Origin of the sequence: Paenibacillus sp. FSL W7-1332 (assembly GCF_037969785.1) — a bacterium.
Taxonomy (GTDB): Bacteria; Bacillota; Bacilli; order Paenibacillales; family Paenibacillaceae; genus Paenibacillus_AQ.
In genome coordinates, this window is the sequence record NZ_CP150209.1 from 2,566,887 (window position 1) to 2,680,473 (window position 113,587).

General features: G+C 49.5%; 129 protein-coding genes, 1 riboswitch and 1 other annotated feature (2 of these 131 only partly in view). Of the genes, 119 read left to right on the forward strand and 10 right to left on the reverse strand.

Annotation, left to right across the window (positions count from 1 at the left end):
• The 10 genes from xseA to spo0A form a co-directional block, all read left to right on the forward strand.
• Positions 1 to 425 carry the 3' portion of an exodeoxyribonuclease VII large subunit gene (gene xseA, locus MKX98_RS11255; RefSeq protein WP_220685911.1) on the forward strand. It extends 946 nt beyond the left edge of the window, so the window shows 425 of its 1,371 coding nt (coding positions 947-1,371); its start codon lies beyond the left edge, outside the window; the stop codon is at positions 423 to 425.
• The gene (gene xseB / locus MKX98_RS11260) at positions 415 to 675 is read left to right on the forward strand and encodes an exodeoxyribonuclease VII small subunit (protein ID WP_009591232.1); all 261 of its coding nucleotides are present in this window, start codon (positions 415 to 417) and stop codon (positions 673 to 675) included. Before xseA ends, xseB begins: the two co-directional genes overlap by 11 nt.
• Positions 650 to 1,573, forward strand: a complete 924-nt coding sequence (locus MKX98_RS11265) for a polyprenyl synthetase family protein (protein WP_339223014.1) — start codon at positions 650 to 652, stop codon at positions 1,571 to 1,573. Before xseB ends, MKX98_RS11265 begins: the two co-directional genes overlap by 26 nt.
• 108 nt (positions 1,574 to 1,681) lie before the next feature.
• The gene (dxs, locus tag MKX98_RS11270; protein ID WP_339223016.1) at positions 1,682 to 3,589 is read left to right on the forward strand and encodes a 1-deoxy-D-xylulose-5-phosphate synthase; all 1,908 of its coding nucleotides are present in this window, start codon (positions 1,682 to 1,684) and stop codon (positions 3,587 to 3,589) included.
• A 20-nt stretch (positions 3,590 to 3,609) separates the two neighbouring features.
• Positions 3,610 to 4,482, forward strand: a complete 873-nt coding sequence (locus tag MKX98_RS11275) for a TlyA family RNA methyltransferase (RefSeq protein WP_216530922.1) — start codon at positions 3,610 to 3,612, stop codon at positions 4,480 to 4,482.
• Positions 4,483 to 4,550: 68 nt separating this feature from the next.
• Complete coding sequence (locus MKX98_RS11280; protein ID WP_339223020.1) at positions 4,551 to 5,042, forward strand: hypothetical protein; 492 nt, start codon at positions 4,551 to 4,553, stop codon at positions 5,040 to 5,042.
• Positions 5,043 to 5,059: 17 nt separating this feature from the next.
• Entirely contained in the window at positions 5,060 to 5,509 is a 450-nt protein-coding gene (argR, locus tag MKX98_RS11285; protein WP_071223861.1) for a transcriptional regulator ArgR, read from the forward strand.
• Positions 5,510 to 5,560: 51 nt separating this feature from the next.
• Entirely contained in the window at positions 5,561 to 7,300 is a 1,740-nt protein-coding gene (recN, locus tag MKX98_RS11290; RefSeq protein ID WP_194541874.1) for a DNA repair protein RecN, read from the forward strand.
• 100 nt (positions 7,301 to 7,400) lie between these two features.
• The gene (gene spoIVB / locus MKX98_RS11295) at positions 7,401 to 8,735 is read left to right on the forward strand and encodes a SpoIVB peptidase (protein ID WP_194541875.1); all 1,335 of its coding nucleotides are present in this window, start codon (positions 7,401 to 7,403) and stop codon (positions 8,733 to 8,735) included.
• Between the two features lie 195 nt (positions 8,736 to 8,930).
• A complete protein-coding gene (gene spo0A, locus MKX98_RS11300) occupies positions 8,931 to 9,734 on the forward strand; it encodes a sporulation transcription factor Spo0A (RefSeq protein WP_194541876.1) in 804 nt (267 codons plus the stop codon).
• A gap of 239 nt (positions 9,735 to 9,973) precedes the next feature.
• Here spo0A and MKX98_RS11305 read toward each other — a convergent pair whose 3' ends face one another.
• A complete protein-coding gene (locus MKX98_RS11305; RefSeq protein WP_194541877.1) occupies positions 9,974 to 10,876 on the reverse strand; it encodes an ArsR family transcriptional regulator in 903 nt (300 codons plus the stop codon).
• A 284-nt stretch (positions 10,877 to 11,160) separates the two neighbouring features.
• Between MKX98_RS11305 and MKX98_RS11310 the strand changes: the two genes are divergently transcribed.
• The 6 genes from MKX98_RS11310 to MKX98_RS11335 all read left to right on the forward strand — a co-directional run bounded on the left by MKX98_RS11310 (position 11,161) and on the right by MKX98_RS11335 (position 16,790).
• The gene (locus MKX98_RS11310; protein ID WP_194541878.1) at positions 11,161 to 12,402 is read left to right on the forward strand and encodes an extracellular solute-binding protein; all 1,242 of its coding nucleotides are present in this window, start codon (positions 11,161 to 11,163) and stop codon (positions 12,400 to 12,402) included.
• An 82-nt stretch (positions 12,403 to 12,484) separates the two neighbouring features.
• Entirely contained in the window at positions 12,485 to 13,360 is an 876-nt protein-coding gene (locus tag MKX98_RS11315; protein ID WP_194541879.1) for a sugar ABC transporter permease, read from the forward strand.
• Positions 13,361 to 13,414: 54 nt separating this feature from the next.
• Entirely contained in the window at positions 13,415 to 14,326 is a 912-nt protein-coding gene (locus tag MKX98_RS11320) for a carbohydrate ABC transporter permease (protein ID WP_216530927.1), read from the forward strand.
• Positions 14,327 to 14,405: 79 nt separating this feature from the next.
• Positions 14,406 to 15,380 (forward strand): family 43 glycosylhydrolase, encoded by a 975-nt coding sequence (locus MKX98_RS11325; RefSeq protein WP_194541881.1) that lies wholly within the window; start codon positions 14,406 to 14,408, stop codon positions 15,378 to 15,380.
• 242 nt (positions 15,381 to 15,622) lie between these two features.
• The gene (locus tag MKX98_RS11330) at positions 15,623 to 16,510 is read left to right on the forward strand and encodes an NAD-dependent epimerase/dehydratase family protein (RefSeq protein ID WP_216530929.1); all 888 of its coding nucleotides are present in this window, start codon (positions 15,623 to 15,625) and stop codon (positions 16,508 to 16,510) included.
• 67 nt (positions 16,511 to 16,577) lie between these two features.
• A complete protein-coding gene (locus MKX98_RS11335; protein WP_194541883.1) occupies positions 16,578 to 16,790 on the forward strand; it encodes a hypothetical protein in 213 nt (70 codons plus the stop codon).
• A gap of 63 nt (positions 16,791 to 16,853) precedes the next feature.
• Here MKX98_RS11335 and MKX98_RS11340 read toward each other — a convergent pair whose 3' ends face one another.
• Positions 16,854 to 17,159 (reverse strand): DUF2627 domain-containing protein, encoded by a 306-nt coding sequence (locus MKX98_RS11340; protein WP_071223872.1) that lies wholly within the window; start codon positions 17,157 to 17,159, stop codon positions 16,854 to 16,856.
• Positions 17,160 to 17,316: 157 nt separating this feature from the next.
• Between MKX98_RS11340 and lpdA the strand changes: the two genes are divergently transcribed.
• The 5 genes from lpdA to lipB all read left to right on the forward strand — a co-directional run bounded on the left by lpdA (position 17,317) and on the right by lipB (position 23,165).
• Entirely contained in the window at positions 17,317 to 18,738 is a 1,422-nt protein-coding gene (gene lpdA, locus MKX98_RS11345; RefSeq protein ID WP_220685907.1) for a dihydrolipoyl dehydrogenase, read from the forward strand.
• A gap of 180 nt (positions 18,739 to 18,918) precedes the next feature.
• Positions 18,919 to 19,947: a thiamine pyrophosphate-dependent dehydrogenase E1 component subunit alpha gene (locus tag MKX98_RS11350; RefSeq protein WP_194541885.1), complete on the forward strand. Its 1,029-nt coding sequence runs from the start codon at positions 18,919 to 18,921 to the stop codon at positions 19,945 to 19,947.
• A gap of 3 nt (positions 19,948 to 19,950) precedes the next feature.
• On the forward strand, positions 19,951 to 20,937 hold the full coding sequence (locus MKX98_RS11355; protein WP_194541886.1) for an alpha-ketoacid dehydrogenase subunit beta: 987 nt from the start codon (positions 19,951 to 19,953) through the stop codon (positions 20,935 to 20,937).
• Positions 20,938 to 20,954: 17 nt separating this feature from the next.
• Positions 20,955 to 22,361 carry a dihydrolipoamide acetyltransferase family protein gene (locus MKX98_RS11360; protein ID WP_339223030.1) on the forward strand — a complete coding sequence of 469 codons (1,407 nt, stop codon included), beginning with the start codon at positions 20,955 to 20,957 and terminating at the stop codon, positions 22,359 to 22,361.
• A gap of 123 nt (positions 22,362 to 22,484) precedes the next feature.
• Entirely contained in the window at positions 22,485 to 23,165 is a 681-nt protein-coding gene (lipB, locus tag MKX98_RS11365; RefSeq protein WP_071223877.1) for a lipoyl(octanoyl) transferase LipB, read from the forward strand.
• Positions 23,166 to 23,191: 26 nt separating this feature from the next.
• On the opposite strand, the gene prli42 is transcribed toward lipB, so the two are convergent.
• The gene (prli42, locus tag MKX98_RS11370) at positions 23,192 to 23,293 is read right to left on the reverse strand and encodes a stressosome-associated protein Prli42 (RefSeq protein ID WP_162487679.1); all 102 of its coding nucleotides are present in this window, start codon (positions 23,291 to 23,293) and stop codon (positions 23,192 to 23,194) included.
• A gap of 112 nt (positions 23,294 to 23,405) precedes the next feature.
• On the opposite strand from prli42, the gene MKX98_RS11375 reads away from it, so the two are divergent.
• The gene (locus MKX98_RS11375) at positions 23,406 to 24,536 is read left to right on the forward strand and encodes a tripeptidase T (protein WP_220687471.1); all 1,131 of its coding nucleotides are present in this window, start codon (positions 23,406 to 23,408) and stop codon (positions 24,534 to 24,536) included.
• Positions 24,537 to 24,612: 76 nt separating this feature from the next.
• On the opposite strand, the gene MKX98_RS11380 is transcribed toward MKX98_RS11375, so the two are convergent.
• A complete protein-coding gene (locus MKX98_RS11380; protein WP_339223033.1) occupies positions 24,613 to 25,824 on the reverse strand; it encodes a tetratricopeptide repeat protein in 1,212 nt (403 codons plus the stop codon).
• 103 nt (positions 25,825 to 25,927) lie between these two features.
• Complete coding sequence (gene mciZ / locus MKX98_RS11385; protein ID WP_194541891.1) at positions 25,928 to 26,086, reverse strand: Z-ring formation inhibitor MciZ; 159 nt, start codon at positions 26,084 to 26,086, stop codon at positions 25,928 to 25,930.
• 94 nt (positions 26,087 to 26,180) lie between these two features.
• On the opposite strand from mciZ, the gene MKX98_RS11390 reads away from it, so the two are divergent.
• The 16 genes from MKX98_RS11390 to MKX98_RS11465 all read left to right on the forward strand — a co-directional run bounded on the left by MKX98_RS11390 (position 26,181) and on the right by MKX98_RS11465 (position 39,814).
• Positions 26,181 to 26,762: an NUDIX hydrolase gene (locus tag MKX98_RS11390; RefSeq protein WP_339223035.1), complete on the forward strand. Its 582-nt coding sequence runs from the start codon at positions 26,181 to 26,183 to the stop codon at positions 26,760 to 26,762.
• Between the two features lies 1 nt (position 26,763).
• A complete protein-coding gene (locus MKX98_RS11395; protein WP_194541893.1) occupies positions 26,764 to 27,981 on the forward strand; it encodes an endonuclease Q family protein in 1,218 nt (405 codons plus the stop codon).
• Between the two features lie 87 nt (positions 27,982 to 28,068).
• The gene (gene spoIIM, locus MKX98_RS11400; protein ID WP_194541894.1) at positions 28,069 to 28,692 is read left to right on the forward strand and encodes a stage II sporulation protein M; all 624 of its coding nucleotides are present in this window, start codon (positions 28,069 to 28,071) and stop codon (positions 28,690 to 28,692) included.
• A gap of 109 nt (positions 28,693 to 28,801) precedes the next feature.
• Positions 28,802 to 29,266 carry a Fur family transcriptional regulator gene (locus MKX98_RS11405; RefSeq protein ID WP_006209405.1) on the forward strand — a complete coding sequence of 155 codons (465 nt, stop codon included), beginning with the start codon at positions 28,802 to 28,804 and terminating at the stop codon, positions 29,264 to 29,266.
• Positions 29,267 to 29,632: 366 nt separating this feature from the next.
• Positions 29,633 to 29,836, forward strand: a complete 204-nt coding sequence (locus MKX98_RS11410; protein ID WP_339223038.1) for a YqzK family protein — start codon at positions 29,633 to 29,635, stop codon at positions 29,834 to 29,836.
• A 42-nt stretch (positions 29,837 to 29,878) separates the two neighbouring features.
• Positions 29,879 to 30,763, forward strand: coding sequence for a site-specific tyrosine recombinase (locus tag MKX98_RS11415; protein ID WP_194541896.1), 885 nt, complete (start codon positions 29,879 to 29,881; stop codon positions 30,761 to 30,763).
• Between the two features lie 55 nt (positions 30,764 to 30,818).
• Complete coding sequence (locus tag MKX98_RS11420) at positions 30,819 to 31,643, forward strand: purine-nucleoside phosphorylase (protein WP_071223885.1); 825 nt, start codon at positions 30,819 to 30,821, stop codon at positions 31,641 to 31,643.
• Between the two features lie 310 nt (positions 31,644 to 31,953).
• Positions 31,954 to 33,144, forward strand: a complete 1,191-nt coding sequence (locus MKX98_RS11425; protein ID WP_269468909.1) for a D-alanyl-D-alanine carboxypeptidase family protein — start codon at positions 31,954 to 31,956, stop codon at positions 33,142 to 33,144.
• A 91-nt stretch (positions 33,145 to 33,235) separates the two neighbouring features.
• Positions 33,236 to 33,589, forward strand: a complete 354-nt coding sequence (gene spoIIAA, locus MKX98_RS11430) for an anti-sigma F factor antagonist (protein WP_071223887.1) — start codon at positions 33,236 to 33,238, stop codon at positions 33,587 to 33,589.
• Positions 33,586 to 34,044, forward strand: coding sequence for an anti-sigma F factor (gene spoIIAB, locus MKX98_RS11435; protein WP_071223888.1), 459 nt, complete (start codon positions 33,586 to 33,588; stop codon positions 34,042 to 34,044). Before spoIIAA ends, spoIIAB begins: the two co-directional genes overlap by 4 nt.
• 11 nt (positions 34,045 to 34,055) lie before the next feature.
• A complete protein-coding gene (gene sigF, locus MKX98_RS11440) occupies positions 34,056 to 34,811 on the forward strand; it encodes an RNA polymerase sporulation sigma factor SigF (protein WP_006209412.1) in 756 nt (251 codons plus the stop codon).
• A gap of 182 nt (positions 34,812 to 34,993) precedes the next feature.
• On the forward strand, positions 34,994 to 35,638 hold the full coding sequence (locus MKX98_RS11445) for a stage V sporulation protein AA (protein ID WP_194541898.1): 645 nt from the start codon (positions 34,994 to 34,996) through the stop codon (positions 35,636 to 35,638).
• A complete protein-coding gene (locus MKX98_RS11450; RefSeq protein ID WP_194541899.1) occupies positions 35,635 to 36,063 on the forward strand; it encodes a stage V sporulation protein AB in 429 nt (142 codons plus the stop codon). The genes MKX98_RS11445 and MKX98_RS11450 overlap by 4 nt, the downstream gene beginning before the upstream one ends.
• Before the next feature lie 23 nt (positions 36,064 to 36,086).
• Positions 36,087 to 37,721, forward strand: coding sequence for a spore germination protein (locus MKX98_RS11455; RefSeq protein WP_194541900.1), 1,635 nt, complete (start codon positions 36,087 to 36,089; stop codon positions 37,719 to 37,721).
• 117 nt (positions 37,722 to 37,838) lie between these two features.
• The gene (gene lysA, locus MKX98_RS11460) at positions 37,839 to 39,170 is read left to right on the forward strand and encodes a diaminopimelate decarboxylase (protein ID WP_339223043.1); all 1,332 of its coding nucleotides are present in this window, start codon (positions 37,839 to 37,841) and stop codon (positions 39,168 to 39,170) included.
• Positions 39,171 to 39,382: 212 nt separating this feature from the next.
• Positions 39,383 to 39,814: a peptidylprolyl isomerase gene (locus MKX98_RS11465; protein WP_009595227.1), complete on the forward strand. Its 432-nt coding sequence runs from the start codon at positions 39,383 to 39,385 to the stop codon at positions 39,812 to 39,814.
• Between the two features lie 68 nt (positions 39,815 to 39,882).
• Here the strand turns inward: MKX98_RS11465 and MKX98_RS11470 are convergent, their stop codons facing one another.
• Positions 39,883 to 40,284 (reverse strand): thioesterase family protein, encoded by a 402-nt coding sequence (locus MKX98_RS11470; RefSeq protein WP_194541902.1) that lies wholly within the window; start codon positions 40,282 to 40,284, stop codon positions 39,883 to 39,885.
• A 199-nt stretch (positions 40,285 to 40,483) separates the two neighbouring features.
• Positions 40,484 to 40,667: riboswitch (FMN riboswitch) on the forward strand.
• 267 nt (positions 40,668 to 40,934) lie between these two features.
• Between MKX98_RS11470 and ribD the strand changes: the two genes are divergently transcribed.
• The 18 genes from ribD to MKX98_RS11560 all read left to right on the forward strand — a co-directional run bounded on the left by ribD (position 40,935) and on the right by MKX98_RS11560 (position 57,152).
• Complete coding sequence (gene ribD, locus MKX98_RS11475) at positions 40,935 to 42,035, forward strand: bifunctional diaminohydroxyphosphoribosylaminopyrimidine deaminase/5-amino-6-(5-phosphoribosylamino)uracil reductase RibD (protein ID WP_339223045.1); 1,101 nt, start codon at positions 40,935 to 40,937, stop codon at positions 42,033 to 42,035.
• Between the two features lie 23 nt (positions 42,036 to 42,058).
• The gene (gene ribE / locus MKX98_RS11480; protein WP_194541904.1) at positions 42,059 to 42,727 is read left to right on the forward strand and encodes a riboflavin synthase; all 669 of its coding nucleotides are present in this window, start codon (positions 42,059 to 42,061) and stop codon (positions 42,725 to 42,727) included.
• Positions 42,728 to 42,775: 48 nt separating this feature from the next.
• Complete coding sequence (locus MKX98_RS11485; RefSeq protein ID WP_194541905.1) at positions 42,776 to 44,014, forward strand: bifunctional 3,4-dihydroxy-2-butanone-4-phosphate synthase/GTP cyclohydrolase II; 1,239 nt, start codon at positions 42,776 to 42,778, stop codon at positions 44,012 to 44,014.
• A 256-nt stretch (positions 44,015 to 44,270) separates the two neighbouring features.
• Entirely contained in the window at positions 44,271 to 44,738 is a 468-nt protein-coding gene (gene ribE / locus MKX98_RS11490; protein ID WP_220685900.1) for a 6,7-dimethyl-8-ribityllumazine synthase, read from the forward strand.
• A gap of 67 nt (positions 44,739 to 44,805) precedes the next feature.
• Positions 44,806 to 45,597: a segregation/condensation protein A gene (locus MKX98_RS11495; protein WP_213645147.1), complete on the forward strand. Its 792-nt coding sequence runs from the start codon at positions 44,806 to 44,808 to the stop codon at positions 45,595 to 45,597.
• On the forward strand, positions 45,566 to 46,171 hold the full coding sequence (gene scpB / locus MKX98_RS11500) for an SMC-Scp complex subunit ScpB (protein WP_071223899.1): 606 nt from the start codon (positions 45,566 to 45,568) through the stop codon (positions 46,169 to 46,171). The genes MKX98_RS11495 and scpB overlap by 32 nt, the downstream gene beginning before the upstream one ends.
• A 196-nt stretch (positions 46,172 to 46,367) precedes the next feature.
• Positions 46,368 to 47,051 (forward strand): DUF2953 domain-containing protein, encoded by a 684-nt coding sequence (locus MKX98_RS11505; protein ID WP_339223051.1) that lies wholly within the window; start codon positions 46,368 to 46,370, stop codon positions 47,049 to 47,051.
• Positions 47,024 to 47,476: a GerW family sporulation protein gene (gene ytfJ, locus MKX98_RS11510; RefSeq protein ID WP_220685898.1), complete on the forward strand. Its 453-nt coding sequence runs from the start codon at positions 47,024 to 47,026 to the stop codon at positions 47,474 to 47,476. The genes MKX98_RS11505 and ytfJ overlap by 28 nt, the downstream gene beginning before the upstream one ends.
• Positions 47,477 to 47,646: 170 nt before the next feature.
• Positions 47,647 to 48,828: a D-alanyl-D-alanine carboxypeptidase family protein gene (locus MKX98_RS11515; RefSeq protein ID WP_220685897.1), complete on the forward strand. Its 1,182-nt coding sequence runs from the start codon at positions 47,647 to 47,649 to the stop codon at positions 48,826 to 48,828.
• A 63-nt stretch (positions 48,829 to 48,891) separates the two neighbouring features.
• On the forward strand, positions 48,892 to 49,524 hold the full coding sequence (locus tag MKX98_RS11520) for a nucleoside recognition domain-containing protein (protein ID WP_339223053.1): 633 nt from the start codon (positions 48,892 to 48,894) through the stop codon (positions 49,522 to 49,524).
• Positions 49,525 to 49,530: 6 nt separating this feature from the next.
• Positions 49,531 to 50,064: a spore maturation protein gene (locus MKX98_RS11525; RefSeq protein WP_071223904.1), complete on the forward strand. Its 534-nt coding sequence runs from the start codon at positions 49,531 to 49,533 to the stop codon at positions 50,062 to 50,064.
• A 126-nt stretch (positions 50,065 to 50,190) separates the two neighbouring features.
• Positions 50,191 to 50,529, forward strand: a complete 339-nt coding sequence (locus MKX98_RS11530; protein WP_216530951.1) for an N-acetylmuramoyl-L-alanine amidase — start codon at positions 50,191 to 50,193, stop codon at positions 50,527 to 50,529.
• Between the two features lie 21 nt (positions 50,530 to 50,550).
• Positions 50,551 to 51,306 (forward strand): pseudouridine synthase, encoded by a 756-nt coding sequence (locus MKX98_RS11535; RefSeq protein WP_071223906.1) that lies wholly within the window; start codon positions 50,551 to 50,553, stop codon positions 51,304 to 51,306.
• Positions 51,307 to 51,431: 125 nt separating this feature from the next.
• Entirely contained in the window at positions 51,432 to 51,959 is a 528-nt protein-coding gene (locus MKX98_RS11540) for a redoxin domain-containing protein (RefSeq protein ID WP_071223907.1), read from the forward strand.
• Entirely contained in the window at positions 51,956 to 53,659 is a 1,704-nt protein-coding gene (locus MKX98_RS11545) for a cytochrome c biogenesis protein ResB (protein WP_339223057.1), read from the forward strand. The genes MKX98_RS11540 and MKX98_RS11545 overlap by 4 nt, the downstream gene beginning before the upstream one ends.
• The gene (gene ccsB, locus MKX98_RS11550) at positions 53,646 to 54,899 is read left to right on the forward strand and encodes a c-type cytochrome biogenesis protein CcsB (RefSeq protein ID WP_339223058.1); all 1,254 of its coding nucleotides are present in this window, start codon (positions 53,646 to 53,648) and stop codon (positions 54,897 to 54,899) included. The genes MKX98_RS11545 and ccsB overlap by 14 nt, the downstream gene beginning before the upstream one ends.
• A gap of 101 nt (positions 54,900 to 55,000) precedes the next feature.
• Entirely contained in the window at positions 55,001 to 55,717 is a 717-nt protein-coding gene (locus MKX98_RS11555) for a response regulator transcription factor (RefSeq protein WP_009595176.1), read from the forward strand.
• 1 nt (position 55,718) lies between these two features.
• Positions 55,719 to 57,152 carry an ATP-binding protein gene (locus MKX98_RS11560; RefSeq protein ID WP_339223061.1) on the forward strand — a complete coding sequence of 478 codons (1,434 nt, stop codon included), beginning with the start codon at positions 55,719 to 55,721 and terminating at the stop codon, positions 57,150 to 57,152.
• Between the two features lie 125 nt (positions 57,153 to 57,277).
• Here MKX98_RS11560 and serA read toward each other — a convergent pair whose 3' ends face one another.
• Positions 57,278 to 58,870 carry a phosphoglycerate dehydrogenase gene (serA, locus tag MKX98_RS11565; protein ID WP_071223911.1) on the reverse strand — a complete coding sequence of 531 codons (1,593 nt, stop codon included), beginning with the start codon at positions 58,868 to 58,870 and terminating at the stop codon, positions 57,278 to 57,280.
• A gap of 191 nt (positions 58,871 to 59,061) precedes the next feature.
• Positions 59,062 to 59,292, reverse strand: a binding site (T-box leader).
• 226 nt (positions 59,293 to 59,518) lie between these two features.
• Here serA and MKX98_RS11570 point away from each other — a divergent pair.
• Genes MKX98_RS11570 through MKX98_RS11580 form a run of 3 tightly spaced genes read left to right on the forward strand, consistent with a single transcriptional unit; the run spans position 59,519 to position 61,330 of the window.
• Complete coding sequence (locus MKX98_RS11570) at positions 59,519 to 60,118, forward strand: CPBP family intramembrane glutamic endopeptidase (RefSeq protein ID WP_071223912.1); 600 nt, start codon at positions 59,519 to 59,521, stop codon at positions 60,116 to 60,118.
• Positions 60,105 to 60,515, forward strand: a complete 411-nt coding sequence (locus MKX98_RS11575) for a hypothetical protein (protein WP_220685891.1) — start codon at positions 60,105 to 60,107, stop codon at positions 60,513 to 60,515. Before MKX98_RS11570 ends, MKX98_RS11575 begins: the two co-directional genes overlap by 14 nt.
• Complete coding sequence (locus tag MKX98_RS11580; protein ID WP_220685890.1) at positions 60,512 to 61,330, forward strand: metallophosphoesterase; 819 nt, start codon at positions 60,512 to 60,514, stop codon at positions 61,328 to 61,330. The genes MKX98_RS11575 and MKX98_RS11580 overlap by 4 nt, the downstream gene beginning before the upstream one ends.
• A 51-nt stretch (positions 61,331 to 61,381) precedes the next feature.
• Here MKX98_RS11580 and MKX98_RS11585 read toward each other — a convergent pair whose 3' ends face one another.
• Positions 61,382 to 62,293, reverse strand: coding sequence for a polysaccharide deacetylase family protein (locus MKX98_RS11585; RefSeq protein WP_339223065.1), 912 nt, complete (start codon positions 62,291 to 62,293; stop codon positions 61,382 to 61,384).
• Positions 62,294 to 62,386: 93 nt separating this feature from the next.
• Here MKX98_RS11585 and MKX98_RS11590 point away from each other — a divergent pair, with 93 nt between their 5' ends.
• From MKX98_RS11590 to MKX98_RS11810, 45 genes are all read left to right on the forward strand, one after another.
• A complete protein-coding gene (locus MKX98_RS11590) occupies positions 62,387 to 62,761 on the forward strand; it encodes a hypothetical protein (RefSeq protein ID WP_194541920.1) in 375 nt (124 codons plus the stop codon).
• A gap of 201 nt (positions 62,762 to 62,962) precedes the next feature.
• A complete protein-coding gene (locus tag MKX98_RS11595; protein WP_194541921.1) occupies positions 62,963 to 63,574 on the forward strand; it encodes a genetic competence negative regulator in 612 nt (203 codons plus the stop codon).
• A gap of 57 nt (positions 63,575 to 63,631) precedes the next feature.
• Positions 63,632 to 64,327 carry a glutamic-type intramembrane protease PrsW gene (gene prsW / locus MKX98_RS11600; RefSeq protein WP_194545126.1) on the forward strand — a complete coding sequence of 232 codons (696 nt, stop codon included), beginning with the start codon at positions 63,632 to 63,634 and terminating at the stop codon, positions 64,325 to 64,327.
• Positions 64,328 to 64,400: 73 nt separating this feature from the next.
• On the forward strand, positions 64,401 to 64,547 hold the full coding sequence (locus tag MKX98_RS11605; protein WP_181469710.1) for a hypothetical protein: 147 nt from the start codon (positions 64,401 to 64,403) through the stop codon (positions 64,545 to 64,547).
• An 89-nt stretch (positions 64,548 to 64,636) separates the two neighbouring features.
• Positions 64,637 to 65,986: a germination protein YpeB gene (ypeB, locus tag MKX98_RS11610; protein WP_194541922.1), complete on the forward strand. Its 1,350-nt coding sequence runs from the start codon at positions 64,637 to 64,639 to the stop codon at positions 65,984 to 65,986.
• A 201-nt stretch (positions 65,987 to 66,187) separates the two neighbouring features.
• Positions 66,188 to 66,850, forward strand: a complete 663-nt coding sequence (locus MKX98_RS11615; protein ID WP_339223068.1) for a flagellar brake domain-containing protein — start codon at positions 66,188 to 66,190, stop codon at positions 66,848 to 66,850.
• A gap of 64 nt (positions 66,851 to 66,914) precedes the next feature.
• Entirely contained in the window at positions 66,915 to 67,202 is a 288-nt protein-coding gene (locus MKX98_RS11620) for a DUF5359 family protein (RefSeq protein WP_194541923.1), read from the forward strand.
• A 176-nt stretch (positions 67,203 to 67,378) separates the two neighbouring features.
• Complete coding sequence (cmk, locus tag MKX98_RS11625) at positions 67,379 to 68,059, forward strand: (d)CMP kinase (RefSeq protein WP_071223922.1); 681 nt, start codon at positions 67,379 to 67,381, stop codon at positions 68,057 to 68,059.
• 21 nt (positions 68,060 to 68,080) lie between these two features.
• On the forward strand, positions 68,081 to 68,671 hold the full coding sequence (locus MKX98_RS11630) for a lysophospholipid acyltransferase family protein (protein ID WP_127594155.1): 591 nt from the start codon (positions 68,081 to 68,083) through the stop codon (positions 68,669 to 68,671).
• Positions 68,672 to 68,792: 121 nt separating this feature from the next.
• Positions 68,793 to 70,010 (forward strand): 30S ribosomal protein S1, encoded by a 1,218-nt coding sequence (rpsA, locus tag MKX98_RS11635; RefSeq protein ID WP_071223924.1) that lies wholly within the window; start codon positions 68,793 to 68,795, stop codon positions 70,008 to 70,010.
• A gap of 211 nt (positions 70,011 to 70,221) precedes the next feature.
• Complete coding sequence (der, locus tag MKX98_RS11640; protein ID WP_071223925.1) at positions 70,222 to 71,544, forward strand: ribosome biogenesis GTPase Der; 1,323 nt, start codon at positions 70,222 to 70,224, stop codon at positions 71,542 to 71,544.
• 11 nt (positions 71,545 to 71,555) lie between these two features.
• Positions 71,556 to 72,182 (forward strand): glycerol-3-phosphate 1-O-acyltransferase PlsY, encoded by a 627-nt coding sequence (gene plsY, locus MKX98_RS11645; protein ID WP_339223072.1) that lies wholly within the window; start codon positions 71,556 to 71,558, stop codon positions 72,180 to 72,182.
• Positions 72,175 to 73,215 (forward strand): NAD(P)H-dependent glycerol-3-phosphate dehydrogenase, encoded by a 1,041-nt coding sequence (locus MKX98_RS11650; protein ID WP_339223073.1) that lies wholly within the window; start codon positions 72,175 to 72,177, stop codon positions 73,213 to 73,215. The genes plsY and MKX98_RS11650 overlap by 8 nt, the downstream gene beginning before the upstream one ends.
• 63 nt (positions 73,216 to 73,278) lie before the next feature.
• Complete coding sequence (locus tag MKX98_RS11655; RefSeq protein ID WP_006209456.1) at positions 73,279 to 73,554, forward strand: stage VI sporulation protein F; 276 nt, start codon at positions 73,279 to 73,281, stop codon at positions 73,552 to 73,554.
• Between the two features lie 142 nt (positions 73,555 to 73,696).
• Positions 73,697 to 73,876 (forward strand): DUF2768 family protein, encoded by a 180-nt coding sequence (locus MKX98_RS11660; RefSeq protein WP_071223929.1) that lies wholly within the window; start codon positions 73,697 to 73,699, stop codon positions 73,874 to 73,876.
• A gap of 42 nt (positions 73,877 to 73,918) precedes the next feature.
• Positions 73,919 to 74,503: a hypothetical protein gene (locus MKX98_RS11665; RefSeq protein WP_194541925.1), complete on the forward strand. Its 585-nt coding sequence runs from the start codon at positions 73,919 to 73,921 to the stop codon at positions 74,501 to 74,503.
• A gap of 71 nt (positions 74,504 to 74,574) precedes the next feature.
• Entirely contained in the window at positions 74,575 to 74,934 is a 360-nt protein-coding gene (locus tag MKX98_RS11670) for a 2Fe-2S iron-sulfur cluster-binding protein (protein WP_194541926.1), read from the forward strand.
• 396 nt (positions 74,935 to 75,330) lie between these two features.
• Positions 75,331 to 76,083 (forward strand): hypothetical protein, encoded by a 753-nt coding sequence (locus MKX98_RS11675; protein WP_339224407.1) that lies wholly within the window; start codon positions 75,331 to 75,333, stop codon positions 76,081 to 76,083.
• Between the two features lie 606 nt (positions 76,084 to 76,689).
• Positions 76,690 to 78,168: a stage IV sporulation protein A gene (spoIVA, locus tag MKX98_RS11680; RefSeq protein WP_071223935.1), complete on the forward strand. Its 1,479-nt coding sequence runs from the start codon at positions 76,690 to 76,692 to the stop codon at positions 78,166 to 78,168.
• Positions 78,169 to 78,427: 259 nt separating this feature from the next.
• Positions 78,428 to 78,700, forward strand: coding sequence for an HU family DNA-binding protein (locus MKX98_RS11685; RefSeq protein WP_006209463.1), 273 nt, complete (start codon positions 78,428 to 78,430; stop codon positions 78,698 to 78,700).
• A gap of 84 nt (positions 78,701 to 78,784) precedes the next feature.
• Complete coding sequence (mtrB, locus tag MKX98_RS11690; RefSeq protein ID WP_071223937.1) at positions 78,785 to 79,009, forward strand: trp RNA-binding attenuation protein MtrB; 225 nt, start codon at positions 78,785 to 78,787, stop codon at positions 79,007 to 79,009.
• 175 nt (positions 79,010 to 79,184) lie between these two features.
• Positions 79,185 to 79,757, forward strand: coding sequence for a DoxX family membrane protein (locus MKX98_RS11695; protein ID WP_194541927.1), 573 nt, complete (start codon positions 79,185 to 79,187; stop codon positions 79,755 to 79,757).
• A 128-nt stretch (positions 79,758 to 79,885) separates the two neighbouring features.
• Positions 79,886 to 80,848, forward strand: coding sequence for a 1,4-dihydroxy-2-naphthoate polyprenyltransferase (locus MKX98_RS11700; RefSeq protein WP_194541928.1), 963 nt, complete (start codon positions 79,886 to 79,888; stop codon positions 80,846 to 80,848).
• A gap of 112 nt (positions 80,849 to 80,960) precedes the next feature.
• Positions 80,961 to 81,503, forward strand: a complete 543-nt coding sequence (locus MKX98_RS11705; RefSeq protein WP_220685883.1) for a hypothetical protein — start codon at positions 80,961 to 80,963, stop codon at positions 81,501 to 81,503.
• Positions 81,504 to 81,615: 112 nt separating this feature from the next.
• Positions 81,616 to 82,476 (forward strand): heptaprenyl diphosphate synthase component 1, encoded by an 861-nt coding sequence (locus MKX98_RS11710; protein WP_216530968.1) that lies wholly within the window; start codon positions 81,616 to 81,618, stop codon positions 82,474 to 82,476.
• Between the two features lie 36 nt (positions 82,477 to 82,512).
• Complete coding sequence (locus tag MKX98_RS11715) at positions 82,513 to 83,244, forward strand: demethylmenaquinone methyltransferase (RefSeq protein WP_339223078.1); 732 nt, start codon at positions 82,513 to 82,515, stop codon at positions 83,242 to 83,244.
• Positions 83,237 to 84,109, forward strand: a complete 873-nt coding sequence (locus tag MKX98_RS11720) for a UbiA-like polyprenyltransferase (RefSeq protein ID WP_194541932.1) — start codon at positions 83,237 to 83,239, stop codon at positions 84,107 to 84,109. Before MKX98_RS11715 ends, MKX98_RS11720 begins: the two co-directional genes overlap by 8 nt.
• Entirely contained in the window at positions 84,109 to 84,711 is a 603-nt protein-coding gene (locus MKX98_RS11725) for a flavin prenyltransferase UbiX (protein WP_194541933.1), read from the forward strand. Before MKX98_RS11720 ends, MKX98_RS11725 begins: the two co-directional genes overlap by 1 nt.
• Before the next feature lie 190 nt (positions 84,712 to 84,901).
• The gene (locus tag MKX98_RS11730; protein ID WP_339223081.1) at positions 84,902 to 85,876 is read left to right on the forward strand and encodes a polyprenyl synthetase family protein; all 975 of its coding nucleotides are present in this window, start codon (positions 84,902 to 84,904) and stop codon (positions 85,874 to 85,876) included.
• A 111-nt stretch (positions 85,877 to 85,987) separates the two neighbouring features.
• Positions 85,988 to 86,431, forward strand: a complete 444-nt coding sequence (gene ndk / locus MKX98_RS11735; protein ID WP_098743022.1) for a nucleoside-diphosphate kinase — start codon at positions 85,988 to 85,990, stop codon at positions 86,429 to 86,431.
• Positions 86,432 to 86,471: 40 nt separating this feature from the next.
• Positions 86,472 to 87,275, forward strand: a complete 804-nt coding sequence (locus MKX98_RS11740) for a protein-glutamate O-methyltransferase CheR (RefSeq protein ID WP_071218407.1) — start codon at positions 86,472 to 86,474, stop codon at positions 87,273 to 87,275.
• A 168-nt stretch (positions 87,276 to 87,443) separates the two neighbouring features.
• The gene (gene aroC, locus MKX98_RS11745) at positions 87,444 to 88,613 is read left to right on the forward strand and encodes a chorismate synthase (protein ID WP_194541936.1); all 1,170 of its coding nucleotides are present in this window, start codon (positions 87,444 to 87,446) and stop codon (positions 88,611 to 88,613) included.
• Between the two features lies 1 nt (position 88,614).
• Positions 88,615 to 89,709 (forward strand): 3-dehydroquinate synthase, encoded by a 1,095-nt coding sequence (gene aroB / locus MKX98_RS11750; protein WP_194541937.1) that lies wholly within the window; start codon positions 88,615 to 88,617, stop codon positions 89,707 to 89,709.
• A 3-nt stretch (positions 89,710 to 89,712) separates the two neighbouring features.
• On the forward strand, positions 89,713 to 90,087 hold the full coding sequence (aroH, locus tag MKX98_RS11755) for a chorismate mutase (protein ID WP_194541938.1): 375 nt from the start codon (positions 89,713 to 89,715) through the stop codon (positions 90,085 to 90,087).
• Positions 90,088 to 90,443: 356 nt separating this feature from the next.
• A complete protein-coding gene (trpE, locus tag MKX98_RS11760; RefSeq protein ID WP_339223083.1) occupies positions 90,444 to 91,997 on the forward strand; it encodes an anthranilate synthase component I in 1,554 nt (517 codons plus the stop codon).
• Between the two features lie 19 nt (positions 91,998 to 92,016).
• Positions 92,017 to 93,057, forward strand: a complete 1,041-nt coding sequence (trpD, locus tag MKX98_RS11765; RefSeq protein ID WP_339223085.1) for an anthranilate phosphoribosyltransferase — start codon at positions 92,017 to 92,019, stop codon at positions 93,055 to 93,057.
• On the forward strand, positions 93,047 to 93,856 hold the full coding sequence (gene trpC, locus MKX98_RS11770; protein WP_194541941.1) for an indole-3-glycerol phosphate synthase TrpC: 810 nt from the start codon (positions 93,047 to 93,049) through the stop codon (positions 93,854 to 93,856). The genes trpD and trpC overlap by 11 nt, the downstream gene beginning before the upstream one ends.
• 12 nt (positions 93,857 to 93,868) lie before the next feature.
• Entirely contained in the window at positions 93,869 to 94,543 is a 675-nt protein-coding gene (locus tag MKX98_RS11775) for a phosphoribosylanthranilate isomerase (protein WP_194541942.1), read from the forward strand.
• Positions 94,540 to 95,736 (forward strand): tryptophan synthase subunit beta, encoded by a 1,197-nt coding sequence (gene trpB / locus MKX98_RS11780; RefSeq protein WP_071218400.1) that lies wholly within the window; start codon positions 94,540 to 94,542, stop codon positions 95,734 to 95,736. Before MKX98_RS11775 ends, trpB begins: the two co-directional genes overlap by 4 nt.
• Complete coding sequence (trpA, locus tag MKX98_RS11785; RefSeq protein WP_194541943.1) at positions 95,733 to 96,539, forward strand: tryptophan synthase subunit alpha; 807 nt, start codon at positions 95,733 to 95,735, stop codon at positions 96,537 to 96,539. Before trpB ends, trpA begins: the two co-directional genes overlap by 4 nt.
• 41 nt (positions 96,540 to 96,580) lie before the next feature.
• Positions 96,581 to 97,678, forward strand: a complete 1,098-nt coding sequence (hisC, locus tag MKX98_RS11790; protein ID WP_339223089.1) for a histidinol-phosphate transaminase — start codon at positions 96,581 to 96,583, stop codon at positions 97,676 to 97,678.
• A gap of 47 nt (positions 97,679 to 97,725) precedes the next feature.
• Positions 97,726 to 98,820 (forward strand): prephenate dehydrogenase, encoded by a 1,095-nt coding sequence (locus tag MKX98_RS11795; protein ID WP_194541945.1) that lies wholly within the window; start codon positions 97,726 to 97,728, stop codon positions 98,818 to 98,820.
• Between the two features lie 412 nt (positions 98,821 to 99,232).
• Entirely contained in the window at positions 99,233 to 99,826 is a 594-nt protein-coding gene (locus MKX98_RS11800) for a sigma-70 family RNA polymerase sigma factor (RefSeq protein ID WP_194545129.1), read from the forward strand.
• Positions 99,823 to 100,425, forward strand: coding sequence for a zf-HC2 domain-containing protein (locus MKX98_RS11805; RefSeq protein ID WP_194541946.1), 603 nt, complete (start codon positions 99,823 to 99,825; stop codon positions 100,423 to 100,425). Before MKX98_RS11800 ends, MKX98_RS11805 begins: the two co-directional genes overlap by 4 nt.
• 29 nt (positions 100,426 to 100,454) lie before the next feature.
• A complete protein-coding gene (locus tag MKX98_RS11810) occupies positions 100,455 to 101,042 on the forward strand; it encodes a histidine phosphatase family protein (protein WP_194541947.1) in 588 nt (195 codons plus the stop codon).
• 70 nt (positions 101,043 to 101,112) lie between these two features.
• Here the strand turns inward: MKX98_RS11810 and MKX98_RS11815 are convergent, their stop codons facing one another.
• Complete coding sequence (locus MKX98_RS11815; protein WP_194541948.1) at positions 101,113 to 101,871, reverse strand: class I SAM-dependent methyltransferase; 759 nt, start codon at positions 101,869 to 101,871, stop codon at positions 101,113 to 101,115.
• 362 nt (positions 101,872 to 102,233) lie between these two features.
• Between MKX98_RS11815 and MKX98_RS11820 the strand changes: the two genes are divergently transcribed.
• The 8 genes from MKX98_RS11820 (at position 102,234) to MKX98_RS11855 (ending at position 108,217) form a co-directional block, all read left to right on the forward strand.
• Positions 102,234 to 103,385: a hypothetical protein gene (locus MKX98_RS11820; RefSeq protein WP_194541949.1), complete on the forward strand. Its 1,152-nt coding sequence runs from the start codon at positions 102,234 to 102,236 to the stop codon at positions 103,383 to 103,385.
• Between the two features lie 105 nt (positions 103,386 to 103,490).
• The gene (locus MKX98_RS11825; protein ID WP_006209497.1) at positions 103,491 to 103,670 is read left to right on the forward strand and encodes an IDEAL domain-containing protein; all 180 of its coding nucleotides are present in this window, start codon (positions 103,491 to 103,493) and stop codon (positions 103,668 to 103,670) included.
• 103 nt (positions 103,671 to 103,773) lie between these two features.
• Complete coding sequence (locus tag MKX98_RS11830) at positions 103,774 to 104,199, forward strand: DUF2487 family protein (protein WP_220685833.1); 426 nt, start codon at positions 103,774 to 103,776, stop codon at positions 104,197 to 104,199.
• Positions 104,200 to 104,380: 181 nt separating this feature from the next.
• Positions 104,381 to 104,926, forward strand: a complete 546-nt coding sequence (locus MKX98_RS11835; RefSeq protein ID WP_015734548.1) for a ubiquinol-cytochrome c reductase iron-sulfur subunit — start codon at positions 104,381 to 104,383, stop codon at positions 104,924 to 104,926.
• A 15-nt stretch (positions 104,927 to 104,941) separates the two neighbouring features.
• Positions 104,942 to 105,613: a cytochrome b6 gene (locus MKX98_RS11840; protein WP_006209500.1), complete on the forward strand. Its 672-nt coding sequence runs from the start codon at positions 104,942 to 104,944 to the stop codon at positions 105,611 to 105,613.
• Between the two features lie 21 nt (positions 105,614 to 105,634).
• Positions 105,635 to 106,522, forward strand: coding sequence for a menaquinol-cytochrome c reductase cytochrome b/c subunit (locus MKX98_RS11845; RefSeq protein WP_194541951.1), 888 nt, complete (start codon positions 105,635 to 105,637; stop codon positions 106,520 to 106,522).
• 138 nt (positions 106,523 to 106,660) lie between these two features.
• Entirely contained in the window at positions 106,661 to 107,293 is a 633-nt protein-coding gene (locus MKX98_RS11850) for a DUF1405 domain-containing protein (RefSeq protein WP_194541952.1), read from the forward strand.
• Positions 107,294 to 107,359: 66 nt separating this feature from the next.
• Complete coding sequence (locus MKX98_RS11855; protein ID WP_339223094.1) at positions 107,360 to 108,217, forward strand: sporulation protein YpjB; 858 nt, start codon at positions 107,360 to 107,362, stop codon at positions 108,215 to 108,217.
• Positions 108,218 to 108,262: 45 nt separating this feature from the next.
• On the opposite strand, the gene MKX98_RS11860 is transcribed toward MKX98_RS11855, so the two are convergent.
• Entirely contained in the window at positions 108,263 to 109,132 is an 870-nt protein-coding gene (locus MKX98_RS11860) for a YitT family protein (protein ID WP_071218388.1), read from the reverse strand.
• A gap of 225 nt (positions 109,133 to 109,357) precedes the next feature.
• Between MKX98_RS11860 and MKX98_RS11865 the strand changes: the two genes are divergently transcribed.
• The 7 genes in view from MKX98_RS11865 to MKX98_RS11895 are tightly spaced (at most 49 nt apart) and all read left to right on the forward strand, a layout consistent with a single transcriptional unit that may run on beyond the window.
• Entirely contained in the window at positions 109,358 to 109,687 is a 330-nt protein-coding gene (locus tag MKX98_RS11865) for a nucleotide pyrophosphohydrolase (protein ID WP_071218387.1), read from the forward strand.
• A 49-nt stretch (positions 109,688 to 109,736) separates the two neighbouring features.
• On the forward strand, positions 109,737 to 110,276 hold the full coding sequence (locus tag MKX98_RS11870; RefSeq protein ID WP_071218386.1) for a tetratricopeptide repeat protein: 540 nt from the start codon (positions 109,737 to 109,739) through the stop codon (positions 110,274 to 110,276).
• Between the two features lie 17 nt (positions 110,277 to 110,293).
• Complete coding sequence (dapB, locus tag MKX98_RS11875) at positions 110,294 to 111,097, forward strand: 4-hydroxy-tetrahydrodipicolinate reductase (protein ID WP_194541954.1); 804 nt, start codon at positions 110,294 to 110,296, stop codon at positions 111,095 to 111,097.
• Between the two features lie 18 nt (positions 111,098 to 111,115).
• Positions 111,116 to 111,535 carry a methylglyoxal synthase gene (gene mgsA / locus MKX98_RS11880; RefSeq protein WP_339223096.1) on the forward strand — a complete coding sequence of 140 codons (420 nt, stop codon included), beginning with the start codon at positions 111,116 to 111,118 and terminating at the stop codon, positions 111,533 to 111,535.
• On the forward strand, positions 111,535 to 112,242 hold the full coding sequence (gene bshB1, locus MKX98_RS11885; RefSeq protein WP_194541955.1) for a bacillithiol biosynthesis deacetylase BshB1: 708 nt from the start codon (positions 111,535 to 111,537) through the stop codon (positions 112,240 to 112,242). The genes mgsA and bshB1 overlap by 1 nt, the downstream gene beginning before the upstream one ends.
• A 31-nt stretch (positions 112,243 to 112,273) precedes the next feature.
• Positions 112,274 to 113,437 carry an N-acetyl-alpha-D-glucosaminyl L-malate synthase BshA gene (gene bshA, locus MKX98_RS11890; RefSeq protein ID WP_194541956.1) on the forward strand — a complete coding sequence of 388 codons (1,164 nt, stop codon included), beginning with the start codon at positions 112,274 to 112,276 and terminating at the stop codon, positions 113,435 to 113,437.
• 43 nt (positions 113,438 to 113,480) lie between these two features.
• Positions 113,481 to 113,587: the start of a CCA tRNA nucleotidyltransferase gene (locus MKX98_RS11895; RefSeq protein ID WP_339223098.1), read on the forward strand. The gene runs 1,192 nt beyond the window's last position; the window shows 107 of its 1,299 coding nt (coding positions 1-107); it begins with the start codon at positions 113,481 to 113,483; its stop codon lies off the right edge, out of view.

The following is a 113,587-nucleotide window of genomic DNA, read 5'->3' on the forward strand; positions in this document are numbered from 1 at the left end:
AACATGCCGAACGTTTGGACATGCTGTCCCAGCGGCTGCAGGGGAACCTCAAATCCCGGCTATCCCTGGTCCGCCAGCGACAAAAATCACTGCATCAGGGATTAATCCGGTATAATCCGCGAACCCAAGCGGAGTTTGCCGCGAGAAGAAAAGATCAGGCCAACCGGCAGTTAATGAATGCGATGCAGTCGATCATGAAATCCAAGGTATCTCAGCTGCAAACCGAAATGAGGCATCTCGATGCGCTCAGTCCGCTGAAAATTATGTCCAGAGGATATAGCCTCGTGTACGACGAGGCAGAACAAAAGCTTGTCAAATCCATCGAAGATGTTCAGTTAGGCGATTTGGTTAACGTGAGGGTCAGCGACGGACAGCTGCAGTGTCAAGTGTGGGGAATGAAGGAGGATGAAGAGAATGGCGAATGAAACATTGGAGATCAGCTTTGAAGAAGCGATGGCGCAGCTCGAGACGATTGTAGAGCAATTGGAAGATGGAGATGTGCCGCTGGAAAAAGCGATCGATTTATTTCAACAGGGCATGAAGCTGTCGCAGATGTGCAGCAAAAAGCTGGAGCAGGTTGAGCAAAAAATCGAAATGATCGTGGAAGAAGGCGGAGAACTGAAGCGTAAGCCTTTTGGCGGGACGCTGGATGAGACAGGTGAACTGGGTGAATAACAGACTTCCGATTCATCAATATATGAATGAGATTTGGGACAGACTGGATAGCGAGTTAACAAATCTTTTTCCGCCAGGTTGGAAAGTTCCTGAAACCCTTCGCCAGTCCATGTCGTATTCTTTAATGGCAGGCGGCAAGCGAATGCGTCCGCTGCTTGTCATTGCGGCATGCGAGGCCGGAGGCGGCAACCGTTATGCTGCTCTTCCAGTTGCTTGCGCCGTTGAGATGGTCCATACATATTCCCTTATCCACGACGATCTTCCAGCGATGGATGATGACGATTATCGCCGCGGCAAGCCAACGAATCATAAGGTTTTTGGCGAAGCGAGCGCTATTTTGGCCGGCGATGCCTTGCTGACGCATGCCTTTTACAGCGTAATCCAGGCTGCCAGAAAGCATGGTGTTCCAGCTGAGCGCGTGCTGTCGATTGTGGAGGATCTTGCGGAGTATGCAGGTCCGCGGGGGATGGTAGGCGGTCAGGTTGCCGATATGGAGGGTGAACAAGGGATAACGACGCTAGAGCAGCTTGAGTATATTCACCTGCATAAGACGAGTGATCTGATTATGTTCTCGCTTATGGCCGGCGGGCATATTGCCGGGTGCTCGGAATCCCAGATTGAATCCTTGCGAACCTTCGGGCATCATATCGGCCTTGCTTTTCAGATTCAAGATGATATCCTGGATCTGGTCGGGGATGAGTCCAAGCTTGGGAAGCCGGTACAAAGCGATGTGAAACAGGAAAAAGTAACGTATCCGTACTTCATCGGTTTGGACGCATCAAGGCGTGAAGTTGAGCGCCTGACAGCAGAAGCCAAGCGGGTCATTTCCGAAGGGAAATTCAATGATCCCTCCAGATTGCTGGAGATCGCCGATTTCCTGATGGCGCGGGATCACTAAGCACGCTTTACATGCAAACGGTTTTTTTGTGATATAATGTCTGTTAATGGCTGATTTCATATCAGCTGAAGAACGTAAACTTAATCAAGGAAAGCGGGGAGATTCTTCGTGCTTCTTCCAAATATCAAGCATCCCGAACAACTTAAACATCTATCGGTGGACGAACTCGAGGATTTAGCAGGACAAATCCGTCATTTTCTAATCGAAAAGCTGTCCGTTACCGGTGGCCATCTTGCACCGAATCTGGGAGTGGTTGAACTCACGCTGGCCTTGCACTATTGCTTTGACAGCCCTCGTGACAAGATCATATATGACGTGGGCCATCAAGCCTATGTACACAAGATATTGACCGGACGAATGGATAAATTTGATACGCTCCGTAAATACAAAGGCTTGTGCGGCTTCGTAAAGCGTTCCGAAAGCGAGCATGATGTCTGGGAAGCCGGGCACAGCAGCACCTCGCTGTCTGCCGCAATGGGTATGGCGATGGCGCGTGATTTGAAAGGTGAGAACAACCGGGTGATCGCCTTGATCGGTGACGGTGCCCTTACCGGCGGCATGGCGTTTGAAGCGCTCAACCATATTGGCCATGAGCAGAAAAAGCTGATGGTCATCCTGAATGACAATGAAATGTCGATTGCACCGAATGTGGGTGCCATGCATAACTACTTAAGCAAGATCCGATCTGATCGTTATTATCTTCGTGCCAAGGACGAAGTGGAAATGCTCCTGAAGAAAATTCCTGCCATCGGCGGCAAACTGGCCAAGACGGCAGAGAAGATGAAGGACAGCCTTAAATATATGATGGTTCCCGGCGTTTTATTCGAGGAACTCGGATTTACCTATCTGGGCCCTGTAGACGGACATGATCTGAACAAACTGATCGATACGTTAAAGCAGGCCGACAATGTGGATGGACCCGTTCTGATTCATGCCGTAACAACCAAAGGCAAGGGATACCGACCGGCTGAATCCGATTCTCATAAATGGCATGGGATCACGCCTTATAAGATTGAATCCGGCCAAGTCCTTAAAGCGGTAGGAAATCCGATGTACACGGAAGTATTCGGACAGACGCTGGTTGAGCTGGGGGAACAGGACGAGCGAATCGTGGCCGTTACGCCGGCGATGCCGGGCGGCTCCGGCTTGATCCCGTTCAGCAAGAAATTCCCTGATCGTATGATCGATGTGGGGATTGCCGAGCAGCACGCCGCGACCTTGTGCGCAGCATTGGCAATGGAAGGCATGAAGCCTGTATTTGCGGTGTATTCCACGTTTATGCAGCGTGCGTACGACCAAATCGTGCATGATATTTGCCGCCATAACGCCAACGTGATGTTTGCGATTGACCGTGCCGGCTTTGTTGGTGCAGATGGCGAAACCCATCAAGGGGTATACGATGTAGCCTTCATGCGTCATATCCCGAATATCGTCATTATGATGCCAAAAGACGAGAACGAGCTTCGTCATATGATGAAAACAGCGCTCGATTATAATGAGGGACCTATCGCTTACCGATACCCCCGGAACAATGTGCGCGGCGTTCCAATGGACACCGAACTGGTGCCGATTCCTATCGGGACTTGGGAAGTCGTTCGTCCTGGCGAAGGATACGCGATTCTGGCATCCGGTCCTATGGTTCAGTTGGCCGAGGAAGCTGCGGAGCAGCTCAAGCGGGAAGGCATTACGGTGGAAGTCGTAAATGCCCGATTCCTTAAACCGCTTGATGGAGGCATGCTGCGGAATCTGGCAGAGACGGGGACATCCATGCTGGTTCTGGAGGAAGTTTCGCAAGCAGGTAGTATGGGCAGCGCGGTTCTGGAGTTCTTTGCGGAGCAGGGAATCCATGATGCGGTCGTATCTTTAATGGGGATCGAAGACCGGTTTATCGAGCATGGCAGCATACCGCAGCAGCGCGAAGAAGTAGGGCTGACATTGGAATCGGTTTGTCAGGAGATCCGGAGCTTGAAGAATGCCCGGACAGCCGGGCTCGGCAAGAGAAGTTTTATGTCTTAGTAAACCATCGGGAGTATAATATGGATTCATCTCAGAAAGAACGAATTGATGTCCTGCTCGTGGAGCAGGGATATTATGAGAGTCGCGAAAAAGCCAAGGCCGCGATTATGGCGGGTCTGGTCTATGCCGGAACCGAGCGGATCGAGAAAGCCGGCATGAAAATTCCGAGGACGTCCGAATTGAAAGTCAAAGGCTCGGTTCATCCCTATGTCAGCCGTGGAGGATTAAAGCTTGAGAAAGCGATTCGTTCATTCGACATCGATATGAAGGGGCGCACGATGCTGGATATCGGCTCTTCGACTGGAGGCTTCACGGATTGCGCGCTCCAGCACGGGGCAAGTTATGTGTATGCGATCGACGTCGGTTATAACCAGTTGGATTGGTCGCTGCGTAACGATGAACGCGTGTGTGTCATGGAGCGAACCAATTTCCGCTATATGACACCGGATGACCTGAATGGCCCTCAGCCTGATTTTGCCAGCATTGACGTCTCGTTTATATCCCTTCGCATCATTTTACCGCCTTTGAAGATGCTCCTGGGTAAACCAGGAGATGTAGCTGCTCTGATCAAGCCTCAATTTGAGGCAGGGCGGGAGAAGGTGGGTAAGTCCGGCGTGGTTCGTGATCCGAAGGTTCACAGGGAAGTCTTGACGCAAGTGCTGACTTTTGCGGATGAAATTGGGTTCAAATTAAAAAACCTGACATTCTCTCCGATTACGGGTGGAGAAGGCAATATAGAATTCCTGGCCCACTGGCGATTAGAGCCGGAGGTTTCTGAAAGCTCGGAAGAACCGACTCAAGCAGATGGACAAGAACCTGTCCATTTGAGTCAATGGATTGATACCGTCGTAACGCAAGCGGCTCATACATTCACAGGAAACTCATCGAAATGATGGGTTTCTTTTGCTGAAAAAGAGGAATTTATGTTCTCATACGCGAATACAAAATTCGAGGTGAGAGGATGAATGAGCGTTATGATTGGTTATTAATGATATTGCTTGGTGTCGTCATAGCCTTGCTTATCGGTTATAGGCTGAATCGTTGGCTAATGTCGCCATCACCGGATCGACTGCCGGGCATCCCGATAAATGAACACATTCCAGAACACCCAGCGATTGGGATGCTCGAACAAGAAGGATATAACGTCGTTGGGGGTAAAGTAAAAATAAACTTGTCATTTGAAACGGGGCATAGACCCATCTTGAGTCGGTTGTTTATCGATTACATTGCATCCGATGACAGTGGTGAGCTGTACATGGTCAAGCTGGCACGGGAACGGATGCCGGTCGACTGGACGGGCTCGGGCATTCGCGATCGGTTGATGCCGTTTTTGCTGCTGTATCCCGAATGTGCCGGGCTGCTCTACATTAATGTGAACGAGAAGTCGATTCACCGTTTAAGCATGGATTGGTCGGACGAAGAATGGATTGGTCAGGATGATTACAACAGTTAATACTCAGGAGGCTCTTTATGAAGGGACAACGCCATATTAAAATCAGGGATATTATTACCCACCAGGATATTGAGACACAGGATGAGCTTGTGGACGCATTGCGTGCGGAAGGTTTTCAGGTCACTCAAGCTACGATTTCACGTGATATCAAAGAACTGCTGCTCATTAAGGTGCCTACAGATGATGGGCGATATAAATACTCCATGCCGACAGATCAGCGTTATAACCCTGTACAGAAGCTCAAAAGAGCGCTTGTCGATAATTTTGTTTACATTGACCGTACCGGTAATCTTGTCGTCATGAAATGCTTGCCTGGAACAGCCAATTCCGTTGCCGTGCTGCTCGATAATATGGAGTGGACCCAGATCATGGGGACCATTTGCGGCGATGACACGATATTGCTGATTTGCCGAACGGAAGATGACGGAGAACATGTGGTTACCCAAATCAAAAATTTCATTTCGTAATAAATATTTGTGACTCATTGGCAGTTTTAAGCAGTAGCGGAGGTGGGAAACATGTTAAACACGCTATCCATTCGGAATCTTGCGGTTGTAGAAAGCGTGGATGTGCATTTTTATCCGGGATTTCACGTACTGACGGGGGAAACCGGAGCAGGTAAGTCCATCATTATCGATGCACTGGGATTAATTGCCGGCGGCCGCGGCTCGGCTGAGCTGATTCGCTACGGGTGCGACAAAGCGGAGATTGAGGCTCTGTTTGAGCTGCCTGCGCAGCATCCCGTATGGGAAACACTGAAGAAGCTGGGTGTTGAAGCGGATCCGGAAGAGCATTTATTGATTCGGAGAGAACTGACATCTCAAGGGAAAAGCACGTCGCGTATTAACGGACAGCTGCTGAATTTAAGCATGCTGCGTGAAGTTGGAGAAAAGCTCATTAATATTCATGGCCAGCATGAGCATCAAAGCTTGCTGCGTTCAGAGCAGCATATGAGTCTTCTGGACACATACGGAGATAAAGTCATCGGGCCTGCCAAACGGAAATATCAAGAATTGTACGGCGAATTCAGCAAAGTGGAGCGGGAGCTCAGGGACCTGCAGGAGACCAGCCAGAAGGCCTATCAAATGCTGGATATGTATCGGTTTCAGCTCGAGGAGATCGCGGCTGCGGAGCTAAAATCCGGTGAGGATGAGGAATTGTCCGAAGAAAGAACCAAGCTGTCCCACAGCGAGAAGATGATGGATTCCGTTGCCGGAGCATACGACCTATTGTACGGATCTTCGGGTCTGGAATCCGTCAGCCGTGCCCTATCCAGATTGGAGGATGTGTCCGGCTACGATGAGAAGGGGTTAAAGCCGCTTGTTGAGCAGCTGCAATCCGCGTATTATCAGCTGGAGGATGCGGTTTTCCAGCTGAGGGATTATCGCGACAGCATTGAATTCAATCCGGAACGGCTGAATGAAATTGAACTTCGTTTAGATATGATCTCCGGATTGCGACGAAAATATGGGGATAATGTTGAGCAAATTCTGGAATACTACGTGAGAATTCAGCAGGAAACCGATATGCTGGAGAATAAGGACGAGTTTATACAAGCGATGGAACAGCGCCGTGACGAGTTGTTAAGCGTGCTGCTGGTTAGCGCGAAAGAGCTTAGTATTGCCCGCAAGCAATGTGCGCAAGATTTAGCACGGCAGGTGGAGGGAGAACTAAAGGATCTTCAAATGGAACGCACCTCGCTTGAGGTTCGCATGGAACTGCAGCTGGATCCTAACGGTTACGAATATGAAGGACATAAAGTAAGGTTGACCAGACAAGGTATGGATACGGCCGAATTCCTCATATCCGCCAATCCGGGTGAACCTCTGCGTCCGCTTGCCAAAATTGCTTCGGGTGGAGAAATGTCCAGAATTATGCTGGCGATGAAGAGTATATTTGCCCGTCATGATCAAATACCGGTCTTAATCTTTGATGAAGTCGACACAGGTGTCAGTGGAAGGGCTGCCCAATCGATTGCGGAGAAGCTGTTTTTGCTGGCTAAAACCTGTCAGGTGTTCTCCATAACGCATTTACCGCAGGTCGCTTGCATGGCGGATCATCAGTATTTAATCGAGAAGAAGCTGGAAGCCTCCAGAACGATGACGCAAGTAGAAAACCTGACTGAAGAGGGGCGTGTAAAAGAGCTTGCACGAATGCTTGGCGGAGTCGAGATCACTCAAAAGACACTTCATCATGCCCAAGAAATGCTCAATCTGGCGGCAGCGCAAAAGGCTTCCAGAACGGCTCTGGGTCAATGATTGACAGTTATAAATCCTTAAGGGCAGGGTAACTTAAAGGTACGCAATTGGCGACCACCTTTTCGTCAAGCGAAAGAAGAAAAAGGGAGCGTGACAGCCATTGAAGCCCAACCTCAGGAGAAAACTGCTCGGTTTCGTTCTTGCTTTCCTTCTTTGTTTCATTGGAACTGCTGATCCAGTCCAGTCTTTTGCTTCATTGCCTAATGAGCTGAGATTGATTTCCGGTCAGCAGTCCCGCCTTGATGTAGCCATGCCTGTTCAAGCCCTCGCTTCAGTTGATCGCCCGGATGTCCTGCAGCTCAACGGCTCCCGCGAGTCAAAACTTCAAGTATCGCTAAAGCATCCACTGCAGCTGAACCCCCAGCAAAGCGGAAATGCGGAAGTAACCCTGAAATTATTTGGTAAAATTCCTCTGAAGACAGTTCATGTGAAGGTGATCCCGGAGCTCAAGGTCATTCCTGGAGGCCAAACCATCGGTGTCAAAGTGAAATCCTCCGGTATACTGGTCGTTGGACATCATCTGGTACGCGTTCAAAACGGTGCTAAAGTGTCTCCTGGAGAAGCAGCTGGCTTGAAGGTTGGCGATCTGCTGACCACGATGGATGGAATGCCGCTTAATGATGTGACTAAGGTTGCTGATATCGTCGAGAAGGCTGGTAAAGCTAATAAGCCACTGGATATCTCCTTTAAGCGGGGCGGCAAAGTAATGGCAACAAAACTGAGTCCGGCATATGATCAAGAAGATCAAAGCTGGCGTCTTGGTCTGTATATCCGTGATTCTGCAGCAGGGGTAGGAACCTTAACTTTCTATGCGCCTCATCAGAAAGTTTATGGAGCTTTAGGCCATGTTATCACCGATATGAATACTCAAACACCCATTGATGTCGGAAGCGGACAGATTGTTCAGTCCAACGTTACATCCATTAGTCGAAGTGAAGAAGGCGAGCCGGGGGAAAAACGGGCCACCTTCACAAAAGACGGCAAGATTTTGGGCAATGTCGAGCGCAATACCCATTTTGGCATCTTCGGTAAAATGAATAATCTTCCTGAACACGGTCTGTATCAGGAGCCCATTCCCGTAGCCTTATCCCATGAGGTCAAGGAAGGACCGGCAGAGATTTTAACTGTCGTTGAAGGGCAGGATGTTGAACGCTTTACAGTGGAGATTGTTCATGTGTCCAAGCAGGATGCTCCTGCAACGAAAGGGCTTGTGCTTCGTATCACCGACCCGAGACTGCTTAAGAAGACAGGCGGGATCGTACAAGGCATGAGCGGCAGTCCGATCGTTCAGGATGGCAAGCTGATTGGAGCGGTAACGCACGTTTTTGTTAATGATCCTAAATCGGGGTATGGATGCTTTATTGAATGGATGCTTCAGGACTCTGGCATACTACAATCTACAGAATCAACTCCTCAAAATCTTAAGGCAGGTTAATGCCTTGAGATTTTTTGTCGTAAAATAACGAATTAGAGATTAATTTGAAACAAAATATTTAATTATAAATCAACTTCAAAAAAAAATAAAGAAAAATAATTTTCGACAGAAGGAATTTAAATAAGCATGTCGAAAACTTTATACACAAGAAAATGTTCTAAAATAACAACTGATCTGATAAAGGAGGAGCACGAATTGCAAAAGATCGAGGTATTATTGGCAGACGACAACCGTGAGTTTACAAACCTGCTTGGTGAATACATTTCGGATCAACAAGATATGGTGGTTTCCGGAATCGCTTATAACGGCGAAGAAGTACTGAGCATGATTGAGGAATCGGGAAAAGTACCGGATGTGCTGATCCTTGACATTATTATGCCTCATTTGGACGGCCTTGGCGTACTTGAGCGATTACGCGATATGAATTTGTCTCCGCAGCCGAAAGTCATTATGCTTACGGCATTTGGTCAGGAAAATATTACGCAGCGAGCCGTACAATTGGGGGCTTCCTATTATATTTTGAAGCCGTTTGATATGGAGGTGCTCGCCAGCCGTATTCGTCAACTCGTTGGCTCGTCCAGCAGCATTTCGTCAGGCGCTTCATTTACAAGTATGAAATCCAATGTGGTTCCCATGGGCAAAGGCAAAAATCTGGACGCGAATATCACTTCGATTATCCATGAGATTGGTGTCCCTGCTCATATCAAGGGTTACCAATATTTGCGTGAAGCCATTACGATGGTATACAACAATATCGAAATTCTTGGTGCGATCACCAAAACGTTGTATCCGGCAATCGCAGAGAAATTCAAAACAACGCCTTCCCGCGTGGAACGTGCGATCCGTCATGCAATCGAAGTGGCCTGGACACGCGGTAACATTGACAGCATCTCGCATCTGTTCGGCTACACCATCAACATCAGCAAATCCAAGCCAACCAACAGCGAGTTTATCGCGATGGTCGCTGACAAGCTGAGAATTGAGCATAAGGTATCTTGAAAGGGTAAGGACTGAGGAAGGGATTTAGGGTAATGAAAGAGGTTATCCTGAATGTCTACTTGCGCGGAACATTGAAATCACTCCTTTATTGGTTGCGATGTCGTAATCTGTGAAGGAGTGATTTTATGTTTGCCATGGACTTTGAGCAAAACAAACCAGCCGCTAATCCGGCTGGTTTGTTTTTATTTAGGTAACTTAACAGGTGAACAATCTTCGGTGTTATCTACCTTCGATTGGCCTCACAGATAATACATTTTGAACTGGATATCCTGCTCGTGGTTTCCGAACTTCTTGCCGAATAATGTGGCACCTCCCACGTGCTTTGCATCTTCCTTCACTTCAATTCGAAAGGTCCAGCGATCACAGGTTGCATCCAAATCATCTATGGAGACGGCAGAGAGCGGGTCGCCATCGATATAAGTACCATGGCTTGTAATTCGTATCGTTTTTAGCAGACCGTATTGGTTGATGTTGTGCGGCCACCATGCAGGCGTATACTTCCCCCTCGTATCCGCGAAATCCCCCGGGCTTGTCCATGTACCCAGTTCGATCCCGTTTAAGGAGAACGTGATGTCGGAAGGCCAGACATCATTGGAAAAAGGAAATTCTGAGGAAATCTCCAAGCTGATTTCGAACTGCTGCAGTTTTTCATCCTTTTGAAGGAAGTTCGCGATGTTGTATTGGATAAAGCCCTCCGTAAACCACAGGATTTCTGCATCCACACGTTTAGGATCCATGAAGTATTTGGGTTCGTCAACCCGCCCGATAAATTCCTTCTCGGTAGCAAGGCCGCAGGTAGGTTTCAGGTCATAGTCCGTATAATGCCCGATCGGCACGGAAGCCTCATATGAAGCAAAGGAATGAAAAATCTTTTTCGGGAAGTTGATTTCGATATGATCCACCTTCAGGATCGAGATTTTTTGCTGTCCCGATTTTCCCGGTACTTTTTCTGTCCGGATAATGCCTGCATCTTCGAGCTTTTTAATATGTTTTGTCACAATCGGACTGCTGATTTGAAGTTCTTGGGCCAAATCTTTGATATTCATTTTGTTTTTGGAGAGCAGCTGAATAATCTTGATTCGAACTTCGCTGGCCAAAGCCTCGTAAACCACAAGCGATGACTTGTCTATTTCCAATTGCATATGACCACTTCTTTCAACAAGTTTTTCATAAACCAGGTTCATTAACTTATATGCATCATAACACATGCTTTATTAACCTGTATATAAATCTCACCATTTAATACAATAAATTTTCAATTGAATGATTAACATGAATGTTAATTAAATGAAAAATAAGTAACAAAGATTTATATATATGTTATTGACACCGTTTTCAATACGAGTGTATACTGAACCAAAGTTAATCGTTTTCATGATTCATGTCGGTAAATGATTAACCAAATGATTAGTAATAGGAGGAGAGTTTGTTGAAGAAAAAAATGGGGGTTTCACTAATACTTGTATTGTTAGCGGTAGCGGTACTAGGGGGATGTGGCAACGGGGACAAGAACACCATTACCTTCTGGACGCCTTTGACAGGTGATGACGGGGCTTACATGGATCAGCTAGTGAAAGATTACAACGCCACCAATCCTGAATATAAAGTGAAGCACGTGATTACTTCGGATATGTATACAAAAATTTCTACCGTCCTGAATTCAGGCAAAGGCGTTCCTGATCTGTCCATTATTCACGCAGACCGCGTTCCTAGCTTCGTTAAGCAAGGTGTGTTGGAGCCGATGACGGCAGTCATGCAAGCTCAGCCAGAATTGAAAGCGGATAATTACTTGCCGCAGGCCTGGGCAACAGGAAACGTCGAGGGCACCCAATATACAGTACCCCTTGATATTCACAGCAATGCGATGTATTACAATAAAAATTTGCTCAAAAAATACAATGTTGAAAGCTTCCTGGATGATGATGTCGTGACCATTGATGAAATTTTGTCGCTGCAAGGCAAGCTGGATGAAGGCGATTACGTGATCAATGACGCTCTGTTGGGCTGGGTTGTGCTGGCGCAAATCCAGAACCTGGGCGGCGACATTCAACAAGACGGCAAGCCGGCCGTAAATACAGAAGCCATGAAGCAAGCATTTACGGAGATTAAGAAAATATCGGATGCAGGCTTGATGACCCCTTTTGGTGAGGACGGCTATCTGATGTTCCAATCTGGAAACGTTTTATTTTCCACAGACGGCACATGGAGCTCGACGGCACACGCAACCGTCGATGGATTGGACTTTGGCGTTACGAACATTTATTCGACGAGTGCTGATAAGTATACGAACCGGGCCTCTTCGCACTTATTCTCCATGCTGAAGAACGATAAGAGAACGGACGAGAAAGAGCAGGCCATCGGCCAGTTCCTGGAATTCATTCGCCAAAACTCGATTGAGTGGGCAAAAGCGGGACAGATTGTAGCGAGTAAACAGGTCATTGAGAGCCCGGAGTACGGTAATTATATTCAGTCATTCTTTACCGCCAACGAAAAAGAAATCGAATCCTTGTACATTTACACCTACGAATACTATCCATACGTAGCGGAGGCTGTGGATACATATGCAGCGGATATCGTACGAGGCAATGTCGATATCGACGAGACCCTGGCGACGATGCAGAAATTTGTAGAGGATAAAATCGCGGAAGGCAACAGTGCTGCAAAGTAAATAACAGCAGAGCAGTTTGAAAAAAAGAAAAGTGTCCTTCCTTAGAAGACACTTTTCTTTTCCAAAGGAGAAATGAAAGGGTATGAATAAGAAGTCGTTGACGCCTTATTTCTTTGTAGGTCCCCATCTGATACTTTTTATCGTATTTATTCTATTGCCGACCCTATACGGGATCTATGCTTCCTTTACGCAATGGAATCTGATTAATGACCCTGTATGGGTTGGCTTGGCCAACTATAAAACGATTCTGTTTGATACGGAGTCTACCTTCTATACCCAATTTATGAATGGATTAAAAAATACGCTCATCTTTGTTGTGCTAAGCGTCCCTATATTAATCATCATTCCGTTAATGATTGCCGTATCGCTGGAACACAAAAAAGTGAAAATGAAAAATGTGATTCAGTCCATCCTCTATATTCCCGGACTCATCTCGATTTCCGCAGCGGCACTGATCTGGTCTTTAATCTTCAATAAGCAGCTCGGGATTACGAATAATATTTTCGGCTCAGAAACGGTCTGGGCGGCCAACCAGCCCTATGCCTGGCTGATTATCATTGTCATTACGGTGTGGGGCGGAGTCGGTGGCAACATGATTATCTACCGGGCTTCCATAAGCGGAGTGTCGAAGGATTTGTATGAATCGGCCGAGATAGATGGAGCGGGGCCTGTCCGCAGATTTTCAAGCATTACACTGCCTTCCATTCGTTTTCCGCTGATCTATACCTTTGTTATGACGACAGCCGGAGCCTTTAACGTATTCGGTCAGCCATTAATGATGACGGACGGAGGACCCAGACAGAGCACGACGGTATTGATGATGTATATCCGGCAGCTGGCCTTCGGTCACGGGGAATCGATTGCGGGTATGGCATCCGCGATGGCGGTTTTGCTCGGACTGGTCATTCTCGTCATTTCAGCCCTTCAGTATTATGTGATGAACCGAAACGCGTCCTAGCGGCATGATCAGCTTGCAAACGACGGAAACGATAAAAGGTAGGTGTACTGTGCAATGTCGAACCCGGTAGTACATGAAGTAAACGCGGATTCCAAGCTTGGTCGCTCTGGTCCGAAGAAGGCTTCATCCAACATAAGCGTGTCAAAATATATAGCTTACGCATTTCTGATCATCCTGTGTGTGATATGGGCAATTCCGGTCATATTTGGCATTACCACATCTTTTCGGTCCCAGGCTGAGGTGGTTTCCAGCGGTTTCAGACTGCTGCCCGATAGCTGGATTTTTGATAATTATGTCACGATTCTGCAAAACACGTCGACCGCGCCCATTCTGCGCTGGTTGATGAACTCCGTGTTTATTGCAACGATGCATACGCTGCTCGTGATCGTTGTCATTTCCATTACAGGTTATGGATACTCGCGCATGAACTTTAAGGGAAGAGATACCTTGTTCTTTACCTTGCTTGGAATTTCCTTCTTTCCTGGGGTAGTGAATCTGATCCCGTCTTATAAAATCATTGATGCGCTGGGATGGGTAAATACATCTTGGGCAATGATCATTCCCGGTTTGGCCGGGATGGGGAACATTTTTTTGGTCAGACAATTCATGATGGGCGTTCCCAAGGATTTGGATGAATCGGCACGCGTGGATGGAGCGGGAGACTTTAGAATCTATTATTCTATTATTTTGCCGCTCATGAAACCTGTACTGATTGTATGCGGCCTGTTTTCATTTACGGGTTCCTGGAATGATTTCCTCTGGCCCGTCATCGTGTATACCGATGTGGAGAAGATGCCGGTCACAGCAGGTTTGCTGTTGTTACAGGACATTTACGGCAATTACCGCATGATCGGACAATTGATGGGTTCTGCGATCCTGGCCATCATTCCGACGCTGCTGTTGTTCCTGTTTGCCCAGAAATACTTTGTGCAGTCGATTAACTTAAACGCAGGCATCAAAGGATAGCAAGAAGATTGGATTCAAAGAAACATTTAAAAATAGAAAGCTAGCGGAAGTCAAACTATAAGGTATAGGAGTCGTCACCATGTCTGAATTATATATAAAAAATCCCCTGATTGAACAAAGGGCTGATCCCTGGATCTATAAACATACCGATGGTTATTATTACTTTACCGGTTCCGTGCCGGAGTATGACCGTATTGAGCTTAGACGCTCCCAAACGATACATGGGCTTGCGGATGCTGAAGGAATTACGATCTGGCGCAAGCATGAGTCAGGCCTGATGAGTGCCAACATATGGGCACCCGAGATCCATTATATGGATGGCAAATGGTATGTGTACTTCGCCGCTGCCCATACTTCAGAAACGAGGGACGGATTGTTTGATCATCGCATGTTCGTACTGGAGAACGCTTCGGCGAACCCGCTCGAAGGGGAATGGGTGGAGAAGGGGCAAGTGATCACGAAGTGGGAATCTTTTGCCTTGGACGCAACAACCTTTGAGCATAGAGGCAAACGATATTATGTATGGGCTCAGAAAGATCCGGGCATTCCAGGCAATTCCAATCTGTACATTTCATTGATGGAAAATCCATGGACCCTTACAGGGGAACAGGTATGCATCTCGGTTCCTGAGTACGACTGGGAGAAGATCGGGTATCTTGTGAACGAAGGGGCCGCCGTTCTGAAGCGAAACGGGCGAATATTCATGACCTATTCCGCGAGCGCCACGGACCACAATTATGCGATGGGGCTGCTGACAGCCGATGAGGACAGTGATCTGCTGAATCCGAGCTCCTGGGTCAAGTCGCCGGTACCCGTGTTTACGACATCGGAAGCCAATGGCCAATATGGACCAGGGCATAACAGCTTCACGATTTCCGAGGATGGCTCGCAGGACATTCTGGTGTACCATGCAAGAAGTTACAAGGAGATTGTGGGCGATCCTCTATATGATCCGAATCGGCATACGCGCGTACAGGTCATCCGGTGGAACGAGGACGGGACGCCGAATTTCGGGGTGCCGAGAGCGGATGATGAACCGGTCTCCAAGCTATGATGCAATTTGTAATTGGGGTTATAGAACGAATCGATTTACAAACATCAGACCGACTGAGCTTAACAGCTTGGTCGGTTTTTTACATTACAGGAGATAAGCAGCATAATATAAAATAGGAAAAAAGAAGGAGTCTTCGATATGGATGGAGAAAAGAGGACTGATCGTTTTATGAAATGGTTAAGGATGTATAAAGTACGGTACTATTAACGATATTCTTATTTCCCGGTAAGGAGGAATTATAAATGGCAAAGATATTAGTATTGGGCGGTACCCGCTTTTTCGGTAAAAGGCTGGTTAACCGGCTGCTGGCTAAAGGCGATGCCGTTACGATTTTAACGCGCGGACATCACCAGGATTCATTCGGGGGTGCCGTTGCGCGGCTTACCGTGGATCGAAAGGATCCGGAAGGTTTAAAACAGGCAGTGGGAAGCCAGGACTTTGATATCGTGTATGATAATATATGTTATACTCCGGAAGAAGCGGGACAAGCTGCAGACATCTTTGCCGGACGGATTGGACAATACGTGCTGACCTCTACGTTATCGGTCTATGATTTTGCGGATCATCCGGTGAGGGAAGAGGACTTTGATCCTTACAGATACCCTGTCATGATGAACGAAAGCAGGGACTACAGCTATAAGGAAGGCAAGCGCCAGGCGGAGGCGGTATTATTCGGCTGCCACAACCTGAACGTTACCGCTGTCCGGCTGCCGATTGTGCTGGGACCGGATGATTATACGCGAAGACTGCATTTTCATATTGAGCATGCAGCCAGCGGAGAAGCTATTGGTTTGCCTGATCCTGACGCGCAAATCTCGTTTGTGCATGCCGAGGAAGCGGCAGCGTTCCTGGAATGGGCAGGTCAAGTTCAATTGGAGGGCCCAGTCAATGCTTGCTCCAGCGGAACGATTTCGGTCCGGGAATTGATGAGCCTGATCCAGCAGGAAGTTGGAAGGTCGGCACCGCTGCAGTCTTCCGCAGCACCTGACCACATGTCCCCGTTCGGAATTCCCGGAGATTGGACGATGGATCATGCCAGAGCGGCAGCTGCCGGCTTTAAATTTTGGGATTTGCACGATTGGATGCCGAAATTGATTGCTGAATTGTCCGCCGATTTGAAGGTTCGCTAGCGAAAGCGGCAGGATCATTATCATTTAGAAGAAAGATAGAGGGAAGTGCCCTGAAAGGAAGATCAGCATGAGCGACAAGATGGCAGCATGGAAAGAGCGTATTCGAGAGGTAGAAGCCATGGAAGGCTTATCTCCGGAAGCCCTGACGTTAATCCATGCGATGTATGACGAATTGGAAGTTTTAACGAAGCAAAATTTCAATCTGCGGAAAACCGCGCTGAAAGCGACGTCCAGAGAAACGAGAATGTCGAGTAAACTGAAGGATGCATTGATGGAATAAACGGCGGAGTTCAGAACATATGATAAACACCGGGGAGGGCTCCCCGGTGTTTTTTTGATAGGATTAGCTTTTGGATGGCGTTCCTGATTTCGGCGCTTGGCGCTTCTTTTTGAATCTTGGTCCAACGTAATTTCGCTTGCGGTCCCGGAACAGAATCCAGCCGCCCAAGAATCCGATACCAATGACAAACAGAGCCAGCCCGCCTAGAAAAGATAGCCAACCGAAAGCGGGGTTTGCCACACTGTCATCCCCATGAACGGAAATATATAGAAAAACCGCATCTTTCATCATTAAGAAACCCTTCATTGCCATAAAACCCGGGATAACCAAAATCAAGATGGCAATAAAGCGGGAAATTAACATTTTCATAGAAGATTCCTTCCTGCGACTGATGTAATGAACTACCGTTTATCATACCTTTTTCATAGGGCGATGTCTATTTCCATTATGGATGCTGATTTTGTAATCCGAAAAAAAGAGAGTACAATGAAAGTGTAAAACTGGACTTATTATGGAGGTGCCGTTTGTGGCTATAACATGTGATGTAGCAATTCTTGGCGGGGGAACCGGTGGATATGTTGCGGCCATCCGCGCAGCCCAGCTTGGTAAAAATGTGGTCATCATCGAGCAGGACAAACTGGGGGGGACCTGCTTGCATCGCGGCTGTATTCCGAGCAAATCTTTGCTTCGGAGTGCCGAGCTGTATGCAGAAATGAAGGATAGCGAGAGCTATGGAATCGAGACGGACGGGGTCCGGCTAGCGTTTGACAAAGTACAGAAGCGCAAAGACGGTATCGTCGCTCAGCTGCACCAGGGCGTTCAATATTTGATGCGCAAAAATAAAATTACCGTCGTGCAGGGCAAAGGGAGAGTTATCGGCCCGTCCATTTTCTCTCCGCGCAGCGGGGCAGTGGCGGTTGAGCTTCCGGACGGCGAGATGGAAACCGTGGTTCCCACTCATCTGATCATCGCAACCGGTTCGCGTCCGCGTCACTTACCGGGGCTAGAGCCTGACGGCATACATATACTGACAAGCGACCATGCGCTTCAACTGGATGAGCTCCCTGCATCCATCATCATCGTAGGAGGCGGCGTAATCGGAGTGGAATGGGCCTCGATGCTGAATGATTTTGGCGTTCAGGTCACGATTGTTGAAGCTTCGTCCCATCTGCTGCCAGCCGAAGACGAGGAAGTTGGACGGGAGCTGACAAAGATGCTCACCGCCAGAGGCGTAGAGGTTATCACCAACGTTTCCATTCAAACCGATAGCTGTGAGATCCGGAATCAAAGCGTGTCCATCACGATTGAGCAAAAGGACGATACCAGAACATTGTCAGCGGACAAGCTGCTCCTCTCTGTCGGGAGAATCGGTAACACTGAAAATATCGGGCTTGAAAATACCGACGTTCGGGTTGCGAACGGCGTCATCGTGGTGAATGCCAATATGCAAACAACAGAACCCCATATTTACGCAATCGGCGATTGCATCGGGGGTCTTCAGCTTGCCCATGCAGCAAGCCACGAAGGGATAGCCGCGGTGAACCATCTGGCAGGCGAGAAGACGGAAGCCTACAGAAGCGAATGGATCCCTCGCTGCATCTATACCCGTCATGAGGTAGCCAGCGTCGGACTAACGGAGAAGCAGGCCAAAGAACGCGGACATGAGATCAGGATCGGAAAATTCCCGTTCTCGGCGATAGGCAAATCTTTGATCCACGGAACGAAGGAGGGTTTCGTGAAGGTTATTGCCGATCAGAAGACGCAGGATATTCTGGGCGTGCATATGATGGGTCCGCATGTTACGGAGCTGATCGGCGAAGCGGCACTGGCGCAAGTACTGGATGCGACTCCATGGGAAGTGGGAGCGGCGGTGCATGCCCATCCATCCTTATCCGAAATCATCGGCGAAGCGATGCTTGCGGTGGATGGACGAGCCATTGGATTATAAGGATAAGTACATCCTTTTGTGGAATCCCTCATTTCTTTTTGCCGAGAAAGGGATTATAATAACATTAAGCCAAGTCTTAGTACCAGGTTTTAATACTTGATCAAATACGCCTTTAAACTTAGGTTACAAGGCGCGAAGGATCAAGCCTGAAGTCATGGCTCACATAAAGGAGGGATCTCCATGAAAGAACATGAAACGGTTATGGCAAACAACAATAGGCATGAGCAGCTTGGACTGAGCGACGGACAAGTGCTAGACATGTACAAATATATGGTGCTGGCGCGAAAATTCGATGAGCGCAACCTGCTGCTGCAGCGTGCGGGCAAAATTAATTTTCACGTATCCGGGATCGGGCAGGAGACGTGTCAGGTTGCTGCTGCGTTTGCCCTCGACCGGGAGAAAGATTACTTTTTACCCTATTACCGCGACTATGGATTTGTATTGGCAGTGGGCATGACGCCTCGCGAACTGATGCTGTCGGCTTTTGCCAAGGCAGAGGATCCGAACAGCGGCGGACGGCAGATGCCTGGACACTTTGGCAGTAAACGCCTGCGAATTGTGACGGGCTCCAGCCCTGTAACCACACAGCTTCCGCATGCAGTGGGTATCGCACTGGCGGCGAAGATGCAGAAGAAGGATTTTGTATCGTTTGTTACGTTTGGCGAGGGCTCAAGCAATCAGGGGGATTTTCACGAGGGCTGCAACTTTGCGGGCGTTCACAAACTTCCTGTCATTATCATGTGCGAGAATAACCAATACGCCATTTCGGTGCCGCTTCATAAACAGATTAGCGGGAAGGTAAGCGACCGCGCGCTCGGTTATGGATTCCCTGGCATTCGAGTGGACGGCAACGATGCGCTCGAGGTCTATGCAGCCGTAAAGGAAGCGCGTGAGCGTGCGATTCGCGGAGAAGGTCCAACACTGATCGAATCCATGATGTACCGTTTGTCTCCGCACTCCACATCGGATAACGATTTGGCGTACCGGACAAAAGAAGAGGTCGAAGAGAACTGGAAGAAAGACGGCGTCGCCCGCTTTAAGAACTATTTGGTCGACTGCGGGCTCTGGGATGAAGCACGCGATCAGGATCTGATTGCGCAATTAAACCTGGAGATCAAAGAAGCGACGGAATCTGCAGACTTGGCTCCATTTCCGAAGCCTGAAGATACGCTTCTTCACGTATATGCCGATGATGAAGGGGGCGTGTAAAAGATGGCGGTAATGGAATATATCGATGCAATTCGCCTGGCCATGAAGGAAGAGATGGAGCGTGACGAGTCCGTATTCGTGTTAGGCGAGGACGTAGGCGTCAAAGGCGGCGTGTTTACAACAACCAAGGGTTTGTTGGATCAGTTCGGCGAAATGAGGGTGCTTGATACCCCGCTCGCGGAGTCCGCGATTGCCGGTGTCGCTATCGGAGCGGCCATGTATGGCATGAAGCCGATTGCCGAGATGCAATATTCGGACTTCATGTTCCCGGCAACCAATCAGATTATTAGTGAAGCAGCGAAAATCCGCTATCGTTCCAATAACGATTGGAGCTGTCCCGTCGTGATTCGTGCGCCGATCGGCGGCGGAATATTCGGGGGATTGTATCATTCCCAGTGCCCGGAATCGGTTTTCTTCGGAACGCCGGGATTGAAAATCGTTGCGCCGTACTCGGCCTATGATGCGAAGGGGCTGCTGAAAGCTGCGATACGCGACCCGGATCCGGTACTGTTCTTTGAGAACAAAAAATGCTACAAGCTGATTACTGGCGATGTACCGGAAGATGATTACGTTGTACCGATCGGCAAAGCGAAATTGCTGCGCGAAGGGTCGGATATTACGGTGATCAGCTACAGTCTGCCGCTGCACTTTGCCATGCAGGCTGCCGAAGAGCTTGAGCAGGAAGAAGGCATCAGCGCGCATGTTCTGGATTTGCGTACGATACAGCCGCTTGACCGGGAAGCGATTATTGAAGCGGCCCGTGCAACGGGTAAAGTGCTGATCGTTCATGAAGATAATAAGACCGGCGGCGTCGGCGGGGAAGTAGCCGCGATTATTGCGGAGCACTGCCTCTATGATCTGGATGCCCCGATCATGCGCTTGTGCGGTCCGGATGTACCAGCTATGCCAATCAGTCCGCCGATGGAGAAATTCTTCATGCTTAACAAGGACAAAGTCAAAGAATCCATGCGTCAATTGGCGCTTTATTAAGAACAGGGAGTGTGAGCATGTCACAAAATCAGAAATTGACCGATGTTACAATGCCTCAGCTGGCGGAATCCCTTGTTTCGGCGACCATTGCCAAGTGGCTGAAGAAGCCGGGGGATGCCATCGAGCAGTACGAACCGATCTGTGAAGTCATTACCGACAAAGTCAATGCCGAGATTCCATCCACCTTGGACGGCGTCATGGGAGAGATTCTTGCCCAGGAGGGCCAGACCGTCAATGTTGGCGAGATCATTTGCCGGATCTCTGTCGCTTCCGGTCAAGGGGCAGATCCTTCTCCCCAGCCGGCTGCAAGTGCTCCCGTGAGTCAGCATCAGGGAAGCGGCAGCGAAGAAGGTTCGATGCGTTTCCGGTATTCCCCAGCTGTGCAAACACTGGCAGCCGAGCATCAGATTGATCTTTCGCGAGTACAGGGATCAGGCATGGGCGGCAGAATCACTCGTAAAGACGTACTGGCTTATATTGAAAAGGGAGGAGCAGCCCAAGGCCAAGGCGCTCCTGCCGGAGCAGCACCAGCCCAGAGCGCCCAGGCACCGAAAGAAACGATACAGCCTAGCGGGACTTCGCCGTTTCAAGGGCTGCAGCATCAGACGCCTGCGGAACCGTCGCCTCCACTTGGCACAGCTATTCCGGATGTGCGTCATTCCGGGCTGCATTTGACGGAATTGCCGAAAATTCCAACCATCGAAGTGGAAGGAATGGAAGGCGGCAGATCGGAATACTTTATCGATGTTACGCCGATGCGTAATGCGATCGCCAGAAATATGCGTCAAAGCGTGACGGAGATTCCGCACGCGTGGACGATGATTGAGGTCGACGTGACCAATATCGTATTGCTGCGTAATCAGCTGAAGGACGAGTTCAAGCGTAAGGAAGGGGTTAATCTGACCTACCTGGCCTTTTTGCTGAAAGCCGTTGTGAACGCAATTAAAGATTATCCGATCATGAATTCGTTCTGGGCCGTGGATAAAATCGTGGTGAAGCGCGATATCAATCTGTCCCTGGCCGTCGGAACAGAGGATTCCGTGCTGACGCCGGTCATCCACCGTGCCGACCAGAAGAATATTGCCGGCTTGGCTAGAGAGATCGAAGAGCTTGCACGTAAGACCCGTGAAGGCAAGCTGAAGCTAGACGACATGCAGGGCGGTACCTTTACGGTGAACAATACGGGATCCTTCGGTTCGATTCTGTCTTATCCGATCATCAACTATCCGCAGGCTGCGATTCTAACGTTTGAATCCATTGTTAAAAAGCCTGTGGTCATCAATGATATGATCGCTGTTCGTTCAATGGCGAACCTGTGTCTATCCCTCGATCATCGGATTTTGGATGGGGTTATCTGCGGAAGGTTCCTGCAGCGGGTTAAGGATAACCTGGAAGGTTATACCCTGGATACGAAGCTGTATTAATGTTCTTCTATGCATCTGCGGACTGATTCTTCGGAAGAAGGTTCGCAGACGCCACTCATACCAAAGTCAATTACAGGAACATTCATTGGTTAGTGGGAACCCTATGAAAGAAGGCGTTAGCACATGAATAAACCGTTAGATGTATCGTATACGCCGGTTGTAGATTATGGCATGGCTTGGGAGCTTCAAAAACAACATGTTTCCGCCATCGATCAGGGGGAGCAGCATGAATGCTTGATGCTCCTTCAACATCCTCCGACCTATACCATGGGGTCGCAGCGTCATCCGGAGCACTTGCTCTTAAGCAAAGAGGAATTGGAGAAGCAGGGCATCGGCTTGTTTGAAATAGATCGTGGCGGTGACATTACATATCATGGTCCTGGACAGCTTGTCGGGTATCCGCTGTTACTGCTGGACGGCGGCAAGAATTTGAATCTGCACGGTTTTCTGCGCGATGTGGAACAGGTCATCATCGATTACTTGGCATCATACAACATCGAAGCCGGCCGCAAACCCGAGTACACCGGGGTATGGGTAGGGGATCTGAAAATTTGCGCCATCGGCGTTAAATTCAATAAAGCCCGCCAGCATCGCGGATTTGTGACAAGCCATGGTTTTGCGTTTAATATTAAATCCGGGATCGCAGACGCGGGATTCGCTGGAATCATTCCATGCGGCATACAGGAATATGGTGTAACTTCATTGGAAGACTGTACGGGGCGGGTTTTTGAAGTAGAGGAAGTAGCCCGGGAGATCGTGCCATTCTTCACCCGGGTATTTCCATATGAGGCACGTTGGTTGTAACAGCAGGCGCTCGTAAATGCAGGGTGTCAGCGAAGGAACAATGGCTCAAGGATAACCAGCAGTGTTGATCCGATCATCGCAATCAGCATGAGGTAGATAACAATTCGAAACCACTTTTTACGTTGCATTGTGTAACTCCTTTGAAATAGGTTTAATGATGAACATACATGCAGCAGCATCATTCATTGTGATATAGATATAAAGACATTGTATCGTATCTGCGAAAGAGAGGGAAGTCCAGTGATCTCAGAAGAGCGTATCATCCAAGAGTTTATGGAATTGGTTCGTGTCGATAGTGAAACCAAGCATGAAGAAGAGATCTCCAAGGTTCTCAAACATAAATTTTCCGTTCTTGGCTTTGACGTCATCGAAGATGATGCCAAAGAGAAGACAGGGCACGGAGCAGGAAATCTGATTATTACCTGGAAAGCGGACGAGGCGGCCTCGCAAGCACCTAAACTGCTATTCACCTGCCATATGGACACCGTAACGCCCGGTAAAGGCATTAAGCCGACCTTAGGTGATGATGGCTGGATTCGAAGTGATGGAACGACTATCCTCGGTGCTGATGACAAAGCGGGCATCGCCGCACTGCTGGAAGGTATTCGGGTTATCCGGGAAAATAACATTCCCCACGGACAAGTCCAGTTTGTCATTACGGTAGGTGAGGAATCGGGTTTGGTGGGAGCTCGTGCGCTTGACCCTGATGTTTTGGATGCCGATCTCGGCTTTGCCCTGGATTCCAACGGTGAATTAGGCTCCATTGCAGTTGCCGCACCGACCCAAGCAAAAATCAAAATGATTATCAAGGGCAAGTCGGCTCACGCCGGAGTGAACCCGGAGGATGGCATCAGTGCCATTCAAGTCGCTTCAAAAGCGATAGCCAAAATGAAGCTGGGACGCATCGACAAAGAAACCACGGCAAATATTGGCAAGTTCCAGGGTGGAGGCGCAACCAACATCGTCTGTGACCATGTTCAGATTGATGCTGAAGCACGCAGTATCGTTCAAGAGAAAGTGGATAAGCAAGTAAATGATATGCGTGAGGCGCTCGAAACTACCGTGCGGGAGTACAATGCCAATTGTGAGTTCATTAGCGAGATAGTCTACCCGGCTTTCAGTTTTAATGAACATGATGAGGTCGTTCAGCTTGCGCAGCGTGCCATCGGCGGTTTGGGCTTGCCCACCCGCACGTTCCGCTCCGGAGGCGGTAGTGACGCCAACATTTTTAACGGTCTTGGAATTCCAACCGTCAATTTGGCGATTGGATATCAAGATATTCATACGACGCAGGAGCGCATTCAAGCTGCAGATTTGGTCAAGGCGGCGCAGATCGTTGTGGGGATCATCCAGGAAACAGCTAAGGCTTAGTCGACAAACAGGCAGAAGAATAAGAATAAAGCCCGCGACGGACATTTGACGTCCCTGCGGGCTTTTAGATTTTCTATTAATTCAAGGTTGCCATGGGCGATTGGTTCTCCCGTCTTTTTTGGGCAGGCGACCAACTGGTATGCCAGTTCGTGTTCTCGACCACATGCAATGCGGCATTGATGTTGTCTATGTATGGTTCAATCTCTTTTCTCGCCACTTCCGAGGAATACTGTTCCTCAAGACGGGCAGAGAGGGAGATCAAGGCTGACTGCAAATAACAAGCAGCTTCGCCGAATCGTATCTCTGTACGCCCGGGATAAGCCACTCTAAGCTGCTCGAACAGGGATGCAGCCTCATCATATTTTCCTTGATCATATAAATGCTCTGCCGCTATAAAACATACTTTCATACAGTTGCTGTCCTGCTCTTGTAGCGGCAGCGCTTCCAATTGGTTTAATTTTGAAATTGCGAGTCCTCTGTAGCCTTCATCATAAAGAAAACAGATCAGAGCATAATAAGCATGCTCGCCGCTATGGGTAAGCAGATGTTCGGCTAGGGATATCATATTAAGCGTAACGGCAGCACGTGCTAGTTCTAAAGTATCCGACATGGCGATAAATCGGTCAGGGATCGAATGGTTTATGTTCCACTCGCAGAGCTGCCTGATTCTGGCCAGCTGAGCTCCTTCAGACGGCTTTGGACGTGGCAGTTCGCGCAGGTGGCGAGTCGAGTCGCGAAGGTAACTGTCGATGAGCTGCATGGCTTCAGATACTTGACCCGTCATGATCAGGCAAGCTACATACTGGATACAGGTATCTGGATATAAACTCCCCTGTTTAGCAAAACAATGGGCAGCTTCCGGATAAGCTCCGATGTAGAATAGTGATCTGCCAACCATGATGTTGGAAGCCGGAAAGCTCCTTGTTTCGTCCAGGAGTCGTTCACAAATCGTGTGGTCTGAAATCCCCTGCATGTGCAGGAGTGCAGCCCACTGGTTCAGAGCCTCTTGGACGTAGGTACCGGAATGCTGTACGACGGTTCTGAAAGCTTCCTCCGATTTGCCGAAGGAACGCATCCGCATGCTCAATAACCCGTATTCGAGCCAGCTTAGATCAACTTCCTTCCAGCCCGAACTCGTCTTGTCGGTCGGGGCGGATTGCGCAGCTTCCTTGAAGCTCTTTAAAGCCTTCTCAAGATACCCGCGTCTTTTGTACCACTTACCGCGCTCATATTCAGTTGAAGGTGGATTAGTGATTGGTTCGGTTTCAATAATAGGTATATGTCGCATGTCGAAGCCTCCCAATGTTATAACACCCATATAGGTGTAAAGGTCATGGTCCGTATTCGAAAAAAATAGAAAAAAGTCGAAAATCAGGTCGTAAGACCTAATTTCACCCCTTGTTTTCGTAAATATTTTTAGAAGACTTAGAAATTATATCCATAATCTTTGTTTCCGAGCCCCATTGCTGTTGCCACTGTTTCAGCATGATCCGTATCTGCCAAGCCTGTCCTACCATATGTACGGAATGATCCCCTTTGTAGCTTTTCATGGGCAGGTTCCTTCTTTCTTGTAAATTTTGATATAATACACCTTATGCAATAGCATGGTCAGTCATGCCGTTTTTAAACAAAGGAGGTCATTTTGTGAGCGATATCGGCAGTAAGAACCGAGAAGCCTCGGATAAATTGCTGGAAGAAACCACCCTATCTACCCAATCGATTTTTGAAGGGAAGATTATTTCACTGCAGGTCGATACGGTGAAACTGCCAAATGGTGAGACTGCGAAACGTGAAGTTGTCAGACACCCCGGAGCAGTAGCAGTGCTTGCTATAAAAGGCGACAAAATGTTGGCCGTCAATCAATTTCGTCAGCCGCTTGGGCGCTGTGAGGTTGAAATCCCTGCAGGCAAGCTGGAGCGGGGGGAAGATCCGCTGGAAGCGGCGAAGCGCGAACTACAGGAAGAAACGGGTTATTCATGCGGTTCCATTCGTAAACTGCATTCCTTTTATACCTCCCCGGGATTTGCAGATGAGATCATTCACTTATATCTGGCAGAGGATCTGGTCAGCGGCGACATGAACCCGGATGAGGATGAGCTTATAGAGATGATGGAAATCTCGCTGGAAGAGGCGTATTCACTCATACAAGAAGAAAGAATCAGCGATGCGAAGACCATTCTCGCCGTTTATGCTTGGAATATGTATAGCCTGACAGGAAAAATCTGATATGCTGCAGCCTGAAAAGAACATGTCAACCGGGGAGGAGCTTCAGTCCTATTACTGCGACATGCACATTCACATAGGGCGCACAAGCAGCGGACAAGCTGTGAAAATTAGCGCAAGTAACAATTTGACCTTTGAGAATATAGCCGTGGAGGCCTCGGAGCGCAAAGGCATCCAAATGATCGGTATCATCGATTGCCATTCTCCTTCGGTACAGCAGGATATTCTCCAATGTTTGGACAGCGGCGTCATGCAGGAGATAGATGGAGGCGGCATCGCGTATCAGGATACGGTGATCCTGCTTGGAAGCGAGATTGAAATTCGCGAAAGCGGCCGTGGGGCAGCCCATGTGCTGGCCTATTTCCCTGACCTAAACACCATTCAGGAGTTTTCTGTCTGGATGGCAAAATACATGAAGAATGTGCAGCTTAGTTCGCAGCGCATCTATGTCAGCCCTCGTGAGCTGCAGCAGGAGATTTTGGATCGCGGCGGGCTGCTAATACCTGCACACGTCTTTACGCCTCATAAAGGGCTGTACGGCAGCATGGCGGATCGTATGAGCGAGGTGCTGGACCTGAACGGGATTGCGGGAATAGAGCTTGGACTCAGTGCTGATTCCTCGATGGCGGGGCGGATAAGCGAACTGGATGCCTACTCCTTTCTGACAAATTCGGATGCGCATTCGCTTGGGAAAATCGGCAGGGAATACAACCGGATTGATATGGCGAAGCCTTCATTTACCGAATTTCGCCAGGCGCTTGGAACAAGTAACGGTCGAAGAATCAGCGCGAACTACGGGCTTAATCCCAGACTCGGAAAATACCATCGTACTTACTGCGGCGGCTGTGACAGCATTCTGGAGGAGGGCAGCGATATTCATGAATTGGTGCGCTGTCCTTACTGCGGGAGTACCAAGCTGGTGCAGGGCGTGTTTGATCGGATTCTGAACATCGCTGACCGCAAAGAGCCCATGGTACCGCAAAGCCGGCCGGCATATCACTATCAGGTTCCGCTAGAGTTCATCCCGGGCCTTGGCAAATCGTCGATGTCGAAGCTGCTGGGGGCTTTCGGCACCGAAATGCACATCCTTCACCAGGCTACGGAAGCAGAGCTTGCCGCTGTTGCTGGAGAAGGGCTCGCTGCCAGCATTGTGATGGCTAGAAACGGGACATTGTCCTTATCGGATGGCGGGGGAGGCTCTTACGGGAAGGTTCTCCGCTAAATCGATCAACTCTTTCAATCGCTAGGTCATACAAGAAGGGTGATGGTCATAGAGTAGAGTAGAGACACAGAAAGGAGACTCTATTCTATGCAATCATTCCGCCAAGCCTTTAAGGATCAGACCATGCTCTATGTGTTCGTGGGCGTCTTGTTTTTAGTTGGCGTCCTGTTTGGAGCGTTGATGGTCAATGCACTTTCATTGGAGCAGCAGCAGGAGATGGCCCGATATTTAAACCACTTTTTTGTAAACGTGCAGGACGGTGGAGAAACCATGAGTCAGTCTTCTTACTGGAGCATCGCAGCCCTTCATCTGAAATGGATCGGTTTGATATGGATTCTGGGATTGTCCGTTATCGGGCTTCCGGGAATATTGATATTGGACTTCTTAAAAGGAGTGCTTATTGGGTTTACGGTCGGTTACTTGGTCGGACAGTATTCTTGGAAAGGACTGCTGTTCGCCTTGGTATCGATTGCACCGCAAAATTTGTTCATCATCCCCGTGCTCATGATGTGCAGCGTAGCGGCGATAACCTTCTCCCTATACATCATCAGGGACCGGTTTATTATGAATCGCGGCGGGAGCATGGTAAAGCCCTTTGCTTCGTATGCGATGCTGACCTTTTTCATGGTCCTGTTAACGCTCGGAGTCGCTTCTTTTGAAACCTGGGTAACCCCGGTCATGATGCGCTGGGTCACGCCAATGTTGCTATAATCCGCGAATTTTTCCATAAAGCAAAACCGTTTGACTTTGTTTGTCAAATCCCCCTATAATGAAGGAAGTGAACAATAACGTGCAGTGATTTCCAAGGGGGAGGGAAACGATGGAAGCGCGGATCGACAAAATTAAGCAGCAGCTACAATCCCAAGGATACAAATTAACGCCCCAACGGGAAGCCACGGTAAGCGTATTGTTGGAAAATGAAGACGACCACCTTAGCGCAGAGGATGTATTTATGCTCGTGAAAGAGAAGGCTCCGGAGATCGGTCTGGCAACCGTGTACCGTACCCTAGAGCTGCTCAGTGAGCTTCATGTTGTCGAGAAGATAAATTTTGGCGATGGTGTCGCCCGTTATGACTTGCGGACGGATACTTCGAAGCATCACCATCATCATTTGATATGTACTCAATGTGGAAGCATGGATGAGATACGCGAGGATTGGCTCGGTCCATTGGAAGAGCGGTTAGAGCGAGAGTTTAACTTTACCGTTCATGACCATCGGCTTGATTTCCATGGCATATGCTACCGTTGCAAAGAGAAGGGCAAGAATGACCAGGACAAATCATAATTTTATATCATTCAACAAACCGCAGTGATGACCATCACGGCAAGCCCTCTACGGCGGTAAGCCGGGAGGGTTTTTTAGATGGTAACCAAAATATATATGGAACATGCACGAGTTCGTATCGTTCACGCAAGAACAATCTATCATTCTACATCATCCATGTACGTCGATAAGACGTTTTTTTTATTCTATCCCAATAACCGCCAAGTCCAATGACTAAAGAACATCAGAGGAAAGCGTCATAATCCAGCAGCTTGTATCATAGGATATACGTGAAGTATACCTGTAATACCCACTTTCACTTGGTGATCAAGCAAAGATGAAAGAGAGGCGCTGCCAGTGATTATATCGATCCGAAAAATAGGCTCAATGATCCGATTTATTACGATGTTTGCCGTTCTGACGATGTTTTTTTACTTTGTGCTGGGTTGGGTGGGAGATTGGCTGACCCCAGTGGATCCTTACCGTGCGCCTTCCGGTCAAGCGGTTAAGGCTTTTCAGCCTGAAAGCACCATGGACTCCCGATTTTCGCCGGCGGAACGTCTGCGATTGTACTACTGGTATGGGGAGTGATCGTGCTTGTAACGGGCACACGGGAATAGGAGCAAAAAGATCATGAAACAATATCTGGACGAATATGTAACCTATCTGGAAGACGTGAAGGGATTGTCCCGAAGTACGATTGAATCGTACCGGGCCGACTTACTAGGATTCATTGCTTTTGCAGAGGAAAGAGACGTTATCCATCCGCAGGAAGTTACACGTACCATGCTTGGATTATACATGGGAAGACTGAGGCAGCAGGGCAAGGCGGCATCAAGCCAGCTTCGCTGCACGGCTTCCTTGCGTTCCTTTTTTCAATATTTGGTGCGTCAAGCCGTTATAGGACAAGATCCGACCCAGCTGCTGGATAATCCGAAGCCGGAACGGAAGCCGCCCAAGTCGCTAACCATTGAGCAGGTGGACAAGCTGCTGTCGGCCCCGGATTCCGGCACCCCTCAGGGGGCCCGGGACAAAGCAATGCTGGAGCTGCTATATGCTTCAGGTATTAAGGTGTCGGAATTGGTGAATTTGAATACGCATGACATAAATATGGAGATGCGATTTCTTCGCTGTGCCGTTTCCGGAGGGAAGGAGCGAATTCTTCCAATTACCCAGATCGCAGCCGAGAGCGTGGCTATTTATATGCAAGACATGCGGGACAAGCTGATTCGTGATGCGGATGAGGATGCATTATTCCTGAATTCACTCGGTACGCGCTTGACACGGCAGGGATTTTGGAAAATCATTAAAAAGTATGGCAAATTGGCCGATATCGATGAGGAGATCACGCCGCATACCCTTCGCCATTCGTTTGCCATTCATTTGCTGCAGAACGGCGCCGACTTGCGTTCGGTTCAGGAGATGCTGGGTCACTCGGCATTATCCACCACCGGCATGTATCAATCCACCAAGAAAAGCATGAAGGAAGTATATGATCATTTTCACCCGAGATCTTAGCGAGACCTGCTCGACTAAGATCTACAACTTATTCTCAGTTAGGAGAGGTATGAACATGAGTTCAATTCATCAGGAAAGCATTAAGGAAGCAGCGGCATACATACGCGGGCAGAAGGGTGTCGAGCCCCAGGTCGGCCTGATTTTGGGTTCAGGACTCGGCGTGCTGGCAGAATTAATTGAGAACCCGGTCTCCATCCCGTACACGGACATTCCTCATTTTCCCGTGTCCACAGTAGAAGGCCATGAAGGAGAACTGCTGCTGGGTACGATTCACGATCGACCTGTCGTTCTGATGAAGGGCCGTTTCCATATGTATGAAGGCTATGGTCCGGAAGTGACGGCTTTCCCAGTGCGCGTCATGAAAGAGCTGGGTGTGAAAAGTCTGCTGGTTACCAATGCGGCGGGCGGCATCAACACGTCCTTCGAGCCGGGTGACCTCATGCTGATCTCCGATCATCTGAACATGACAGGCACCAACCCGCTGATCGGGCCGAATGATCCGGAGCTTGGCGTTCGGTTCCCGGACATGTCCCAGGCTTACAGCCGTCAGCTTCGCCAATTGGCAAAAGAAGTCGCGGTGGGTCAGGGCATTGCGCTGAGAGAAGGGGTCTATGCAGGTTTGCTCGGACCAACCTATGAAACGCCTGCCGAGATCGTCATGCTGCGTACGCTCGGTGCGGATGCGGTAGGCATGTCCACGGTGTCTGAGGTCATTGTGGCCAGACATGCCGGTCTTGAAGTGCTGGGCATCTCCTGCATCAGCAACATGGCAGCCGGAATATTGGATCAGCCGCTATCCCATGACGAGGTTATGGAGACCGCCGAGAAGGTCCGGGAGAAATTCCTTGCGCTTGTCATGGCCATTATTCCAAAAATGTAATAACCCATTTTAGCAAGGGGCTGGGCTCCGGCGGATTTATATCTGCCGAGCCCAGCTTTTTTGCTATAAGTTTTCAGCGAAGCTGAACCATTCTGTATTCGCATTTATACGTGTTTGGGGTCCCCGCAAAGGATTTGGAATAAGCATCGAAGCATAGGCTCCACTTTGTGGGGTTATTCTGTGTTCCTTTAAGATCAAGGTGATAATATTTCCGTAAAATACTGGAATAATTTGTTTTCATCCTGACGACAATGAATAGCAGACCCGTTATTTTTCGGGATGCCATTACGAATGTCAGGAGGGGATGGAAGTGAAAAAAGCGTTAATCGCTGGATTGCTGGTTCTATTTGTAGGGTTGTCCAGTGCGGCTGTACCAAGTTATGCAGAAGAAAAAAGCAAACCCGGCGAAGGATCATCTCAAGAGGAACTGGCACCAGGTGCTCGTTCTGCTATATTGCTGGATGCGGATACCGGAACCATTATTTACGAGAAAAACAGCCATGATAAGCTGCCTCCGGCGAGCATCACCAAGATCATGACGATGCTGCTTACGATGGAGGCCATCGATGAAGGACAATTGCAGTGGACGGATAAAGTGCGTACCAGCGAATATGCGGCCTCCATGGGCGGGTCGCAGATCTTTCTTGAGCCCGGCGAAGAGATGACGGTGGATGAGATGCTCAAAGGCATAGCCATGGCATCAGGCAATGATGCCTCCGTCGCGGTGGCGGAGAAAATTGCCGGCTCAGAGGAAGCGTTTGTGAAGCTGATGAACGAGAAAGCGGCCGAGCTGGGAATGAAGGATACACATTTTGTGAACTGCAACGGACTTCCTGCAGAGAATCACTATACTTCGGCCCACGACATTGCGGTCATGAGCCGGGAGCTGCTGAAATATGACCAGATCACCAAATATACGGGAGCATATCAGGATTATTTACGTAAAGATTCAGAAAAACCGTTCTGGCTGGTCAACACAAACAAGCTGGTTCGATTCTACACGGGTGCTGACGGATTGAAAACCGGATACACGTCAGAGGCCAAATTCTGTTTATCGGCAACGGCCAAACGGGACGGACTGCGCGCTGTAGCCGTTGTCATGGGAGCTCCGGATACAAAGACTCGGAATAATGAAGTATCTCGCATGTTTGACTATGCCTTCTCCCAGTATTCGATGCATTCCATCTATAAGCCGGGTGAAGTGTTAGGTATCGTGAAGGTCCAGAAGGGGACCGTGCCAGAGATCTCGATTCAAGCGGATAAAGATTACAGCGTGCTGGTTAAGAAGGGCGTAAAAAGTCCGGATATCCGTCATGAAATTCAGATGGACCCGAATTTAAAGGCGCCGGTAGCCGCCGGACAAGTCGTCGGCAAGCTAACGGTGTATCAAGGCGATCGGGTAGTGAAGGAGTTCGAGCTGACATCTCCTGTCGAGGTGAAGAAGGCCGGATTCTGGAAGCTGTTCAAACGGACAACCGGCAAGTTGTTTCATGTAGATTAATAGGAGTTTTCTTCTAGTTTTGTCGGGATGCAGGAATGTCTTTTTCAAATGTAGAAATCTTTGTTCATGTCAGGGAGGAGAGTGAGCAAACATGAATCTGCATGTTGATATGGAGCATCACAGGCATGTACTGATTGTCCGTCTGTCCGGGGAACTGGATCATCATACGGCCGATCATGTCCGGATGCAGCTGGATGAAGCTATTCAGAGACGTCAAACAGAGCACTTGGTGCTGAGCTTAAAGGACTTGGACTTTATGGACAGCTCGGGACTTGGGGTCATCCTGGGACGCTATAAATTCATCAAGCAAAAAGGCGGAAAGATGGCGGTATGCGATGTCAAGCCGCAGGTTTACCGCTTGCTTGAAATGTCGGGGCTGTTCAAGATCATGCCGATATATGAGAACGAGAGCACGGCACTCTCGGGTTTGGAGGTAGTGTCATGAGTGAAGGAAAGGCACAGCATAATTTTATGACTCTGCAGTTTGCCGCAAAGTCGGAAAACGAATCCTTTGCCCGTGTCGCCGTGGCTGCGTTCATCTCCCAGATGGATCCCAACATGGATGAGCTCAGTGACCTGAAAACGGTAGTCTCCGAAGCGGTCACAAACAGCATTATCCACGGTTACGATAGTGATCCGGATGGGGTTGTCAAGATTGAAGCCTCCATAGACGGGGATATGATCACGCTGTGCATTGAAGATTCCGGCCATGGGATCGAAGACTTGGAGATGGCCAAGCAGCCGCTTTATACATCAAAGCCAGAGCTGGAGCGATCCGGCATGGGATTCACCATCATGGAAAATTTCATGGACGAATTTGAAGTGGTCAGCGAACCAGGCAGCGGTACGTCGATCAAAATGAAAAAGAGGATCGAATCTAAGAAAGCTTTATATAATTAGGGGTTGGACAAATGGATGCCGATGTGAAGAAAACTTCGCAGACTTATTTGGACGACGCGGAGGTCAAACGACTCATTGCACTTAGCCAAAGCGGGGATAATGTCGCCCGGGACACGCTCGTCAACTGTAATATTCGTCTTGTCTGGTCTGTCGTTCAGCGGTTTATGAACCGGGGGTATGAGCCTGATGATCTGTTTCAGATCGGCTGTATCGGTCTCCTCAAATCCGTGGACAAGTTCGATCTCAGTTATGACGTAAAGTTCTCGACCTATGCCGTACCGATGATCATCGGAGAAATTCAGCGCTTCTTAAGGGACGACGGGACCCTGAAGGTCAGCCGTTCGCTTAAGGAAATGGCCAACAAAGTCAGGAAGAAGCGGGACGAGCTGTCCAAGCAGCTCGATCGGCTTCCAACGGTGAAAGAGGTTGCCGAAGAGCTTGGGGTAACCCCCGAGGAAGTGGTGTTTGCCCAAGAGGCGAACAAACCGCCAACCTCGATTCATGAGACCGTATTTGAAAATGACGGGGATCCCATAACGCTAATGGATCAGATAGCTGATGAATCGCAGGAACGATGGTTCGACAAGCTGGCCTTGAATGAAGCGATAGGCGGCTTGACCGAACGGGAGCGGCTCATTGTATATCTGCGGTATTACCGGGATCAGACGCAGTCGGAAGTTGCCAGCCGGCTAGGCATATCCCAAGTACAGGTATCGCGACTTGAGAAAAAAATATTGCAGAGCATACGGAACGAGATCGCGCAGTAGCGGCTCGCAGCCGTTATTCTAAAGAAATGCTCAAACTGACGCCGCCCTTAGGGGACGGCGTCTTTTCATTTTTCAACAACCTCCTTGTTGATGTGCCGGATAAAGAAAGTATGGTAAATCCGAGTAGAAAGGAGAGACATTTCCCATACTAACGGTAATTTAGCAGTAAAGGAGTGTTTCGGATGAAGGTTAATCCCACTCCGACGGTGTTTCTGCAGCTAAGGAGCCGCATACGGTTACCAAGAAACCAGACCGTCAAACTAGGTGATGTCGCCTTCATTGTCTGCGAGCCCGAATGGGAGAAGCGGCTTAGAGCCCTGCCGCTTACGCAGCCGAAGGATATCGATGGCAACCGCCTTGTCATGGATCTGATACAAATCATCCCGAAGATTCAAGCCTTGATTCCTGGCGCCCATATTGAACCGATGGGAAACCATCATACCCTGGTGGAGCTTATTGGTCCGGAGAGCAAGCGGTCCAAATTGTGGTTCCCGCTCATTTGGCTGCTCTTGTTTTTCGGTTCGGCGCTGACCATTATGAATTTCCATGCCGACGTCAACATGCTCGAGGTACAGATCCGAATCGTCGAGATGGTGACGGGGAAAAGAGACGAGCATCCCTATTTGTTCCAGATTGCATACTCGCTCGGGCTCGGATTCGGAATGACGGTGTTCTTCAATCATTTATTCAAGAAAAAATGGAATGAAGAACCGACCCCGCTCGAGGTGGAAATGTATCTCTATCAGGAAAATCTGGATCAGTTCGTGGTCGCCGAAGAATATCGGAAAATGAACGCCGGAGCGGATACGACAGGTAAGGAACCATGATGATGTCCATTCTGCAAGGGATATTCACCTGTGTTCTTGGCGTAGCAGGGGGCATCGCCGTCGGCGGCGGAGTCATTGCGCTCATCATCGTGTTGGACATCATTCCGAGATTGTCCCAGCTGACGGCAACGTACAACCGGGTCCATTGGTATGAAGGGGCTTTAATTGCCGGATCTTTTATCGGCACGGTGGCCGATTTCTGGCGATGGTCCGTTCCTTTGGGACCGGTTGTGAGTACCGTGATCGGATTGATGTGCGGGATATTCATCGGCATGCTGGCAGCCGCATTGACCGAAGTATTGAATGTATTGCCGATTCTGGCCAAGCGGCTCCGGTTGACGGGGTATTTGTTCGGTCTTCTTATGGCCATGGTCGCAGGCAAGGTAGCGGGCTCTCTGTTCGACTGGTTTGTTTACAGCAAGTGATAGTTAAGGCTAGGAGGTAGGTTATGGACGAGAAAACAACATATAACGGCGAACGGGAGACCGATATTCCAATCATTCCACCATCGGAGATCAAAGCATTGGAGGAACAGGAGCTGGCTGAGAAGAGGGAGGCCGAGACCTCCAACAGCACCGAGGAATCCGTCATCTACTGGCAGCATACAGACCATGTCCCCGCAAAGCTGAGTGATCTGAAAAAAGTGCTTAAGGAAGTTATCGGTCTTGGGGTTTCTTTTGATGTGGTATTCCGTGAAATGAACTTTGCCGGGAGAAACGCGGGACTTCTCTTCTTAAACGGCTTCACGAATGATGCCGTGGTGACGGATATACTGACAAGGCTGACGTATCTGACACCGGAGGATGTGAGCAATCAGGCACTTACCGAGATGATGACCCGCTATATTCCCCATGTCCAAGTGGAGCGGGATACAAGGCTCAGCAAAGTGATTAACGAAGTGCTCTCGGGTATATGTGCGCTGTTCATTGAGGATGCGCATTCCGCTATCTTGTTGGATACCCGGAAATATCCTGTGCGCGGGCTCGAGGAGCCTGCGGTGGAACGTGTCGTTCGCGGCGCAAGGGATGGTTTTACGGAGACACTCGTTACCAACGTGAACCTGGTGCGAAGACGGGTTCGTGATCCGGGACTTCACGTTGAGGTCATGAAGGTCGGAAGGCGGACGAGAACGGATGTGTGCCTGGTTTTCATAGATGACATCGTGGACCGTACGCAGGTTGAGGCGATTCGCGATAAAATCAAGGAAGTGGATTTAGAGGGGCTTCCACTTGGAGATAAACAGCTCGAAGAAGCAATCGTGAACAAAGGCTGGCACCCATTTCCGCTGGTCCGATATTCGGAACGGCCGGATGTTGTATCCTCCCATCTGCTCGAAGGCCGAGTAGTTGTCATGGTAGATACTTCACCGAGCGTGATGATTATGCCAACCACGTTTTTGGATCTGTGTCAGCATGCCGAGGAGAATCGCCAAACCCCATTTATGGGGACATATCTCCGCTGGATACGTTTTATAGGCATTTTTGCATCCATGTTCCTGCTCCCGCTGTGGATGCTGCTTGTTGTCCATCCTGAACTGAAGCCGCCGGGACTCGATATCATCGGTCCGCAGGAGAATGCTAAAATTCCGATTATCCTGCAGTTTCTGATCGTTGAATTCGGCGTGGATTTGCTCCGCTTGGCTGCCGTTCATACGCCGACACCGCTTGCGTCGGCGATGGGGCTGATCGCCGCGATCTTGATCGGCGACATCGCCGTTAAGACCGGATTGTTTGTCAACGAGGTCGTCTTGTATATGGCGGTTGCATCCATCGGGATGTATGCAACTCCGAGTTATGAGCTGGGACTTGCCAACCGGATGGTCAGGCTGCTCCTTCTGCTTGCAACAGCCCTGTTTGGGGTGAAGGGTTTTGTCATCGGGACGACGCTTCTGATTCTGCTCCTGACGACACACCGTTCCTACAATTCCTCTTATTTGTGGCCATTTATACCATTTAGTGCAAAAGCGATGGGCGAAATTTTGTTCCGCAAACCGCTGCTTCTATCTAGAAGACGCCCGGCCCACAATAAAACACGCGACAACACCAAAATGGGCCCTGAAATGAATCCGAGAGGCGAGCAATAACAATAACACAAATGTTGTGTTGAAAAATCCATTTTGATTACCTTCCGTTGTCTGCTATACTGTGAACAATTATTCGATTACCCTATTTTGAATCAATGGATCGGAGGAATTGTAAGCATGTTTTTACACGGTACAAGCAAGATTAACGATCAGGGGCATTTGGAAATCGGCGGGTGTGACACATCCGATTTGAAAGCTCAATATGGAACACCATTATATATTGTAGACGAGCAGTCGGTTCGCAATCGTTGTCGGGAATACATCGAGGCCTTCAAGGCGTCCGGCTTGAAGTTCCAAGTCGCGTATGCAAGTAAGGCGTTTTGCGTGATGGCCATGTGCCAATTGGCCGACCAAGAAGGTATGTCGCTTGACGTCGTATCAGACGGAGAGCTGTACACCGCACTTGAGGCCGGATTCCCGGCAGACCGGATTCATTTCCACGGAAATAATAAAACCCCGGAAGAAATTGAGATGGCGCTGGATGCGGAAATTGGCTGTTTCGTTGTCGATAACGTAGTTGAACTGCATATGCTGCAAGCGATTGCTGCCGAGAAGAATCGGAAGGTCAACATTCTGCTACGCGTGACACCGGGTGTTGAGGCTCATACGCATGAGTATATCTCAACAGGCCAAACGGATTCGAAATTTGGCTTTGATATCGGCAACGGCTCTGCTTATGAAGCGGTGAAGCTTGCCGAGGTTCAAGCGAACATTCATCTGATGGGTATTCATTCCCATATCGGCTCCCAGATTTTTGAGGTGGAAGGCTTTCAGATGGCTGTTCAGCGCGTAGCTGAATTCGCGGTTTCCGTTAAAGAAGGTTTGGGGGTTGTATTCAAGGTTGTAAACCTTGGGGGGGGGTTCGGTATCCGTTACGTGGATGGCGATACGCCGCTTCAAGTATCCCAGTATGTAAAAGCGATCACGGATGCCGTGAAGACCCATTTTGCGGGCCTTGGCTCCGAACTTCCTGAAATTTGGGTGGAACCGGGCCGGAGCATTGTTGGTGATGCAGGCACCACCCTGTATACGGTGGGCACAAGCAAGGATATTCCCGGAGTGCGTAAATACGTTGCCGTAGACGGTGGAATGACGGACAACCCGCGCCCGGCGCTGTACGAGTCGAAATATGAAGCGCTGCTCGCGAACCGGGCGAATGAGAAGCCGGAAGAAACGGTATCCATTGCCGGCAAATGCTGTGAGAGCGGAGACATGCTCATCTGGGATTTGGAGCTTCCGAAGGTAGCAACAGGCGATTTGCTGGCCGTATCCTGCACAGGCGCATACAACTATTCCATGGCTAGCAATTACAACCGAATCCGCAAACCTGCGGTCGTGTTCGTGAAGGACGGACAGAGCAAGCTGGTCGTACGCCGTGAGTCGCTTGCGGACATCATCAGCCATGATGTGGTGCCGGCAAGTGTAACCAAAGAAACCGTAACCTATTAATCTGAAGTTTGTTTTACGGCTCTATAACCCAAAAGGGCCCGCCACTGCCTCCGGCTGCGGTCAGGGCTCTTTGGTTTGCCTTGGACTTGATATAGGATGTGTAAACGGGGGACAAGATCGTTTTTGCTTCGAAGCTCAATTCATAGTAAACTATAGAATGCATTGTAAAAAAATCGATTAAAGCGTTCTAATAACGGAAGGAGATAACACATATGGCTAAAAAAGCGAAGATCACATTAGAGAACGGCAAAGAGGTAGTGCTTGATCTGTTCGAGAATGATGCACCGAATACGGTAGCTAATTTTGAGAAATTGGCGAACTCCGGTTTTTATAACGGTCTTGTATTTCACCGCGTAATTCCTGGGTTCGTTGCTCAAGGCGGCTGCCCACAGGGAACGGGAACCGGCGGTCCTGGCTATACCATCAACTGCGAGATCAACCCTAACAAGCATGAGCGTGGAAGCTTGGCCATGGCGCATGCCGGCCGCAACACGGGCGGAAGCCAGTTCTATGTATGCTACGAGCCGCAGCCGCATTTGGACGGACAACATACGGTGTTCGGTAAAGTTGTAGAGGGCATGGAGTATGTGGATGCATTCAAAGGCCGCGACAAAATGGAAAAAGTAGAAGTATACGAAGCGTAACCATTAGCTTCTGGTCAGGACAGGCTCACTCATAAGGGTGAGCCTGTTTTTAATATTCCGGGGAGGGGTTAGGCAGGGTCAGGGAATAATTGGCGGAGCTCCTCCGGAACAGGCCGGCTTTTTCGAGTATGTACATCCATCGCCACACTGGTAACGGCGGCATCCGCGCACAGCTCTCCCTGTTCGTTGTATATCGTCTGAATCAGCACATAACTCGTACGACCCATAATCTGCGGTTCGGTCACGATCGTCAGCCGTTCGCCCTGGCCGCACTCCTTGCGATAATTAATATTGATATTGACGGTAACGGTCTGGACACCGAGCCGTTTCAATAGGTCATATTGAAGATTTCCTGCTTCGTACCATTCCTCACGGCCCCACTCCAGATATTCCAGGTATTTGGCGTTGTTTACATGTCCGTTGACGTCGATCTCCGTAGGACGGACGACAATGTCCAGCGATGTTTTCATCGTTGCGTGCTCCTTTTCAACTGTATCTAGTTCCTGTGTTTATCCTATTTAACTGTTCTCCCTTGGGGGAGGATTCTCCTTCTACATTCAATACACATATTGTCATTAAGTTATAAACTTTAAAAAAGTTAGTTGTTTTTCTTGCAATTTTCAAAAGGTGGTGATAAGATTCTTGATAAGATCAAACAATTTCATATGTTTAATCCTTCGGGGCAGGGTGAAATTCCCTACCGGCGGTGATGAACGCAGTGATTGAGCTTTAGAAAGCAGATGGCTGCGTCTTAGTCCGTGACCCGGATATGCGTGTGTTGTAACACACCGTATGCGGTGGACCTGGTGAAAATCCGGGACCGACAGTATAGTCTGGATGGGAGAAGGAGTGAAAGACACATAAGCAACATGTGCTATTTGTGTCTGTGCACACAACGCGATATGCGTTATGTGCAGGTTTTCACATGCAATTCTAACCTGTGCTTGCGATGATTTGATGTCGTCGGTAACGGATTTGAATCGTTTGTTATAGGCAAAACCTGCGATCATAACGGTTATTTAGTGTGTCGATTATTAACTTCCATCAAGCCCTGTTAAGGATTCCCCGAATCTTTGGCAGGGCTTTTTTGTGTGAACGTTGAGAAAGGGGCATGTTTAGCATGGATATCGTCAACGATGAATTCTATATGTCACTTGCGCTGGACCTGGCTGAACGTGCTCAGGGCCAAACCGGGATTAATCCGGTTGTGGGCTGTGTCGTCGTTAAGGATGGCGCGCTTGCAGGGGTGGGAACACATCTGGAGCGCGGAACACCGCACGCTGAAATTCATGCCCTGAATATGGCTGGCAGCAAAGCAGCGGGTAGTACGGTGTACGTGACACTGGAGCCCTGCAGTCACTACGGTACGACGCCGCCATGCAGCGAGAGGCTGATTGCCGAAGGTGTTCAGCGAGTGGTTGTTGCTTGCGAGGACCCCAATCCTCTTGTTGCGGGCAATGGGATCCAAATGCTGCGCGCAGCGGGAATCCGGGTTGAGATCGGTGTCCTTAAGGAACGTGCTCTTCGCTTGAACGAAACCTTCATTAAATTCATTACGACGGGTCAGCCTTTCGTAACGTTAAAGACAGCCAGCACGCTGGACGGCAAGATCGCTTCGAAAACCGGTGATAGCAAGTGGATATCCAATGAGGAAGCAAGAGAGCTTGTGCATACGCTGCGTCATCGTCACCAGGGTATCATGGTAGGCGTGTCTACCGTAATCGCGGATAATCCAAGCCTGACGACAAGACTTGGCGTGGAAGGCTTGCATCCGGTTAGGATCATTGTGGATTCCAGCTTACGAATCCCGCTCGACAGCCATGTCGTGACAGACGGTTTGGCACCGACATGGGTCTTGACGATGGAGCAGGCGGATGAGAAGAAGCGGTCCATGCTGGAAGAGCAAGGAGTTCAGGTTATCCCCTGCGGGCCAGGACCGCGTGTGGATCTGAAGGCTGCACTGGTGAAGCTGGGGCAGAAGGGGATTGCCTCCATTTTACTGGAAGGCGGGGGCACGCTGAATGGCTCAATGCTGGAACAGAAGCTGGTGGATCGGCTCATCCAGTTCATCGCCCCTAAGATTATTGGTGGATACGATTCCCCGGGAAATTACATGTTCAGCGGGTATGAGCAGATGAATCAAGCGATTCAGCTGACAGGACTTGAGACCGAAAGACTTGGCGACAATATTTACGTCACCGGAATTCCGGTCTGGAAATAAGGAGAAAGAAAGGAGGGAAGCCTGTGTTTACTGGATTGGTTGAGGAGATCGGCGAGATGAGGCGGATCGGACGGAAGGGCGAAGCCATGCTGCTGAGCATTTCCGCGAGCCGGATTATGGATGATTTAAAGCTGGGGGACAGCGTATCCGTTAATGGCGTTTGCTTGACAGCTACAACCATTGACAAAGGCATATTTACGGTGGACGTGATGCCGGAAACCTATAGAAATACCAATCTTAAGGAACTGCAGCCAGGCGGAAAGGTGAATCTGGAACGGGCGATGGCGGCCGGAGGCAGATTCGGAGGCCATATCGTTCAGGGGCATGTGGATGGCGTCGGCGTCATTCGCAGCGTGCAGGCAGATCAGAATGCCGTGGTATACGAGATTGCGCCCGCGAATGGGGACATATTCAAATATATCATTCCGAAAGGCTCCGTCACCCTGGATGGAATCAGCTTGACCGTTGTCAAAACGACAGATTCCTCCTTTACGGTATCCATCATCCCCCATACGCTGGCGGAGACGGTGCTGGCTTATAAAAAAGCGGGCGATACGATTAATATCGAATGCGACATTTTAGGGAAATATGTAGATCACCTGCTGCATTACGGCTCAGAAGGGGCCGGCAGCAAAGGCGGAACAAAACCGGGGATCAGCAGGGATTATCTTGCGGAACACGGATTTGCCTAAGCCTGGTGATTCACATAGAGTCTCCATGTGGAAGAAGGAGGAGTAGCGATGGATGAACGCTTTTCATTTCATACAATCGAAGAGGCGTTAACCGATTTGAAGGAAGGCAAGGTCGTCATTGTTGTCGATGATGAAGACCGTGAGAATGAGGGTGATTTTATCGCATTAGCAGATAAGGCAACCCCGGAGGTCATTAATTTTATGATCACCGAAGGCCGTGGGCTCGTATGTTTGCCCATGACGCAGGCCAGAGCCCAGGAGCTCGACCTCAAACCGATGGTTACCCAAAATACGGACTTTCATGGAACGGCTTTTACGGTTTCCATTGATCATAAGGACACTACGACAGGCATATCGGCCTATGAGCGGTCCATCACCGTCAAAGGCATTTTGGATTCGAATGCATCTGCGTCCGATTTCCGAAGACCAGGTCATATGTTCCCGTTGATCGCAAAAGATGGAGGCGTCCTGCGCCGGGCAGGACATACGGAGGCCGCTGTCGATCTTGCCAGATTGAGCGGCTCCTATCCGGCCGGCGTCATCTGCGAGGTAATCAAGGAAGACGGCACAATGGCACGGCTGCCGGACCTTGTGGAGATTGCGAAGAAGCATGAGCTGAAGCTGATTAGCATCAAGGATCTGATTCATTACCGCAATGAAAAAGAAAAGCTTGTCCAGCGAGAGGTAGCTGTGCGGATGCCGACCGACTTCGGCGTGTTTCAGGCCGTAGCCTACACCAACGACGTGGACAATAAAGAGCATGTTGCCTTGGTAAAAGGGGAGATCGACGGGAATGAGCCTGTCCTCGTGCGCGTGCATTCCGAGTGTCTGACAGGAGATGTGTTTCACTCCCATCGCTGCGATTGCGGTCCCCAGTTCGAGGCGGCACTCCGCCAAATCGATGAAGCAGGCAGAGGCGTTCTTCTCTACATGCGCCAGGAGGGGCGGGGCATCGGCTTAATCAACAAATTGAAAGCCTACAAGCTGCAGGAAGAGGGACTCGACACCGTGGACGCGAACCTGAAGCTCGGTTTTGCGGCGGATCTGCGCGATTACGGCATCGGAGCCCAGATCCTGAAGGATCTGGGGATCAGAAAAATCCGCTTGCTGACAAACAATCCGCGCAAAATCAAAGGCCTCGAGGGTTACGGTCTTGAGGTTGTGGAGCGCGTTCCGATCCAAATGCCGGAGAACGAGGATAACACGGGCTACCTGCATACCAAGCAAGCCAAGCTCGGTCATATGCTGAAATTCAGCGATATCGAGCAGAACGAGAGTGCCAACTAATCACCATATAACAAAAGGTCTTATTTGAGAAGACGGATTTGCCTGAGCATAATAAGCAGAGGAGCAAATCAGTTCTGGAGAAGCGGTAGCGGTCGCCTTTAAATCCTGATTTCCACCTTGAAAAAATAGATCATGAAATCAGGATTTAACAGCGATCGGAAGAACGATTTGATCCGGCAGCGACTTCTTGCGAAGCAATGACTATGATCACCTTAAGACCTTATATAAACTCCAAACCGAAAGGAAGTCATTCATCATGACAACAATATTTGAAGGTAAATTAGTATCCGAGGGTCTAAAGTACGGGATCGTCGTAGGTCGATTCAACGAATTCATCACCAGCAAGCTGCTGAGCGGCGCACTGGACGCACTGAAGCGTCACGGCGCACAGGAGAACGAAATCGATGTGGCCTGGGTGCCGGGTGCGTTTGAAATCCCGCTGATTGCCCAAAAAATGGCAGAAAGCGGCAAATACGATGCCATCATCACCTTGGGAACCGTCATTCGCGGGTCCACCACGCACTATGATTATGTATGCAACGAAGTGGCCAAAGGGGTATCCGCAATTAACCTGAAGACCGGTGTACCAACGATTTTCGGTGTCGTGACGACGGAGAATATCGAACAAGCCGTGGAGCGTGCGGGAACGAAGGCTGGCAATAAAGGCTGGGATTCCGCCATGGCAGCCATCGAAATGGCGAACTTGACGAAAAGCCTAAAATAGTGCTTATTTAATGTAGTGCTCTTTTTTTAGAGCACTGCATTTTATTTTTTTGGCGGGAGGATTCACCGTGACCGTATTATACAAGCTGGAAACGTTTGAAGGACCGCTCGATCTGCTGCTGCATTTGATTGATAAAGCGGAAATCGACATCCAGGATATTCCCGTCAGCGAGATTACCGAACAATACATGGCCTATTTGCACAACATGCAGGAGCTGGAGCTGGAAATTACGAGCGAATTTCTGGTCATGGCTGCAACGCTGCTGTCTATAAAGAGCAAGCTATTGCTTCCGAAGCCTCCGGTTATCGAAATGGACGAGTTCGATTTTTATGAAGAGGATGACATGGATCCCCGAGCAGAGCTCATTGCGAAGCTGATCGAATACCGTAAGTACAAAGGCATCGCACGCCACCTGCATGAGAAGGAATGGGAGCGCAGTCTGATTTATTCCAAGGAAGCGGAAGACCTGACGCCTTACATGCCGGAAGTGGAAGAGAATCCGGTGCAGGGATTACATATTTCGGATTTGATCGCTGCTTTTCAAAAAGCGTTAAGCAAAGCAGTCAAACGTACATCGTATGCCCGCATTCAGCGGGATGAAATATCGGTTAAGGACCGGATTCGTCAGGTCATGAATGCATTGGAGGAGGTTGGGCCTGGAGGCAGAATCCTGTTCTCCAAGCTGCTACACGAAGAGATGGTACGGCATGAAATCGTGGTGACCTTCCTGGCCATTTTGGAGCTGATGAAAATGAAGCAAATTTTGTGCTACCAAGAGAAGTTGTTTGAAGATATCGTCATGGAGTGGAGAGGGGAAGGACGCATTGATGGATTATCCGAAGCTGAAATCGATTATTGAGGGGCTTCTGTTCCTGTCGGGAGAAGAGGGCTTGTCGGTTAGGCAAATTGCTGAGATCACCGAGCAGTCGGATGGCCTGGTTGGCGAAGCGCTTGAGGACATGAAGGAGGAATGGGAGCGCCATGAGCGCGGGATTCAGATCGTACAGATTGCGGGGAGTTACAAAATCGCGACGCTGGCCGAGCACGCTCCCTATTTTGAGCGCCTGGCGTATTCGCCTTCCCGCTCCTCCTTGTCGCAAGCCGCACTCGAAACACTTTCCATCGTGGCCTATCGTCAACCGATTACGCGCGTAGAGATTGAAGACATCCGCGGCGTCAAGTCCGAACGGGCTATCCATACGCTGGTAAGCAAAGGATTGATCGAGGAAGTCGGACGCGCCGAGGCCATTGGCAGACCGATTCTGTATGGAACAACCAAGTCCTTCCTGGAATATTTCGGGCTTGCCAATATCAAGGATTTGCCGGAGCCGTCGCAATTCGAGGATAACGATAGTTTAGAAGAGGAAACGCAGTTGTTGTTCGATAAGCTTGACGGTCGTCAGCTTACGTTTGATGATGTAGAGGAAAGCTAGCCATTATACAATATTATAGGTTGCAGCAAAAAGTTGATCCTGGGCATGGTGAAATCCATCGTCCGGGATTTTTTTATGTGCCCTAGCGAAAATTTGAATTGAAGGACTTGGAACAATTTCGCATCATTTGGAGGCGCTTTTGCCATACTAAGCCAAGCGGATTACATTTGACTAAGTTCGTGCTGGGGGTTACTTCGTGAGGATATGGATCTTTCTGGCGGCTGGTCTGGTCGTTCTCCTCATCGTATTGCTGATCGTTGTGCTGAGCTCCAAGGTAACGATTAAGCTGGATGTGGTTCTAAAAAAAGATGAATATAAAGTGTTGGCGGAAATCAAAATGATCTTCGGATTGATTAAGCGCAAGTATGCAGTCCCCTTTCACCTGGCGAACGGTGGGATCGAGTTTAAGAAGGAGACCGTTGGTGACGACGGAGAACAGGGAACTGCACACGATTCAAAAGAGGCGAAGGCTTCGAGCAGAACGATCAGATTTAAGGACTACGGACGGGCCATGCTTTCAACAAAAGGTTTCAAAAAGTGGTTGAGACAGACCATGTCGGCCGTTCATCTCATAGATGTGCGCTGGTCAACCCGGATTGCCTTGGAGCATGCGGCCGATACGGCGGTAGCGACTGGGCTGCTGCATGGCATCAAGCATACATTACTTGGATGGATGTCGTATCGCCTGGTCATGGAAGAGCTGCCCCGAATTGACGTGGTGCCGCTCTTTAACGGTCCGCCGCAAATTTCCACAGAGCTTAACTGCATAGCGAAAATCTCTTGCGGAAAAGCTATGTATGCTGGACTGGTACTTATAGTTCGCGTGTTAAAGGTGAAAGGAGGAATTAGATCATGGCAGAACACCCTATTCAAGGCTTGATGCAAACGGCTATGGAAAACATCAAGGGAATGGTGGACGTTAATACGATTGTGGGCGATCCGGTGAATACGCCGGACGGCAGCGTTATCTTGCCAATCAGTAAAGTGGCGTTTGGTTTCGCGGCCGGCGGTAGCGACTACAACGTTGAGGCGGGAGGCACACACGCATCTACCACCGCTAACGGGACGCACAACGATCATAGTGCCCTCCCTTTTGGCGGCGGCAGCGGCGGTGGCGTGTCCATTCGACCGATTGCTTTCCTGGTCGTGGGTAAAGAAGGCGTGCACATCGTGCCGCTGGACAATCAAACCCATCTGTTTGAACGGATTATTGATGCGACCCCGTATTTACTCGATCAAATCCAGTCGATGTTTCAATCAGGAAGCAATGCCGCGAATAGCACCACGCCTCCGCCTGCGTACTGATTGGAGCAAGCAAATCCCTTTCGTCCATAACGGAAGGGATTTTTGCTGTGAAGAGAAGTGGATATATGAGCATTCAGCGAAGCTGAACTCATTCGATAATTATGAAATGGACATACCTTTAGCGCAGACGACATATACTTGTACAAGATTTCTGAACACCGGAGGATAAAATGATGAAAATGAAATGGACGAACTGCAAGTCTTTGTTATCCATGTTGATTGCCATAAGCTGCTTGCTGGTCACGGCCGTCCCCGTGCATGCAGATCATGAGAATGGCCCCGCCAACCATGCGCAGGCAGCTGCACTGATTGATGTCACTTCCGGTAGAATGCTCTACAGCAAAAACGGGGACGAGCGTTTAAGAATCGCAAGCCTGACCAAGATCATGACAGCCATTGTGGCGATTGAACACGGCAAGCTGGACGATCGCGTTAAGGTCTCCAAGAATGCTTTTGCCAAAGAGGGCTCCTCTCTCTTCCTGAAGCTAGGTGAGGAGATGACACTTGAGAATCTGCTGTACGGCTTAATGCTGCGATCAGGCAACGACGCTGCGACGGCCATTGCCGAGCATGTCGGGGGTACGGAAGAAGGCTTTGTGCTGCTGATGAACGAGAAGGCGGCCGGACTCGGTTTGACGAACTCACATTTTATGAATCCTCATGGTTTGGATCATGATGATCATTATTCTTCCGCTAATGACGTTGCCAAACTGACGGCTTATGCCCTCAAGAACCCTGTCTTTAGCGAAATTGTCAAAACGCCGACCAAGAAAGCACCGAATCCAAATGAAGCGTGGGACTACAAATGGGATAACAAAAACAAGATGCTTCGTTTCTACGAGGGGGCGGACGGCGTCAAAACCGGTTACACCAAAAAAGCATTCCGCTGCCTAGTAAGCTCTGCCACCCGAAACGGTCAGCAGATTGCGGCGGTTACGCTGAACGACGGCAACGATTGGAATGATCATTCCAAGATGCTGGATTACGGATTTAACCATTTTCCATTGAAAAAGGTTACGGAGAAAGGGCAGAAGATCCAGGGCTATCCACTGGTCACGGGCAGCTCCTTTACGTATGCGTTCGCGCATGATGAGGAAGCGCGTCTGGTGAAGAGGCTGGTCCTGCATAAAGCGAGCACACCCGACTTGTCTTTCGGGCTCCGGGGTCATATTGAACTGCTGCTCGATAATGTCAGCATCGGCAAAGTTCCGGTTTATGCCGAAGGAAGCAAGTTACCTGAAGTCCCTGAGGTTTTGCAGAAGTCCAGAAGCACATCCGGACCCATCGGTTCGTTGTCGCTTTGGCAGTCTGCAGGAGAAGTGCTAAGGCATCTGTTCAGGGCCAAATCATAACTAGCCTTCGCTAAAGAGATCGTGTATTCTCACGCGAGCGAGGCAGCAAACGGGGGCGAAGAGATGATCAATTTGATTTGGATGGGGATGATACTGATCGGCTTTATCTTTGCGGCAGTTAACGGGAACATCGAAAGTGTTACAAAAGCCGCATTTGACGGAGCCCAGACGGGAGTAACCGTCTCCTTCGGTCTCATCAGCATACTGGTATTCTGGCTAGGCATGATGCGCCTGGCAGAGGACGCGGGCCTGCTGAAGAAGGTTGCCAAGCTGCTGGGCCCGGTTGTCCGCTTCCTGTTCCCGGATGTACCGAAGAATCATCCCGCTATGGGTTATATATTGTCCAACATGAGCGCCAATTTGTTCGGTCTGGGGAATGCGGCGACTCCGATGGGGATTAAGGCGATGCAGGAGCTGCAGAAGTTAAACCCGGATAAAGAAACAGCGTCTCCGGCGATGTGTACCCTGCTGGCATTAAATACGGCCAGCATTACGCTCATACCGACAACCCTAATCGCGATCAGGCTGAATTATGAGTCCGCTAATCCTTCGGAAATCGTTGGGACCACGCTTTTGGCCACTGCGATTGCGACGGCGGCCGCCATTATGGCTGACCGATGGTATCGAAGAAGGACGATACGCCGCCAGAAGCCGCCGGGAGTCGGTACAAGCCTGAACCCGGATGTGAAGGGGTGATGAATCTTGCTGTCATGGATTAATCTCGTTTCCGCCTGGTCTATTCCCATTATTATCGCATTCATTCCGCTTTATGCTTATACCCGCAAAGTGCCCGTATATGAATCGTTTGTGGATGGAGCCAAGGACGGCTTCTCCACGGCGATTGGGATCATCCCGCACTTGGTGGGCATGATGGTCGCCATTAGCGTGTTCCGGTCTTCCGGCGCGCTGGAGTTTTTTGTGGGGTGGACGGGCCCTTTTCTGCAATCGCTAGGCGTGCCCAGCGAGATTTTGCCTTTGGGAATTCTCAGGCCGCTGACAGGTACAGGCTCTCTCGCTTATACAACGGAACTGATCCGGGCATACGGTCCGGATTCCATGATTGGCCGAATCGCTTCGACCATACAAGGAAGCACGGATACGACTTTGTACGTGCTGACCGTCTACTTTGGCGCCGTCGGAATCCGCAATGGCCGGTATGCGCTGAAGGTGGGGCTGTTCTCTGATGTGATCGGTTTTATTGCGGCGATCGCCGTCTGCCTGCTGGTGTTCGGTTAATTGAGATCATTCGGACGGTCTGAGTAAGACGGAGCGTTTTTTCTATGTAACAGGACGTGTGCCCATACCCTCGATTCCCTCGCGTCATATACTGCTGCAATTACAAATTGTAGTAGGGGTGATGAAATGGAATTCGAGGGTTTTGTTATTCATCATACCGTGTGCGAGCGGGAACCGCGGAACTGGGATTTTAAAATCCATCCGGACGGCTCGGTTTCTTCTTCATCCGTGCTGGTTCACCCGGGCCAGATTCACATCTGTCTGGAGGGCGACTTTAATACCGGCTACGAGTCCATGTCGCTGGACCAGAAAACACAGCTGTTTACCGCCAGCAAAATCATTTTGGAGCTATCCAGACTCCATGATATTTCCCCGTTATACTTGTTTCCTCACTCCGACTCCTGCCCTGGGGCACATTTTCCATGGAACGCGCTTGTGATTTATCCTGTCGATGGTTATCATTAGGAATGAGGTGACCTAACGAACATGGAGAGATTACAGAAAATTATGGCACAGGCCGGAGTCGCTTCCCGCCGCAAGTGCGAGGAATTGATTCTTGAAGGCAAGGTGCAGGTAAACGGAGAGACCGTTACCGAACTCGGCACGAAGGCCGATCCAGCTCAGGATATCATTACGGTTTCAGGCAAACCGATTAAGAATGAGAAAAAGGTATACATTATGCTGAACAAGCCGAAGGGAGTTATTACAAGCGCTTCTGATCCCGAAGGCCGAAAAATTGTATCGGATTATCTTAAGGGCATCAAAGAGCGGGTATATCCGATTGGACGTTTGGACTACGATACGGAAGGACTCCTGCTGCTGACCAATGACGGCGAGTTTGCCAATCTGCTCAGCCACCCTAAATATCATGTGCCCAAAACATACTTGGCTACCGTGAAAGGGGTGCCCCATGGCACCGAGCTGGACAAGCTTCGCCAAGGGATCATGCTGGAGGACGGAATGACGTCTCCTGCCGAAGTGGAATATAAGGATGTGGACCCGGATAATAAACAATCCGTCATATCGATTACCATCCATGAAGGCCGAAACCGTCAAGTGAGAAGAATGTTCGAAGCGATTTCCCATCCGGTAACGCGTTTGAAGCGGATATCTTATGGAGATCTGCTGCTGCAAAATTTAAAACGAGGTTTGTACCGCCATTTGACAGCGGATGAAATCAACCAGCTTTTGCAGATGGCGAAAGCCGCTAAGCCGGGCGGGAAACCGAAGAGAAAACGTTAAACCCGACACATAATATTCAAAATGGCGAGCGGCGTTTATGACAAATTTCGTTATAATTGTTCATAGGATGTTCACACCCGTAGTAAACGATATGATGAATGTCATAGAAAGGAAGCTGCTGCTTTATGGGCAAATCAAAGAAAAGCGTACAGATTGTGATTCTGCTTGCCATCATCCTGGTCGGAGTTTACGCCGTTGCAACTGTTGTATTCGGCTCTGATAAGGTTCCCAAAGTGGGTCAAAAGGCAGCGGACTTTGAACTTCTAGGCATGGATGGCAGCGTACATACCATGAGCGAATACGAAGGCAAGGCCAGGGTGATTAATTTCTGGGGCACCTACTGTCCGCCATGCGTGCGGGAAATGCCGGCTCTTCAAGCCCAGTGGGAGAAATGGAGCAGTCAAGGCGTTGAGATCATTGGAATTAATGTGGGCGAGAACAAAATGACCGTTGAGAATTTTGTTGCTCAAACCGGCGTGAAGTTCCCCATACTGATGGATCCTAAACGGGATGCTGTTGCCAGCTTCGGGGTTGGGCCGATGCCGACCACCTTTTTTGTTACGGCCTCTGGCAAAATTGATCATATCCGTATAGGCGAACTGGATTTGAACACCCTTGACAAACAAATTGAACAGTTGGTGAATGCGAAATGAGTCAAGGTTCCAAGCCTTTGATCCAGAATACGAAGTGTGATTGCGGACACCAGAATCCAACGGGGACGGTCCTCTGCGAGGCATGCGGAAAGCCGCTGACCGAGGAAGCAGAGGCCCAGCCGATTCTGGAAATGCGGTATGACGGCGTTGCTCGTCGATCACAGAAAGAAAATCCCGGTATTATCGATCGGGTATGGAATTTCTTTTCTTCGGTAAAAGTAGCAATATATCTGATATTGCTTACTCTGATTGGCTCCTCACTAGGGACCATCTTTCCGCAGGAAAGCACATTCCTTAATATTGACCCCTCGGTCTATTACAAAGAGGAGTACGGGCAGCTGGGGCATATTTATTACTTGCTCGGGCTGTCCCATACATACACGTCATGGTGGTTCGTGCTGCTGCTTGTCATGATCGGCGCATCGCTTGTCATTTGCAGTCTCGACCGGGTCCTTCCACTGTACAAAGCGCTCAGCAGACAGCGGATTCCGAAGCATATGTCCTTCCTTACCCGCCAAAAGGTGGTATACCAAGGACAAGTCGAAGAGGACGGTGCCGACTGGGTTGAACGGGTGAAACCGATCATTAAGAAGAAGGGCTACCGCGTGCGAACGGATGGCGGAACCCTACTGGCGGAGAAGCAGCGGTTCAGCCGCTGGGGCCCCTATGTTCTTCATATCGGCCTGATTATTTTCCTGCTTGCGGTTCTTGGACGGAATCTTCCTGGACTGCATATGGACGAGCACATGGCCTTCCCTCAAGATGAGCCTGTGCGTATCAAGAACACTAGTTATTATTTATTGAACGATGGCTTTAAGGTGGAGTTCTATACCGAGGACGATATGCCGGAGGAATTTAAAGGCAAGAATAAAGTACTGCCGAAGGAGTTCCAAACGCAGGCGATTCTGTATATGTGCGAGGCCAATTGTGACGATCTCGGTAAAGAGCCCGAGCTCGTGGAAGTGATGCGTCATAACATCGAGGTGAATCATCCACTCAATTACAAAGGGTTAAAAGCTTATCAATTCGATTATGATCTGACCCCGATTCTCCGTTCGGTTTCGCCGGTGCTGGTTGACAGTAAGAGCGGGAAGGAATACGGCAAAATTACATTGTCTATCGACGATCCTCAAAGAGAGTATCAGGCGGGAGAATATACGTTAACGCTTACACAATCCTTTACCGATTTTGGACTTGGCGATAACGGCAAACCGGTAAATCTGTCACCTAACCCGAATGCGCCTGCATTCTTATTTCTGATTAAGGGACCTGAACTGCCGAAGGAAGGCATTCAATATTTCTACTTCCCGAAACAGATCGATAAGGAACGCTTTAACCAGGAAGCGATCAATGCACAACTGGCGGGTGGGGAAGCGCTCGTACAACTGGATGTTCTCAGCATGGACGATGTGGACTTTTCGGAATCTACGACTTATCTGAATATTCGTGTGGATAAAGCCATGCCGTTCATTTGGATTGGTTGTTTTATCGGTATGATCGGCCTGATCATGGGCTTTTATTTCACCCATCGCCGGATCTGGCTGCGTATTGATGACGGGACGCTGACACTTGGCGCACATACGAACAAGAACTGGTTTGGGATTCGCAAGGAGGTCTCCGCGATCCTCAAGCAAATGAATATCGATGTCGATGAAAAGTCATTGGAGAATAACAGGGGGACTAAGGATGAATCTAATTGATTTTAGCGGCAACGCGTTTATCGTTGCCTTTACCTTGTACTGTGCGGCATTTATCATGTATGCACTTGCCGTTATGGGACGACGGTTCCGCAAGCGGGACCCTGAAGCCCATTTGGCTAAATGGGGGAAGATCGCATTTGTTACGGCATCGATCGGTTTGATCGGACATCTGCTCTACTTCTTTACGAGATGGGCGGGCTCTGGTCATGTGCCTGTCAGCAATATGTATGAGTTTATGACCTTCTTGTCGATGGCAATCATGATTGCCTTCCTCGTACTTTATTTTATCTACAAAAAATCGCTGCTCGGATTGTTTGCCCTGCCGCTGGCGATTCTGATCATGGCATATGCAGCCGTGTTTCCGCAGGAAGTGCAGCCGCTGATTCCATCGCTTCAGTCTTATTGGCTGGGGATTCACGTAACCTTGGCTGCGCTGGGCGATGCATTTTTTGCGGTCGGTTTTATTGCCGGCTTGATGCACCTGCTCCGTACCGTTAACTTTAGCAGGACAGACAAGGGCGCACGCAGAGAACAGCGCTGGCTTGAACTCTGCATGTTTGCCATCGTGATACTGATCGGATTTATTTTGTCGGTGTACAGCTTCCGTGCAAGCGGATATCAGGCTGAGTTTAACCAGACTTTGGTTGACCCGAAGACAGAAAATAGTACAATAGTAAAAGTGGAATATAACATGCCACCGCTTGTTGCACCTTATAAAAGCGAGACGGAGAGCATGCAGTCCTTCTTGGGCATGAAATCTCCACTCATGGAAGCTCCGTCCTGGATGCACGGCGTGAATGCGGGGCGTAAGCTGAATACGGTGATATGGTCGCTGATCACGGGGGTGATCCTGTACGGATTGCTCCGCCTGATTCTGCGTAAGCCGCTGGCAAAATTCATTCAGCCTGCACTGAATAGATTAGATCCGGACGATCTGGATGAAATCAGCTATCGCGCCATTGCGATTGGTTTCCCGGTATTTACGCTGGGTGGTCTCATATTCGCCATGATCTGGGCAGAAATTGCATGGGGCCGGTTCTGGGGCTGGGATCCGAAGGAAGTGTGGGCGCTTATTACATGGTTGTTCTACAGCGTGTACCTTCATCTACGGCTATCGCGCGGCTGGCAGGGGAAACACTCGTCCTGGCTGTCCGTTATCGGCTTTATCGTGGTCATGTTTACGCTGGTCGGCGTCAACTTGATTATCGCGGGTCTGCATTCCTATGCGGGAACCGATTAATTGTCAATAGAATAGCAGTGAATGATCAATCAGAAGGGCCCTTTCTTAACCAAGAGGGCCACTTCTGATTTTCCCTATAAAAATGAAGGAGTTGGCCGCCAATGTCAGAGCACGGAAATCGTATTCTTGTTGTTGATGATGAAGAACGGATTCGCCGCTTGTTAAAAATGTATTTGGAGAAGGAAGGTTATGAAATCGAAGAGGCGGAAGATGGAGAAACTGCACTTCGCAAAGCAAGCTCGGAAGATTACGGGCTCGTTATTCTGGACGTCATGCTGCCCGGCATGGACGGCGTCGAAGTGTGCACCCGTCTCCGCCAGGTGAAGTCTACGCCCATTCTCATGCTGACTGCCAAGGGTGAGGAGATAAACCGCGTACAGGGATTTGAAGTGGGAGCCGACGATTATGTTGTGAAGCCGTTCAGCCCGCGCGAGGTGATCTACCGCGTGAAGGCGATTTTGCGCCGCTCATCCGCTACGGCCTATTTGAGCAAGGAACCAAACCCAAGCAACAGCATTGTTTTCCCGCATTTGATCATTGAACATGATGCTCACCGCGTGACGGCCGGCGGGCATGAAATCAGTTTGACGCCGAAGGAGTATGAGCTTCTGCACTACCTGGCCTCGTCCCCGGACAAAGTATTCTCCCGGGAAGAACTGCTTAAGGACGTATGGAATTATGAATTTTTCGGCGATCTTCGCACAGTCGATACTCACGTGAAGCGGCTGCGCGAGAAGTTAAATAAGGTATCCGCGGAGTCCGCAGCGATGATTACTACCGTATGGGGAGTAGGCTACAAGCTGGAGGTCCCGAAGTAACGTGAGTTTCTGGAGATCACTCGTCGGCAAGCTGTGGATTACGATAACCTGTTTAGTCGCGTGCGTGCTGCTGACGCTCGGATTATTTTTGCTCCCCTATATCGATACCACGTTTGCGAATTCGGATGCCATCAAACGTTTATTTACTTATGTAGCCATTATCGGTTTTTCGATGACCACCTTTTTCGGGTTGTTTCTGTTAACGAAGATTACCCAGCCCATGCAGCAGCTCATTGAGGCCGCCAATGACATCCGTAAAGGGAAATATGGCACTCGGCTAAATCTTGTGACCAGTGACGAGATTGGCGAGCTGGCCAATACGTTCAACCATATGGCAGCAGAGCTGGAAACGAATATCCGCAACTTGAACCATGAGAAGGAGCATCTGTCCAGTGTGCTGAGAAGCATGAGCGACGCGGTGATTACTTTTGATAATCACGGTCAGGTCATTCTGGTGAACCCGCCAGGGCAGGAAATCATGAAAACCTGGAAAGGGCTGGAGTGGGATGATGAGTTGCAGGGCGGAGGCTGGGCGGCCGATGTCATGCCGAAACCGCTCAGTGAGCTCTATTATACCACCGTGAACGAAGGGAAGGACCAAAGCGCTGACCTGCATGTGAAGCAGGGAATTTGGTCAGCACATATGGCTCCCTTATATTCGGATGAAGTGATCCGCGGCGCCGTTGTTGTATTAAGAGATATTACCGAGCAGGTCACGCTGGAGAAGATGCGTACGGATTTCATTGCCAACGTGTCGCACGAAATCCGGACGCCGCTGTCCATGATGCAGGGCTACAGTGAAGCGCTGCTTGACGGGATGGCGGCTTCACCGGAGGAGAGCAGGGAGCTGATACAGGTGATTCATGAGGAATCCCTGCGGATGGGCCGGCTGGTGAAGGATCTGCTTGATTTAACACGTATGGAAGCAGGGCACGCAGAGTTGTCCCTGCGGGAGATGGATGCAGGTGAATTGTGTGAAAGGGTATACCGGAAGTTCACCGTTCGTGCCAAGGAACGCGATATTGATCTTCAGCTCAACAAACTTCACCCGAATCTTCTGCTCGAAGCAGCGGATGAAGATAAGCTTGAACAGGTGCTGACCAATCTGCTGGACAATGCTTTTCGTCATACGCCTTCAGGCAAGCAGATCCGAATCATTGCCGATCGGATTACCGTATCGAATACAGAGGCGCTCCAGGTGAAGATTAGCGACCAAGGCGTCGGTATTCCGCCTGAAGATCTGCCTTTTGTTTTTGAGCGATTCTACAAGGCCGACAAAGCGCGTGTGCGGGGGGAGACGGTGGGAACCGGCATAGGCCTCGCCATCGTGAAAAATATCGTGACAGCGCATCATGGCACGATTAACGCAACAAGTGAAGTAGGCGAAGGAACGGTGTTTACGATGATCATTCCTACAAAATCGGCAGAATCTTAGGGAATGTCTCCGCAAAAGACAAAACACGCTCGCAAGGAGCGTGTTTTTTTGTTGAAATAAAGGGGTTAATCTTGTTCTACGTGGAACAATGATTAACCCCTTATTGTTTTATATTTGGCCTGAATTTAGCCCAGCGCGATTTGCTGCGCGGTGTTCAGTTCCGACAGCCCGGCAAGCTTGACCAGAACGTCTTTAGGAACGTCTTTATCGACCGTCAGAAGCATGATGGCTTCACCGCCGATGACTTTACGTCCAACCTGCATGGAGGCGATATTGACATCGTTCTCGCCGAGCAGGGTTCCGACACGACCGATAATGCCCGGTTTGTCGTTATGGGAGATCAGAATCAGATGACCTTCCGGAGAGATATCGACCGGGAATTTATCCAGACGGACAATCCGTTCGCCGTAACCCAGCAGGAGTGTACCTGCGACAATTCGCTCTAAACCGTTTTGCGTTTTAAGCGTAACGGTAACGAGGTTGGTGAAGTCTTTGGTTTTTGGTGTCTGGGACACAACGACGTGAAGATCACGGCTTTTTGCCAAATGCATGGAGTTTACGATATTCACTTCGCTTCCGAGATGGCGTTCCAGCACACCCTTCACGATGTATCGGGTCAGGGCCTGCGTATCGACTTCAGCCAGCTCGCCTGCATAGTCAACGTGAATCTCCTTCACCGCGTGTGCGGTGATCTGAGCCGCTACACTACCCAATTTCTCGCCGAGCGAGAAGTAAGGCTGCAGCTTGTTCATTACGCTGGCCGCTACAAGCGGGAAGTTGACCGCATTTTTAAACGGCTCGTTGCGCAGGATATGAAGCACTTGTTCCGACACGTCAATCGCAACGTTCTCCTGAGCCTCAACGGTAGATGCACCCAAATGCGGGGTCACGATAACCTTTGGATGGTTCAGGAATGGATGATCGCTTTCAGGCGGCTCATGTTCGAATACGTCAAATGCGGCTCCGGCAACGATGCCTTCATCGATCGCTTCCACAAGGGCGCGCTCGTCAATGATGCCGCCGCGGGCGCAGTTCACGATCCGCATGCCGCGCTTCATCACTTCGAATTGCGGTCTTGCGATCATATGGCGGGTTTCCGGCGTAAGCGGAGTATGGACGGTAATGAAGTCTGCGCTGCGGATAATGTTATCCACCGAGGAGAGTGTCACGCCCAGTTTGTCCGCACGTTCTTCCGTCAGGAACGGATCGAAGGCAAGAATGTTCATGCCGAAAGCCTTGGCGCGTTTAGCCACCTCGCTGCCGATTCGGCCCATTCCCATGACCCCCAGCGTTTTGTTACGAAGCTCAACGCCGAGGAAGGATTTGCGGTCCCAGGATCCGCCCACCGTTTTGGCATAGGCCTGAGGGATGTGGCGGGCGAGGGCAATCATCATGGCAAACGTATGCTCCGCTGTTGTAATGGTGTTACCGTCTGGCGCATTGATAACAACGATCCCGCGCTTCGTAGCAGCCTCAAGATCAATGTTGTCAACGCCAACGCCAGCACGGCCGACAACCTTGAGATTGGTTCCTGCATTCATAATGCGTTCTGTTACACGTGTCTGACTCCGTACGAGGAGTCCGTCGTATTCACCGATAATGGCAGTGAGCTCATCCTCGTTGAGCCCGGTTTTTTTGTCTACCTGCACATCGGCGGCATCCATTAACTGCTGGATCCCCAAATCACTGATCGGATCCGATACCAATACTTTAAACATGGTTTCTCTTCCTCCTTAAAATCCTCTATAAAATGCGGTACTGCAATATTGAATAAGGATTACGCGGGGCGTATTCCGTTATACACCAAAGATTCCAATAAAGCTGCAAGAGGTCTATACAGGTTTGACGCGGTGTCGTGGCAAAGAGACAGGAACATAAAAAAACTCCCAATCCGCATACTACCTCCGTAGTAAGGGACGAGAGTTATTCGTGGTGCCACCCTTATTCGCTGCCATGTTGCGGCAGCCTCAAGCGGTCTGTTCAGACCATGATTGGTAACGGATATCATCCGATTTGCGCCTACTCCAAGTTTCAGCGAAATATCTCAGGAACGCTCAAGAATACTTTTACGCCACCGATTTACACCAACCATCGGCTCTCTGAGGACGTTACAGCATCTCTTTTCCATCATCGGTTTTCACAGATTAATTTTTTCATAATGTATCATGGCTCTAACATTGTGTCAATAGGTGTTTATTTCGCTCATAGGCCTTAAAGTAGGGGAAGAAACAAGGGATAGCCTTGAATGTCATGCCGTTAATTTGCTATGATGCATATGCCCGCCTATGATTCAATGATTCTGAAATTACTATGGTTGTATTCGATGATAATCTTAAAAATCAAGATGAAAGACAGGCCCATCTTCTATGAAAAAATTTAAAATACGCGTAAAAAGAATCGAAGCCCACCAATTAAACGATCGGCTGCTGCTTATTAATCTGTATCTTACCCAAGCATTGACACTTATTGCAGGGTTGATCTGGATCCTGTTTCAGCAGAGGAATCCGTTTGGGCTCTTTGTCATTCCGAAGGATATCGAGTTCGTTTATTGGGGGCTCGGACTTGCTGCCGCCATGCTCGTAGTGGATTTTGTTTTATCCCGGTTTGTATCAGAGGATAGTATGGACGATGGCGGAATCAATGAAATGCTGTTCCGAAAAAGGCCGGTTTGGCATATTTTTGTTATAGCTTTGGTTGTATCCATCTGCGAGGAGTTATTGTTTCGAGGAGCTATCCAGCATGCGTTCGGACCGTACTGGACGAGTATTTTGTTCGCGCTTATTCATGTCAGATATTTAAAGCATTGGCTTCCAACCGGGTGGGTTTTCCTAAGCAGTTACGGTCTGGGCTACGTCTATATTCAAACGGGTACCATTTGGGCACCAATCCTGTGCCATTTTCTGATTGATTTCATATCAGGAATGTTGATTCGGTTTCGGAGGAAAGAGGAACATGAACGAACTTAGTAGAATGCAGCGACATCAGAGCCGAAATAAAAGCCGCAAAAACAAGTCAACGGCTCAATCAGAAAAAAGAACGGCAGCGAAGCCGCAACAAGCGGATGAAACGCGGAGTCGATCTAAATCGCCACCCCGAGCAAGCTCCGTGGAGCAAAAGCCCCAGAGCAGCACAACAGCGGACGGCTTGAGCCGTTCGAGATCGACCCGGTCACGTCAGCGTCAAACAGAGGAAGAAGCGTCTGCTCCTAAACGCACGAATACATATTCCTCGTACCGCGTAAGAATGAGCAAATGGTTTGTGAACTCATTGATCGTCATTTTCATATTGTTAATGGTAGGTCTTCTGTGGTGGGGACTTATCGGAGCACCTCCATTAAAGGAATTGTTAAAGGAGTTATTATGAGTGTGTTGATGTGGATAGCAGGTGCTGCGGCACTCGGTGCAGGCGCTATCGGCTGGATGAGGGCTGAGGCCAGGGGCTATCGGGTGCGTGAGGAAGAAGTCGTATCCGAACGTATCCCTCACTCGTTTGACGGGTTTCGGATATTGTTCATCACCGATATACATCGCAGACAATTGTCAGAAGAGAAGCTATTATCCAATCTTTCATCGGTGGATTGCGTACTGCTTGGCGGAGATATCACGGAAAGAGGAGTGCCCCTTCAGCGGTTGAGGCATAACATGTCGGTGCTGGTCCGTATCGCACCCGTCTATGCCGTCCTGGGGAATCATGATCTCAATGCAGGCAAGGACGCTGTCCGTAAAGCGTTGCGGGAGAGCGGCGTTATGCTGCTGAATGACAAGACCGTTACGTTACAACGGAGTAACGAGTTAATTGTTCTCAGCGGTGTAAGGCAGCCAGCCAGCCGGAAACACCCTTACACAAGATTTCGGGGGAATGCAGCCGAAGACCAGTATCACATCATTCTGGTGCATGATCCGATATGGATCAAGGACAAGGATGTGGTGCATGGGGATTTGGTGCTTGCAGGACATACCCATGGGGGACAGATCGTGCTGCCGTTGGCCGGAGCCGTCCGTCTGACGCGCTTCTACAAGAAGTTTAAATCCGGATGGTATGCACTGCCGAGAAAGACGGGCGAAACCGAACATTCTTCCAGGATGCTGATCAGCCGGGGATTCGGTACTTCCCATATCCCGCTGCGCTTGCAATGTCCCGCAGAATACCATGTGATTACATTACGCAAAAAACCTTAATTCGATCGTCAGATGGTGACGGCAGAATTAAGGTTTTTGTGTTTTCCCGGATTATCTTATTTTAGGTTCGATTTGTCGCGGATCCACGAAGCCATATCCTTTGGCTTCAAGCTTGGTAAGTAAGGTATCGAGGGCCTCTACGGTCCACGGAAGCTCGTGCATCAGAATGTTGCTGCCGGGGTGAAGCTGCTCGAGCACATTGCTGACTACGGCTTCGGGCTTGTTTTTGCTTTTGCTTTCCCAATCCAGCGAACCGTTGGACCAGGTCATGAACAGCAGGTCATGACTAAGGGCAACTTCCTTGACGATATCTCCGCCTGAGCCGAACGGAGGACGGAAAAACTTCGGTTCCGATCCGGTCGCTTCCTTGACGATTTGCTGCACATCGCCGATCTGTTTCTTTACCGTCTGTTTATTTTCTTTTTTCAGGTCGATATGGTCCCAGGAATGATTCCCAATGATTTGACCGCGGTCATGGATCAGCTTCAGCAGTTCAGGATGTTCCTTTGCGCGGTATCCATTCACGAAGAAAATCGCTTTGGCGTTATGTTTGTCGAGCGTATCGATCATTTGGCTGATCATTTTTTCTTCCTTGGGACCGTCGTCAAATGTGAGCAGCACCACTTTTTCGGGTACGGTATCATCATTGGGGACGATGCGATACACCTTATTCATGTGATACTTCGGTTCAGTCGGCGCCTCGGCATCGGGACTCTTGACAGCTTCATCCGATGGGTCCGCGGGAGTATCTACTTCAGGCTCGGCTTCAGGCTTGTCCGTGTCGGTTGACTTGTCGGTACCTTCTTTCGGAGCGGACGCCTGTCCAGAGGTTTCATTTTGCTGCGTTGCTCTGTCATTACCGACTTCCGTGGCCGTGCCTTGCTTCTGATCAACTCCGTTGTTGCCGCAAGCGCTGAGCATAAGGCAGCAAGCCAGCAGAAGTACTGTTCGTGTTCTAACCATGATTCCATCTCACTTTCCTGTATTTATGTAGCATGAGTTCCTGGCGGTGCGAGAACAATAATCTCGAGTTTATCATAGAAGGAGGTATCATTTGTGAAGACTTCGTCATTTCTATATGGTGTCATTATCGGCGCCGTTGCATGCCGGATGATTTCCCGTAATAACAGCAGGTTCTTCTCCTCAATGATGAAAGATGCGAATCTTGGTCGATTCGCGGATACCGCGATGAGTAAAATTCAGGGCACGAAGAGCCAGCAGTATTCCGGCTCGAGCCAAGAAAGCGTGTCTCCCAGTTCAGGCCGACATGATTCCACTCATTCCAATGGAACTGCAGGGGTACAGACATCGACTCATTCGAAGGCTGCCAACCTGAAGCAAGTCAAGGATTTTATCCGAAACAACCCTGATGTCAAGAACGAAGTCGAACAGATTTTGAAAGAAACCCACACCGTCATACCGGGTTTGTAAACGGCATGAACCATTTTGAATCATTCTCGGGGACCGGCCACACGAATCCCTGTGAATGATTCTTTTTTCTTCAGTTACATATTTACGTGCATTTGTGGGTATTAAATGATAAAATCAATTATATAAAACCATTTTTATCACGTCATAATCCAGACATCATAATTTGTTATAAACTTTTGTTTACGTAAGGAGGATCCTGTCATGAAAATAGAGCGTTTGAGTCAAGATAAGATACGGATTTTCCTCACGTTTGACGATCTGAGTGAGCGTGGGATCCAGAAGGAAGAGATGTGGCAGGAAATACCGAAAGTTTATGACCTGTTTACGGAGATGATGGATCAGGCATACAGTGAGCTCGGATTTGATGCCACCGGACCTCTTGCCGTTGAGGTGTTCGCACTGCCTGCCCAGGGCATGGTGGTTATTGTGACGAGAGGGAAATACGATCATCATTTCGGCGGCTTGTCCGAAGAAGATATGCCGGACGAGATTTATGAAATGGAAGTAACGCTGGATCAAAGTGATACTATCGTCTATGTTTTTCAGGATTTTGAAGTGCTCATTGAAGCATCGCATATGTTGAAGGACCTTGTAGGCGGAGCGGGTAAGCTCTATCACTATATGGATAAATGGTTTTTGTACTTCGATCCTGAGGAATTGGATAGCGAGAAGCTGCCGGCGGTTATTGCAATGCTGGCTGAATTCGGTGAATCCTCTTCAGTAACGGAGGCTATGCTGGATGAATACGGTAAGAAAGTAATGCCTCAGCACGCGATTGAAGTTATCTGTACACACTTCCAGCGTCAGCAATAATTAAGGTGGGCGTGCGTGCCGGACTTCAGGCCCGCAACTAACGGAAGGGGAATTTTAGTGCTGGTGTTCTCGGTAATTGCGTCAGCTTTGGCGCCGGGAATCGCATTGCTCACGTATTTTTACCTGAAAGATAGGTATGATCAAGAGCCCCTGCACATGGTGATCAAGGTGTTCATGTTAGGGGTTCTGATCGTTTTCCCGGTTATGATTTTGCAGCGGGGAATGATACTATGGCTTGGCGACAATCCGGTAGTCAACTCATTGCTCGTTTCGGCGGGTGTTGAGGAATTTCTGAAATGGTTCGTAATGTATCATATTATTTTTAACCATACGGAATTTGACGAGCCTTATGACGGCATCCTTTATGCAGTGGCGATATCGCTTGGATTTGCTACGGTAGAGAATTTGCTTTACGCTTGGTACAGCCAGGCAGCCTTTGGACCGATGTTCCTGCGGGCACTGCTGCCCGTATCGGGACACGCGATGTTTGGCGTCATCATGGGATACTACATGGGACATGCGAGATTCACGGAAGGAAAACGAAGAAGGTTCTTCCTCGTTCTATCCTTGTTCCTGCCTTGGATGTGGCATGGTTTGTACGACCTGATTCTGAGTCTGCTGACCCACACATGGGTATGGTTCATCGTACCGCTTATGGTGCTGCTATGGTATGGCGGCATGGGCAAAATCTCTAGAGCTAACAACCGTTCTCCTTTCCGATTCATTAAGCGGGAGGAAGAGGTTAACACTTAACAAATCAGGGCACACTTCATTCTATAGACCTCGGCTGACAGCCAGGGAATCATAGAAAGGGAGGTGTCTTTTTTTGCGTGTAAAAGTGAAAATTCTTTGCAAAGATTGCGGTGAACGTTTTGTGCTGCGGGGAAAAAAGGAACAGGGCCGGATCGAAACCGGATTTAAGCAGTGTCTGTGCAACAACCGCGATCACTTCGAGATTGAGGAAGATTTCTGAGGGATGAAGGAATTATACAGAAATGCATAAGACTTCTTTCTTCTAGTCAAACTAACGGCAGTGAGTAGAAGAAAGGAGACTATCGCATCATGTACAAACGATTAAGCGCTATCCTGTTTCCTGTGGCCACAATTTTATTGATCGGGGCTCTGGTATGGGGTTATCAAGAGAATAAAGAGAAAAACGCCATATTGATTAATGCCGAGAACCAATACCAACGGGCATTCCATGACTTGTCGTACAATATGGACAGGATTCATGCCGAGCTCGGCAATACGCTCGCGGTGAGCTCTACCTCCCAAGGGATGCATCGCAAGGGCTTGATGAATGTATGGCGCCTAACCAGCGAGGCTCAAAATGAGATCAGCCAGCTGCCGCTTACGCTCCTTCCCTTCAACAAGACCGAAGAGTTCCTTTCCCGAATTTCTAATTTTGCTTACAAAACAGGTGTGCGTGATTTAACGAAGGAGCCGCTCAGTGAGAATGAGGTCAAAACGTTGAAATCCTTGTACGCCAACTCCGGCGAAATCACGAAGGATTTGCAGCATGTGCAAAACAAGGTTATCACAAACAGTTTGCGCTGGATGGATGTAGAGACGGCACTGGCTACCAATAAAGTCGAAGATAATTCCATTATTGACGGCTTCAAAACGGTGGATAAGAAGGTGGAGTCCTACCCTGAGCTTGACTGGGGACCATCGGTAAGCAGCATCTATAACCGCCGCTCCGTGAAGCAATTGGCAGGCATGCCGATATCGGAAGAGGATGTGAAACGCAAAGCGCTGAAGTTCTCGGATGGAGGCAATGATGCCAAAGTGCAAGTGACGAAGAACGGAAACGGCACCGAGTGGGTATCGTATACAGCAAAGGTACAGCATCCGAATGGTCATATGCTCAGCATGGACTTTACCGAAAAAGGCGGCCAGCTGATCTCCTATACGGATGAGCGGAATGTGGGTGCCAAGCAAGCGTCCGTTCAAACTGCAATCGACAAAGCCCAGCAATTTCTGACGAAAAAAGGCTATTCCGACATGACGGTGGTTTCGGCGGACCAATATGACAACCTGGCTAACTTTTCCTTTGTTCGTGAAGAGGATGGCGTGCTGATTTATCCTGAAAAAATCACGGTTCGTTCGGCTATGGACAATGGGGATGTCATTGGATTCCAGGCCAGCGATTTTGTATACGAGCATCAGATCAAGCGAGAAATCCCGCAGCCGAAACTTAGTCTTGCCGAAGCGGAGAAGGTCTTGAATCCTGAGTATAAAGTGCTCTATCACCGTAAAGCCTTAATCAAAAACGACCGCTCCGAGGATACTCTGTGTTATGAATTCGGCGGGCGGATTAATGGAGCCCAGTATCGGATTTACATTAACTCGGATACCGGCCTTGAGGAAACGGTCGAGGTCGTGAAGGATGCACAGTCAGGAATTAAATAAGTAAAGCACTGTATGATGCAAGCCGGGTTCAGGAGATTTCCTGAACCGGCTTTTTTTGTTTGGATGAAGTAACTAAAAGCAAGGTGGAGAGTCCCGAGTTCCCGAGGATGGACATGAATCGACCTTGATTTGAAGATTTTGTCCTATGGGCCGTGGGATCCCGTGATATAATGGAACATAATGATTATGATGAATTAGTGGGTGAGCGCATTGTATCCAAAGATTAACGATGTCCTCTATATCCAGTTGGATACGGGGGATGAGAAGGAAGTTAATATTGTTTATAAATCCCGCATTTCCGACATGGATGACGAATCGATGTATATGGAGGTTCCGCTGCAGGAAGGGACGGGCAAGCTGAAAAAGCTGTATATTGGGGACGAGCTGTCCGCATTTTTTTTAACGGAAGGCGGAGTCAAGAATTTCTTCAATTCCCACGTCCTTAGCCACCATGAGGATATTATCCGTCTGGTTCGCATCAAGAAGCCGGAGCAGGATCAAATTACGAAGGTGCAGAGAAGAAGCTTCCTACGGGTGCAAGCCGAGCTCGAGGTAGCCGTTATGACCAAAGACGGCGGCCAGTTTTTAGCCAAAACCGACGATGTTGGCGGCGGTGGCGTATCCTTTCATCTGCAGCCGGATCAAACGTTTGCGGAAGGGAGTATATTGTCTTGCTGGATCCTCATCCCGTTTAAGAACGGATCCGTGGAGCATGTCCCGTTTGAAGGCGAGGTTGTAAGGGTGAAGGAGCTCCCAACTAACCGAAGCATCGTTATGCTGAAGTTTAATCAGATTGCAGATATGGAACGCCAGAAGCTGATTCGTTATTGTTTTGAGAGACAATTTGATTTTCGCAACCGTTAATGCATAAAAGGGACAAGCCGGTGGCACACTATCCGAAAATTTTGTGCGGGAGGAACTATCAGCCATGTCAGAAGTCGTAAACGATCACGACCAACTGCTCGAAAAAACAGGACTGGAAGTTAAGGAATCCGAGCAGGGACAAGCCCTGCATGACCGCTACGGGCACATGCTGCTTAAGCTGCTAATCGGACTAGTGCTTGCTTTGGTGATCACCCAGCTCCTATTGCATTATGAGCCTAGCCGGCCCTATATCTCGCCAATTCAGCAGATGGAGGGTGTTCCCGTTAACGAGCCAAATGTAAACGATTGGATGGGGGAAAACACCCCTTCTCTTTTGCATCACTCTAGCTAGTGTGGTATAATTTTCACGTCGCAGGCGGGCGCCTGCTTTTTTCTTGAAATATAAGATTACGCCTTAGTTTCATCTGCGCTGTCTTATATATTTTCACTAGAGAAACGGTGATCCCGTCCGCAACGGATGGTAAGCCCTTTCGATTTCGAGGTAGATGTTTGAGGAGGAATGCCCCGTTGGTTACGCAGGGGACAGGTTATCGCGACAGAATTAATATTGCCATCGACGGTCCGGCAGGCGCGGGTAAAAGCACCGTAGCGCGTATGGTAGCCAGCAGGCTGCAGTACATCTACGTGGATACCGGAGCCATGTACAGGGCAGTCACCTGGTTCATGCTGAACCAAGGGATTTCTCCAGAAAATCCCGAAAAAGTGCTTCAACATGCACAAAATATGGTGATTGAATTAAAACCGCATGAAAATGGTCAAATGGTCTGGCTGAACGGGGAAGACGTCACGCCGTATATTCGTTCACATCAGGTTAGTGCAGTGGTATCCCAATATGCACGAATCGAGGGTTTGCGGATAAAGCTTGTCCGTTTACAGCAGCAAATGGCGGAAGATAAGGGCGTTGTCATGGATGGACGTGACATCGGCACAACCGTTTTGCCGGATGCTGAGGTGAAGATTTTCATGACGGCCAGTGTCAAGGAACGAGCTCTCCGCCGCTTCAATGAGTTGAGTGATGAAGGCATATCGCTGGAACAACTGGAAAGAGATATCGCAGAACGTGACAGGCTTGACCAGGAACGTGAAGTGTCGCCCCTCCGATGCGCAGAGGATGCCATCATACTGGATACGACACATATGGATATCAATCAGGTTGTGGAGGCAATTCTTTCATATTGCGAAACTTAAGTGGGATGGGGAGAAATGGGCATGATTTATGTTTTTTGCAGAGCGGTGGTCCGCGGTTTGTTCGCTATTCTCTACAGATTTGAATCTGTCGGCGTACATAACATTCCTTCAGAAGGCGGCGTGCTAATCTGTAGCAATCATATTAGCATTCGAGATCCGATATCTGTGGGCATTCACGTCAAGCGCCAGGTTAAGTTCATGGCCAAAGCGGAACTGTTCAACATTCCGGTGTTCGGATGGCTGGTTCGTCAGCTTGGAGCATTTCCGGTCAAGCGCGGGGGAGTAAGCAAAGATTCGATCAAAACCGCCCTCACGATTCTGCGTACGGGCGAGATCATGGGTATCTTTCCTGAGGGTACGCGCAATTCCGATTCAACTGCGGCCAAACGGGGTGCAGCTAGTTTCGCTCTCCGCAGCGGGGCGACGGTCATACCGGCTGCGATCATTGGAGATTACAAGCTTTTTCGCAAAGTGAAAATCATCTATGGTGCCCCTGTGGATCTATCACGGTTTGAAGGTGACAAGTCACCGGAAGCGCTGGATGCAGCAACCGAGTTGATCATGGCCAAGATTCACGAAATGCGCGCAAGCGGCAAGCCAACCGTGAACTGATTTATTTCGTTCCATGCATAAAAAGCATGGGGAGATTGGAAAGATACTACAGCAATTATGTTTTGAACTTCGCGAATGCGAGTTTAAATAAATGGGGTTTGAATTGAGGAGGTTATTTGACATGTCGGAAGAAACAAGAAATGAAGAGGCTGTAGAAAACCAAGAGCAGCTGGACCAAATCGTATCCTTGAAAAAAGGGGACACCGTGAAAGGGACGATCGTCAAACTGGAGGACAACCAAGCTTATGTAAGCATTGGATATAAATATGACGGCGTAATTCCTGTTCGCGAACTGTCTTCTGTACAGCTTGATAACGCATCTGATGCGGTTCAGGTTGGCCAAGAGGTAGAGTGCAAAGTCGTTAGCATTAACGACGATAAGGAAAGCCTGGTTCTTTCCAAGCGCGCGATCGACACTGAGAATTCGTGGGAAGAGCTTGAGAAGCATTTTGCGGATCAGGACGTATTCGAAGTAACGGTGGCTGACGTTGTTAAAGGCGGACTCGTAGCCGATGTGGGTGCACGCGGATTTATTCCTGCATCCATGGTAGAGCGTCATTTCGTTGAAGATTTCAGCGACTACAAAGGCCGCACGCTTCGCGTGAAAGTGAAGGAACTGGACCGCGAGAACAACAAAGTGATCCTTTCCCAGAAGGATGTTCTTGAAGAAGAGTTCGAAGCCAACAAACAAAAAGTGATGTCCGAGCTTCAAGATGGCCAAGTGCTGGAAGGTACAGTACAACGCCTTACGCAATTCGGAGCATTTGTTGATGTTGGCGGGGTAGACGGTTTGGTTCACGTATCCGAGATCGCTTGGAGCCACGTCGACAAGCCTGCCGATGTACTGTCCGAAGGCGATCAAGTGCGTGTGAAGGTACTGAAAGTAGATCCTGAAAAAGGCAAAATCAGCCTCAGTATCAAAGCAGCCGCTCCAGGTCCTTGGGAAACAGCCGGCGAGCAATTCAACACGGGCGACATTGTAACAGGCGTTGTTAAACGTTTGGTTACTTTCGGTGCTTTCGTTGAACTGGCACCAGGTGTTGAAGGTTTGGTTCATATCTCCCAAATCTCCCACAAGCATATCGGTACACCGCAAGAAGTATTGAAAGAAGGCCAAGAAGTTCAGGTTAAAGTGCTTGATATCAACACTTCTGAGCAGCGTATCAGCCTGAGCATCAAAGAAACGGAAGAAGCGCCTGCTCAAGCTCCACGCGCTGAAAAACCGTCCAAAGGTCCTAAAATCGACCTGAAAGACAACCCGAACGTTTCTTTGAACAATCAAGGCATGAGCGTTACGCTTGGAGAGCGTTTCGGCGATAAGCTGAGCAAATTCAAGTAAGCCCGGGAACAGTTTTGTTCGGTCTATTGACCTATCATAACGAAGTCGGCGAACCCAGAAATCTGGGTTCGCCATTTGTTTTTTTAGGGGACGAACGTTTACGGATGTTGTAACATGGGGTAGAGCATAATAGAAATAAAGATGAAAGGTTAGCCAATTGTAACGTTTTTTGCTATGATGATAATCGTAAGAATTGACAGGAGGAGTGACTATGGCAAGACCCGTAGTGGCTATCGTTGGACGGCCTAACGTCGGTAAATCCACCATATTTAACCGATTGATTGGCGACAGATTAGCCATCGTTGAAGATAAACCGGGTATTACCCGTGACCGGATTTACGGTAGTGCCGAATGGAATGGTAAAGCGTTCAGCGTCATTGATACCGGCGGTATCGAAATCGACGGCGATGACATGATATTGAAATCCATCCGCATGCAGGCCGAGCTTGCAATTGAAGAAGCGGACGTCATCGTATTTATGTGCGATGCCAAGACAGGGGTTACCCAATCGGACGAGGAAGTTGCACAGATTCTGTTCCGTTCAGGTAAACCTGTCATACTAAGCGTAAACAAAGTGGATAATTTGAAGCGTGTTGATGATATCTATGAGTTCTATTCCCTCGGATTTGGCGATCCTGTCGGAATATCGGGCAGTCACGGCACAGGGATCGGCGACCTGCTGGACGTTGTGGTCGAGAATCTGCCAGAGCTCGAAGACGATGGATATGACGAGGATGTTATTCGAGTTGCCCTGATTGGCAGACCGAATGTGGGCAAGTCCTCCCTGGTCAATGCCATTTTGGGAGAAGAGCGCGTCATTGTCAGTGACGTAGCCGGTACCACTCGCGATGCTATTGACACGCCGTTCGAGAAGGATGGGCAGCGGTATGTGCTCATCGATACGGCTGGTATGCGCAAACGCGGGAAAGTTTATGAGACCACGGAGAAATACAGTGTCATGCGCGCCATGCGTGCCATCGAGCGTGCGGATGTCGTTCTCGTCCTCATCAACGGGGAAGAAGGCATCATCGAGCAGGACAAGCATATTGCCGGTTATGCCTATGAGGCCGGTAAAGCCTCTTTGTTCGTTGTGAACAAATGGGATATGGTGGAGAAGGATGACAAAACGATGCAGCAGTTCGAGAAAAAGATCCGCGATCATTTCTTGTTCATGACCTATGCGCCGGTTGTTTTCCTGTCGGCCAAAACAAAGCAGCGTTTGCAGAAGCTGCTCCCTGTCGTTAAGCATGTGGCTGATCAGCATTCGCTGCGCGTGCAGACGCATCTCCTTAACGATGTCATATCCGATGCGATTGCCATCAATCCGCCTCCAACGGATAAGGGAAGAAGATTGCGTATTAACTATTCGACACAGGTTGCAGTCAAGCCGCCGACCATGGTCGTATTCGTCAACGATCCGGAATTGATGCACTTCTCATACGAGCGTTACCTTGAGAACAAGATCCGGGCCGCGTTTGACTTTGAAGGTACACCCATCAGGATATTTACTCGAAGAAAGTCTGATGAGAGTTAGGGGAGAATAGCTTGATTTTGGAGATCGTAGCGATAGTAGTGAGTTATTTACTCGGATCAGTAAGCTTCAGCGTACTGCTTGCCAAAATCCTGAAAGGGATTGACATTCGTCAGCATGGCAGCGGCAACGCCGGGGCAACCAATACCCTTCGCGTCCTGGGAAAGGGACCTGCCATACTGGTATTGGCTTTGGATGTAATTAAGGGCATCGCTGCGGTTTGGATCGGACGATGGCTCGGGGGAGACAATGCGTGGCTGCCGGGATTGTGCGGCATTGCGGCCATTATCGGTCATAACTGGCCTCTATACTTCCGCTTTCGAGGCGGCAAAGGGATTGCAACAGCCATTGGGGTGCTTGCTACGCTTTGCTTTATACCAGCGTTTATAGCAGGCATTATCGCAATTCTATCCATTGTTTTTACCCGTTATGTATCTTTGGGTTCCCTTATATTTGTAGTGCTTACCCCTGTTTTTCTATTGATCGCGGATTATTCGTGGCCGATCTTTTGGACGAGCTTGATCATATGCATATTCGCCTTCTGGCGGCATCGCTCGAACATCGTGAAGCTTGTGCAGAGGCGTGAAAACAAGCTGGGTTCCGGAAAAGGAAAGGACAAAGGAGGGAAGCGCGTTGTCTGACAAAGTCGCTGTTCTGGTGGCAGGCAGTTGGGGAACCGCTTTGGCAAGTGTTCTCGCTTCAAATGATCTGGATGTGGTCGTCTGGACAAGAACGGAGGAACAGACTCGTGAAATCAACGAGTCGCATACCAACAACCGTTATTTACCCGGAGTGGAGCTACCACCGAATATTCGCGCTACAACGGATATGAAAGAGGCAGTCTCTTCGGCTGCAGCCGTAGTTATTGTTGCGCCTTCGTCCGCGATGCGGGAGGTGACGGGCCAGCTGAAGCAGTACTGGACCGAAGACATGCTGGTGATTCACGCAACCAAAGGATTTGAGATCGAATCCTTGAAGCGGATGTCCACGGTCATATCCGAGGAGCTTGGCTGCGAGGAAGGCCGCGTAGTGGTATTATCAGGACCAAGCCATGCGGAGGAAGTGGTCAGACTCTGCCCGACAACGGTTGTAGTGGCGTCTTTGGATGCCGAGGCGGCAGTAGCCGCTCAGGATTTGTTCATGAACACGTATTTCAGAGTGTACACGAACCGGGATATGATCGGTGTAGAGCTGGCCGGGGCTTTGAAGAATATCATAGCTTTAGGGGCCGGGATGTCCGACGGACTCGGTTTTGGTGACAACGCCAAGGCAGCGCTTATTACGAGAGGTTTGGCAGAAATTTTGCGAATCGGCATGGAAATGGGCGCGAATCCGCTGACGTTTGCCGGGCTTGCGGGAATCGGTGACCTCGTGGTTACCGCCACCAGCCAGCACAGCCGAAACTGGCGAGCTGGTTCGATGCTTGGTCAGGGGAAGAAGTTAGATGAGGTTCTGGGCTCCATGGGTATGGTTGTGGAAGGAATACGCACGACCCAAGCCGCACATGCCATTTCCGAGAAATACGGCGTACAGATGCCGATTGCCGACCAACTGTACCATGTGTTGTTTAAAGACCGGAATCCCCGGATCGCCGTAGAAGCCTTGATGGGCCGGGATCCCAAAACAGAGATGGAAATGATGCCGCTTGAAACTTGGGAGCAATGGCACACCTAGCTTATTCACCATTCCGATGATTGACTCATATATTGATGTGAGGATGTCGGAGGAGGGGTGGAAATGAGCAAAAGCTTTCACAAGGATGTACTCAATGCGATTAACAAGAAAAGCGGCAAGAAAATTTCTTCAGGGGCTGTCAATAAGCTGGCTAGCACGGTTAAGCCGTCTACAATGCAAAATGAAGCCCAGCTCCGCCAGCTGATCAAGCAGGTATCTTCGATGGCGAACATACCTGTTAGTGAGGACACGATCCAGGAGATTGTCGGCGCGGTGAAGAAGAGTGGCATGAATCCGAGCAATATGGAAGCCTTGATGAAAATGATGATGAACAAATAAGATACGATGATGATGTTGAACAAAAGACGCTCCGGATTGGATAGCGGCTTTTGTTCTTTTTTTCGACATACCTGAGGTGAGGCGCTATCATTTTCGTGATATAATAGGTTGAAATTGATGAGAGATTGGAGAGTTTCGTGACATGGATCCGATGCAAAAGATGTGGCTGTCCCTAGTCGCGTTATTGATTATGGCACTGTCCGTCATAGTAGTTACGCTTGCGCGAAGCAAGACCAAGGGGTTTCTGCGCGGCGCGCTGTCGTTCGTGGCCTTTATGATGATGATTTTCGGTTTTATTATTGGACTGGCCTCCATCATATAAGGTAGGAAGCCAATCCGGGACGATACGGTAAAGGGGTGCAGCATGACGCTGAATGATCTGCCGGAATTGGAGAGTGTGTTAGCTACCGCCATTCACAAGCTGAATCAGGTACCTGTGGCTTGGCTGCTCGGTGGAAGCTGCAGCTTGCTCCTTCAGGATGTAACTTTGGACAAACCGCCGAGAGATATCGATATATATACCGATACTGGGGGCGTACAGCCTTTACATGAGTCGCTGGCTTCTATGGCCGTGGATGCTCCCCGCTTGGACCAAGAAGGGATATATTCTTCGATTCTGAGCCACTATGAAATAGAGAAAGTCCCGATTGAACTGGTCGGCGGATTTGAAGTGAAATCAAACGGATCCTCCTACTGTGTTGAGATCGATCAATTGCTGTATCCTGCAGCACTAGAGAGTCAAATACAGGGCGCCACGGTACGGCTGATGCCGTTATCCCATGAACTTGTGTTTAATGTGCTTCGGGACAGGCCGGATCGATACGACGCCATTGCGGAAGTGATTCTGCGGGACATGGACCATCATATGCCGCTTCTTCAGCAGTTATTAAGCCGGAACCAGCTGCATGGGGAACATCGAATGGTTTTGAAACGATTAACCGGACTTTAACCGGAGTACTGAGTAAAAGCAGCCAAGGAATATGGCAGAAGGTGTACATAAGAAAAGGAGCGCGTTTATCGTTGGACTACGAGGTAATATTTCAACCGGATCAGAAAAAGGTCAAGGTTCGTCCGCACACGAACGTTCTGGATGCCTCGCGTCGGGCCGGTGTACGTATTCCTACCCGCTGCGGAGGCAAGGCCGGTTGTTTGATGTGCAAGATCATCGTCCCGAGCGAGGAACGCGATCATTGCTCCGCTCCGGAGCCCAATGAAATCAGAAAGCTGGGGACCTCGATGATTGAACAAGGCTACCGGCTATCCTGCCAGACGAGAATCACGAATCATATCAAGGTAATGATTCCCGAGGATCCGCTCAAAGCTGCGATACGCAAACAGCTGGAAGCGGCGAGAAATCGGGAGTCCGATGACTTTATTTAAAGCGCGAGTTCAAAAAGATCGGTTTTCAGCACCGAGGCTTATGCTTCCGATGTGCGTTTTTTCAAAACGCTTCAGTTGAGTGAAGCTAGGGACGTCAGGAGCGGAGCGTACGTTGTTTGTACGTGAGCACCTGAAATGTTTCCGCAGGAAACATACTTCGAAAGCATCTGCGTAGGCCCGGCTGAATTCAAGATTCGATGCCGAGTGGCTTCTTGATTCACTTCGTGTTAGATATAGGATTTATAAGTTATCAACGGAGTTGATGAAATTCTATATCGCAAGAAAACCTACTTCTGAATCGCGGTCGCTCTGCCTTGAATTTGCCTCGATTGGTTTTCTAATCAAAATCCGACTTTTTGAACAACCTCTTATAGCGAAGGATGATGTTAGTTGAGTATGAACACTTGGATGACCCAAGCGGCATGCCGTTCGAAGCGGATGTCTGCCGTCTTAGTCCTGGTGCTGTTTCCGATGTTGCTGACAGGCTGTCTATATCCTGACGAGAAATTGCAGGAGAACAAGGTTTCATATAGGGAAAGTGTCAAGCGGATACAATCGGCCGTAGATGATTTTTATAAAGAACAGGGCATTTTGCCGATGATTACGGCAGGTCCGGAAATTCCACGGTATGAGAAATACCGGGTCGACCTTGATCAGCTGAAGAACCGGGGATACATTGACCAAATCCCGGATACGGCATTTGAGAAGGGCGGCAGTGGATATTTTCTCATTATTAATGAGGAAACGGAGCCAACCGTGAAGGTTATGGACTTGAACACGGCCCAGAAGGTGAATGACGTTCAGAGAGCGGTTAATTTGTACAAAATGGCGCATGACAACGCGCTTCCCGCAGGGGAAGCCCTCTACCCGGGATATACCGCGGTGGACCTGTCCAAGACCGAAGCCAAATCCGTTAGATTAATGAGTGTATACTCAGGTCAGGAGATGACCTTTATGATGGATGAAGAGGGAACGGTGTACGCCGATTATGCCTTTGATATTATGCAGGCGATCCAGAAGAACGGTTCCGATCCACAAGAAGGAGAGGATTTGCGGGTGTTTCTGGAGAAGGAATCCTATTATGTCCCGGTAAAATCCGTACCTTATACATGGAAGGATGGGCAGCCCGTTGCTCAGCCGCTATCCTAAACCTATACCCGCCGTTATCGGCGGGTATTTTTGTTGACCCTGCATGGTTACCGATATATGCCTGAAGAACGAGCACACGAAAGCATAGAGGCGGTTTGCATTTTTTCCTTGAGAACCTTCTTCGATAGATATTTTTGAAAATGGTTGAATCTCTTTGGAATATCTATTAAAGTGCGCGCATATTCATAATCTGAAAGAGTAGTGCGGGCAAGAGCCGGTTGCCCACATCATGAGGCATACGAAAACGTCTGAAGGCGCGCAGCATGAAGACAAACCCGCGCCCCAGCGGTAGTTTTTCTTTACGGTATTCGATGGCGGTGTCTAGTTGGTATAGGCCTATTCGATATCTTAAAAAAAACTGGACGGACTTTAAGGGGCAACCGTCATATTTTTGAACCCGGTACATATGATGTTACTAGTCCAAATGCATGTACGAGTTACGCCGCTTTGCCGTTTCCATCAAAACTCATGGAATACCGGCGGCGGGATGCTGGCGACATTGTAAAGGCTGCTCATCTGTTGCAATGGCTTTGGCTATGAGTGGAACACGAAGCGGATGCTCTTAAAGCATTTTTCCTTCGGAGTAATTTGAGGAGGGGATCTCTTTTGGAAAAAGTGGACATTTTTAAGGACATTGCCGAACGGACCGGAGGGGACATTTACTTAGGTGTTGTCGGTGCCGTCCGTACGGGAAAATCAACCTTCATCAAGCGGTTTATGGAGACGGTTGTTCTCCCGAACATTACGAACGAGGCGGATCGAGTAAGAGCTGTCGATGAGCTGCCTCAAAGTGCTGCTGGGAAAACAATCATGACAACCGAGCCGAAATTCGTGCCGAACAACGCGGTACAGATCAAAGTTACGGAAGGTCTTGAGGTCAACGTCAGACTGGTGGATTGTGTAGGCTACGCCGTTGAAGGCGCTAAGGGCTATGAAGATGAGAATGGTCCGAGAATGATCTCGACGCCATGGTTCGAAGAGCCGATTCCGTTTCAGGAGGCGGCAGAAATCGGAACCCGCAAAGTCATTCAGGAACACTCCACGCTTGGCGTCGTTGTCACCACAGACGGAAGCATTGCGGAAATTCCGCGCAGCTCTTATGTTGAGGCTGAGGAGCGCGTCATCGAGGAACTGAAGGAAGTCGGCAAGCCATTCGTGGTGGTCATTAACTCGACGCGTCCACGCAGCGAAGAAGCGCTTCAGCTGCGCAATGAGCTGGCAGAGAAATACGACATTCCGGTGATGACACTGAGTGCAGCCACGATGACCGAAGATGATGTAACCGGCGTTCTTCGTGAAGTATTATATGAGTTCCCAGTGCATGAAGTGAACGTTAATCTTCCTAGCTGGGTTATGGTGCTTAACGAGAACCACTGGCTGCGCAGCAACTATGAGAACTCGGTCAGAGATACCGTGAAAGATATCCGCCGTCTGCGTGACGTGGATCGGGTGGTCAGCCAGTTCATGGAGTATGACTTCATCAACCATGCCGGCCTTAGCGGCATGAATATGGGTCAGGGCGTTGCCGAGATTGATCTCTTTGCACCTGACGAACTGTATGACCGGATCTTGATGGAGGTTGTGGGTGTCGAGATTCGCGGTAAAGATCATTTGCTGCAGCTGATGCAGGAGTTCTCCCATGCCAAACGGGAATACGACCGCTTCGCTGAAGCGCTTGAAATGGTTAAAACGACAGGTTACGGTATTGCTGCTCCTTCCCTGGCTGAGATGGCGCTGGATGAGCCTGAGCTTATCCGTCAAGGCACTCGCTTCGGGGTAAGATTGAAAGCGACCGCGCCTTCCATCCATATGATTAGAGTCGACGTGGAATCCGAGTTCTCGCCGATTATCGGCACAGAGAAGCAGAGCGAAGAGCTTGTGCGCTATCTGATGCAGGATTTCGAGAACGATCCGATCAAAATTTGGGAATCCGACATCTTCGGACGCTCGCTGCACTCGATCGTTCGTGAAGGAATTCAAGGCAAAATCGCGATGATGCCTGACAATGCAAGATATAAATTGCAAGAAACTTTGGGTCGCATCATCAACGAAGGTTCCGGCGGTTTGATCGCGATTATTCTTTAAGTGAGTGCAGGTAAGGTGTTGAATACGCAGTCGCTAACGGGTCTAAAGTCCCGATTAGCGGCTGTTTTTCGTGTTTTCTTTGGTCTGGCAAAGCAAAACGCTTGAAATTATGAGATGGCTGTATTACTATAAATTTGTTCCGCGTCATGCATTCTAAACGCGAGATAGGGGTAAAATACCCGATTGCACGTATAATTTGCGGTAAAACGGAAACAGTGAATAGCAAGTGGAGCACATTCCTTGTTAGGGAGGTGAAAGAATGAATAAATCGGATCTGATTACACAAGTAGCTGAATCTACTGAGCTTTCCAAGAAGGATGCAACTAAAGCGGTTGATGCCGTTTTCGATGCAATCTCCGAAGCATTGCAAAGTGGAGATAAGGTACAGCTGGTCGGCTTTGGCAACTTCGAGGTTCGCGAGCGTTCCGCACGCAAAGGCCGCAACCCGCAAACAGGTGAAGAAATCGAAATCCCTGCGAGCAAAATTCCTGCATTTAAACCTGGTAAAGCGCTCAAAGACGGAATCAAATAAAGATTTCTACATATTACCTAAGAGCACAGGTCGTGAATTCGTTCACGGCCTTTTCTTTTAGCTTACGGTGAGGAGGTCTGAAAAATGGAAAACGTTCAAAACGGGGATTATTTTATCGTCAAAGCGCTGGACCATGGCGTGCAGGTGATCGGCCTTACCCGCGGTCAGGACACCCGGTTTCATCATACCGAGAAGCTGGACAAAGGCGAGGTCATTATCGCCCAGTTCACGGATCATACGTCTGCGGTGAAAATACGCGGCAAAGCAGAGGTCATGACCAAGCACGGGAAAATTGAATCCGGCATCTGAATAGGATTAATATCTATGGCAAAGCCCCACCAAATTGGTGGGGCTTTTTTATGTTTGATGTTTCTATGGATGAATTGTGTGTTAACGAATTGTTAAAGGTATCCTTGTTGGATACGAGAACGTTGTATATACTAGCGGAAATGAATAAAAATACGAAAGGATGTTTGAAGAAATCATGGCTAAACAATACAGAGACGGACAGTATATCGTGGTCCCTGAAAATCCGGTATCCATGTTTTTGTTCAGCAGTACGCGCTCGGCGTGGATATGGCTGCTTGTGAGGCTGTATCTCGGATACGCCTGGTTAACGTCGGGATTGAAAAAGCTGACGGCTGAAGCCTGGACGGGAAGCGAAGCCGGAGCGGCCATTCAGGGATTTGTCGGGGGAGCGCTGGCTAAGGCGGAAGAGGGGAAGGACGTCACGGGATGGTATGCTTCTTTTCTCGAAGGATTTGTGCTCCCTAACGCCAAGCTGTTTTCGTATATGGTGGCCTTCGGTGAGGTATTGGTCGGACTCGGGCTGATATTGGGTCTGCTGACGGGGATTGCCGCGTTTTTCGGCGGATTAATGAATGCCAGCTTTTTATTCGCGGGCACGGTAAGCTCCAATCCATTATTGTTTATCCTGGCTACCTGGCTCGTAATGGCCTGGAAAGTGGCGGGCTGGTATGGTCTGGACCGCTGGGCGCTGCCGCTGCTGGGTACGCCTTGGAGCCGCAGGCGGAAGGATCAGAACATCCCGGAATAAATGTGATCTTGCTCCAAAAGTAACATTCGTCACATTTGTAAACTCGTTTGTCAAGTACAATTCCAACAGACCACGGCCATGAAATCCTTTAATCTGAAATCAGATCAATTGGATAAAGGATGATGGTCATGGGAATCCGGGCTTTTTTTAAACTGGTGGAAATACAGACAAAGGTAGCCAGCATGATTCCGTTCCTGTTCGGCACTTTGTATGCGTTGTTTCGTTTTCAGCAGTTCGATGGGTATCATTTTGCCCTGATGCTGGCATCATTGCTGTCGTTTGATATGGCAACGACGGCCATCAATAACTATTACGACTATAAAAAAGCGATTAAAAAGAACGGGTTCGGTTACGAGCAGCACAATGCCATTGTACGTTATAACCTCAAGGAGCCTGCGGTCGTCTCCGTCATCATCGTACTGCTATTGACAGCCGTTGGTGCAGGGATTGCGCTGTTCTTATCTACGGGCTGGTTAATCCTGCTGCTGGGGGGATTGTCTTTTGCCGTAGGGATATTATATTCGTTCGGACCGATTCCGATCTCGCGGATGCCGCTAGGCGAGCTGTTCTCCGGATTGTTTATGGGATTTGTCATCCTATTTATTTCGGCATGGATCCATGCCGAGGGTGGCCATCTGGCGGTTCTGGATCTCCAGGGCGGCGTTCTGTCCCTTCAGGTGAACCTTCCCGAGGTACTGCTGCTGCTGGTGGTATCACTGCCGGCCATTCTGGGGATTGCCAACATCATGCTGGCCAACAACATCTGCGACATGGATGAGGATATGGAGAACAAGCGGTATACGCTGCCCGTATATATAGGATTCAGGCCATCTCTAAAGCTGTTCCGAATTCTGTACTGCCTTGCTTATCTGGATCTGGTGGCTCTTCTCCTGATGAAGGTGCATCCCGTGTTAATTCTTCTGGTGTTCGTCACCCTTGTCCCGGTTTATAAAAAAAGCGCACTGTTCACCGCCCATCCTTCCAAAGAGAAGACATTTGTGATCGCGGTGCAAAATTTCGTCCTCATGAATCTGGCGAGGATCGCTGCGCTGGGAGTAGCCGTGGCATGGACATCTCGATCGTTATTCTAAACCGAATCGGCTCGTTTTACCTGAAGCAGGCATAGCCTGCTTTTTTTCTTTATACAATGAGGTATGGACTCATGAGGAGCAGAAGAAACTAGGAATAGAGGAGGTTTAGGACATGAAGCACTGGCAATCCGTACGAGCCGTACTCCTGCCCGCGGCGATAGCATTTATCATGCTCGCAATGTTAATGGGGCTTCAATCGCAAGCCCGTTATAAGGTCGGCGCTGTGGCGGCGGCGATTCCCTATCACAGTCGGGAGTTAAGCGATGCCAAACTCGTGGACTCCCTAATGAATCTTCCTCTTCATCTGAAAATAAGCCGGGCAGATTATGATGAAGGCGCCCTGACGCTGGATATCAAATTAAGCGACCCCCCGGAAACGGCCGCCGAGGTATATGAGGATATCGCCAGCATTATGTCATTTACCTTCGAAGGAACGGATAATGTGCAGCAGTTGTATCTAAGGGTGGTAGCCATCGATCGCTGGGGAGGGAAGCGGTATCTGCTGCTGGCTTCGAACATGAGCAAGGATGCCTGGGACTTGCGCAATGCAGAAGCTCTAACCCAGCTTGAGAACGGCGATGTTCCGCCATCCGTTGCGGCCCCTCTTAACCTGACATTTACGAATCTTTGGCTAAAGCAGTTCAGCAGGCCTTGAAAGGGGTAAAATAGTAGATGACAGGGCATGTACGTGCCTTGAACATGTGTTATAATAGATTGGATTGTGGGCTCAATTGGACAAAAGAACATCAAGTGCACGGAGGCTGAGAATGAAATCGTATCGCGTACCAGAACTGGCAGAGAAATATTTAAATTATGATATGATTCAGAACCACACGGAACTTCCGAATTTTCCGGATGCCCGTGTTCATTTGCTATACATATTTTTAAAGGATTCGGGACGAAATCTTGCCGGACATGAAGAATTGTACGCACTGGTTACCTCACTGGTTCAGGTGGGACTCGATACGCATGAGAGCATCGACGTTACGGAGGGCAATCAAGGAGAGGCGATGATGCGATCCCGGCAGTTAAAAGTGCTTGCAGGGGATTATTTCAGCAGCCGTTTTTATCAACTCCTTGCCTTAAAGGGCGAAATTGCTGTCATCTCGCTTCTTAGCAAGGCTGTCAGCGATGTTAACGTGATGAAGATGAGATTATACGGCAAAATGAAAAAAACGCTGCTGCCTTCTGAAGAATATCTACGGCTAACGGTACAGCTGAATATGCAGCTGTTTCTTTCTTTTACTCCGCTGCTTGAAGTGTCCGTACAAGAAACATGGGAGAAGCTGCTCAAGGAAATTACGGAATGTGAGACGCTTGTGCAGGAGATGGAACGCTGTGCGACGCCTGAAGTCGGCAGATGTGGTTACGTGTACTGGCATCTGATCGAGTCAGGGAGCGACGAGGAACGGAAGATGCTGGTTGGCAAGAAAACGGATATGAAGGACTGGAGGAAGCTGATCCTGAAGCACAAGGTTTCGGAGAAACTGCTGGACAAGCTGCGCGAGTCCGTAAATGCCGTACAGCTGCTGCTGGCAAACCGTGTAGGAGAGAGCCCGTACGCCGGTATGCTGGACCCGTTCCTGAAACGGCTAAGCACGTACCGGTCCGTCGTAAGTGAAGGGTAGGGGGATGCTGTGGATAATCAAACAACCAAGTTAGACATGAGTAAGCATGACGGCAAAAATCCAAAAGAGCAATACGTCCATTCCGTCTTTGAAAGCATTTCGGGAAAATATGATATGATGAATGATATTCTCAGCTTTCGAAGACATAAAGCTTGGCGCAAGTTTACGATGAAGAAGATGAACATGCGCAATGGCGATACGGCCATTGATCTATGCTGCGGTACTTGCGACTGGACGATTAGTATGGCACAGGCAAGTGAATCCGGACACATAGTTGGACTCGATTTCAGTGAGGGGATGCTGAATGTCGGCCGGGGCAAGGTTGCCAAACATGGGCTGGACCAACAGGTGGAGCTGGTTCAGGGAAACGCCATGAGCCTGCCGTTCGAAGACAATCAGTTCGACTACGCGACGATCGGTTTCGGTCTTCGCAATGTACCGGATTACATGCAGGTTCTGCATGAGATGAAACGCGTGGTTAAGCCTGGCGGGATGGTTGTATGTTTGGAACTGTCCAAGCCGACTTGGCAGCCGTTCAAAGGCATTTATTATTTCTACTTTCAACAAGTGCTGCCTCGGATGGGGAAACTGGTAGCTAAGCGTTACGAGCAGTATAAGTGGCTGCCGGAATCGCTGGCGTTGTTCCCAGGACGAGAGGAGCTTGCCGAAGCTTTCCGTCAGACCGGACTTCAACAGGTTCAGGCCTATCCCTTGACTGGTGGCATAGCAGCCTTACATATTGGGATCAAGGAGAATCTGGATGTTTAAGAAAATAGGAACTTATCTTGAAATGATTAAAGTGGAGCATACACTGTTTGCTCTGCCTTTCGCTTTTATGGGGGCGATTCTAGGATCGGCCGTCGTGTTTGACCAGCTACCATCCTGGGGAGATATCGGATGGATCTTTCTTGCCATGTTCGGTGCACGCAGCGCTGCGTTCGGATTGAATCGGCTCACGGATCAGCATATCGATGCCAAGAACCCCCGCACCGCAAGTCGCGCCATTCCGGCAGGCCTGCTAAAACCGCTGGAAGTTATCTTATTCATTATTCTGTCTTTCGCGGTGTTTTTCTGGGCCACTTACATGCTGGATCCGTTTGCATTCCGTTTGCTGCCTATCGCTATTTTTATGCTTATTATTTATTCATATACCAAACGGTTTACTTGGCTTTGCCATCTGGTGCTCGGGCTTACAACGGCGCTTGCTCCGCTTGGCGGATGGGTTGCGGTAACCGGTCAAATCGACTGGAAGGCCATTGTATTCTATATCGCGCTTGCGTTCTGGACGGCGGGATTTGATATTGTTTACGCGTGCCAGGATGAGAAGTTTGATGCAAAAGAAAAGCTGTACTCGATTCCTTCCCGGTTCGGTTTGCATAAAGCGTTGTGGTTCGCACGCGGTTTTCACGTAGTAACGGCTATCGGCTTTATCATTCTTTTCTTTGTCACACCGGTTGGCTGGTGGTATCTGATCGGCATGGTCATCGCCTGCGGAATTTTGTTCTATCAGCATTACATCTTGTCGCCAAACGATATGAGCCGTCTGCAAACCGCCTTTTTTACGATGAACAGTACACTGAGCATCATTCTGTTTGTATTCACTCTGATTGATTTGGTGGTGCGGTATATCTGATGAAATCCTTGCGCAGAAAAAGCTGGGTTGTCGGGATAACGGGAGCCAGCGGCAGCATATACGGAGTTCGCCTTACGGAGAGCCTGCTCTCGCTGGGCTATGATGTGCAGTTGATCATTTCCAATGCGGGATGGCGTGTTCTGAAGGAGGAAATGGGCTTTCAGGCAGGCAACCGCGAAGAAGTGCTGGCCGAGAAATTCGGCGGATATGAGGGGAGTGTCATCTACCATCCGATCTCAGACATCGGGGCAACGATAGCCAGTGGATCTTACCTTGTGGAAGGCATGATCATCATGCCATGCTCTATGGGGACATTATCCTCGGTCGCTCACGGCTCTTCCGACAATCTGATGGGACGCGCCGCGGATGTGATGATGAAAGAAGGCCGTCCTCTGGTGCTTGTCCCGAGAGAAACGCCTCTGCATGCGATTCACCTGGAGAACATGCTGGCGCTGGCCAAACTTGGCGTCAAAATCATTCCCGCGATGCCCGCGTTCTATTACGGACCGAAGACCATTGATGATATCGTGAATTTTCTGGTCGGCAAGGTATTGGACAGCTTGCGCATTGATCATCAATTGTATACGAGATGGGGAGAATAGCAGGCCGGGCCGCATCCAAGGAGCTAGCGCTGTTGTTATGACGACTTAACGAACCTGTGCTACGATTTGGACGAACGACAACAAAGAAGGGTTACGCTTATATTTCAAGTTCGTAGGTGAGCTAGGCCTGCTAAGATCGCAAGGTAGTGCCGGAGTGATGGAATGAGAATCTAAGCATACGGGTGAAAAGATGAAACGATTTGACATATTCGGAACCTTAAAAAAAGATATGGACGTTATTGAGAAGGAACTCTATCTCAGCGTCGAAGGCGACAGCCCCGAGCTAACCGAGACTTCCTTGCATCTGCTTAGAGCAGGAGGTAAGCGACTCCGTCCTGTTTTTGTGCTGATGGGCGGTAAGTTCGGCGACTATGACATTGACAAGCTGAAGCATGTGGCCGTCCCGCTCGAGATGATTCACAGTGCATCGCTCGTTCATGATGACGTGATCGATGATGCGGACACGCGGCGAGGTAAGCCAACGGTAAAGGCGAAGTGGGACAACCGGATTGCCATGTATACCGGCGACTATATATACGGCAAGGCGCTGGAGTTGACGACCCAACTGAAGCAGCCAGAGATTCATCAAATTCTCGCCAAGGCCATGGTCGAGATGTCCATCGGGGAAATGGAGCAGATTCGTGATTTCTTTAATACCGATCAGGACGTCAGAAGGTACCTTCTGCGTATTCGCCGCAAAACGTCGCTCTTGATTGCCGTCAGCTGCCAGCTCGGAGCACTGGCTGCGGATGCGGACCGCAAGGTCGCAAACAGCCTGTATCGATTCGGATATAACGTCGGCATGGCCTTTCAGATTCAGGATGATCTTCTGGATCTGTGCGGGACGGAGAAGCAGATTGGCAAACCGCCGGGGAGCGATATGAGGCAGGGGAATATTACGCTGCCCGTTATATTTGCTCTCGAAGATAGCACACGGAGGGAGTCGCTGCTGCAAGAGCTGGATCGGATTCATGCACTGAATGGCCAGTGTGATGTGACTGACGCCGTGAAGCTTGTAACCTCAAGCGATGGTATAGCGAGATCTGAGGCGCTCGCTGATCGGTATATCCGTAAAGCATTGGCCGCATTGGATACATTGCCTGACATCAAGACCAAAAAACAGCTTAGAGATATCGCAAATTTTATTACAAAGCGGTCATATTAGCCTTAACCATGAGGTTGCTTTCTGTTAAAATACGGGTACAAACATGTAACATCACCTGAGCATGGAATGATTGTTCAATATCCTAGAATGAGGGGAAGCGTGATGAGGCCAATGGAACGTACTTTTTTAATGATTAAACCGGATGGTGTACAACGTGGGCTGATCGGCCGAATCGTCGGCCGTTTGGAGGATAAAGGATTCAAGCTGGTTGCAGGCAAGTTCCTGCAGATTTCAGACGAGCAGGCCAAGCGCCATTATGCGGAACATGAAGGCAAGGATTTTTTTGAAAACCTGGTTGGGTTTATAACGTCCGGACCGGTGTTTGCGATGGTTTGGGAAGGGGACGACATCATTGCTTTGTCCCGCCAAGTGATTGGCAAAACGAATGTGAAGGATGCGCTGCCCGGGACGATCCGAGGGGATTTTTCAGCTCATACGCCGCACAATCTGATTCATGGATCGGATTCACCGGAGAGCGCGCAACGCGAAATTGCCAATTTCTTTGAAGAGAAGGAATTGGTTGAATATAACAAAACGCTGTCCCCTTGGCTGTAAGCTAAGGAAGCGGAATAATCTGATTAAACAGGATGATACGATGACGGAACATGAACCTGTGCTGGATGATCCGGATTATATCGGCTTTGTTCGCAGCATCGAACGAAGCACGGGGATCAATCTCGCAGATTATAAAGAGGCGCAGATGAAGCGAAGGCTGACAACACTGCGTTTGAAGAAGGGCTTTGAAACCTTTTCGGCCTTCTACGACGCAATGATGAAGGACAAGCCATTATTTCATGAGTTTTTAGACCGGATGACAATTAACGTCTCGGAGTTTTGGCGCAATCCCAACCGGTGGGAGGTTCTCCGTGACAAAATATTGCCGGAGATATCCCAGCAGAATCCCGGGGTATTGAAAATATGGAGCGCCGCCTGCTCCACGGGTGAGGAGCCTTACACGCTTGCTATGATACTGTCCGAACAGAAGATGCTGAGCCGTGCGCGCATCGCGGCGACAGATATTGATGACGGCGCATTACATAAAGCGAAGGAGGGCCTATATGTCGAGAGGTCATTGAAGGATGTGCCTCCGGATGTAGCCGCCCGCTATTTTAAGGAAGAAGGTTCGGTGTATCGCTTCAGTGAGCATTTGAAGAAGGAAGTAACCTTTCATAAGCAGAATCTGCTGACGGACCGCTTCGAGACGGGATATGATCTGATTGTTTGCCGAAACGTGATGATTTATTTCACGGAAGGCGCCAAGCACAAGCTGTACCAGAAGTTTGCCTCAAGCCTAAAGCCAGGCGGATTCTTGTTTGTGGGCAGCACGGAACAGATCTTTAATCCGGGACAATATGGCCTGGAGAGCAACGAGACCTTTTTCTACCGTAAAATTCAATAGAGACAGCTAATCATAACGCATAAGCGCTTTTCAATCCGAAGGATGAGAGGCGCTTTTGCTTGTCTTGAGGCATTCTTGTCAAAGCGTTAGACCTATACTATAATGAGCAGAAGATATTTACGGAGTTTAGCGGTTTAACGCTTAAAAGTTTAAAGGGGGAAAAGCATCATGAGCTTACGCTTTTTAACTGCCGGGGAAACGCACGGTCCTCAGCTGACAACTATAATCGAAGGACTTCCAAGTAATTTGGAGCTTGATTTCGAAGCATTGAACTTTCAGCTTCATCGGAGACAGAAGGGATACGGCCGGGGACGCCGCATGCAGATCGAGAAGGATACCGCGCAAATCCTAGGAGGTGTGCGTCACGGCTATACAACCGGTGCGCCCATCGCGTTGGTCGTGCAGAATAATGACTGGAAGCATTGGCAGAACATTATGAACGTGGAGCCGATTGAGGGCAACGACGAGGTGAAAAGACGGGTACACCGTCCAAGACCGGGACATGCCGACTTAAACGGCGGTTTGAAATACAATTTGAAGGATCTGCGTAACGTGCTGGAACGCTCCAGTGCCCGTGAAACCACAGTTCGCGTAGCGGTAGGTGCTATCGCGAGACAATTCCTGGCACAATTCGGCGTTAAAGTGGCAGGCCAGGTCATCCGGATTGGCGAGATCGAAGCTCCCCCGCACAATCTTTCGATCGATGAGCTGATCGAGCGTACGGAAGCCTCCTCGGTTCGCGTGGTGGACGAAGAGACCGAGAAGAAAATGGAAGCCTACATAGACCAGATCAAAAAAGAAGGCGACTCCATCGGCGGCATCGTGGAATGCATCATCGAAGGCGTGCCGGTCGGATTGGGCAGCCATGTCCAATATGACCGCAAGCTGGATGGCCGCATCGCACAGGGCGTGATGTCGATTAATGCCTTTAAGGGCGTTGAGGTCGGAATCGGATTTGAAGCGGGCCAATTGCCCGGTTCCCAGGTACATGACGAGATTATGTACAGCGAAGAGCGCGGATACCACCGTGCAACCAATCGCCTGGGCGGATTTGAAGGCGGGATGACCAACGGCATGCCGATCGTCGTTCGCGGCGTCATGAAGCCGATTCCGACGCTGTACAAGCCGCTCCAAAGCGTGGATATCGATACAAAGGAAGCTTTCACGGCTCAGGTTGAACGCTCGGATGCCTGTGCGGTTCCGGCCGCCAGCGTTGTCATGGAGCATGTTGTGACATGGGAAGTAGCGAAGGCTTTCCTTGAGAAGTTTGGCGGTGATTCGATGGAAGAAATTCATGCGAATTACCAGAACTACCTGAAGCAGCTGGAGAACTACTAATATGAGAACACTTCAGGTAGAGCTGGGAGAGCGTTCCTATCCGATTTATATCGGAGCCGGCATTTTGGATACCATCGGTGAGCTGAGCGCGAAGCATGGAATTACACGCAAGAGCCCGCATTTGATTGTAACGGATGATAAAGTAGCGCCTCATTATTTGTCTCAAGTGGAGGAGCAGTTAAAATCGGAAGGATACACGGTTATTTCCCATATTGTCCCTTCCGGTGAATCCTCCAAATCGCTTCAGGTCTATGAAGAGGTAATGACTACAGCAATCAACGGCAAGCTGGATCGCAGCTCGGCAGTATTTGCGCTGGGTGGAGGCGTTGTTGGTGATTTGGCCGGATTCGTCGCGGCAACGTATATGCGCGGCGTGACGTTTGTTCAGATCCCGACCACCATCCTGGCCCATGACAGCAGCGTTGGCGGCAAAGTGGCGGTCAACCATCCGTTAGCCAAAAATATGATCGGCGCGTTCCATCAACCCGTTATGGTGGTTTACGATGTGAACACGTTGATGTCATTGCCTCCGCGCGAGGTGTCTTCTGGTCTTGCAGAGATGGTGAAGCATGGTTTGATCCTGGACCGTGATTTTGCCTATTGGTGCCGGGAGAATGGGCAAAAGCTGCTAAGCCTGGATCCTGATACGTTGATATATGGCCTGGAGCGCGGCTGCGCGATCAAGGCGAACGTCGTATCCCAGGATGAGCGGGAAGGCGGTTTGCGTGCCATCCTTAATCTCGGGCATACCATCGGTCATGCCATTGAAGCCGTTGGCGGCTACGGACGCTTCTTGCACGGCGAGGCGATTGCCATCGGCATGGCAGGCTCGGCCCGCCTTGCCGAAAAGCTTGGCAGACCGGCGGATCTGCACAATGAGACGGTGAGCATGCTCCAGGCGGTGAATCTGCCGGTAACCTTGCCGGGTGACGTCTCGGTTGAGCGAATTATGGACGCTATGCAGCATGATAAAAAGTTTGCCGAGGGAAATATGGTATTTATCGTACCGGAATCCATCGGCTCCGTCAGCATCGTTAAGGATGTACCGGTAGAAGCTGTTCGATCCGTGGTTGAACAGTTGAAGGGAGAGGGATAGTTCATGATGAATCGGGGAATCCGGGGGGCGACAACCGTCACCCGCAACGATGAGCAGGAGATTGTACAGGAAACGCTGAGGCTCCTTGAAGAGATGGTGAGACGCAACGAGCTTCAGCCGGAGTATATCAGCAATATATGGATTACGATGACACAGGATCTGGACGCGACGTTTCCGGCCAAAGCGATACGCCAGCTGGAAGGCTGGGATCTGGTCCCATTGATGTGTTCGGTTGAAATACCGGTTCAAGGCAGTCTGCCGCGCTGCATCCGGTTTATGATTCAGGTCAATACGGATAAAAGCCAGAGCGAGATTAAGCATGTGTATTTGAATGAAGCCAAGCGGCTGCGACCGGATTTATCAGGCTCCAACGCCTGATGTAGAAATTTAGGGTTGCAGTAACAGGGCTTCATCCTGTATAGTGATATCAGAATAGCTGAGTAGAGTTAGGTTTTACAGATGAGTTGAGTTGAGAAGAGCTGAGGCATTTTAGGCAATAACATAATCGGGATTAAGGATGAACTTGATTTCATGATGAATAGTACAGCATGTTCACGGCTGGTTACAAGCCTATTTCTTGTATCCGTCAATGGAACAATAGCCGCTGTAGTTCGTTGTTGAATGGGCTCTGAATTCCTTGACCGCGCTCTTTTTTCATAGACTTATTCTGAACGTTAACCTCTACTTCGGTAGAGGTTTTTTTGTTGTATACCATCAATTAAGGAGGGATTGACATGGCGAATCCATCAATGGAGCAAGTGGTGGCTATGGCAGGTGAATATAACCTGATTCCGGTAGCGATCAGACTGTTAGCCGACATGGAAACCCCGATTCGCATTTTTCAACGATATGCGGAACGGAAGCGGGCATTTTTACTTGAAAGCGTTGAGGGCGGAGTACAGTGGGCACGGTATTCGTTTATTGGAACAGACCCCTTCTTAATGATTACGGGTAAAAAAGGAAAGATCGAAATTGAAAGGAACGGAGAGCGTTCCCTGCTGAAAGGAAAGCCTGTCGAGGAGTTAAAGGCGCTGCTGCGAACGTACCGCAGCCCGCAGCTGAAGGAGATGCCACCTTTTACCGGAGGGGCTATCGGATTTTTTGGATATGACCTGCTCCAATATTATGAGAAGCTTCCGGCACATGCGATGGACGATCTCGGAATGGATGATATCCGGTTCATGTTTTGCGATCAAGTCATTGTCTTCGACCATGTGAAGCAGCAGATCATGCTGGTTGGCAACGTACATGTGAAGCCGGGGGATTCGGACGAAACCATCCGGCAAAGCTATCGGGATGTATGCCGTACCTTGGAAGCCGCAGCCGAGCAGCTGCAAGAACAGGGACCGCGGGAGAACGTGAACTCCAAAGGCATTCCGGCGGATGTTGATATGGGCGACATTAAATCCAATATGACAAAAGAGAAGTACCTCTCCAATGTGGAGCAAGCAAAGGAATACATTCGCGCTGGTGATATTTTTCAGGTGGTATTGTCCCAGCGCTTCCATATTGAGACCGAAGTATCGCCGCTTCACGTATACCGGGTGCTGAGAACGCTAAATCCTTCGCCGTATATGTACTACCTCAAGATGGACGACGACATTATCGTAGGAACCTCCCCGGAAGCCCTGGTGAAGGTGGATGGAAGAAGATTGGAGACAAGACCGATTGCAGGTACCAGACCTAGAGGCAGCGATGAGGCCGAAGATCATGCGCTAGCCGAAGATCTGCTGCAGGACGAGAAGGAACGAGCCGAGCATTTGATGCTGGTGGACCTGGGCCGCAATGATCTGGGCCGCGTGTCAGAGTTCGGCACAGTGAAGTGCGACACGTTCATGGAAATTGAAAAGTATTCCCACGTGATGCATATGGTATCCAGCGTTTCCGGCCAGCTGAGAGAGGATAAGGATTTCTTCGATGCTTTTCTGTCCTGCTTGCCGGCAGGAACGGTATCCGGTGCTCCGAAGCTAAGGGCCATGGAAATTATTGCGGAGCTGGAACGGGAAGCAAGAGGCGCGTATGCGGGCGCGATCGGTTATCTCGGCTTCGGCGGCAATATGGATTCCTGCATTACGATCCGTACGATCATTTTTCGTCAGGGCAAAGCTTATGTCCAGGCGGGGGCCGGCATCGTATGGGATTCGGTACCGGAGAAGGAATATGAAGAAACCATCAACAAAGCCAGAGGGATGCTGAAGGCGATCCGCGTCGCGGAAGCGATGTTTCCGTCCAGCACGGGGGCTAACGATTTAATTAATCAGGATTACCTGTACCAATACACACCTTAAACCGAAGGAGGAGAACGTAATGAACGTCATGGAAACGATGCAATCCAGCCTTACGAAGCTGATTCAAGGTCAAGATCTGAGCCGGGAGGAAGCGCGCGGGGTCATGCAGTCCATTATGGAAGGCCAGGCAACCCATTCCCAAATCGGGGCGCTGCTTACGGCCTTGAGAATGAAGGGGGAGACGGTCGAAGAGATCACCGGCTTCGCCGAGGCGATGCGTGGTGCGGGCGGGCGCGTCGTTACCGAGCGAAACCAGCTGCTGGATACATGCGGCACCGGAGGATCCGGGATTCATAAGTTTAACATTTCTACCGTATCCGCCATTATCTCCTCCTCGGTTTCGGTCAGAGTGGCCAAACACGGCAACCGCTCGGCATCGGGACGGGCGGGCAGCGCCGATGTGCTCGAGGCGCTGGGCGTGAATATCCACTTGACGGCAGAGCAAGCGACAGCCTGTCTGAATGATATCGGAATTTGTTTCCTGTTTGCCCAGATCTATCACCCTTCGATGAAATATGCCGCAGCTCCTCGCAAAGAGCTCGGGGTTCGAACCGTATTTAACATGCTGGGGCCTTTGACAAACCCGGCCGGCGCAGATCGGCAGATGCTCGGGATATACGATATGAACAAAACGGAAACCATCGCACAGGTGCTTAAAGAGCTTGGTTTAAAGCGGGCCATGGTGGTAACCAGCCATGACGGCTTGGATGAAATTAGCATCTCTGCACCTACGCGCGTATCCGAGCTTCGTGGCGGAGAAGTCCGAACGTATGACATTCATCCGCATGACCTGGGACTGTCGGTTCATCCGATGAGCGATATTCTGGGCGGCGATGCAAAAGAGAACGCGGCTATCATCGGATCCGTGCTGCGCGGTGAGCGCAGTGCTTATCGGGATATCGTGCTTGCCAATGCCGGTGCCTGCATCTATGTGTCTGGGCTTGCGGATAGTTTGGCCGAAGGTGTGCAGCGCGCTGCGGGAGCGATCGATTCAGGGCTGGCTCAGTCCAAGCTGGAGCAGCTGATCTCAAGATCGGGGGAAATGAGTTATGTATCTTGATCGAATAGTAGAAACGAAACGTAGAGAAGTTGCTCAGCTGCGAGATACATTCAGCATCTCGGAGGCAGAGAGGCAAATAGCGGATTTACCGCCGACTCTCGGCTTTGGGAAGGCGTTGTCGACGGGGCGTAAACGCAGCATGGGGTTAATTGCCGAGGTGAAGAAGGCTTCGCCGTCCAAAGGGCTAATTCGTCCGGACTTTGATCCGGTTATGATCGCCAAAGCATATGAGGCAGCCGATGCCGACTGTCTTTCCGTGCTGACCGACAAGGACTATTTTCAGGGTAGTGGAGAGTATTTGAAAGCGGTAAGGGCGGCCGTCAACATTCCTTTGCTGCGGAAGGATTTCATTATCGACGAGACTCAGATTTACGAGGCGCGACTGTTAGGTGCGGACGCGGTTCTCTTAATAGCGAGCATACTGGAGCCTGAGCGGATTGCGGAGTTTATAGACATCGCCGGCTCGATTGGCTTGGATAGCCTGATTGAGGTCCATGATGGACAGGAGCTGGAATCGGTTCTTGGGCTGGGAACAGCTCAGCTGATCGGAATAAATAACCGCAATCTGCGGACCTTTGAAACATCGCTGCAGACAACAGCCGATATCGCGGCACAAGTACCGCAGGGAATTACCTTGATCAGCGAAAGCGGAATATCAGGTCCAGCCGATATTTCCTACTTGCATTATGTTGGGGCACATGGTGTTCTGGTAGGGGAGCATTTCATGCGCCAGCAGGACGTGTTCCGCGCGGTAAACGATCTAATGGGACCCTTGCCGATCGCTGCAGACGTAGAATAAAGGGGATATTGGGTGATGAGTACAGCGCTAAAAATATGTGGACTTCAAAGCGTTGAAGTGCTAAAATCTATGATAAACTTACCTGTGGATTATATCGGATTCGTATTTGCCAAGAGCCGGCGGAAGGTATCTCCGCAGCAGGCTGCACAGCTTATGCAAGTATTGCGGGAATGGGATCATAACAAGATTCCCGCCGCTGTCGGCGTCTTGGTTAACCCTGATTTGAATGAGCTGGAAGAGCTTCTACGAGAAGCAGCGCTCGACATCGTGCAGCTGCATGGTCAGGAATCGCCGCAATTTTGCCGGGAAGTGAAGGAGCGCTTCCCGGTTTCCGTTTTTAAGGCGATATCGATCGGGAGTGACCGCCCGGAATCGGAACGTCTGTCAGCACTGGATCCGTATGCGGGCTGCATCGACGGATTGCTGATCGATACGTATGATCCGGTGTATGGCGGAGGTTCTGGCAAGACATTTGCCTGGGATCTCATCCCACCTTACCAGCAATGGGCGAAACGGCAAGGGATCCCCTTGTTTGTAGCCGGCGGATTGGATTCGGATAATGTATCGCATTTAATAGGCCAATACGCTCCCTACGGCGTGGATGTATCCAGCGGCGTTGAGAGCGAGCCTGGCGTGAAGGACATAAACAAAGTGATGGCATTCATAGAAAGGGTGAAGGGGAAATGACACAACTTCCTGACCGTAATGGACGTTTTGGAGTGTTTGGTGGCCGGTTTGTGCCGGAAACGCTCATGAACGCTTTAATAGAGCTTGAACAAGAGTATATTCGCTTTTCGGAGGATCCTGCCTTCAAAGAGGAGATCGCTTATTTGCTTAAACAGTATTCCGGACGGGAAACGCCCTTATATTATGCTGAACGACTCAGCAAACACCTCGGCAAGGCTAAAATTTATCTGAAGCGGGAGGATTTGAACCACACAGGCGCCCACAAAATCAACAACGCCATTGCTCAAGGCGTGCTAGCCAAGCGTATGGGCAAAGGCAAGGTCATTGCCGAAACGGGCGCCGGGCAGCATGGAGTTGCCACTGCAACCGTAGCCGCTCTGCTCGGTCTCGAATGCAAGGTGTTCATGGGCGAAGAGGATACCAAGCGGCAGCAGTTGAATGTATTCCGCATGAAAATGCTCGGAGCCGAAGTGATTCCGGTGACGTCGGGAAGCCGAACGCTGAAGGATGCCGGCAACGAGGCGCTTCGCTACTGGGTCAGCAACGTTGAGGATACCTTCTATGTGCTTGGTTCCGCAGTAGGTCCGCATCCGTATCCGATGATGGTCCGGAACTTCCAGCGGATCATCGGTGACGAGACCCGCAAGCAGATTCTGGAGACGGAAGGAAGACTTCCAAACGCGATTCTTGCACCAATCGGGGGAGGAAGCAACGCGATCGGCATGTTCTACCCGTTCCTGGAAGATAAGGAAGTCGGTCTAATCGGTGTCGAAGCGGCCGGGAAAGGGATCGATACCGATTATCATGCGGCCACCATGTCCAAAGGGACCCAAGGCGTATTCCAGGGATCGATGAGTTATTTGCTTCAGGATGAGTATGGACAGGTTCAGGAGGCACATTCCATTTCTGCCGGTCTGGATTACCCCGGCGTTGGGCCAGAGCATTCCTACTTAAAAGATATTGAGCGCGTGCAGTATGTGCCTATAACCGACCAAGAGGCATTGGATGCCTTGCAGCTCTTATGCCGAACGGAAGGCATCATTCCTGCGCTGGAATCGGCGCATGCCGTGGCGCAAGCCGTAAAAATGGCCTCCGCGTGGACTGAGGACGATATCGTCGTCATTAATTTGTCCGGTCGCGGTGACAAGGACGTGGAGTCCATCATGGCTTACACGGGAGGGAAATCCGAATGAACCGAATTGACCAGACCTTTGCGTTGTTGAATCAACAAAACAAGACGGCCCTGATTCCTTATCTGACCGTTGGGGATCCGGATGTGAAAGCGACGCTGGATATCATACATGAGCTTGAAATGGCGGGAGCCGACATTATCGAACTCGGCGTTCCTTATTCTGATCCCCTCGCCGATGGCCCGGTCATCCAGCGTGCTTCCGAGCGTGCCCTGAAGAGCAAGGTGAACATCCGCACTTGCATGGAGACCGCGCGCCTGGCGAGAGAACGAGGCAGTAAGCTGCCGTTCATTCTGTTCACCTATTACAATCCGGTTCTGCAGACCGGACTGGATGTGTTCTTCGAAGAAGTGGTAAGGCATGATATCAGCGGGCTGATTATTCCAGATCTGCCGGTGGAAGAATCCGAAGAGGTTCGGAAACGGGCTCATGCTGCGGGCGTTCACCTGATTCCACTGGTGGCACCTACTTCCCATGAGCGGATTGCGAGCATCGCTTCGGAAGCGACCGGCTTTGTGTATTGCGTATCCTCGCTTGGCGTGACAGGCGAGCGCAACGATTTTTATGCAGGAGTGGAGTCATTCCTTGAAACGGTGAAGCAGTACAGCAATGTGCCCATCGCGATTGGTTTTGGCATTTCGTCCGGCGAACAGGTTGCCAGATTCTCTAAAATCTGCGACGGCGTCGTTGTTGGCAGTGCCATAGTACGTCAGATCGAGTCTACTATTCCCCTCCTTGAGAAGGAAGAGACAAGACAGCAGGGACTTTTGCAAATCAGGGAGTTTGTGGCACAATTAAAGGGATAGTGTTGTGTTTAAGCAGTTATGAAAGGTGAGGCGAATATCGAATGAAACCGAAAGCGCAAATTGTTAATCTTCCTGTATATCAACCCGGGAAGCCCATCGAAGAAGTCAAAAAAGAACTAGGCCTGGATGTGGTCATTAAGCTGGCCTCCAACGAGAATCCGTATGGCTGCTCACCGCGCGCAACCGAAGCCATTACCGCTGAGCTGGCAACGCTCAGCCTGTATCCGGATGGAAGTTCGGCCGATTTAACGGCGGAGCTTGCTGATCAGCTTGGTATTGAACGCAATCAGATTATTTTCGGATGCGGATCCGATGAAATCATCGCCCTCATTATTCGTGCGTTCCTGGAGCCGGGAGACGAAACCATTATGGCCGATCAGACCTTCTCGGTGTATAAAACGAATGCGGATATTGAAGGTGCGACAAGCATTGAGGTGCCACTGGTTAACGGGAAGCATGATCTGCCGGGCATGGCAAAAATCGTTACGGACAAAACCAAAATCATTTGGGTGTGCAATCCGAATAATCCGACCGGAACCATCGTTTCCGAGAACGAGCTGGTATCTTTCCTGGATGAAATCCCTGCTCACGTGATGGTTGTGCTTGATGAAGCTTATTATGAATATGTAACGGACGCTTCGTATCCGGCCAGCATCAAGTTAATGGAACGTTATCCGAATCTGGTCGTTCTGCGTACCTTCTCCAAAATATACGGCCTGGCTGCTCTTCGCATCGGCTACGGCATCGGGCAACCTGAGGTTATCTCCTTGATTAACCGAGTGCGTGAGCCGTTTAATACAGGACGCCTGGCCCAAGTGGCCGCGAAGGCCGCCTTGAAAGATCAGGAATTCGTAGCTAAATGCCGTCAATTGAATGCTGAGGGAATCACTTATGTGCAGCGGGAGTTTGATCGTCTTGGATTATCCTATTTTCCTGCGAACGGGAACTTCATCATGGTGGATGTGAAGAGACCAGGCACCGAAGTGTTCAAATCCCTGCTGAGCAAAGGCATCATCGTACGTCCGGGTTTTGATGTTTACCCGAACTATATTCGCGTAACCGTTGGCTCTGAAGAACAAAACAAGGCTTTCATCGGCGCATTGGAACAAGTGCTCCAAGATGTGAATGCTCCAGCTTGATCTAATAACATAACAATAATCGCAGCTTGAAACGAGTGAGAGAGAACATGACCATGCAAATTTCTATTTTCGGCGTCGGCTTGATCGGCGGTTCGTTAGCATTAAACTTCAAAGGTAAACCAGGCATAACCGTTACCGGTTATGCCCACACGCAGGAATATGCCGACCAGGTAATCGCCAAGGGCGTTGTCGATAAGGTTACGCTTTCGGTGGAAGAAGCTGCCCAGGACGCGGACGTCATATTTTTGTGCGTTCCGGTAGGAAGTCTCGAGATGTACATAAAACGTCTGAGTGAATTGCGGCTTAAACCCGGATGCATTATTACGGATGTAGGCAGTACCAAAGCAAGTATTGCCGAATGCGCATCCCAACTTGCCCTTAAGGATGCCTATTTTATCGGTGGACATCCGATGGCCGGCTCGGAAAGATCCGGTGTCGGCGCTGCCTCCACCGTCTTATTCGAGAATGCATATTATGTGCTTACTCCGCCGGATGATGTCCCTCAGGAGAAGCTGGACATCCTTGTGGAGCTTCTGTCATATACGCGTGCTCACATTGTAAAAGTGGAGCCAAGGCTGCACGATGAGATTGTTGGAGCCATCAGTCATCTGCCTCATGTGATCGCAGTGGCCTTGGTGAACCAGATCAGCTCCTACAATGACGATAATCCGTTGTACCGTACGCTGGCTGCAGGGGGCTTTCGGGATATTACCCGTATCGCGTCCAGCGACCCGGTCGTTTGGCGGGACATTCTATTAAATAATCGCAATGTCATGCTGCCGCTGTTACGAGACTGGAACGAAGGAATCCAGCGATTTATGGACATGCTGGAGTCGAAGGACGGGGCTGCTATTGAAGAGGCTTTCCGCAGAGCGGGGGAATTCCGCAGCGTGCTGCCGGAGCGAAGGAAGGGAATGATCGTTCCCCAATATGATTTGTATCTGGACGTGCCTGACCATCCGGGTATCATTGGCCGCATAGCGACGGATTTGGGGACGAACAGTATCAACCTCAGCAACATGCAGATTATCGAGAGCCGGGAAGATGTGCCTGGTGTGATGAGGCTTTCCTTCCGCAATGAAATCGAACAGGAGCGGGCGAAAGAGCTTCTGCTGTCGCAAGGACACTCGGTGTACCAGTAATTTTCCGGTTGTTTTTAAACAACCGGAAATAAATGCGTTTTCAGTGTTGACAAAATGAAAACGTATACATATAATAAAAGTACAGTATGGTTTCTCTCCACTCCTATCCAAAATATTGCACTGTGTGCAACCGCCTTCAATGTTGAAGGCGGATTTTTTTTGTCTTTTTTCCTATCCGTGGCAAAGCTGCTGCCACAAACCTGAACTTTTCTCCAATATGTGCTATAATGCTAGAGTGCTAGTGTAGAAGATTTGGGGAAATTGCCAAATACATAGAATAGTCAGACATCTTGTGGCGTAACTATATATGGTTTGACGGTACTTTTGCACAAATCCTTGAACATTGCATCCGGAGGGAGATGTAATGGACAGGGAAGAGGCACCGGATGGTGAAGGAGGAACGAAAAATCATATGACGGATTCCCAACTAATCCAAGAAATTAAGCAAGGCAATACCGAACTTTATTCCGAATTAATGCGGCGTTATCAGAGAAAAATATTAGCATTTGTCTATCATATGTTAAAAAGTTCGCACATGGAGCTTATGGCTGAAGATTTATGCTCGGAAACATTTTATAAGGCATTCCGGAGTTTGCACTCATTCCGGGAAGTGGATGCATCCTTCTCGACCTGGCTCTATACCATAGCCCGCAACACCGTTCTCAGCGAACTGCGCAAGCATCGGAGCGGCACATTGCCGCTGGAGGAGAGCGGGGTCGTGCCTGTGGCTCCGCTGGAGGTTGCTCCGGAGCAGGCAATCCTACGCAGTGAACGAGTACATATGGTAAGGGAAGCAATTAATAATTTGCCGGAGAAACAGAGATCGGCGCTGATTCTGCGGGAATATGATCAACTGGATTATCAGGAAATCGCGGATATTTTAGGTCAAAGCGTCAGTTCGGTTAAGTCATTGTTGTTCAGAGCTCGCGGCAGTGTCAAAATTCAGCTCGAACCCTATTTTTATGAGCCGGTTATTGAGGATCTGAGAGGGATGAAGAACAGATGACTTGCGATGAAGCCCAAGAGCTGATGGAAACTGTCTGGGATTTGCCGGACAATGATCTGCGGCGACAACGGCTGATAGCACATGTTCAAACCTGCAGCTCGTGTGCAGCGGAGTACGAAATGTGGGTGGAAAGCCAGAACATGGTTCACGTTCTGGAACATGAGATCCCCGACATGGACGCTGAACAGATCAACCGCAACGTGATGGACCGCATCTATCGGGATTTCCCATGGTTGGTGGAGGAAACGTCTAAGAGTCGGGCGGTAAGCCGAGTGTTCCGCAAGCGGCTGACACTTATGATTGCCGGTTTTTTAGCTCTGTTTGTATGCAGCTTCGTTTATTTTGCAGCAACCGGCAATCAGCCGGAGCCAGTTCCGGAAGCGGTAACGACAGGGATCATTCCTACGGGGGTGGCTGATACGGCCCAAACCCTGAACTCTCAGGACGATTACAAGATTCCGAAAACCAACAGCGGCATTATTGATCCTTTTGTGGTTGATATGAGCCCGACCCAGCCAGAATATTGGATGATACTATCCCTATTGGGCATTGGATTCGCCATGTTTTTCCTGAAAAAATTAAATCGAGTCAGAAGATAAAAAAGAGGTTAGGATGGAGGAGATGCGGCATGCAAATCGGCTTGGTTCGTCATGGTTTAACGGATTGGAATGCGTTAGGCAAAATCCAAGGTCAAACGGACATTCCACTGAATGAGGAAGGTCGTCGTCAAGCCCGTTTGCTTGGGGAACGACTACTGCAGGAGCCATACCGGTGGGACTTTGCCGTTAGCAGCGGACTTTCCCGTGCTGAAGAAACCGCTAGGATCATCTCGTCCATGCTGAACATTCCATTGATGCCGCCCGATGACCGTTTGCGCGAGCGCAAGTACGGTCAGGTGGAAGGTCTGACAGCGGAAGAACGTGAATCCCGGTTCGGTGCCGATTGGCACCTGCTCGATTTGGGACAGGAGACGGATCTGGAGCTTCAATCCAGGGGGCTTGTCTTTTTGGATGATATGTGGCATAAACACCCAAACGCTAATATTCTGGTTGTCAGCCACGGTGGTTTTTTAGCGCAGCTCTACAAGCTGGTGTGCCGCGGCGTTCTAAGCGAGCGGATCGGCAATTTGTCGCTCACCGTCCTGGAGAGAAAAGATGATGACTGGTCGCCCCTGCTGTTTAACTGTACCAAGCATCTGTTGACAAAACAGTCGTAACATGGAGATTCATTAATGAAGTAAGAGCCTTCCCCGCGGGAAGGCTCTTTTTTGGTATTAGGATGAAGTTTTACGCTTGCGCTATTAAAATAAACCGATGCTGCTGCACCTCGAAATAGCCCTTGGTCCGGATTTCCTGATGAATCTGATATAAAGGCTCAAGGTACCGTTCCACCGTGAAATCGGGAATCTGCCAGGGAATCGCTTGCAGGTAATAGACCAGTGCACCGATGTCATAAAACCGTTGCGGTGAAAAGGCTTCCCGGCTGAAGGTGACGTTGAAACGGTGATCCTGCAGTTCTTGGACAGCGGTTGCCAGATCCCAATGCGCGAACTCTTCATTTAACGGAACGCCAAACCATTCGTTGATTCCATAACAGTCGGTTCCCCCAGATTGCTGGGTTATGAACACGCCCTGATCGTTAAGAATTCTTTGGATTTCCGCTGCGGAATAGGACTCGTGCTGATTGATGATCAGATCAAAAAAATGATCCTTCAAAGGCAGCGAGGAATCCTCTTCAAAATAGACGACTTTTACGCCAAGCGGCTCAAGTTTTTGTCGTGCAATCGGTACGTTTGGTTTATACCCTTCAGTGGCATAAACCGTTTTCGGCAGTGGATGAAGGGAGGATAGGAACTCTCCTCCGCCTGTCCCCATATCCAGCATCGTAGCGGCATCTCGCATGAACGGAATGACCATGCTGCCTAAAGACCAGGGGAGGGCATGGGACTGCATGCGGCCTGATGCTGTAATTCGCGAGAAGTCCCATCCTGAAAAATGTTGATCGATATCTTGAATTAAGGCCATAAACGCTGTATCTTTTATCATTTCACATAACCTCCAAGCTTTTATTAAGAGTGTTGTTTCATTGTTGAAAAGCTCTTAATGGAGGTCCACGGATTCGATTCGCACCTAGTTATATTTCATGTTCTGGGGTTCTCATGATCCTATCCTCCTGTAGTGATTCAATCATTTCCTTCATATTAAGCGGTTTTTTCATTTTATTTAGAAGTAATTCATCATAAGCGAAATCTCTGCAGCAATCAGTAAGTATTCTATCATTTAATAAGAGAGCATAGTCATTTCTATATACAAAAAAAATAAAAAATATTTCGTTAAACCGAAGTGTATCAGGTATCAAATGTCCAAAACCTTCCCATAATGGTTGTAAAACGGCGAGGCGATGGAAGATGAATCTAGCGGATATGCTCACATATGCCGATATTGGACAGCTTAGCAATATAGCGAATCACTATGATTGTGACGCTAAGCGGAATTCAAAGCATGAACTGATCCAGAGTATTCTGTCCAAGCTCGGACGCAGAGAGTTTTTCGAGGAGCAGGTCAGCAGCTTGTCACCAAGCGATTTGCGTTTTCTGAACAACCTGGCATTTGACACCCGAACAGGCTATAGCCTGGAAGAATTGACGGCTGCGATCCGTCATTCGGCGGAATTGGAGGAGAAAGAGGAACAAGCTTCTTCAAACAAGAAAGCTGCCGCCGCCAAAACGGAAAGTCCGCGTGAGGCGGTCGCACGTTATCGCCGAAGCGGCTGGTTGTTTAACGGCTTTACCCATTCCACCAAGTACTTGTTTCAAGTGCCTTCGGATATGAAGGAGCGGTTTCGTGACGTGCTGCGTGAACGGCTTCATCAAAATCTGGAGCGATTAAGTGATGACCCGGAAGTGTACCGGGATGAGCAGGGGCTCGCCGCAGAAGATCTCATGCTGATTCTTAAATACGTCGGCAGACATGATATCGAGTTGAATCAGGAAGGATTCATGTATAGGCGAAATCAGCAGCAGCTCATGAGTACACTGCATATTTCCGAGCCATTGATTACCAAGGGAGCGTGGAGGTTCGGGTATGGACGCTCGTGCATTGAATATCCCGATCGCTTTGCGCTGCTGTACGATTATGCTTACGCTAAAAAATGGATCAGGGAAAACAACGCCCGGTTGATCCTGACTGAAAGCGGAACTGCGCTTATGGAAGAAGGAAATCAAGTTAGCGTGATACAGATATTCCGCTTTTGGTTAAGACTTTATAAAGGCGCAATTCCCAATATCAATTCTCTTGTATACTGGATCAGTCAATGCGCAAGAGATTGGGTCACCGCAGCCTCTCTTTACGAATCGCTGGGCTGGCTAATCCGTCCTTTCTATTATGACAGTCCACAAAATATTTTGGAGCAGCGGATTATCCGCATGCTGATGCATTTGGGGATGCTCAGAATAGGAGAGAGCCAGACTATGGGGACTACGTACAAAATGACGGCGCTTGGCTTGAAGGCCGCGGAAGCCGGCTTACATATCAGCGATTCGAATGATTTGATTCTCTAGGTTGTTTGGTTACATTCGCAGCAGCCGCAAAAAGTTTTGGAAGTAGAAGCATTTAAAGGGAAAGAATATAAGGAATACGCAAATTTAGTTTGGAGGTGCATCCTAATGGATAAGATGAAGGTTACTTACGAGGTTATGTTAGGTCTGGCGGCCGAAATGGTGTGGGACGAAGCATTGCGCAAGCATCGGAGTGAAGAGCTGTATAAAGAAATTGACGAAGCGCTGGCTTCCGGCGACGAAGTGGCTTTCCGAAACCTGACGGATGAACTGAGGACTTTGAATTGAAGAAATGCTTTATCGCATTTCTTCTTTTTTTTGCTTTACCCGCCCTTGCACTCGTATAATGATAACGAAATGATGATGAGTGAGCAGAAAGGATGTACCTTGCATGAAATTTAGTGAAGTGGACGAGCAGACTTGGCCGGAACTTAAACCTTTTTTTGATACCTGCCTGATTCCGTTTACCGGATTATCGGGTATGGAAACGCCGTGGGAGGCGACAGCTGCGCTTGAACGGCTGCGGGATTTTATGGATTTGGCTGAAATTCCGTTTAAGGGAAGATTGGTTACATATCCTGCTGTACAATATGGAAATACTGAAGATATAAAGCTTCTAAATGAAGTTTGTCACAATGTCAAATCCAGCGGGTTTAAATTTGTTGTTATTATGACTGCGGATGTTGAGCTCTCCAAAGAGGATGTGCCTGATAGCACGCTGGTCCTGTCCCGGCGCAGGTTGGAAGGCAGCGAAGGCATCCCACTGTCAGCCATCGTTGCCGGGCAAATCAGTGAAATGTGGCAGCAGGAAAGCTGAGTCTAAATGTGACAAAAAACCAACAATTTATGAAAGGGCTATTGGAAGCGAACCCAAATTTGGGGTTCAAATTCTTGACGGTCTTGGGAGCCTAAGATATTATTAGTATGTCCTAGTAAGTCGTGTGATTTTAATCATTGATGACACTTAAGAACGGTTGACAAAGGGGGTTGAACACAGAATGAGCAGCAACCACAATGACGAGCATGAAGAATCGCACAATCCACCCCGACAGAAAGAGATGTCCCGCAGACAATTTCTTACATACACGTTGGGCGGTGCCACAGCTTATATGGCTGCTGGAGTAGTTTTGCCAATGCTTCGCTTTGCCGTTGATCCGATTCTTCAAAATAAAGAAGAAGGGTCTTTTGTAAAGGTCGCGGAAGAGAGCAAAATTACCAACGATCCACAGGAATTCCATTTCGAGCTCAAACAGCAGGACGGCTGGTACAACAGTACAGCTACTTTGACGGCGTGGATTCGTAAGAACGATCAGGGTGAAATTGTAGCGCTTTCACCGATCTGTAAGCATTTGGGATGCCTTGTTGGATGGAATAACAACAAAAATTTCCCTGATGAATACCACTGCCCTTGCCACGGTGCGCGTTATACACCGGACGGTAAGAACCTGGCAGTAGCGCCGAAGCCGCTTGACCAGTACGAGACGAAAATCGAGAACGGCTGGATTTACCTCGGCGCCATCGTGCCAAATACCGTAGTTAAATAGGAGGCGTAGATTCAGATGTTGAAGAATGTCTACAACTGGATTGATGAACGTCTCGATATCACGCCGATTTGGAGAGACGTTGCAGACCACGAGGTACCGGAACACGTAAACCCGGCGCATCATTTCTCCGCGTTTGTGTACTGTTTCGGCGGCTTGACGTTTTTTATCACAGTCATCCAGATTCTGTCGGGGATGTTCCTGACGATGTATTATGTACCGGATATCATAAACGCTTACAACAGTGTTGAGTACCTGCAAACGCAGGTTGCCTTCGGACAGATTGTCCGCGGTATGCACCACTGGGGCGCAAGCTTGGTAATCGTGATGATGTTCTTGCATACGATGCGCGTGTTCTTCACCGGCTCTTACAAAGCGCCGCGTGAAATGAACTGGGTTGTTGGTATGCTCATTTTCTTTGTTATGCTCGGTCTTGGTTTGACAGGTTACCTGCTGCCATGGGATAACAAAGCTTACTTCGCTACAAAAGTTACATTGGAGATTGCGAACTCCGTACCTTGGCTTGGACCTATCATTAAAGAATTGCTGCAAGGCGGTACGATCGTAGGCGCCGAAACGTTGACGCGTTTCTTCGCGATTCACGTATTCTTCCTTCCGGCTGTCCTTCTTGCTCTACTGGTAGGACACTTTATCATGATCCGCAGACAAGGTATTTCCGGTCCACTATAAGAAGAAGGGAGGCGCATATTTATGGCACATGGTCATAAATCTGATGAGAAAGTAGTTTATGTCGGCGATTCACGTGTGAAAAAAGGCAGCGGTTGGGTTACGCCGCCGGATTACACCGCTTATCCCGGCAAATCAGAAGCGTTCATTCCTAACTTCTTGTTGAAGGAATGGATGGTTGGTGTAGTTGTACTGGTCGGTTTCCTTGTGCTGACCATCTCGGAGCCGGCTCCGCTCGGTTATCCGGCGGATCCGGGAGCTTCAGTAATCCCGATGCCGGACTGGTACTTCCTGTTCCTGTATGAATACCTGAAGCTTCCATACGCTTCCGGTGATTATGTAGTACTGGGTACGATTGGTGTTTCGGGTGTTGCCTTCGGCGCATTGCTCCTTGTTCCTTTCCTTGATACGGGGAAAGAGCGGCGGTTCTACAAGCGGCCTATTACTTCGGCCCTTATGATTCTGTCGTTATTTGCAGTCATCTATCTGACGAACGCAGCCTGGACGCACTATGTGCATGAGCTGGAAGCTACTGGACAGAAGCCTGAGCATATTCAGCGTGAAGAAGAAGCTCACGAGAAACGTGCAGCCGGTCTTCCGACCTCAAATGCGAAGCAGCCAGAAGACAGCATTGTAGCGATCGTTGATAAGGATAATCCCGCGATGGAAACCTTTAAGACAGCTACCTGTATCTCTTGTCATGCTGCAGATTTGAAAGGGGCATCCGGTCCGTCGCTTCGCGGTGTCGGGGATACCCACACAAAAGAAGAGATCATGGCTATTATTGAAAATGGCCAAGGCGGCATGCCGGCTATGAAAGACATAGCTCTTGGTGCTGGAGTAACCGAAGAACAACTCGATCAGCTGGCTGATTGGCTTGCAAGCCAAAAGGCAGAAGCAGCTGCAGAGTAAGATGCACAGACGAACCTGACCGCATGGCGGTCAGGTTTTTTTAAATGTTAAATGTAGATGAAATGTATGTGGGGATTAGGTATAATCGGCATTAGTCGTAAAATGAACAATACAAGGAACAGGACAGGGGGACGGAGCTTGTCGATTTCGTATTTTTGGAGCCGGGAATTTCTAAGCAAGCGATCGATTCTCTGGTTGCTGCTCATATGCAACATCCTTGGAACGATTTATGGATACATATGGTATGGGGGTCAAATGGTCGATACCGTGGATCATGGCTTGCTATGGCAGGTCATATTCGTACCGGATAGCCCGACGGCCAGTTTATTCTTCAGTTTAGCGCTTCTGCTGCTCCTTTACCCGCCTCGGGGGCTTGGGGGCTCCTTGTTTCAGCAATTCATTGAGGCGCTGGCGGTCGTTACTTCAGTAAAGTATGGGATATGGGCTGTTGCTATCATATTTGCCGGACAAGCCCAAGGGGATGTGCTGGCATGGCAGGATTGGATGCTCGTTGCTTCACATACGGCGATGGCGGTGGAAGCGTTATTGTTCGTACGATTGTTTCATTATCGCTGGACAGCGCTCACCGGGGCCATTGCATGGACACTGTTGAATGACACCGTAGATTATACGTACGGCGTATTTCCTTGGCTGCCGGGTCAATTATATGATGACCTTTCAGCAGTCGAGTTGTTCACCTATCTTTTGACTCTCTTCAGCGGTTTTGCCGGCTGGATCTTCATGAAATACGGGAATTCCAAACACCGTTAGCCGTGTAGGCAACGCGGTTCTATGAGCATCCCTTCTGCCATACATATACGGTAGGAGGGATGTCCCATGTTTCGAACCTTTCCGAAGCTCCTGCTGTGCCTGTCTGCACTGCTTATGCTGGTTACCGTCAGCATGGGTGATTCTGTATGGGCTACCCCGGCAAATGAACAGTATGAGACTTCGCCCGCCGCATCCATACAGGCCAAGGCGCTGAACAAGGAAGTAGAGCAGCTATACCGTCATGTGGAGGAAGGCAATGTACAAGCCGTGCTGGAGGATATTCGCCGGGTATCCGGGTTGTTTGAGGCTTCGTCATTTCAGGGGTTGACCGGTGTAGAAGGTATTCATGTCTTGGCGGAGAGTATTTTGGAGATGAAAGAAGCCACGGCACGGGCTACGCAGGAGCCGCAGCACTGGATGGTGTCCGCAGGTAAACTCCGTATGGCAACCGATAGCCTGATCCATGTCAAAGATGCGTTATGGCTGCAATATTACAAGGTCATACGTGAAGACCTGAGGGTCATGGGGGAATATGCTGCTCAGCAGGATCAGGCTGGTATGAGACGAGCGTATGCCAGCCTCAGTGAACATTATGAACTCATCCGTCCTTCCGTTGTCATACAGCGAAAGCCTGAGGATGTCAACATGATGGAGTCCTGGATATCCTATGCAGGGGGTCTGGTGTCATCGGGGGACACGGCACAGGTGCAAAAAGTGGTTTCGCAGGGCGAGGAAATGATCAACACGTTGTTTGGCAAGAAAAAGGATGAACCTGCCCTAGCTCCGCTGGGAGAGGTCAAGGAGCCATGGACCTGGCAGCTGGTCATCGGCGCTTTCATTTTGGCGGCATTAACGTTTGCGGGATACCGCAAATACCGTGGTCAGCAGTATAGCTCAAAACCGATGTTCCCTCGCAAAATGTAGGCGGGAATCCATAGCAGTTCCGATTGTGGCCCGGTGCGAACCGGGCTATTCCTCTTTAAATCCTTCGCCATGCACATCATTGACATCATTAATGATAATAAATGCCCGAGGGTCTAACGATTTGGCGATTCCCGTTAAGCGGCGAATTTCCTGCCGGGATACGACGCAGTATACCATATGCTTGGCTTGCTTGGAGTAGGCGCCGATGGCGGGGATTAGCGTAACCCCACGATCCATCTCGGTTGATATGCGATGGGCAAGTTCGGGCGCCTGATCGCTGATGATGGTGAAGGCTTTGGCGGCATAAGCGCCTTCCTGAATGAAATCGATGACCTTGGAAGCGATGAATACGGCGACGAGGGTATACAATATCCGCTCGAGCGGGATAAAGAATAAGGATAGCCCGATGATCAAGATATCCAGGGATAGAATAATTTGGCCCATGCTGAAGCCGAATTTCCGGTTAATGATTCTGGCAATAATGTCTGAACCGCCCGTCGTACCGCCAAACCGGAACACAATGCCAAGCCCAGCCCCCAATGTGACACCTGCGTAGAGCGCAGCAAGAATATAATCCTGTTCGGTGTGAAACGGCACAACATAACCGCGGTCGATCAACGCTTCAAACAGCCACAGAAACAGGGTTAATGAGGCAATGCCGAGACCTGTGTAAACAGACTGGCGTTTACCGAGAATTTTCATGCCGACCAAGAATAACGGGATATTGAGCGCCATGGTTGAGATGGACGGCGATATGTTAAAGGCATAGTTAAGCAGTACGGTAATGCCGGTGACGCCCCCCTCCATGAGCTCATTCGGAATGATGAAATACATAAGGCCGAATGCGTAAATGGCGGAGCCGGCGATGATCGGAATGATCGTTTGAAGCTGATGGAGCAATTTGGACGTTTTCATAAGACCCCTCGCATTCCCGATGGTGGATATTACCCTTATGTCTGGGTTGCTCGTACACCTACCTAGTATGTGCCGATCATGTCCCAGCCATAAAAAATTATTTGTTTTCAAATCCGCTTTACGATAACATAGGTTTAAAACCAATCGCTCGTTATGAGAGAATGCTGCTTGCAGCTTGGATTTACAAGTTGAGGCAGACTGTGCAGTGAAGGGAGTTATAGAGTCTTGGGAAAATCAATGGCTGAAATGCAGCAGGAAGTCGATCAATACATATCACAATTCAAGGAAGGTTATTTCAGTCCTTTATCCATGATGGCCCGGATGTCCGAAGAGGTGGGCGAGCTCGCCAGAGAGGTTAATCATCAGTTCGGAGAAAAACCGAAGAAAGCGGATGAAGCAGACAATTCCATCGAAATGGAACTTGGAGATATATTGTTTATTACGATTTGTTTTGCCAATTCCCTTGGCATCGATCTCGCGGAAGCGCACGCGAAAGTCATGCATAAATTTGCGACGCGTGATGCCGATCGTTGGACGAAAATAAACACCGATTAGGCTGTTGCTACATATGCTGTACCAAACCCGCTGTGGGGAGGGACAGCCCGTGAAACCTGAAAGTTATATACAAAAAGCATATCGATGCATACTTCAGAATGATTTCGAAGAGGCGTTACGTTGGTTTGAGCAAGCGATCATTGCGAATCCGGGAGATGCGGAAGTGCATTACCGATGCTCCATTACCTACGGCAGAAGCAACAAACTGGAGATGGCGATTACACACGCGGAAGAAGCCGTCAGGCTGCAGCCGGACAAACCGGAATATGCGCTTCACTTACAGCATATCAAGGCGGCGGAGCTGGTGCAGCGTGCCAGAAAAATGGTCGAGAATCGCAAGGATGTAACCAAGTCTGAGCTCTATCAGGCCGTGTCTCATCTGAAATCAGCCGTAGCGATGGACCCTTTATACGCCCAGGCCTACGTATGGCTTGCTCTGGTCTACAGCGAACTTGATGAGCATGCGCGCGCCATTTCCACGCTAAAAGAGGTCATTTCATTGTACCCGCAGGAGAGTGGGCTTCAGCATATTATGGAGGAACTCAAACAGCGTTTGAAATCATATATGCAGGATACAGCATCGGATTGAAAGTGAGGACATGTAGAATGGCAAACAAATGGACAGTTGCGGTCGTCGGTGCCGGCGGCCGTATGGGTAAAGAAGTAGTGAAGCTTGTTTTGGGCGATGATGAACTGGAACTGGTTGCCGCTGTAGGCCGATCGGATGCGGGTGCTGATGCAGGGACGCTTGTGGGTCTTCCTGCCTGTGGCATTACGGTGACCTCCGATCTGGAGATGGCGCTGGTTGAATCGAAACCGGATGTCATGGTTGATTTTACAGCACCGCAGTTTGCCTATATCAACACGGCTCTGGCCATTAAGCACGGCGTGCGTCCGATCATGGGCACAACCGGCTTCACGCCAGAGCAAATCGAAGAGTTGGACAAGCTGTGTGTGGAGCAGAATATCGGCGGTTTGATCGCACCGAACTTCTCCATCGGAGCGATCCTGATGATGAAGTTTGCTGCTGCGGCTGCCAAATATTTGCCTCATGTTGAAATCATTGAAACTCATGGTGACCAGAAGCTTGATGCGCCTTCCGGAACATCGATCAAAACAGCAGAAATGATTGCCGCAAACCGCGAGGAGATCCGGCAGGGCAATCCGAAGGAAGAAGAGGTCATCGAGGGCGCCAGAGGCGGGTATTATAACGGCTTCCGGATTCACAGTGTTCGTCTGCCGGGTGTATTTGCACAGCAGGAAGTTATATTTGGCGGTTACGGGCAGAGCTTGAAGATTCGACATGATTCCTATGAGCGTGCAGCTTACATGCCAGGCGTGAAGATGGCTATAGAGAAGGTAATGGGATACACCGGCTTGGTCTATGGATTTGATCATTTTATCGACTAACATAGGGGAGAAATTACTATGAATATTGCATTTATCGCTCATGACCGTAAAAAAGAGGAAATGGTCAATTTTGTTATCGCGTATGAAAGTGTATTCGAAGATCATAATCTTTACTCAACGGGAACGACGGGAACCCGTATTATGGAGCAAACCAAGCTTAGCATTCACCGTTTTGCTTCAGGGCCGCTTGGCGGCGACCAGCAGATTGGCGCACTCGTTGCGGACAATGAGATGGATCTGATCATTTTTTTGCGGGATCCTTTGATGGCACAGCCTCATGAACCGGACATTAACGCACTGCTTCGTTTGTGTGACGTGCAGGGAATTCCGCTTGCTACCAATGTGGCAACGGCCGAGATTCTTGTTAAAGCGCTGGACCGTGGCGATTTTGCATGGCGGGAACTCGTTCATAAATACAAACCGGGTGTGGATAGCTAATGAACAGCCAACTGGATATTTTAATCTTCGGAGCACACGCAGACGATGCCGAGATCGGGATGGCAGGAACGATTGCGAAGCATACGGCAGCGGGACTATCTGTCGGGATCTGTGATCTGACGCAGGCCGAGATGTCGTCCAACGGCACGGTCGACCTTCGCAAGAAGGAGGCAGACCAAGCTGCCCGGATTCTGGATCTCAAGGTCCGTACGAATCTGGGACTGCCGGACCGCGGCTTATTTGTGACGCCGGAGAACATTGAAGCGGTCACAGCCGAGATTCGCAAGTTTGCTCCCTCGATTGTGTTTGCTCCTTACTGGGAGGATCGCCATCCGGACCATGTGGCTTGCAGCCGATTGGTTGAGGAAGCGGTATTTAATGCCAAGCTTCGTCGTTACATGCCCGAGCAGCCGCCGGTTAAGGTGGACGAGCTTTATTTTTATTTCATTAATGATATCGGAAGAACGGACCTGGTCGTTGACGTTACGGATCATTACGCCGTTAAGGAGCAGGCCCTGTCTTGTTACCGTTCCCAGTTCCAAAAGGCTGAAGAAGATGCAGTCTCTACCCCGCTGACCGAGGGGTACATAGAGCGTGTGCGGGCCAGGGATTCACTGCTTGGAGCGCGCAGGCTTATTCCTTATGCAGAAGGTTTCGCTTGTAAAAGTCCGTATGTTGTTCATCTATTCGGCTCCAAGCAGGCATAATATATAGAGGCGTACGTAAAGGAGGCCTGACATGAATCAACAACCATTAAAAATCGGCATTACCTGTTACCCTTCATTGGGCGGGTCGGGCGTGGTGGCGACAGAGCTGGGGAAACTCCTAGCCGAGCAAGGCCACCAGGTTCATTTTATTGCTCACAGCATTCCGTTCCGGTTAGGAACTTTCCATAAAAATATTTTTTATCATGAAGTTGAAGTAAACGACTACTATGTGTTCCGATACCCGCCATATGATTTGTCGCTAGCGACAAAGATGGCTCAGGTAGCCAAAATGCAGCAGCTTGATGTGCTTCATGTGCACTATGCGGTGCCACATGCCGTGTGTGCCTTCTTGGCAAAGCAGATGGTCGGAGATCAACTGAAGGTCGTCACGACGCTGCATGGAACCGACATCACGGTTCTGGCGCAGGATGAATCGCTGAAGGACCTGATTCGGCTCGCCATTAACGAAAGTGATGCCGTTACGGCTGTCTCTCAGGATCTCATTCGAGAAACGCGGGAGCTGCTGGATATAAGCCGGGATATTGACCTTACCTACAATTTTGTGGATCCCCGGGTGTATTATCCGCGGGATTCGAAATCGCTGCGTAAAGATTATGCAGATGAGAATGAAAAGATTTTGATGCATATTTCCAACTTCCGTCCGGTTAAACGGGTAGCAGACGTGCTGGAAATATTCGCCCAGGTCCAGGAACAGGTACCGGCGAAGCTGCTCCTTGTCGGGGAAGGGCCGGAGCTTCCGAAAATCCAATGCCGGATCAATGAGCTGGGACTCGGCAGCAAGGTGCATTTTCTAGGCAAACAAGATGAAATTGCGCACGTGATATCGATGGCCGATGTGCTGCTGCTTCCTTCCGAGAAAGAAAGCTTTGGCCTGGTCGCTCTGGAAGCGATGGCCTGCGGAGTGCCTACCGTCGGCTCCACGGCAGGCGGGATTCCCGAGTTGATTACACATGGCGAAACCGGCTATTTGGCTCCAATCGGAGACACCTATTCAATGGCCCAGCATGTGCTTGAAATATTAAAGGATGAAGCGCTTAGTGAGCGGCTTCGCAAGGCTTGTCTCCATCGTTCCAAAACGATGTTCTGCAATGAATTGATACGGGGCAAGTACGAAGAAATATATTACCGAGTATTGGGACGGGAGGTTAGCGAGCTGAAGCCGGTCTGCGGCTAAGCTCGACCCTCTCGTTGTTTTTCGGATAAAGGAACGGGAAACTATGGCAGATATGTTTAATTCAATACGATGGCGCAACGCGGATCCTGATATGGCTGAGCGGAGTGCGGACGTGGTCCGGACTCTGCTTCGGCATGGACATGAAGCGTA

Bases quoted from the DNA above. Each gene is read 5' to 3' on its own strand.
- MKX98_RS11275 (WP_216530922.1), top strand. From the start codon at position 3,610: ATGGATTCATCTCAGAAAGAACGAATTGATGTCCTGCTCGTGGAGCAG.
- MKX98_RS11845 (WP_194541951.1), top strand. From the start codon at position 105,635: ATGGCACATGGTCATAAATCTGATGAGAAAGTAGTTTATGTCGGCGAT.
- MKX98_RS11820 (WP_194541949.1), top strand. From the start codon at position 102,234: ATGAATCTAGCGGATATGCTCACATATGCCGATATTGGACAGCTTAGC.
- MKX98_RS11795 (WP_194541945.1), top strand. From the start codon at position 97,726: ATGACCATGCAAATTTCTATTTTCGGCGTCGGCTTGATCGGCGGTTCG.
- MKX98_RS11580 (WP_220685890.1), top strand. From the start codon at position 60,512: ATGAGTGTGTTGATGTGGATAGCAGGTGCTGCGGCACTCGGTGCAGGC.
- MKX98_RS11530 (WP_216530951.1), top strand. From the start codon at position 50,191: ATGGAATTCGAGGGTTTTGTTATTCATCATACCGTGTGCGAGCGGGAA.
- bshB1 (WP_194541955.1), top strand. From the start codon at position 111,535: ATGAACAGCCAACTGGATATTTTAATCTTCGGAGCACACGCAGACGAT.
- recN (WP_194541874.1), top strand. From the start codon at position 5,561: ATGTTAAACACGCTATCCATTCGGAATCTTGCGGTTGTAGAAAGCGTG.
- MKX98_RS11805 (WP_194541946.1), top strand. From the start codon at position 99,823: ATGACTTGCGATGAAGCCCAAGAGCTGATGGAAACTGTCTGGGATTTG.
- MKX98_RS11265 (WP_339223014.1), top strand. From the start codon at position 650: ATGAGACAGGTGAACTGGGTGAATAACAGACTTCCGATTCATCAATAT.
- MKX98_RS11485 (WP_194541905.1), top strand. From the start codon at position 42,776: ATGGATGAACGCTTTTCATTTCATACAATCGAAGAGGCGTTAACCGAT.
- trpD (WP_339223085.1), top strand. From the start codon at position 92,017: ATGAACGTCATGGAAACGATGCAATCCAGCCTTACGAAGCTGATTCAA.
- MKX98_RS11710 (WP_216530968.1), top strand. From the start codon at position 81,616: ATGAAATCGTATCGCGTACCAGAACTGGCAGAGAAATATTTAAATTAT.
- MKX98_RS11630 (WP_127594155.1), top strand. From the start codon at position 68,081: ATGATTTATGTTTTTTGCAGAGCGGTGGTCCGCGGTTTGTTCGCTATT.
- MKX98_RS11740 (WP_071218407.1), top strand. From the start codon at position 86,472: ATGACGGAACATGAACCTGTGCTGGATGATCCGGATTATATCGGCTTT.
- der (WP_071223925.1), top strand. From the start codon at position 70,222: ATGGCAAGACCCGTAGTGGCTATCGTTGGACGGCCTAACGTCGGTAAA.
- xseB (WP_009591232.1), top strand. From the start codon at position 415: ATGGCGAATGAAACATTGGAGATCAGCTTTGAAGAAGCGATGGCGCAG.
- MKX98_RS11575 (WP_220685891.1), top strand. From the start codon at position 60,105: ATGAACGAACTTAGTAGAATGCAGCGACATCAGAGCCGAAATAAAAGC.
- aroH (WP_194541938.1), top strand. From the start codon at position 89,713: ATGATGAATCGGGGAATCCGGGGGGCGACAACCGTCACCCGCAACGAT.
- mtrB (WP_071223937.1), top strand. From the start codon at position 78,785: ATGGAAAACGTTCAAAACGGGGATTATTTTATCGTCAAAGCGCTGGAC.
- MKX98_RS11700 (WP_194541928.1), top strand. From the start codon at position 79,886: ATGGGAATCCGGGCTTTTTTTAAACTGGTGGAAATACAGACAAAGGTA.
- MKX98_RS11470 (WP_194541902.1), bottom strand. From the start codon at position 40,284: ATGAAAACATCGCTGGACATTGTCGTCCGTCCTACGGAGATCGACGTC.
- serA (WP_071223911.1), bottom strand. From the start codon at position 58,870: ATGTTTAAAGTATTGGTATCGGATCCGATCAGTGATTTGGGGATCCAG.
- MKX98_RS11655 (WP_006209456.1), top strand. From the start codon at position 73,279: ATGAGCAAAAGCTTTCACAAGGATGTACTCAATGCGATTAACAAGAAA.
- MKX98_RS11835 (WP_015734548.1), top strand. From the start codon at position 104,381: ATGAGCAGCAACCACAATGACGAGCATGAAGAATCGCACAATCCACCC.
- MKX98_RS11665 (WP_194541925.1), top strand. From the start codon at position 73,919: ATGACGCTGAATGATCTGCCGGAATTGGAGAGTGTGTTAGCTACCGCC.
- argR (WP_071223861.1), top strand. From the start codon at position 5,060: ATGAAGGGACAACGCCATATTAAAATCAGGGATATTATTACCCACCAG.
- MKX98_RS11815 (WP_194541948.1), bottom strand. From the start codon at position 101,871: ATGATAAAAGATACAGCGTTTATGGCCTTAATTCAAGATATCGATCAA.
- MKX98_RS11350 (WP_194541885.1), top strand. From the start codon at position 18,919: ATGAAAGAACATGAAACGGTTATGGCAAACAACAATAGGCATGAGCAG.
- trpB (WP_071218400.1), top strand. From the start codon at position 94,540: ATGACACAACTTCCTGACCGTAATGGACGTTTTGGAGTGTTTGGTGGC.
- MKX98_RS11730 (WP_339223081.1), top strand. From the start codon at position 84,902: ATGAAACGATTTGACATATTCGGAACCTTAAAAAAAGATATGGACGTT.
- MKX98_RS11620 (WP_194541923.1), top strand. From the start codon at position 66,915: ATGTCAGAAGTCGTAAACGATCACGACCAACTGCTCGAAAAAACAGGA.
- scpB (WP_071223899.1), top strand. From the start codon at position 45,566: ATGGATTATCCGAAGCTGAAATCGATTATTGAGGGGCTTCTGTTCCTG.
- MKX98_RS11675 (WP_339224407.1), top strand. From the start codon at position 75,331: ATGAACACTTGGATGACCCAAGCGGCATGCCGTTCGAAGCGGATGTCT.
- spoIIAA (WP_071223887.1), top strand. From the start codon at position 33,236: ATGAATCTGCATGTTGATATGGAGCATCACAGGCATGTACTGATTGTC.
- MKX98_RS11450 (WP_194541899.1), top strand. From the start codon at position 35,635: ATGATGATGTCCATTCTGCAAGGGATATTCACCTGTGTTCTTGGCGTA.
- MKX98_RS11585 (WP_339223065.1), bottom strand. From the start codon at position 62,293: ATGGTTAGAACACGAACAGTACTTCTGCTGGCTTGCTGCCTTATGCTC.
- MKX98_RS11555 (WP_009595176.1), top strand. From the start codon at position 55,001: ATGTCAGAGCACGGAAATCGTATTCTTGTTGTTGATGATGAAGAACGG.
- MKX98_RS11800 (WP_194545129.1), top strand. From the start codon at position 99,233: ATGACGGATTCCCAACTAATCCAAGAAATTAAGCAAGGCAATACCGAA.
- hisC (WP_339223089.1), top strand. From the start codon at position 96,581: ATGAAACCGAAAGCGCAAATTGTTAATCTTCCTGTATATCAACCCGGG.
- ytfJ (WP_220685898.1), top strand. From the start codon at position 47,024: ATGGCAGAACACCCTATTCAAGGCTTGATGCAAACGGCTATGGAAAAC.
- MKX98_RS11660 (WP_071223929.1), top strand. From the start codon at position 73,697: ATGGATCCGATGCAAAAGATGTGGCTGTCCCTAGTCGCGTTATTGATT.
- MKX98_RS11720 (WP_194541932.1), top strand. From the start codon at position 83,237: ATGTTTAAGAAAATAGGAACTTATCTTGAAATGATTAAAGTGGAGCAT.
- MKX98_RS11395 (WP_194541893.1), top strand. From the start codon at position 26,764: ATGCTGCAGCCTGAAAAGAACATGTCAACCGGGGAGGAGCTTCAGTCC.
- MKX98_RS11825 (WP_006209497.1), top strand. From the start codon at position 103,491: ATGGATAAGATGAAGGTTACTTACGAGGTTATGTTAGGTCTGGCGGCC.
- MKX98_RS11305 (WP_194541877.1), bottom strand. From the start codon at position 10,876: ATGCAATTGGAAATAGACAAGTCATCGCTTGTGGTTTACGAGGCTTTG.
- MKX98_RS11325 (WP_194541881.1), top strand. From the start codon at position 14,406: ATGTCTGAATTATATATAAAAAATCCCCTGATTGAACAAAGGGCTGAT.
- MKX98_RS11405 (WP_006209405.1), top strand. From the start codon at position 28,802: ATGGAAGCGCGGATCGACAAAATTAAGCAGCAGCTACAATCCCAAGGA.
- MKX98_RS11410 (WP_339223038.1), top strand. From the start codon at position 29,633: ATGATCCGATTTATTACGATGTTTGCCGTTCTGACGATGTTTTTTTAC.
- MKX98_RS11855 (WP_339223094.1), top strand. From the start codon at position 107,360: ATGTTTCGAACCTTTCCGAAGCTCCTGCTGTGCCTGTCTGCACTGCTT.
- MKX98_RS11705 (WP_220685883.1), top strand. From the start codon at position 80,961: ATGAAGCACTGGCAATCCGTACGAGCCGTACTCCTGCCCGCGGCGATA.
- MKX98_RS11535 (WP_071223906.1), top strand. From the start codon at position 50,551: ATGGAGAGATTACAGAAAATTATGGCACAGGCCGGAGTCGCTTCCCGC.
- MKX98_RS11445 (WP_194541898.1), top strand. From the start codon at position 34,994: ATGAAGGTTAATCCCACTCCGACGGTGTTTCTGCAGCTAAGGAGCCGC.
- mciZ (WP_194541891.1), bottom strand. From the start codon at position 26,086: ATGAAAAGCTACAAAGGGGATCATTCCGTACATATGGTAGGACAGGCT.
- aroC (WP_194541936.1), top strand. From the start codon at position 87,444: ATGAGCTTACGCTTTTTAACTGCCGGGGAAACGCACGGTCCTCAGCTG.
- MKX98_RS11515 (WP_220685897.1), top strand. From the start codon at position 47,647: ATGATGAAAATGAAATGGACGAACTGCAAGTCTTTGTTATCCATGTTG.
- ndk (WP_098743022.1), top strand. From the start codon at position 85,988: ATGGAACGTACTTTTTTAATGATTAAACCGGATGGTGTACAACGTGGG.
- spoIIAB (WP_071223888.1), top strand. From the start codon at position 33,586: ATGAGTGAAGGAAAGGCACAGCATAATTTTATGACTCTGCAGTTTGCC.
- MKX98_RS11355 (WP_194541886.1), top strand. From the start codon at position 19,951: ATGGCGGTAATGGAATATATCGATGCAATTCGCCTGGCCATGAAGGAA.
- MKX98_RS11545 (WP_339223057.1), top strand. From the start codon at position 51,956: ATGAGTCAAGGTTCCAAGCCTTTGATCCAGAATACGAAGTGTGATTGC.
- MKX98_RS11840 (WP_006209500.1), top strand. From the start codon at position 104,942: ATGTTGAAGAATGTCTACAACTGGATTGATGAACGTCTCGATATCACG.
- ribE (WP_220685900.1), top strand. From the start codon at position 44,271: ATGACAACAATATTTGAAGGTAAATTAGTATCCGAGGGTCTAAAGTAC.
- MKX98_RS11570 (WP_071223912.1), top strand. From the start codon at position 59,519: ATGAAAAAATTTAAAATACGCGTAAAAAGAATCGAAGCCCACCAATTA.
- MKX98_RS11540 (WP_071223907.1), top strand. From the start codon at position 51,432: ATGGGCAAATCAAAGAAAAGCGTACAGATTGTGATTCTGCTTGCCATC.
- MKX98_RS11520 (WP_339223053.1), top strand. From the start codon at position 48,892: ATGATCAATTTGATTTGGATGGGGATGATACTGATCGGCTTTATCTTT.
- MKX98_RS11280 (WP_339223020.1), top strand. From the start codon at position 4,551: ATGAATGAGCGTTATGATTGGTTATTAATGATATTGCTTGGTGTCGTC.
- MKX98_RS11335 (WP_194541883.1), top strand. From the start codon at position 16,578: ATGAGCGACAAGATGGCAGCATGGAAAGAGCGTATTCGAGAGGTAGAA.
- MKX98_RS11315 (WP_194541879.1), top strand. From the start codon at position 12,485: ATGAATAAGAAGTCGTTGACGCCTTATTTCTTTGTAGGTCCCCATCTG.
- lipB (WP_071223877.1), top strand. From the start codon at position 22,485: ATGAATAAACCGTTAGATGTATCGTATACGCCGGTTGTAGATTATGGC.
- MKX98_RS11695 (WP_194541927.1), top strand. From the start codon at position 79,185: ATGGCTAAACAATACAGAGACGGACAGTATATCGTGGTCCCTGAAAAT.
- trpC (WP_194541941.1), top strand. From the start codon at position 93,047: ATGTATCTTGATCGAATAGTAGAAACGAAACGTAGAGAAGTTGCTCAG.
- mgsA (WP_339223096.1), top strand. From the start codon at position 111,116: ATGAATATTGCATTTATCGCTCATGACCGTAAAAAAGAGGAAATGGTC.
- lysA (WP_339223043.1), top strand. From the start codon at position 37,839: ATGTTTTTACACGGTACAAGCAAGATTAACGATCAGGGGCATTTGGAA.
- aroB (WP_194541937.1), top strand. From the start codon at position 88,615: ATGAGAACACTTCAGGTAGAGCTGGGAGAGCGTTCCTATCCGATTTAT.
- MKX98_RS11725 (WP_194541933.1), top strand. From the start codon at position 84,109: ATGAAATCCTTGCGCAGAAAAAGCTGGGTTGTCGGGATAACGGGAGCC.
- MKX98_RS11330 (WP_216530929.1), top strand. From the start codon at position 15,623: ATGGCAAAGATATTAGTATTGGGCGGTACCCGCTTTTTCGGTAAAAGG.
- rpsA (WP_071223924.1), top strand. From the start codon at position 68,793: ATGTCGGAAGAAACAAGAAATGAAGAGGCTGTAGAAAACCAAGAGCAG.
- trpE (WP_339223083.1), top strand. From the start codon at position 90,444: ATGGCGAATCCATCAATGGAGCAAGTGGTGGCTATGGCAGGTGAATAT.
- dapB (WP_194541954.1), top strand. From the start codon at position 110,294: ATGGCAAACAAATGGACAGTTGCGGTCGTCGGTGCCGGCGGCCGTATG.
- MKX98_RS11415 (WP_194541896.1), top strand. From the start codon at position 29,879: ATGAAACAATATCTGGACGAATATGTAACCTATCTGGAAGACGTGAAG.
- MKX98_RS11685 (WP_006209463.1), top strand. From the start codon at position 78,428: ATGAATAAATCGGATCTGATTACACAAGTAGCTGAATCTACTGAGCTT.
- trpA (WP_194541943.1), top strand. From the start codon at position 95,733: ATGAACCGAATTGACCAGACCTTTGCGTTGTTGAATCAACAAAACAAG.
- MKX98_RS11455 (WP_194541900.1), top strand. From the start codon at position 36,087: ATGGACGAGAAAACAACATATAACGGCGAACGGGAGACCGATATTCCA.
- MKX98_RS11420 (WP_071223885.1), top strand. From the start codon at position 30,819: ATGAGTTCAATTCATCAGGAAAGCATTAAGGAAGCAGCGGCATACATA.
- MKX98_RS11595 (WP_194541921.1), top strand. From the start codon at position 62,963: ATGAAAATAGAGCGTTTGAGTCAAGATAAGATACGGATTTTCCTCACG.
- ribD (WP_339223045.1), top strand. From the start codon at position 40,935: ATGGATATCGTCAACGATGAATTCTATATGTCACTTGCGCTGGACCTG.
- MKX98_RS11360 (WP_339223030.1), top strand. From the start codon at position 20,955: ATGTCACAAAATCAGAAATTGACCGATGTTACAATGCCTCAGCTGGCG.
- MKX98_RS11830 (WP_220685833.1), top strand. From the start codon at position 103,774: ATGAAATTTAGTGAAGTGGACGAGCAGACTTGGCCGGAACTTAAACCT.
- prli42 (WP_162487679.1), bottom strand. From the start codon at position 23,293: ATGCAACGTAAAAAGTGGTTTCGAATTGTTATCTACCTCATGCTGATT.
- MKX98_RS11465 (WP_009595227.1), top strand. From the start codon at position 39,383: ATGGCTAAAAAAGCGAAGATCACATTAGAGAACGGCAAAGAGGTAGTG.
- ypeB (WP_194541922.1), top strand. From the start codon at position 64,637: ATGTACAAACGATTAAGCGCTATCCTGTTTCCTGTGGCCACAATTTTA.
- MKX98_RS11340 (WP_071223872.1), bottom strand. From the start codon at position 17,159: ATGAAAATGTTAATTTCCCGCTTTATTGCCATCTTGATTTTGGTTATC.
- MKX98_RS11810 (WP_194541947.1), top strand. From the start codon at position 100,455: ATGCAAATCGGCTTGGTTCGTCATGGTTTAACGGATTGGAATGCGTTA.
- MKX98_RS11380 (WP_339223033.1), bottom strand. From the start codon at position 25,824: ATGCGACATATACCTATTATTGAAACCGAACCAATCACTAATCCACCT.
- sigF (WP_006209412.1), top strand. From the start codon at position 34,056: ATGGATGCCGATGTGAAGAAAACTTCGCAGACTTATTTGGACGACGCG.
- spoIIM (WP_194541894.1), top strand. From the start codon at position 28,069: ATGCAATCATTCCGCCAAGCCTTTAAGGATCAGACCATGCTCTATGTG.
- MKX98_RS11860 (WP_071218388.1), bottom strand. From the start codon at position 109,132: ATGAAAACGTCCAAATTGCTCCATCAGCTTCAAACGATCATTCCGATC.
- ccsB (WP_339223058.1), top strand. From the start codon at position 53,646: ATGAATCTAATTGATTTTAGCGGCAACGCGTTTATCGTTGCCTTTACC.
- MKX98_RS11320 (WP_216530927.1), top strand. From the start codon at position 13,415: ATGTCGAACCCGGTAGTACATGAAGTAAACGCGGATTCCAAGCTTGGT.
- bshA (WP_194541956.1), top strand. From the start codon at position 112,274: ATGAATCAACAACCATTAAAAATCGGCATTACCTGTTACCCTTCATTG.
- MKX98_RS11715 (WP_339223078.1), top strand. From the start codon at position 82,513: ATGAGTAAGCATGACGGCAAAAATCCAAAAGAGCAATACGTCCATTCC.